Origin of the sequence: Pantoea sp. Taur, from assembly GCF_009830025.1 — a bacterium.
Lineage (GTDB): Bacteria > Pseudomonadota > Gammaproteobacteria > Enterobacterales > Enterobacteriaceae > Pantoea > Pantoea communis.
Map to the genome: position 1 here is coordinate 115,343 of NZ_SZZZ01000002.1, position 115,343 is coordinate 230,685.

Genomic DNA, 115,343 nt, shown 5'->3' on the forward strand with positions numbered 1-115,343 from the left:
CTTCCATCGGTTCTTCAAACCAGGCGAAGTTAAGCTTCTCCAGCGCTTTACCTATGGTGAGTGCCTCGCTGCGACTGTACCAGTGGTAGCCGTCCAGCATCAGGGCGATATCCGGACCTACCGCTTCGCGTACCGCGGCACAGGCTTTGATATCCATTGAGGTGCTGGGGGCGAAAGAAACCGGCGGCATCCAGGTATGCAGTTTTATGGCTTGATAACCGCGTGCTACCAACTTCTCGGCAAACTGGGCGTACTCGTCCGGCGTTGAGAGTCCACCCTCCAACTCATCGCCGCACATGGTGCTGCCGTAAGCGGGAATTTTTTCACGGTAACCGCCCAGCAGCTTATGCACCGGTTGCTTAAGCTTGCGGCCAATCAGATCCCACATGGCTTGTTCGACAGCGGAGAGTGCGCGCTCAGTGAGTTGGTGCGCGCTGCCACGCTGCCAGTGCACCAAATCCTGCCACAAGCGTTCACGATCAAAGGCGTTTTGCCCGATCAGCACCTTACGGAAGAAGGCGTTGACCACATGCGGCCGTATGACTTCGGCTGGTGCGAAAGCATATCCGCAATCGCCGTCTTCGCTGGTCAGCGTGAGCAGCGCCATTTGCGCATCGGTTTCTGCACCAGGGTGCGAGTGGCCCGCGCTATCTGATACGCGGCGCGTAGGGTAGGTAAAGAGAGTGACATCAATGGCGCTGATCTTCACGGTAAGACCTCCAGACAGGATTTCCATGCTCAGGGCGAGCGTTAAATTAAAAATAAAACAGCGTTTCAATTCGTAATTTAGCGTTCACAATTTGTTTACGCATTAGGTGAAGTGCGGGAAGAGAAGGTCATTACCTGGGCAGTTGCATGGTGTGCTGTGAGCACTTTCACGAAAGAAGGTCGTTTTGTGAGCGGCTACACAGTAAGAAAAGCGGCAATGGGATGTAAAAAAATGTGTCTCAGGGGCTTTTCATTTCGCGTCTGCCAGGTAATAGTGACGCCGCGAAATTTTAATAATAATCATTATCATTTGTATGGGTAGACATAATGAAAAAATGGCTGTTAGCGCTGGGGTTACTGGCTGTGGCGGATTCCGCTTCGGCAAAAATCATCACTGACATTGCAGGACGTCAGGTTGAAGTTAAAGAGGAATCGAAACGCATTATTTTGGGCGAAGGGCGCCAGATGTATCTGCTGGCGGCTTTCGATACCGCCGCGCCTTTCCATCGCGTAGTGGGCTGGCGTGATGATTTCCATAAAGCCGACTACGACGGCTACATGGCGTACGAGAAAAAATATCCTGAGATCAAAAATCTGCCGACCTTTGGTGGGGCGAAAGACGGCACCTTCAACGTTGAGCAGGCGCTGACGTTAAAGCCGGACCTGGTGCTGATGAACCTCGAATCAAAAGCCGCCACGGATGAAGGCAAGTTGATTGAGAAGTTGCAGGCGGTTGGCGTTCCGGTGGTGTTTATCGACTTCCGCGAGAAGCCGATGGAGCACGCCGAGAAGAGCATCCGCATCATGGGCGAACTGGTCAATAACCCGCAGCGTGCTGAAGAAATTGTGGCTTTCCGCCGCGCGCAGATCGAAAAGGTGACCGATCGCCTGAAAAACTTCACCGGCACACGTCCAAAAGTTATGATTGATCGTGCAGGCGGCTACACCGATGAATGCTGCATGTCGTTTGGTAATGAGAACTTTGGTCAGATGGTCGAAATCTCCGGCGGGAGCAATATCGCTAAAGATCTGATCCCTGGCACCTTCGGTACCCTGAACCCAGAGCAAATCATTGCCAGCCGTCCGGATGTGGTGGTAGTGACCGGTGCCAACTGGAAGAACTACAACACCGTGGGCAAATGGGTGGGCGTTGGCCCTGGCGCAGACACCAAAGAAGCCACGGCACGTCTGAAGTTGCTGATGATGCGCGATGCGTTTAAAACCCTGCCAGTTGCCCACAACGGCAATGCACACGCCATCTGGCATCAGTTCTACGATAGCCCATATCAGTTTGTCGCGATTCAGGCGATGGCCAAGTGGCTGCATCCGGATCTGTTCAAAGATATCGATCCTGACGCCACCTTCCGTGAGTTCCATGAGAAGTTTCTGCCACTGCCTTATCAGCCGGGTTACTGGGTGACACTGCCTGCGGATAAGTCATAACCTTTAGGCTTTTTGCGGTAATCGCGCGCATTACTCTTCATCTTTACTAATATTTTACAGGCGGTTGGCTGCGATTTCGGGGAAGCGAAACGCAGCCATCGCCTGAATAATAAACGTAATAGGGAGAGTGAAATGTTGTATACCTCGGGACGTTCAGCGTTTGCGATGGGGCTTTACGCTCTGCTGGAACCGCTACCGCTGGGCTTTTTTGTTGCGGCCTGGCTTTTCGATATCATCTATCTGCAAACCTTCGTCATCATGTGGACCAAATCAGCCAGTTGGTTGATTGCTATCGGTCTGGTGCTCGCCATCCTGCCAAGATTAATCAGTCTTGTTTACTTATTCCGCGGACCTTATCCCAGTGAAAAGACCCATTTCTGGCTGTCACTACTGGCCATCGTCGTGGCTATCGCAAATGCCTTTATTCACAGTCGTGATGCGTATGCCGTGGTACCGCTAGGGGTAACGCTATCGACTCTGGTGGTGGCACTGCTGTTGCTCGCCAACGTGCAGTTAGCGCTGCGTGGACGCACCACAGCAGGAGGTCGCGCATGAAACAGATTCTGAGTGCAGTGACCCTCGCCATGCTTCTCAGCGCTTGTGATGATGGCGCACTTATCGATCCGCAAAAACAGATTGGCCCCAATCCTGAACTCCCCCAGGCGCAAAACTTCTTTGTACCGCCGATGCAGGTGCCGGAGGGTATCCCCTGGAAAGCCGGTGAAATGCCAAAAGTGGCGGAGGGGCTGAAGATTGAAAAGATCGCTGATAACTTACAGCATCCACGTCAGGTGCTGGTGCTGCCGAACAATGATGTGCTGGTGGCCGAATCCAACGGCACACCGAAACCGACAACCGCGCCGAAAGATCTCATTACCGGCATCGTAAAAAATGCTTCGGGCAAAGGCGGGGCCGGTGGCAATCGTATTACACTGTTGCGTAATGTGAACGGCAAGTGGGAGCAGCATCGATTTATCGATAACCTGACCGCGCCGTTTGGCATGCAGCTGGTGGGCAATACGTTGTATGTTGCCAACGCCGATAGCCTGGTGAAATTCCCGTATGAAAACGGACAAACTGAGATTCGTACGCCGCCGGTGGTGGTGACTGAACTGCCCGGCGGGCCGATTAACCATCACTGGACTAAGTCACTGCTGGCCAGCCCCGACGGCAGCAGGCTATATGTCGGGGTAGGGTCAAACAGCAACATTACGGAAAATGGCATTGGTGCCGAATATCGTCGAGCGGCGGTACTCGAAGTCGATGCGGCGAGCGGTGCCAGCCGTATCTATGCCAGTGGGTTGCGCAACCCCACCGGTCTGCAATGGGAACCGCAAACGGGCAAGCTGTGGGCGATCGTTAATGAACGCGACGAGATTGGCTCGGACCTGGTGCCGGATTATATGACCTCGGTGCAGGACAAAGGCTTTTACGGCTGGCCATACAGCTATTATGGCCAACATGTCGATGTGCGGGCGCAGCCTCAGCGGCCTGACTTAGTAGAAAAAGCCATCAAGCCAGATTACGCGCTCAGTTCACACGTGGCACCGCTTGGCTTGCTGTTCTATGGCGCAGATAACATGCCGCAGTATCGCGGAGGGGCATTTATCAGTGAACATGGCAGTTGGAACCGCACGCCGTTGAATGGCTATCAGGTGGTGTGGGTGAAATTCGAAAACGGGAAACCGGTTGGTCAGCCACAGCCGGTGGTGACCGGATTCCTCACCGATGACCAAAAACAGGTACGGGGCTTACCGGTCGGACTGGCGTCAGATCAGCAGGGCGGTGTGCTGATCGCGGATGATGCGGGTAATGCCATTTGGCGTGTTAGCTCCGCCAACTGATTTCTGCAGGCAATAAAAAAGGATTTGGCCATTAAGCCAAATCCTTTTTTTATGTTCGCTAACCGGCTGGTAACCGCGTTGCGAACGGGGTGCTCAGCACTCCTCACAAAGCAAATCATAAAATGTGCGGGAGAATATTTCAAGTTTCGCAAAAATACTGTATGGTTATACAGGTGTTGAGTGGCGAGCGCAGTCTCATTGTTTTCTGATGACTCCCAGGGGCGCGGATTGTCAAATCCCGGCAGGTTTCAGGTGGTGCTGGCCTGTGGCTTCCACAATGAGTGGCGCTCAGCACTCCTCACAGCTGTGCTCAGGCCATCGGCGGGTGGAGTCAAAGCTCCGAAGGCTGAAAAGCGCGCTCCTGTCAGAGGAGAAGGAAAGTGATGGAACTTGTTCGGTTACTCCTGGACCTGGTCCGGGTGATCCTGCAAATCATCGTTGCCCTTTTGCAACTGACCGGTCAGGCACATTGACCGGAACTTGAAGCAAGGCGGAGCTCACCCCTCCGCCTTTTTTCGCAAAGGAAATCAGTTGGGGTTGTGGGGAATAATGAGTGTATGCAATGCATTTGCATTGCCAATGCAGATGCATTACCGTGAAGGAGTATTTTGGCTTGAGGTAATAGCATATGCACCTTTTAACAACAGCGGGCGTTTCCCTGCGTGCAACATCAAAACTGACTGCGCGGAGCCAAACCACTATTCCAGCTTCAGTGAGAGATGCGATGAATTTGCAGCCTGGTGAGAACATTGAGTACGCCGTATTGCCAGGCGGACAGGTTTTGATGACCCGGCAGGAATCGGTAGGAGAAGCGGATCCGGTGATCGCCGATTTTCTCAATTTCCTCGCAGAGGATATGCAAAACAACCCGGCGAATCTTAAGCCACTCGATCATTCTCTACTCGCACGTGCAACATCGCTGACTACTGATGTGGACGTTGATCTGGATGCCCCTCTTACTGATGACGAGTGATATACATGGATGTAAACGCTGAAATCAACGGATGGAAAATTTTTGTTCACCCTTGTTTCTCTTCTCAGCTTGAAGTGCTGGTAGAAGAGGTTGAAGCTTTGAAAGAGAAGAATCCCGAGGGCTTCCACAAGAAAGCGGCGACCAAATTATTGGCGGCGGTGCTAAAGGTCATTCACTCAGAAATTTGCGCAGATCCCTCACAAGTTAAGTTTCGGCAGGGTAGTACCCTAGGCGATGCCAATAAACACTGGTTCCGTGCGAAATTTCTCATGCAGTATCGTCTCTTTTTCCGTTACAGCGAGCCGCACAAAACCATTATTCTTGCCTGGATTAATGATGAGGACACCAAACGCGCTTATGGGAGTAAACGTGATGCTTATAAAGTATTTGCGGCGATGCTGGCGAGTGGTCATCCACCGAGTGACTGGGATGAATTGTTGCAGCAATCACAGGTTGCTCAAAGGTTGGCGCACGTGGCCTCGCAGAGTTAGCCCTCACCCATAAACCCCGGTTCTCCCTGCAAAATTCCCCTCAATTATGAACGGCGAAGCGACTCTGATTCGCTAAAGAAAAATCACTCTAAATGATAGTTTTCTCCCGGCACTAAATTCTCTTTGCCAGACAATGAAAATGTGATTATCAGCTTAGCTAACTTATGTTATGAATTTAGTCTTAGAAAAAAATAATCAGGTAAAGGTTTTATGTCGTCGCAAAAATTGTCCAAAAGCGTTCAACGCATTCATTCATCTGCCATTCGTGATTTATTGAAACACAGCAAAATGGAAGGGGTCATTTCTCTGGGTGGTGGCATCCCGAATCCCGATCTGTTTGATACCGAAGGCCTGCAGATCGCCATGGATCGCGCCTTGTCGCAGGATGGTCACAACGCATTTCAGTATGGCTTGAGTGAAGGGGATCCGCTATTACGTGAAGCGATCTGCCGCATTTCAGCCGACCGCGGTATTGATTGCACGCCAGACGACGTGGTGATCACTTCTGGCTCCCAGCAGTCACTGGATATTCTCGCCCGCGCGTTAATCAACCCCGGTGATGTGGTGGTGGTGGAGCGTCCAACTTATCTCGCCGCATTGCAGGTTTTCCAGTTGGCTGAAGCGCAGTTCAAATCTGTTGGCACTGACGGCGAAGGCATGATTGTTGATGAGCTGGAAGAGCTAGTCAAACAGACACCAATCAAAGCCGTGTATATCGTTCCGACCTTTGGCAATCCAAGCGGCGTCACCTTATCTGATGCGCGTCGTCAGCAGTTAGTCGCGCTGGCGAAGCAGTATGATTTCCTGATTTTTGAAGACGATCCCTACAGCGAGATCAACTTCACCAATCAGACATTCCGCCCATTAAAATCCCATGCGCAAGCGATGGGGGCCAGCGAGAATGTGATTTATACCTCGACCTTCTCCAAAATCCTGGCACCGGGCGCACGCGTTGGCTGGATCACCATGCCGGGCTGGTTGAAGTCATCAGTGGTGAACCTGAAGCAGGCAACGGATCTGCACACCAGTGCCTTGTCACAATCCCTGACGCGTCATTATCTGGAAACCGGTCGCTTGCCGGAGCAGATTCGCTTGATCCGCGCGGCCTATAAGCAGAAGTGCGATGCATTGTGTGCAGCGCTGGAGACGGAGTTGGGGGATAAGCTGCACTTCTATCGCCCGCTGGGTGGCATGTTCCTGTGGGCAACGTTCAGGGAAGCTTTCAACACCACCGAATGGCTGAAAACCACGCTGAGCAAGGGTGTGGTGTATGTCCCGGGTGAGTTTTTCTACTGTGATAATCCAGATACTTCAACGCTGCGTATTTCGTATGCCTCAGTATCGGAAACCAATCTGGCCGTAGCAGCACAGCGTTTGAAAGCTTCATTACCGCAGTAATCGCCTGAAAGCCCTTGGTAACAAGGGCTTGTTCTAACCGTTGGCACTGTCCAGCGGCCAGGATTCAAACAGATAACCATCAAAATCGATGTCATCGACATCTGAAAATTCCAGCAGTCGCTGTTTCACATTTTCCAGATGCTGCCACATGGCTTGCTTGGCGGCGCGTGCATCTTTCTTGATCAATGTGGCGAGGATCTTCTTGTGATCGTCGAGCCACTGCTTACGGTAATGAGTATTCACCAGATGACGATGTAACTGACTCCACATCACATTGTCTTCACGCCACTGCCAGGATTGTTTGAACAACTCGACCAACATACTGTTATGGGTCGCTTCGGCGATCGCCAGATGGAAGTTACGATCGCCGTTCTCGCTCTCATTCACGGCGCCGGATGCCAGTTCTCTCTCTTCCAGTTCCAGTGCCTGACGCATCTTGATGATGTCTTCACGTGTGGCCTGCAGCGCGGCAAACTCCGCGATATTACTCTCCAGCAATTGACGTGCCTGCAGCATCTCAAACGGGCCGGCATCGTTACAGGCGGCTTGTGTCGTCGCGCGCGGTGCAGGACTGTCGTTTATCACGTAGATCCCGGCACCACGACGCACTTCAATCAAGCCTTCCAGCTCCAGCATGATCAGTGCTTCACGCACCAGCGTACGCGTGACATCCAGCAGCGCAGCCAGTTCACGCTCAGGCGGCAAGCGTTCGCCCACGGCATACTGCTTTTGCATAATCATGTTACGCAACATTTCCCCCACTTCCTGATAAGGGCGCTGCGCTGATGCTTGTGTTTTCATGAGCTCTTTTCTGCTGATTAAGAAGTTGACGACCACTGACGCTGCCATCAATTGCGCCCTGCACTATAGCACAGGGCGGAATTCTCAACTTGGATTGAGGGTAAAGTAGCGCTGTGCGTTATTGAAACAGATATCCTGCAGCATGTTGCCGAGCACCGCTTCATCGTGCGGCACAATGCCATCCTGCACCCATTGACCGAGCAGGTTGCACAGAATACGGCGGAAGTATTCGTGGCGCGTATAGGAGAGGAAACTGCGAGAATCGGTCAGCATCCCGACAAACTGGCTGAGCAAACCGATTTGCGACAGTTGCTCCAACTGGCGCAGCATGCCATCGCGCTGATCGTTGAACCACCAGCCGGAACCAAACTGCACTTTACCGGCGATGCCCGCACCCTGGAAGTTACCTGCCATCGTCGCCAGCACTTCGTTGTCACGCGGATTGAGGCAGTACAGAATGGTCTTTGGCAGTTGGTCGTTAACATCCATCGCATCCAGCAGGCGCGAGAGCGGCAAAGCAATATTGTTATCGCCAATCGAGTCAAAACCGCTGTCTGCACCCAGCAAACGGAACAAGCGAGTGCTGTTGTTGCGAATGGCACCGATGTGTAACTGCATCACCCAATCACGTCGTGCATACTCGGAACCCAACCAGACCAGCACCGCGCTGCTAAACTGCGCGATTTCCAGCTCGCTTAGCGTGTCGCCGTTGCGACGTTTCGCCAGAATGGCGTCCAACACGCTATCGTCGGGAACAGGTGCAAAGCGCAGCACTTCAATTCCGTGATCCGCTGCACGACAGCCGTGAGCGGAGAAGTGATCTAACCGGCGCAGCAGGGCGGTGCGCAACGCATCAAAGTCGGTGATCGCCACATCCGCTGCTGCCTCAAGCCGTCCCAGGTATTCAACAAAGCCTTCAAGCTCAATCTTGAAGACCTTATCAGGGCGCCAGCTTGGGGCGACATCAATATCAAAGCTGCTGTCTTCAGCAATCTGACGATGATATTGCAGCGAATCAACCGGATCATCGGTGGTGCCAACCATACTTACCTTCATCTGACGCATAATGCCGCGTGCAGAAAATGCCGGGGTTGCCAGTTTCTCGGCGCATTCGTCCCATACGCGTTGTGCGGTGTCCGGCCCAAATAACGTATTGGTGATGCCGAACGGGCGACGCAGCTCCAGGTGCGTCCAGTGGTAGAGCGGATTGCCCAGCGTTTTGGGCACGGTGTGGGCCCACGCGAGGTATTTATCGTAATCGCTCGTAGATTTACCGGTGATCAGCGATTCATCCACGCCTGCCGCACGCAGGGCGCGCCATTTATAATGGTCACCTTCCAGCCAAATTTGTCCGAGGTTGGCGAACTGACGATCCTCGGCGATCTCCTGCGGGTTGAGATGACAGTGATAATCGTAGATCGGCATATCAGCCGCATAGTCATGGTACAAACGACGAGCAACGTCGCTTTGCAGCAGGAAATCGTCATCCATAAAGTGCTTCATTTCGGCTCCTGATTCAGGGATGCAACGGCGGCGCGGGCACCATGCTGGCAAAGCTGCGCGTACACCTGTTGAAGATGGCTGACGAAGCGCGGATTGGCGGGCAGGTCGTCACCAAAAATGGTTTTCACGGCGAGCAGGGCGCTAACGCGCGCATCGCCTTCTGGCGTGAGCTGGTTGATGTCATGCAAGGTTGCAAGTAATGGGTCAACCACATCATAAGTCTCACCTCGCTCATCCTGCCCAAGCACGTAACGCATCCAGCCGGCAATCCCCAGCACCAGGTGGCGATAGTCACTGCCGTGCTTCAGGTGATAGCGCACGGAATCCAGCCAGCGCTGCGGCAGCTTCTGGCTGCCATCCATCGCAATCTGTTGCGTCCGGTGTCGCAGGGAAGGGTTGCTAAAACGCTCGATCAGCTGATTAGCATAGGCCTGAAGATCAATACCCTCAGGCATCGACAGCGTAGGTGCCTGCTCTTGCATCATCAGTGCTAATGCTGCCTGGCGATAGGCCGGGAGTTGCATAGTGTCAGCGATGGTTTCACAGCCACCCAAATACCCGAGGTAGGCAAGAAATGAGTGACTGCCGTTGAGCATACGCAGTTTCATCATTTCAAAAGGGGCAACGTCGGCCACAAACTGCGCGCCCACGCGATCCCAGTCAGGACGGCCGTTGACAAAGTTATCTTCGATAACCCATTGGCGAAACGGCTCACAGGCCACGCCGCAGGGATCGGGTACGCCCAGCAAGTCGCGAATCTCCTGATGTGTTTCGTCGGTCACTGCGGGAACGATGCGGTCAACCATGCTGCTGGGGAAGGTAACGTTCTCATCAATCCAATGCGCCAGTGCCGCATCGTGCAACCGCGCCAGGCCTATCACAGCGGCGCGCGCGACATGGCCGTTATCACGCAGGTTGTCGCAGGAGAGCACAGTAAACGGCCCTAAACCACGCTCACGACGCACACGTAATGCTTCGACAATAAAACCAATGGCGGATTTCGGCGTGTTGGGGTGCGCAACATCGTGTTGAATAAGTGCATTATCCGCATCCAATTCACCGTTGGCACCCTGAGTGCAATAGCCTTTTTCCGTCACCGTCAATGAAACGATAGCGGTTTCCGGACGAGCCAGCGCTTCGATAATGCCGTCGTGTCCATCCAGTGCAGGATGCAAGGCTTCTTTGATGGCCGCAACGAGGTGAACTTCGTTCTGCCCGGCACCTTTTTCCTTCACGCTGTAGAGCAGATCTTGCTGGCGCAGTTGTTCGACCAACAGTTTGCCGCTCGCCGACATCAGGTTGACCTCACAGATGCCCCAGTCAGTGTCACTGATTTCAAGCAGGTGATGCAGATACAACGCCTGATGCGCGCGATGAAAGGCGCCACAGCCGATATGCACAATACGCGGCACCAGCCGCTGATGGTTCCAGGCGGGGCGGGTCACGTTCAGTTCGCCATTGGCGAGGTTAGGTTCCATGTAAACTCCATCTATCCGGGTGCGCCATCAATGGCACCCGGCAGCAACGAATGCCATCAGAAATAAGCGCGATGAATCGCCAGCTCCACACCGCGAATTTCCGCCAACCCTTTCAGACGACCAATCGCCGAATAGCCGGGGTTGGTTTTCTTTCTCAAGTCGTCGAGCATCTGGTGACCATGATCCGGGCGCATCGGAATCAAATCCTCCTGACCGGCCGCTTTACGACGATGTTCTTCTTCAGCAATCGCCTTAATGACGGCGAACATGTCAACATCGCCGCCTAAATGCGCTGCCTCGTGGAAGGTGTTCGGGTTCTCTTCGCGTTTGGTTGACCGCAGGTGTGCGAAGTAAATGCGTGGGCCAAAACGTTTCACCATGCCGGCGAGGTCATTATCTGCCAACACGCCGTAAGAGCCGGTGCACATGGTGAAGCCATTCGCCGGGCTGGGTACGGTATCGATCATCCACTGCAAATCTTCTGCGTTAGAGACGATGCGCGGTAAACCCAGAATCGGACGCGGGGGATCATCCGGATGCACTGCCATCCGAACACCGGCCTCTTCCGCCACTGGAATAATCGCGCGCAGGAAGGTCGCGAAGTTTTCACGTAACTCAGCTTTGCCGATGCCGTCATAACGGGCTAATTGAGCACGGAACTGGTCCAGCGTGTAACCTTCTTCTGCACCCGGTAAACCAGCGATGATATTGCGCGTCAGGCGGGTTTTATGTGCTTCGCTCATGTTGGCGAAACGCTCAGCTGCCTGCGCTATTTCCGTGGCGCTGTAGTCCTTCTCCGCACCGGGACGTTGCAAGATGTGCAGCTCAAATACGGCAAATTCGATCTGATCGAAACGCAGCGCTTTCGCGCCATCGGGTAACAGATATTCAAGGTCTGTGCGCGTCCAGTCGAGAATCGGCATGAAGTTGTAGCAGACGGTTTTAATACCGCACTGCGCCAGATTTCGCAGAGACTGCTGGTAATGACGGATCCACTTCTGACACTCACCGCTGCCGGTTTTGATCTCTTCGTGAATCGGCACGCTTTCCACCACTGACCACACCAGCCCAGCGGCTTCCACGATGGCTTTGCGCTGCATAATTTCGTCCACCGACCACACTTCGCCGTTAGGGATGTGGTGCAGGGCGGTGACGATGCCGGTCGCGCCAGCCTGTCGTGCATCGGCAAGAGAAACGGGATCATTTGGGCCATACCAGCGCCAGGTCTGCTTCATGTTGTTACCTCTTTTAGGTCCTGAAAAAGAAACCCAGGACAATTCTTATATTGGTTGACCTATTTATCGGTTAGCGCACCGCTTATGGCGTGGATTGCGCTCACAGAGCCTAAAATTCGGCTCTTTACCGGCTGATGTCAACCTCGCAAGCCATTTTGGTTAACCAGATCACAAATGCGGCATCTGAGTGGCGACCAGGTTCCGCATCTGTGGTTCACTCCTGGCGGATGGTTAGAGATGACTCACTGAAGTCGCTCCTCAACAACAAGCAGCAATTCCTGGGCGGCAGCCAGCGATATTTCCGGTTTATCGCTTGCCCGCGCATTCACCACAGGATTTGTAAGCTCATGATGTTAATAAAGAATGGAGAACCAGATGAACCGCAGTTTGAATCCAGGGATCGCTGCCGCTGGCAGCAAACGCACCTTCCGCAATTTGCGCTGGTGGGTATTGGTGTTGTTCTTAGCGGGCGTTACCGTCAACTACATCACGCGTAACTCATTAGGCATTCTGGCACCTGAGCTGAAAACCAGCCTGGGCATCACCACTGAACAATATTCATGGATCGTCGGTGCGTTTCAGCTGGCGTACACCTTCTTTCAACCAATTTGCGGCTGGCTGATTGATGTCATCGGCCTGAAAGTCGGCTTCCTGATTTGTGCCTCGGTCTGGGCGGTCGCCTGTCTGTTCCATGCAGGCGCGGCGAGCTGGGTACATCTTGCCATTCTGCGTTTTGTCATGGGCGGAGCGGAAGCCGCAGCCACGCCAGCCAACGCCAAAGTGATAGGCGAATGGTTCCCGAAAAAAGAGCGTCCGGTTGCAGCGGGTTGGGCCGGCGTGGGCTTCTCAATTGGCGCTATGCTGGCGCCGCCCATCATCTACTTCGCGCACGCTTCTTTCGGCTGGCAGGGCGCTTTCCTGTTTACGGGTTGCCTGGCACTGGCGTGGGTGGTGCTCTGGTGGTTGCTGTATCGCGATCCGGAAATTCATCCCAATCTGTCTGCATCGGAACTGGAATTTATTCGTCAGGATAATGAACCGCCTGCCGTCAAATTACCGTTCTTTAAAGCCCTGAAAAGTGTCTCAAAGAATAAACGTTTTTACGGTATCGCCATTCCCGCTTTTATGGCCGAACCGGCGTGGGGCGTGCTGAGTTTTTGGGTGCCGCTCTACCTGGCGAAAGATCTCGGCATGGATCTCAAACAGATTGCCATGTTCGCCTGGATGCCATTCCTCGCTGCAGACCTCGGCAGCGTCGCCAGTGGCTATCTGACGCGCCTCTATACCCGCCTGTTTGGTTTCAGACTGGTCAACTCCGTGGTTGCCAGTTCGGTCACCGGCGCTTTCCTGATGCTCTCCCTCGCATTGGTGGCAATGACCAAAGATCCTTACGTCGCGATTGCACTGATCTCGATTGGCGGTTTCGGTCACCAGATCATCTCCTGCATGCTCAGCGCGCTGGTGGTGGAGAAGTTTGATAAAGGCCAGATGGCCACCGTCAACGGCATGCGCGGTTCCTTCGCGTGGATCTCCAGCTTCCTGTTCTCGCTGGTAATTGGTGTCACCGCCGACAAGATTGGCTTTAACCCGTTATTTGTCGCCATGGGCTTCTTCGACCTGATTGGCGCGGTCTTCCTGATTGCATTTATTGCTGAACGTCGCGCCCAGCGCACCTGAATAAAGTAGGTAACAATGAAAACCTTAAAGAATTGGTCACTCACGCATTCTGATCAACACCATGTTGCGTTAACCGTCGATGGGAAGTACCAGCTGAACCTATTCGTGCTGGAATCAGGCACGTTCCGTGTTTCGATTAAACGTCAGAGCGGCTATGCACTGGACCGCACCTGGAGCATAGCGCCAGACAGCGATGTGCCGTGGGAAGGGCGTCCACGTGACAGCCTGGCGGGCTTTACCCTGCCAGGGTTCACGCTGGAAGAAGAGGGCGACACGCTGGTGGTTTCCACCGATGTGCTGCGCGTGATTGTCCATCAGCCACTGGCGCTGGAGTGGCAACATCGTGATAGCGCTGGCGCCTGGCAACTGCTGACCTGCGACCGCCCAACCAGTGCCTACCTGATTAACGCGAACGGCGATGGCGTGGCGCACTACCAGCGTCGTATGAATGACGATGCCTATTACGGTCTTGGCGAGAAAACCGGTGACCTTCAACGCAATGGCAAACGTTATGAGATGCGTAACCTCGATGCGATGGGCTACAACGCCTCGTCAACCGATCCACTCTACAAACATGTGCCGTTTACCATTACGCGCCGCAGCGATGTGAGTTTCGGTCTTTACTACGATAACCTCAGCAGCAGCTGGTTTGATCTCGGTAACGAGCTGGATAACTACCATCAGCCTTATCGCCGCTGGCAGGCGGAAAGCGGGGATATTGATTATTACCTGTTTGTTGGCAGCAAAGTGTTGGATGTCACCAAGGCCTTTGTGCGCCTGACCGGTAAAACGCTGTTTGGCCCAAAATGGAGCCTCGGTTACAGCGGCTCAACCATGCACTACACCGATGCACCGGATGCACAAAATCAGCTGATGAACTTCATTCGCCTGTGTGAACAGCATGATATTCCGTGCGACTCTTTCCAATTGTCATCGGGTTATACCTCGATCAATAACAAGCGCTACGTGTTCAACTGGAACTACGACAAAGTGCCACAGCCGGAAGTGATGAGCCAGGCGTTCCACGATGCCGGTTTGCGTCTGGCTGCCAACATCAAACCTTGCCTGTTGCAGGACCATCCGCGCTACGAAGAAGTCGCGGCACAGGGCTTGTTTATTCGCGATTCAGAAGAAGATGCGCCAGAGCGTTCAGTGTTCTGGGACGACGAAGGTTCACACCTTGACTTCACCCATCCCCAGGCGGTGGCATGGTGGCAGGAGAACGTCACCCAACAGCTGTTGGCGAAGGGCATCGATTCGACCTGGAATGACAACAACGAATATGAAGTGTGGGACGGCGAAGCGCGTTGCCACGGCTTTGGTACGCCCATCGCCATCAAGCATATTCGCCCGGTGATGCCGTTGTTGATGATGCGTGCGTCGATGGAAGCGCAGCAGCGTTTCGCGCCGGAGAAGCGTCCTTTCCTGATCTCGCGTTCTGGCTGCGCCGGTATGCAACGCTATGTGCAAACCTGGAGCGGTGATAACCGTACTAACTGGACATCACTACGTTACAACATCCGTATGGGACTGGGGATGAGCTTGTCGGGGCTGTACAACGTGGGTCATGACGTTGGTGGTTTCTCGGGTGATAAACCGGATGCAGAATTGTTCGTGCGTTGGGTGCAAAACGGCGTAATGCACCCGCGGTTCACCATTCACTCGTGGAATGACGATCACACAGTGAATGAACCCTGGATGTATCCGACAGTCACGCCAGCGATTCGTGCTGCAATTGAACTGCGTTATCGCCTGCTGCCGTACCTCTACACCTTGCTGTGGCAAGCGCATGCTGATGATGAGCCGATGCTGCGTCCAACCTTCCTCGATCATGAGCAGGATAAACAGACCTTCGCCGAGTGCGATGAGTTTATGCTGGGCCGCGATTTGCTGGTGGCCAGCGTGGTGGAAGCAGGACAGCGTGAACGCAGTTTGTGGCTGCCAGATAACCAAACTGGCTGGTATGACTTCGCAACGCAACAGTGGTACAGCGGCGGTCAGTGGATCACCTTGCCAGCACCGCTGGAAACCCAGCCGATGCTGGTTCGCGCCGGTGCGGCCTTGCCACTGAGCCAGCGTCTGCGTCATGTTGATGCACAAGCAGATGACCGTCGCACGCTGCAACTTTATCCATTACAGGGTAAAGGCGAGAGCAAAGGCCTGGTATTTGAAGATGACGGTGAGTCCTGGGGTTATCAGCAGGGTAATGCGCTGTGGTTAAGCTGGGAGATGCGCAGCGATGCCGAGGCAATCCACCTGAGCTTCACACGCAAAGGCGATTATCAGCCAGCATGGAAAACGCTGCAAATTGCTTTGCCAGCCGGAGAACGGCGCCAGCTTTACATTGATGGTGTCGCGGTTGCTGCGGCAGATGCGCAAGCAGTGCTGGCGGAGATAGCGAGTCACTAAGCGTCATTGTTCAGGGAGGAGTGCGCAGCAATGCGCACTCTTCAAACGCACAGCGACCTGACATCAATGTGGCCCTGTGCGTTACCCGGCTTAATCAAGCAACCCTTTGGCCCGCGCCAGTAAAAACGCGGTCACTGAAGTGGCATCGGTCACTTTACCTTCCAGCACTAGCTGCAGAAACTCGCTGATTTTCATTTTGCGTGCAGTGAGTCCGACTTCCTCGGCATCCAGATTCTGCCCTTCATAGCGTAATTCGCTGGCAAGATAGATGTGATAACCCTGCGCGGAGTATCCCTGCGCCAGTTTTTGATAGCCCACGTACTGCCAACGATCGGCAATCAATCCTGTCTCTTCCTGCAGTTCGCCCGCCGCTAGTGCTTCCGGTGTAGCGCCAGGGTCCAGCTCCCAGCTGCCTTGCGGCAACTCAATGGTGCGTTCACTTATCGGATAACGATACTGCTCAACCACAAAAATGCTGTCCTGCTCCACCGGAACGATGACGACAAAATCGTTTTTTTCGATCACCGAATAGAGACCTTCGCTGCCATCGGCACGCTGAATTTTGTCCTCTTTTAACGTCATCCAGCGGTTACGATAGATCTCTGTCGATGTGAGGGTTTGTATTTCTGGTTTCAAAAGGGGCCTCCATGAAGTGAATCAGTGAGTCAACGATTTAAGCCTATAAACGGGGTGCCGTGACAGGTAACTTATCTGTTTTTTCCATCGCTTGTTTTAAAGCATGAAGAAATACCGTCACCCGTGCTGGCAACTGGCGAGTCGTCGGGAACAATGCCCAGACACCGAGCATCTGCGGTTGAGCATCCTGTAATTCAATGGCGATTAGCTCGCCCGAAGCAAGCTCTTCACGGATGTCCCACTCAGATAACTGAGCAATGCCGCTTCCCGCCACGCACAGAGTGCGCACCCCCTCCACGTTACTGCCACTGAAACGGCCTTCCACGCTTAAGCTCGAAATATGCCCATCAATGATGAAGCTCCACTGCACCACGCCCGAGAGTCGCAGGCAGTTGTGATGATGTAAGTCGTTTAATGTCTGAGGCGTGCCGAAGCGTTGAAGATAATCGGGTGAAGCACACAGCATACGCGGGTTGTTGGCGAGACGGTGAGCCACTAAACGGGAGTCACGCAGCGGCGCAATGCGGATAGCGACATCGTAGCCCAACCCTACCAGGTCGGTGACGTCATCGCTCAACTGAAACTCAATGCGTAGTTCCGGGTTGGCCTCCATCAAGGCAGGCAACAGCGGAATGATGGTGCGACGACCAAAGCCAGAAGGCGCCGTAATCCGCAGCTGGCCAGTTGCACCTTGCTGGTGTGGTGAAAACAGATTGCGTGCGCTCTGTTCGGTTTCCGCCAGCGATTTCGCATAGGGCAGAAACTCTTCTCCCTCGACGGTGAGCGCGATGGCGCGAGTCGTGCGGTGCATCAGCCGCACGCCGAGATCGTCCTCCAGCGAGGCCAGCCGACGCGACACCGTCATCGGCGTAGTATTCAGCCGCCGTGCCGCCTGCGTCAGGCTGCGCGTTTGCGACACCATGAGGAAAACCTCAATATCTTTGGAGTGCATTGTAACGATTTCCGTTATACAGACGTATCATCTTCGGTCATTTTTGCCGCTAAAGCGACACACTACAATGCGCTCTGACGATAATCAGGGAACACGATGTAGCAAATGGCCGATAAACACTTATTTCAGAGCGGGACATTAAATCGACTCGCGCTGAAAAACCGCATCATGGTGGCACCCATGACGCGTATCTCCGCCACGGTAGATGGCGTACCGGGCGACCGCATGAAGCACTATTACGAACGTTTCGCGCGGGGTGGTTTTGGCACCATCATCACCGAAGGGCTGTATATCGACGAAGCCTGGTCGCAGACGTATGCGTTTCAAGCGGGTCTGGTTAATAGCCGCCAGGTCGCAGGCTGGCGTGCCATTACTGATGGTGTGCATCAGCATGGTGGCAAGATCATTGCGCAGCTGATGCATGCCGGCGCGATATCCCAGGGCAATATTTACCGACGCGATACCCTGGCTCCCTCCGTCGTGCAACCGCGTGGAGAACAGCTGGGCTTTTACCATGGTCATGGCGACTATGCGTTGCCAGGAGAAATGAGCGAAGATCAGATTCAGCAGGCGATTGACAGTTTTGCCGAGACCGCTGCGCGCGCCATTGGCGTAGCGGGATTTGATGGCATTGAAATTCACGGTGCCAATGGCTACCTGCTCGATCAATTCTTTACGGATTACACCAATCAGCGTAGTGATCGTTGGGGCGGTGATATCGCTGCCCGCCTGTCACTGACCCTGGCGGTGATCCGCGCGGTACGCCAGCGTATAGGCCACGATGTCACTTTAGGTGTGCGTATTTCACAAGGCAAAGTGAATGATTTCCATCATAAGTGGCAAGAAGGGGAAGCGGGCGCAAAACAAGTGTTTCGGTTATTGGCTGAGTCGGGTATTGATTACCTGCATCTCACCGAATACGACGCACTGCAACCCGCTTTTGCGGACAATGCGCTTTCGCTGGTACAGATAGCGCGAGAGGCGGCACCAAGCCTGACTATTGTGGCGAATGGTTCGCTGTCAGACAGCCGTGCCGCCTCTCAGGCGCTGGAGCAGGGGGCGGATTATGTGGCGTTGGGCAAAAGTGCACTGGCCAATCCCGACTGGCCGATGCGTGTCCGTGATGCAGCAGCCTTGCGTGAGTTTGATAACAACCTTCTGGCCCCTTCTGCTGATGTGAAAAACTGCGAACTGGCTTAGCCGTGTCCGTAGTTGAACGTGTCAGGCAACGATTATAAGTCGCCTGACACGCTACGCCTGGCGCGACAATCCACTTAACGCCAACCCTGCCAGCGCGATAACCACCGTCAAGCCCACTACCGCATTCCAGCCACCGTGCAGCCAGAACCAGCCGCCGAACGAGCCCGTAATGCTGGAACCCATGTAATAGAACAACAGATACAGCGACGAAGCATGGCCGCGATTGTTACCGGCTAGCGGGCCGACGGAACCGCTCGCCGCAGCGTGCGCCACAAAGAAACCGCTGGTGATCAGGATAATACCGCCAATCAGACACAACAGGTTATCCGGCACCGTCAGCAAAATACCGGCCAGCAACAACAGAAAACCGGCAATTAGCAACGGCTTACGACCAAACCGATCGGCCAGGCTGCCCGACAGTGAGGAAGAGACAATACCAATCGCATAGGCGCAGAAAATCAGGCTGACTTGTGTTTGGCTAAAGTTAAACGGCGCGTCAGAGAGGCGGAAGGTGGCGTAGTTAAACAGCGTGACAAATACACTGGTGAGGAAGAAACCGGTGGCATACAGGCGAATCAGCCCCTTATTGCCGAGATGACTGAACCAGGCTTTGAAGTGGAAGTGAAGATTGAGGCCGGGTTTGCGTTCGAAATGACGCGATTCAGGTAAAAGCAGCACAAACGCCATCGCTGCTGCCAAACCGAGCACGCCCAGCACACCCATGGCGATGCGCCATGAGGTGAATTCAGTCAGCAACCCCATGCCAACGCGGCCCACCATCGCGCCAAACGCCGTGCCGCCGACATACAATCCCATGGTTTTACCGAGATCTTTTTTGTCGATCTCCTCTGCCAGCCAGGCCATCGCTACCGCGGGGACACCGCCCAGCACCACGCCTTCCACTGCGCGGGCGACCAGAAGCAGATGCCAATTCGGTAATACGGCGGCGATGAAATTGCAGACCGATGCCAGTGCCATCGACGTGAACATCAATCCACGACGTCCGACCGCCTGAGAAAAAGCCCCTGCCAGCAAAATAGACACCGCCAGTAAGCCGGTGGTGAGCGACAGCGCCAGTGAACTTTGCGCCGGTGTGATGCCAAAAGCATGGGTAAAGGCAGGTAGCAGTGGCTGTACACAGTAGATCAGTGAAAAGCTGGCGAGTCCGAGCATGAAAAAAGCAATACCCGCGCGGCGATACTCACTGCTCCCACGCGCGATGCTGGACGTTGCAGGGGATGAGACAGGCAGGACATTTTCTAACGAGCGGCTCATGGTGATTCCAGGGTAACGAAGATTGCACAACGCTACCGCGCCACCTATCATCTGTCCAATATATGACACTGCATGAAGGTATCTATAAAACAGATGGAAATGCGACATATTCGTTATTTTCTCGCGGTGGCCAGTGAGCGCAATTTCACCCGTGCGGCGGCTAAGCTCGGCATCGGTCAACCGCCGCTTAGTATGCAGATCAAAGATTTAGAAACAGAGATTGGCTATGCGTTATTCAACCGCACTGCGCAGGGTGTGGAACTGACGGAGGCCGGGCGAGCATTTTTGCAATCCGTTCAGCCTCTGCCGGGTATCGCTTCTGCGGCGGTGGATGCCGCACGCCGCGCGGCACAAGGCGAATCAGGTTCGTTGCGCTTAGGGTTTACGGGCACCGTGGGGATGAATCCGCTGGTGCCGGGTTTTATCCGCGCCTTCCGACAGGCCTATCCCGACGTGATGCTGAACGTGATGGAGGCCAACTCCATTGTGTTGCTTCAGGCGCTCGCCAATCAGCAACTGGATATCGCGCTACTACGGCAGGAAAACGCGATACCGGATAACGTGACGGTTCAGCTCTTATTGCAGGAACCGCTGGTGGCTGCATTGCCGCTTAATCATCCGCAGGCGCGCTTACGCGGTAAAATTGCGTTGCCGTCGTTGCGCGACGAGCACTTTATTTTGACACCGAAGGAGAGCGGTACCAGCTTGCGTGAATCCGTGCTGCAAGCCTGCCGCCAGCAGGGCTTCACCCCGGTAGAAGGGCAACCCGCGCCGCATATCGTTTCGATATTATCGGTCGTGGCAGCGGGGTTAGGGGTATCGCTGGTGCCGGAATCGATGCGCCAATTCAGCTTATCAGGCGTGGTTTTTAAACAGATAAAAGCGCCGGTACCGACTACCGGATTAGCGGTGGCCTGGCATGAGCATGCATTGACGGCAACGGCGCACAATTTTCTGGGTTTAGTCAGAGGCAGTGGCGTTATTGTTTAAACGCCCAGCCAAGTTTGCCATCCGCAGAAATCATCTTATCGAGTTTCTTCTCGTTGACCTTTTTCATCGCCCCCAACTTTTCAGCGGTGAGCGGTCCGGCATCGCTCTGGGCAATCACCGTGTCTTTAGGTACGTCGGTGATTTTTTCAGCAATGGCGGTGACCGCTGCGCCATAGCCTTTGCGATCGTGCAGATCGAATGATTTCAGCGGCAGTTCAGTCTCAAGCCATTTACCCCAATAGAATTCAAGGAACGGCGGCGGATTGTCCTCTTTCTCAAAGCCGATATCGCGCACGAAATAGACCAGCGAACGATATTCATCATCCTGCATGTGTTTACGGCCCAACTCTTTCGGCAGGTCATGCGGGGTGATTTTGCCTTTAGGCGTATCCAGCCAGACCAGATGGGCGGCTTCCATTTGCTGCCAGAACGCATTCATCGTTTTCAGACTGCGGAAATCATTGGTGATGCGCACCTGTACCAGCGTTTTCAAACCACCAACATCAGCGAAATTACTGAAGGTGTGATGCCCATCAGTGAGATAGAGCGCATTATCCGGGGCGATGACGGCAGTTTTCATCGGTCCTGGCTGCGCACCCACTGGGGCTTTACAGGTGAAGCTGTCAGGATCGGAGATGCGTGATTTGCTGTTGAACTTGTCTACGCCTTTCTGTCCCATGCTTTCGCAAAAATCATCGAACAGCTTTTTGGGATCGGCCTGGTAACGGTGCAGTTTGTAATCTAACTGACGATAACCAATCGCGGCTTGCGTGGGATGCAATTGTGATAACTGCACCTGCACGATATCACCTGCTTTGATATCAGCGGGCAGAGCCGCTGACGCCTGGCCAGAAGACCACAATAGAGCTAACAGTGACCACGGTGTTCTCATTCCCTTTCCTTAAATGGCCTCAAACGAAGCCGCTACGATAGCATTTCTGTCATCTTGCCGCTTTAGTGTTGTGCTTCGCGCTTGACCTATTACAACCCGTTATCCAGACATCTGACCACATTGGAGCTTGCTATGGCCCTCGCCGTTATCCAACCGGCTAAACTGCAACACACTGTCATCGATCCTAGCGTGCGTATGCGCGAAACCCACATTGGTCAGCAATGTGAGATCCTCGCCGAAAGTTATCTTGAATATAGCGAGTTGGGTGATTTTTCTTACCTCGGCGAGCACTGTTGTGTCGCTGATGCGCAGATTGGTCGCTTTACCGCGATTGCCAATCAGGTGCGTATTGGTGCGCCAAATCATCCGATGGATCGTGCTTCCCAACATCGTTTTACCTACTGCCCGGAATATTATGATCCGCAGGCGCAGCGCGATGCCGGGTTCTTTGCCAACCGTCGAGAGGACCGCGTGATCATCGGTAATGATGTGTGGATTGGTCATGGCGTCATTGTGCTGCCGGGCGTGACCGTTGGTGACGGCGCGGTATTGGCGGCTGGCGCGGTTGTGACTAAAGATGTGGCCCCTTACACTATTGTGGGCGGTGTCCCTGCGAAACCCATTCGTGGCCGCTTCACGCCAGAAATCGCGGCGCAGTTGCAGGCGATTGCGTGGTGGAACTGGCCGCTGGAGAAGCTGATGACGCATCTGGCGGATTTCCAATCGCCAGACATTGCTGCCTTCTGCCAGCGGCACGCCGTGTAGTATTACATCGCCTGCTGTGCTGTCACTGTGGGTGCATCAGCCTGCAGGCGTTTCTCGGGCTGCAATAGCGTCATCGCCAGCATACTGCCAAATGCGATGCAGGCGGTGACGGTGAACATGGCGTTATAACCGTAATATTCCGCCAGCCAGCCGCACAGCATCGGGGAGATGATGGAGGCAAGGTTGGCTATCGCCAGCGTCATGCCACTGTAAGCACCTACCGAAGCTTTTGGCGTCACATCAATCACCACCGACCAATACACGTTATTCACCAGCGCATTGAGCGCGTTACCTAGCGTCATCAGAGCGATGATCCCTGCCGTTGAACTGACCCACGGAATCGCCATAAAACAGCAGGCGGTCGCGCACAGCGTGACGGCTGCGAAGACGTTCCTTGCCAGGCGAAGGTTGTTAAAGCGTGCCAGCAAACGATCGGCTATACGCCCGCCAAGCAACACGGTGAAACAGGCACCGCTCCACGGAATCATCGCCACGTACCATAACGAATGTAGATCGTAGTGGAAGTTATCTTGCAGATATTTAGGCAGCCAGGTGACCAGCGTAAAGGTGATATAGAGAAAACTGAAATAGCCAAGTGCGTTGCACACCAGCGTGCGACTGGTAAAGAAACGCCACCACGGCAGTGCACCCTCATGTTGGCTTTCAGGCTTTTGTCCATTGATGATCAGCTGACGTTCGGCCGTATTGGCGCGGGGATGCAGCAGCGGTGTGTCGGTAAAGTTGCGTGCAAACAGCAACATCGCCAGCAGCGAGAAAGCGCCGAGCAGGATAAACATCATGCGCCAGTCGTTGGTTAACAGCAGCAAACCCACGGCAATGGGTGCGGTCAGCAGTGAGCCTACCTGAGTGCTGAGCAAACCGATGCTCAGCGCAAAACCGCGTTCATTATCCGGGGCCCAGTGTGCAATGGTTTTATTCATCAACGCATAGGCCGGGCCTTCGGAAAAACCAAACAGGATACGCAATGCAGCAAATCCCATAATGGCTGAACCACCAAATAGCGCCATGCCGACTTCACCGGCCCATGCGGTGGCAATTTCCAGCAAGGACCAAAGAATTCCCGCCATCAACCACACTTTTTTGGTGCCCAATCTATCAGCGAGAAATCCGCCACACAGTGAGCCGAACAGGTAGCCAAAACCGAAATAGCCCAATACCGCACCCAGTTGAACTTTGGTGAAGAGAAACTCCTGAGAGATAGCGTTAGCAGCAAACGAGAGTGCGCCACGGTCGACGTAGTTGATCAGCGCGATGAGAAACAGCAGTGAAAAAATAGTGTAGCGAGTAGAAGATGCTTGCATAGCGCGACTCCTGAAATAGAACACAGGAATCATTAAGCAAAGCTGATGCCAGAATGGTAAGGCTGCTAACAATTAGCGCGGATATACAAGGTAAGGCCTTTCTGTAGCAAGGGCGACCATCAGGACGCCCATTGTATGTCTGTCTGCACCAGCATGATCACATAAGCGTTCTTTTATAGTGCGGGCCGCCCTCAATTTTTCTTTATACATGATTACCCTATTGGTAACTCCATGTCATCTCAAGTAAACTCAAAATACGTCATTTTTGAGATTTCTTGCGATGAGATTACGCCGCCCGCCCAAACAACTGCTTGATACTCAGACGAGCGCTGAAAGTGCTGAGATGCTGAGCCGCTATGCTGAGTGGGATTTGCGCTATCTACATTTTGACGAACTTAGTCGTCGAATCCGGGATGCGGATGAACGGTTGGCGGTGTGGAGCGCGTTAAAATTTAAACGGCGCAGTACGGCTCAACATTTTGTCATTGCGTCACAAGAAGTCAGTTGCAACTTTACCGCCAAAATCAACGCGGCTATTTCCCTGGTGGATCGCATGACCTTTGCGCGCAATGGTGAGCCTACTGATGAGGACGCGGCCTCCTATCTGATGTCCCAATTGATCATGGAAGAAGCGATCTCCTCCAGTCAGCTCGAAGGCGCAGCAACGACCTCGCGTGTGGCGATGGAACTGCTGGCGGTGGGGCGGGAACCCCGTAACGAAGATGAGAGCATGATTATGGGCAATTGGCGGCTGATGCAGCATATTGCCGCCATGGGCGATGGACCGCTAACGCGTGCCGATATCCTGCACATGCATCACATCGCGTGTGCTGGCATCAATGACGAAAAATATCGGCCCGGTGAGGTGCGCGGCAACAATGATGTTTTTGTGGCAGGTCGTGATGGTGAAATCATCCATCAGCCGCCCGATCACACCGTATTGAATGGCATGCTGGATGCGTTGTGCGCTGAAGTCGAATTCCTGGAACAGCAGGGAACACACCCATTGCTGGTGGCCTGTGTTCTGCACTTTGCCATTGGTTATATTCATCCCTTCAATGATGGCAATGGCCGCACCGCACGGGGCTTGTTCTATCATCATTTGATTCGTCGTGGTTATCACGCCTTCCGTTACATTTCGATCAGCAAACTCCTCAAGGCGGCCTCCGTTAAATACGGCATGTCATACCTTTACAGCGAAACGGATGAGCTCGACCTGACCTATTTTGTCCAATTCCAGTGTGAAATAGTGATGCGTGCGGTGAATGCTTTCACAGAGCAAATCACTACGTTGCGTCAGGAACGGGCGCGTCTGGTGCATTGGGTAGAGGAGAATATGTCGTTGGCGAAAGGTGAGCTGGACATCATGGCGATTGCGCTACATGCGCCGGGTTCGCTATTGAGCGCAGCAGGGGTGAAATTAAGACTGGGTGTCGCCGATAATACCGCACGCAGTCGGCTGAAAAATCTGGCCGATCTTGGATTGTTAAGACCGATAAAGGAGGGAAAGGGCACGGTGTATCAGGCGCCGGTCTCCTTATGGAAATTGAAAGAGTGGCTTAAAAAACGCTGAGTAATCGCAAGCAATCGCAAAAGTGACGTTTTTTGCGATTGCTTGCGATCCGATTCAAACCCTTCGTGAGCGATAATTGCGCCTGACGTACCCAACACATCCACTACGGTAAAGTTGCGCGATGACCCCATACATCGGTCAAGATAAAAAACCCCCGTTCCTGTTATCAAAAAATGCGATTTATACTCACTAATGATTAATTCTCACGACGATAAGTGAAACGTGATTTCAGTCACATATTGAGCTCGGCGGGATTCATCAGTCATTAGCCCGGCTACATTCATAAGCGGAGCTAACGACACACTCAGCAACGGGTTTTTACTGTTCGCTAACGTAAGTTAAAATTCTGTTGAGTTTATGTAGGTTTATTTTGGGTGGTATTTGATGAAAAACGTTGAGGGATTGGCATGGTTAACAAACTAACCAGCATCGTGTTGGCGATTCTGGCACTGGCACTGCTCTATATGGGCGGGAAATTGCTGATGCTGGGCGGCAGCGCGTTCTATGCATTGATGGCGGTGGGCTTACTGATCACCGCCATTTTACTGTTCAGAAACCAGCGTAGTGCACTGGCGCTGTATGCGGTTTTGATGTGGATTACCCTGGCCTGGATTATCTGGGAAGTGGGCTTTGATAAATGGCAGTGGATCCCACGCGGCGACCTGTTTGGCGTGATTGGCCTGTGGTTGGCGATGCCGTGGGTGGTGAAACCGCTGTATCAAGGCGAACGCCGCTTCCACACCTTCCTGGGTGGCACGGTGATCGTGATGATTGTGGTGGTGATCGGTCTGTGCTTCTACGATCCGTTACCGCAGGCGGGCACGATTAGCAATGCGCGTGAACAAGCTAGCGAGCAGGGCGCCGCTAACGACTGGACCGCGTACGGCGGCACCACTGATGGCCAGCGTTTCTCTTCACTGAATCAAATCACCAAAGAAAACGTGCAAAACCTCGAAGTGGCCTGGACTTACCACACTGGTGACCTGCGTCAGGATGCGGATGCCAGCGAATACACCTTCGAAGCGACGCCGGTGAAAGCCAACGGCATGCTGTATTTCTGTACGCCGCATAACGAAGTGCACGCACTTGATCCCGAAACCGGTGCAGTGAAGTGGAAGTACACGCCGAATAAAGATCGTTCTTACCTGCAGCAGCACCAGACCTGCCGTGGCGTGAGCTATTACGAGCAAAGCCCGGTTGCTGCGCAGGATTCTGCTGCAGCGCCGGCCATCTGCCGTAAGCGTATCTTCAACGCCACCACCGATGCACAGCTGATTGCACTGGATGCCGATACCGGCAAACCTTGTGCTGATTTCGGCACCAACGGCGTGGTGGATCTGCATGCCAACATGGGCGAAGTGCGTCCACATGCGTTGATGCAAACTGCCGCGCCGCTGGTGGCCGGCAAGCTGGTGATTGTCGGTGGTTCAGTAATGGACAACGGCTTTAACAGCGGTAACCCGTCGGGTGTGATTCGTGCTTATGACGCCGAAACCGGTCGTCTGGTGTGGAACTTTGATCCATCGAACCCAGAAAATACGGCGCCAATTGCTGCGGGACAGAATTATCCGCAGGATACGCCAGTCGCCTGGGGTACGCTGAGTGCTGACCTGAAAAATGGTCTGGTGTATGTGCCGTTTGGTAACGCGTCACCGGATGAAGTGGGTATCGAACGTGATGCCAACAGCAACACCGAGAAGTTCCGCGATGCATTAGTGGCGCTGGATCTGCAAACAGGTGCGTTCAAGTGGCGTTATCAGAGTTCGAACCACGATCTGTGGGACCGCGATAACCCATCACAGCCGTCATTGCTGGATATCGATTATCAGGGCCAGAAACAGCCTGTGGTGATCCTGCCAACGAAAACCGGCAACCTGTTTGTCTTGAATCGCCTGACCGGTCAGCCCGTGTATCCGGTTAATCAGGTGAAGGTTTCCACTGAAGGTGGTGTGCCGGGTGAGAAGTTTGCCGCGACGCAGCCGGTCTCGAGCCTGAACTTCATTCCAGACCCGCTGACTGAGAAATCGATGTGGGGCATCACGCCGTTTGACCAGATGTCATGCCGCATGGACTTCCGTTCACTGCGTTACGATGGCAACCCATGGACGCCAGCCACCGAAGCCGGTTCGCTGATCTTCCCGGGTAACATTGGCGTGTTCAACTGGGGTTCTGTGGCGGTTGATCCGCAGCGTCAGATGCTGATTGCCGCGCCTGTGCGCCTGGCTTACAAATACAACCTGATCAAGCGTACGCCGCAGACCGAAACGCAGCGTCTGTTCACCAAAGATGGCCAGCCATACTGGAACGAAAACTTCCAGGGTGACTACGCGATCCACATTCAGCAGCTGGCGTCAGGTCTCGGCATTCCGTGTATCGCGCCGCCGTGGGGTCGTATGGTGGGCGTAGACCTGAAAACCGGGAAAACCGAGTGGTTGCGCCGTGTAGGTGTGACCAAAAACCTGAAAACCAGCTTCCTGCCGGGCCGCTTCCCAATCGGCTTCCCGATGGGCATGGTGGCACACGGTGGTCCATTGCTGACAGCGGGTGACCTGGTGTTCCATGGCGCAACCGCGGATAACTTCTTCCGCGCTTACGACAGCACCACCGGTGAACTGCTGTGGCAGACCGAGCTGAGCGCGGGCGCACAAGCCACACCGTCGACCTTTATGGGTAAAGACGGTAAGCAGTACGTGGTGATTGCGGCAGGCGGTCACGGTTCGCTGGGCACCCAGGCGGGTGACAGTGTGGTGGCATTCCGTTTGAAGTAATGAGGTAGTGATGTAATGAATAGGGGGCGCACACTGTTCGCAGCGGCGCCCTTTTTATTTAGCGTTTTGCGCGCTCGCTCTGCACCTGCTGTGCAATACGGTCGCCAATGGTTTGATCAATGTTGCGCCAGTACGCAAACGCGCGTGACAGCACCGGTTCTTCCACGCCATCCAACAAATGCCCGCTGACGTTGTTCACCAGACGGTCGCGTGCCGCATCGTCCATCACTTTATTCACCAGCGTATTCGCCTGACCGAAATCATCATCATCCTTGCGCAGCGTATACGGCGCACGCACCATGTTGCCTTGTGATTCCCAGGTGGAGTCGGTGGGATAACGCTCGCCATCCGCCACCGGACCGCCTTTAGAATTAGGTGCATACACCGGGTCGGAGACCGGATTCATCCGCATCGCACCGTCTTTGCTATAACTGTGCACCGGAGAATGAGGCGCATTGACCGGGATCTGTTTGTAATTCACGCCCAACCGCGCGCGGTGCGCATCGGCATAGGCAAATACACGACCAATCAACATTTTGTCAGGGCTCAAACCAATGCCGGGTACCAGATTGTTTGGCTCAAACGCAGCTTGCTCGATCTGTGCATGGTTGTCAGTGGGATTGCGGTTTAGTTGTAGTTTGCCGACTTTGATCAGCGGGTAGTCGGCATGCGGCCAGACTTTAGTGAGATCGAACGGGTTGAAGCGATAGGTCTCAGCTTCGGCAAACGGCATGATCTGCATGTAGAGCGTCCAGCTGGGGAACTCACCGTTTTTAATCGCGTTAAACAGATCGCGGGTGTGGTAGTCGCCATCCTGACCGGCCAACGTATCCGCGTTTTCCTGCGCCAGAAACTCCACGCCCTGATCGGTTTTGAAGTGATATTTGACCCAAAACTTCTCACCTTGCGCGTTGACCCACATGTAGGTGTGGCTGGAATAGCCGTTCATATGACGCCAGCTTTTGGGAATACCGCGATCGCCCATCAACCAGGTAACCTGATGCGCCGATTCTGGCGACAGCGTCCAGAAATCCCACTGCATATCGTGGTCGCGCAAATTGTTGTCGGCGCGGCGTTTTTGCGAGCGGATAAAGTGCTGAAACTTCATCGGATCACGAATAAAGAACACCGGGGTGTTGTTGCCTACCATGTCGTAGTTGCCTTCGCTGGTATAAAACTTGAGGGCAAAACCGCGCGGATCGCGCCAGGTGTCGGGACTGCCGCGTTCCCCTGCAACGGTTGAAAAGCGCATCACCACATCAGTTTTTGTGCCCGGCTGAAATACCGCAGCTTTGGTATAGCGGCTGACATCGTCCGTCACTTCAAAATGGCCAAACGCGCCGCTGCCTTTGGCGTGCGGCTGGCGTTCTGGAATACGCTCACGGTTGAAGTTCGCCATCTGCTCAATCAGGTAGTGATCGTGCAGCACCAGCGGACCGTCCGGCCCGACAGACAGAGAGTGTTCATCGCTGGCTACCGGAATGCCAGCATCCGTGGTGGTCGGTTTACGATCGTCATTGCTCATAATATCTCCAGCTTTTGTAAGGTTAATGCAACTCACTAAAGGTAGCAGCGCAGGCCAAACTTGCAGGCGAAGCGGGAGATGACAGGGCGTAGAGATTAATGCTTGAAGGTCATAAAAAGCTGAACCAAATTGCTGATAGCAAAAAACACCAGTATCAGCCCGCCACCGATGTTGATGGCGATGGACAGCTTACGGATATTGATCACTCGCGCTGAAGTCAGCAGCGTAAAACAGATGATCACCAGCCACAGGGCCATGATGGCAACGTGTATGGAGGCCAGCAGCAGATAATGCAGCAAGGCATGATCGCGACCGGCGAATTGCGATACCACGGTGAGATACAACATCACCGCTTTTGGATTAAGCACATTGGCTAGCCAGGCATCTTTAATCCCCATGCGGGCGCTACGGTAAGAGGCGACGGGTTGGGAAATATGACGACCTCGACGCAACAACTGTACGCCGAGCCACAGCAGATAAGCAGCACCCGCCACGCTTAACAGATTAAAGATAATGGGGGAACGCACCAGCAGGGCGCTAATGCCCAGGCCAATCAGCAGCGCATGGGTATAAATACCCAGAGCCGTGCCGAGAATGATCGCCGCCAGCCCGCGCGTGCCTGCCACCAGCGTGTTGTTAATCGCGAGGGTGAAACTCGCCCCGGGCGACAAGGCCACCGGTAAGATCGCAATGATAAAGGCGAGCAGGTGCAGGTTCATGAGGGTAACGGTTGAGAAATGTTAAATAATTTTGAATATTATTAGACGGTGAAGCAATAATCTACCACTGCAATCACGCCGCCAGGACTCAGCGGACCTATAAATAGCACAACAATAAGGATGACCATGACCATCGCTTGCCTGCATACCGCCGCCAGTAATATCGCGCTGTTCGATCACGCGGCACACGCCCTTGAATTACCTCCCCACACACTGAGCCATATTGTGATGCCGCATCTGCTGGCTGAAGCCGAACAAAGTGGCGGTATGACGCAGGAGCAACAGCAACGTTTGGCTCAGCTGTTGCACAGTATGGGACCGTGGTTTGATGCGATAGTCATTACCTGTTCAACGCTGGGGCCAGTGGCCGACACCTTCCAGCCGAAAAACACGGGCTGCCCGGTCTATCGCGCAGACCGAATGCTGGCAGATCACCTGCATCAAATGGCAGGGCCTGCGCTGGTGCTCTGCGCGGCTGAGTCAACGTTAGCCGCCACACGCCTGTTGTTCTGTCCACCCACGCTGCCAGCGGAGAAACAGCCGCAGGTCGCGCTGATCCCTGATGCCTGGGCCGCATTTAAATCGGGCGATCATCAACGCTACCACGCGCTCATTGCCGACGCGGTAACACAGGGACGCGAGCAGGGCGCACAACACGTAGCACTGGCGCAGGTATCGATGGCGGCGGCGGCGAACGGCATGCCCGAGGATATCCGGCCGTTGACCATTCCAGCACTGGCGCTGCAAGCCGTTATCGCCATCCACTGAGACAACACGTGGCAGTGGGAAAAGGCACAGTGCCTGCCGCCACGATTATTTTTTGGACCAAAAAGAGAGCAATTTCGTAGCAAGGAAATTCATTTCTTTGGCATCATGCTTATTTAAAGGTGACAATGAACTGTCACGAAAATGTCATTTAAGACTTTAAGAACAATCCGAACTTCCCAGTCCATTATTGCGGTTAAAAATGCGGCATAATTATCCGCTACGTGCTTCAGGCGTCAATAAAATTACTCACATGAAAAGAATTTTTGAGGCGAATAATGGAAACGATACAGGAAAGTGTTGGGCTGCGCGGAACCAATCGACCGCAAGATGTCAAACTGGTGCAAACATTATTAAATAAAAATGGTTTTCCGCAATTACAAATCGATGGCATTTGCGGGAATAACACCACTAAAGCAATTATCACCTACCAAAAACATTTTTATCATCATCCCGATGGCCTGGTGTCACCCGGCAAAAAAACCTTCAGTCAGTTGTCTTCCGGTCAGCGTAGTGGCTTGCCGCGCGCCCACGGTTCCACCGGCAGTAACCCCAACGGTGCGCGCAAAAATCCAATGACCATGTACCCGAGTTATCAGGTACTTAAACTGATGATGCAGTATGAACAGCTGCACACGTTACCGTATGACGATCACAGTTCTCACACCATCAGTAGCTGGACTGCGGGCGCGACCATCGGTTACGGACATTGGATCAGTCGACAGAGCGAATTCGACCAGTTTAAAGATGGCATCTCAGAGTCGGCTGCTGAAACGTTATTCTCACAGGATTTAAAAAAGTTTGTTGATGCAGTGCGACAGTATGCCAAAGTCGCGCTGACTCAAAATGAGTTTGATGCATTAGTCATGCTGGCGTTTAATATTGGCACACGTGATAACCTGAACCATAAAGGCTTATATTACTCGACGGCATTAAAAGTGATTAATGGCGAATCGCCAGAGGATTTAGATCGCGCGTGGATGCAGTTTGTTTATTCGCGCGGCGTGCGCATGAAGGGATTAGTGAATCGCAGGAAAAGTGAATTGAACGTATATCACAAAGGAATTTATATCAAATTATGAAAAAGTTACTTGCCTTATCACTGGTCTGTTTTTCACTCCACGCGATGGCACAGGCGCCTGCTGCCAAAAAACCGTTTTTTGACAGCAAAAGCTATCAGGTGTTTCTGGACACCAGCAAATGCGTTGAGGGCGATGTGGAGTGCGATGGCATTGTCTATCACTCGATCAATAAAAAGAATCACCATCAATTGACGCTGAAGGGATCGACGCTGAATATTGGCCCGTCGCACAATTTCCGTGGCTACATCTTCCGCAACGGTGATTACAGTTACGTGTTGTCTCCGGCGGCAGGCGCGGGTAACGATGACAACCACGTCTGGACGCTACAGGTTTCACAGCACCAGGCGCAGGGCGACAAGGTGCTGTTTAGCGAAAATGGCAACGTGGTCGAATAAATCAGCCTGCGGGAGTCGGCACATTCACCAGCCAGGTGCCGCTCCCTTCATCAATATGTAATGTATGCTGCCAGTGACCGCCTTGCTTAAGCGTCACCTGCAACTGATAGTCTCCCGGAACTAAACTCAACCTTTTCATGCCATCCTGATCATCCGTGCTTTGCGCTTTACCGTTGATTTCCACCTGAGTCAGCTGGGTGGCATCTGCTGCGCGCAAATAAATCTGCGCGGGCGTAACAGGGGCAGGCGCGACAGCGGGTTTAGGTGACGGCGTCACTTTCTGTTCTGCGACTTCCACCGCGGATTTTGTGGGGGCGACCGCCACGTGTGGAGGGCTATTGTTCTTCAATCCGTGCAACGCAAGCAGGGTCACTAATCCCGCTGCGGCTATCCCGCCGCCAATCCACAGCGTACGCCGTGTGCGTGGCGACACGATAGCCGGTTCAGAGATGGCTATCTCCGGCACCACCACGGCAGGCAACAAGGTTTCTTCGTGCGCAGTGGTCAGTTCCGGTTCTGGCGCATCACACTGCACCTCGCGGTCGTTTTCCACCAACAGATCGCGCAGGGCGACAATTGACTGCGGGCGCTGCTCGGGTTCGCAGGCCAGCATCTGGTCGATGGTGCGCAGCAAGCCGCGGGAGTAACCGCTCAGCTCCCGTTCAGCCAGTGGCTGATAACTATCACTCAGCGAACGCACCACGCTTACCGGCGGTGCCTCGCCGCAAATCAGCGTATGCAACACCGCGCCCAGTGCATAGATATCGGTCCACGGGCCCTGATCGCCATCGCGTCCTTCGCTGTACTGTTCAATCGGCGCATAACCCGGCTTCAGCATGATCTCGGTTTTATCCGTCAGATGTCCGATGGTTTTGCACGCTGAACCGAAATCCAGCAGCACCGGCGCGCCATCCTGTTGCAGCAAAATATTGTCCGGTGCGATGTCGCGATGCAGATAGTCGTGATCATGCAGGGTTTTCAACGCGCTCAGCAGTGGCGGCAGCATGTCGCGCATCGCCGCTTCACTGCAGGGGGTAAAATCCCGCAGGTAGCGACTTTTCAGCGTTTCACCCTGATAGAACTGCGTCACCATATAGGCGGTGTCGTTGGCTTGCCAGAAGCGCAGTACGTGCAACAGATGTGGATGGTTAAAGCGCCCGAGGGTTTTAGCTTCCTGCATAAAGCTGTTTAAACCCGCTTGATAGAGGCGCATAAAGCGCTCACTGCGTAACAGCAGATGATGATTCTCATCACGCAGTGCAATTGAAGCAGGCATAAACTCTTTAATGGCCACAGTGCGATCCAACTCGCTATCCCAGGCGCGATAGACAATGCCGAAGCCGCCTTCACCAATCACCTGCTGGATTTCATACTCGTTAAAGCGATAACCGATGGGCAGCGCCTGAGATGCAGTTTTGTTGCTGGCTTCACTCATGTTCTGCCTCCACACTGAATTCCAGCTGGAACGCCGCCTGTTGATAATCCACCCGCAGCCGACGCGGCGTCGCTGCGGCAGTTTCACTCAACAACTGACAGCTGATTTGTGGCAACAGTGTCTGCGATAATACCGCGTCCACCATGCGTCCACCGGATTCGCCTTCGGTGCAGCGCTGCATAATTTGCTGTGCCACGGCCGGGGCAAACTCGGCGATGATGGCGTGGCGATCGAGTAAGCGCTGCTGAATTTTTGCCAGCCGCAGATCGATAATGCGGATCAGCATGGCATCGCTGAGCGGCACGTACGGAATCACCGCCAGACGGCCCAGCAGTGCGGCGGGGAAGACTTCGCGCAGCGGCGCGCGCAGCAGGCGATTCATTGTCTCCGTGTCCGGCGGTACTTCATCCTGAGAGCAGGCGTGCGCCAGCTCATCACTGCCGATGTTCGAGGTCAGAATGATCACCGTGTTGCGGAAATCGATGCGTCGACCTTCGCCATCCTCCATCCAGCCTTTATCAAATACCTGGAAGAAGATTTCGTGCACGTCTGGGTGCGCTTTTTCGATCTCATCCAACAACACCACGCTGTAGGGGCGACGACGTACCGCTTCAGTGAGTACACCGCCTTCGCCATAACCGACATAGCCCGGCGGTGCACCTTTGAGCGTGGAGACGCTGTGCGCTTCCTGAAATTCACTCATGTTGATGGTGATCAGATTCTGTTCACCGCCGTACAAGGTCTCGGCCAGCGCCAGTGCTGTCTCGGTCTTACCGGTGCCTGATGGGCCACACAGCATAAATACACCAATGGGTTTGCCGGGATCATCGAGTCCGGCGCGCGATGTCTGGATGCGCTGCGCGATGGCGTTGAGCGCCGATTGCTGACCGATGACCCGCTGTGCCAGCGTATCGGCAAGATTGAGCACCGCATCGCGTTCACTTTGCAGCATGCGGCCAAGTGGGATACCGGTCCAGTCGGCGACCACGCTGGCCACCACGCTGCTGTCGACAGCCGGGAAGGTCAGTGGCGTATCGCCTTGCAGGTCGTCCAGCTGCTGCTGTAGCGCCTGGTAGCGCGCGCTGCGTTCGGCATCCTGATCGACCAGCAGCTCTGCACGCAGCGCACTCAGCTGCTGGGTCAGAGCCAGCGCCTGTTGCCAGCGCAGATCCAACTGCTGCTCTTCATCTTGCAATATTACTTGCTGCTGTTGTGCTTTGGCGATTCGCGCAGGGGCGGAGTCAAAGCCGAGGCGGGCTTCACGTTCGGCGATGTCAATTTCAAGTTGCAGTGCTGCCAGCTGCTGGCGGCAAAATGCTAACTCTGGCGGTTGATGGTGCAAGCTCACCGCCACGCGGGCGCAAGCGGTATCCAGCAGGGCAATGGCTTTGTCGGGCAGCTGGCGGGCCGGGATGTAGCGTTGTGAAAGACGAACCGCGCTCTGTAATGCTTCATCCAGCAACAGTACCTGATGATGTTGCGACAGGGGCTGGGCCAGATGGCGCAGCATCAAAATCGCAGTTTGCTCATCTGGCTCAGCCACCTGTACCGGCTGGAAGCGACGGGTCAGCGCCGGGTCTTTTTCGATGTACTTTTTGTACTCCGCCCAGGTGGTGGCGCCCACGGTACGCAGCTGCCCGCGCGCTAACGCCGGTTTCAACAAATTGGCGGCATCGCCCGTGCCTTGCTGGCCGCCAGCGCCCACCAGCGTGTGGATTTCATCGATAAACAACACAATCGGCTGTGGGCTGGACTGCACCTGGTTGATCACCGCCTGCAGGCGCGCTTCAAATTCACCTTTCACTGAGGCGCCGGCCTGCAGCAAGCCGATATCCAGCAGCCACAGTTGCACCTGCTGGAGCGGCGGGGGCACGCTGCCGCTGGCGATACACTGCGCCAGGCCTTCTGCCAGCGCGGTTTTACCCACGCCAGCTTCACCGGTCAGCAGCGGATTGTTCTGGCGACGGCGCAACAGGATATCGATCATTTGACGAATCTCTTCATCGCGGCCGACCACCGGATCGATGTTCCCGGCGCGCGCTTCAGCGGTGAGATCGCGGCCATATTTCGCCAGCACATTTTCGCCGCTGGTATTAACCGATGTAGATTGAGTGACGTTGTCACTTATGTTCTGCTGCTGTTCATCGCTGGACTGAATGTAATCGCTAAAGGACTCCAGCAAACGATCGGCGCTGATGCGGCCAAATTCGCCGGAGATCGCCATCACAACATGACGTAATGCCACCGTTTTCAACAAGGCGAGCAACAAATGCCCGCCGCGAATCTGGGTCTCTCCCACGCTGAGCGAGCAGTAGATCCAGGCACGTTCCACGGCGTTATCGATATGTTCCGCGAGATCGGCCACGGCACTGGCTCCGCGCGGCAGGCGATCCAGAGCGCTGACCAAATCACTGCTGAGTTGCGCGTCATCCAGTTCAAAACGTCGCGCAATCTGCTGTAAGTCGCTGTTAGGCTGCTGCCAGAGTTGATGCAGCCAATGCACCAGTTCGACATACGGATTCCCACGTAATTTGCAAAACGCGGTGGCACTTTCCAGTGAGGTGAACAGAGTGCGATTCAATTTGCTAAACAGAACGTTGCGACGAATATCTGACATGGTGTTCCCTTATCTACGCGAAATTTTTCCCGGGACGCCATACATAGCGGCCCGACAGGTTTGGGCGAAAAAGGTGACTGGCGGGCGATCAAACGCACGGCTCATCAGTGCCGGGCATCTGGCTGGTAAATCAAATCATCACGGTGGCGTGCATCAGGCTGCTCGCCGAGCCAGCTGGTATAGCCGAGCGGCTGTTCGCCTCCAAGGGCCACGCCTGCCACATCGTCTTTGTGCAGTTCCAGCTGCACTTCCCAGTTGTATTCGTTACCCAGGTAGTGACGTACCCAATCCACCACCTGCAGGGCATGGCGCGCGCGCGGCAGCAGTTGCTGATAATCCTTGAGGCGCAGCGGGCCCAGACGCAGGCGAAACTTGTGTTGAATGTCGCGCACTGCGCCGCCAAGAAACGCGGTTTCACCGAGGCGCGGCGCATGCTTGCCCGCGCGCAGCTGGGCCTGTTCGCGTTCGCCAATGCGCATCCACTGCGGAATGTTGTGTTTGATTGCGACAGGCACCTGCAGATACCAGCTCAGGCTGCGGGTTAACCCTTCACCGTCGTGAGTCTGCCGGGTGAAGTGTCCAGCCAGGGCATAGCGCGCATGCTCATTGAGAGTGCCGCGATCCTGTTGCAGCGCCGGTTGGCCGACGCCGGTTAAGCAGGAGAGATAGTGATTGAACTGATGACGATCCGGACGATCGAGGGCAATGGCGGGCTGCGCATCCGCCCAGGCGCGGTAAAACAGCAGGATAAGGCGGTGATGGAACAGATTACAGAAGGCCACCATGCTGCGGTCGCCGAAATGGGTAACGCGCTCATGGGCATACTCCGTGAGGTGCAGTGGCAAAGGACCATTAGGCCCAAACAGGCCAAAACTCCAGATATCCACCTCGTGCAGATCATCGCTGCTACGCTGGCGAATGCCCGCTAAGGTCGCCGGTGCGAAGGCCAGTGACGGCGATTGCCCCAGACGCAGCGGTTCATTGCGCGGCAGCGGCGCGCGTCCCAGTTGCCACGCGCTGCCCGCTTGCGCATCAAGACGACGCAGCAGTTGAAACAGGTCATGCTGGAAAGGGGCCGCGCGGCGTTGCTGCCAGAAATCATCCGGCAGGCGGCAGGCAATACGCCAGCCTTTATGTAGCGTGGTCATAGCAATGACCTCTTACCCATTTGCGGTGGCCAGTAACCTATTTCTCCGCGCTTGCTGCTGTTCATCGTTAGCTCGGTAAAAGTGTTGATGGCGACCATGCGGCGGAACAGCGTGGCTAACACGCTGCCGAGCAGCCACGGACTGGCACCACCAAACGCTTGTTCGTCGATGGTCAGGGTAATGGCAATCCCCCGGGCGAAGACAATCGGCCCCGGTTCGGGTACGCGGCGAAATACCGGGCGCATTTCACAATGGCGCACGCCTTCAATCTGGCGCGAGGTGGCGGCTTCTGCGGTATCGGCATACAGCGACAGCAGCTGCCGCAGTGATGCTGCGCCTTGATCGCCGTCGCTTTCCATCAAGCTAAGGTAATTAAGCTGCAGTTGGCTGATCAGGCGCCATGCGGTGGCCCCAGCGGCCAGTGCCGGCCGTGGCGCGCTCGGTCCTTTGCGCAGATGAATACCCAGCACCGGCGCTGAGGTGGGCAGGGTGAACTGATCCATACCTTGCTGTTTGAGCAACAGCGGTAAGTCGCGATTGGTGCACAGCACATCGGCCATCACATACTGCACCGCTTCGGACCAGGGGGATTGCTGCTCATCCACCAGGGTAACGAACAGCTCTGAACCGGCGTAACCGGTGCGCGTACCGTAAATTTTGGCCTGATCCGACAGCGTGCGTGCTTCGCGCCGTTGCGAAAAGTAGGCCCCGTAATTGCCGTGATCGCTGCCAAAGCTGTGCCAGAACGGGCGGAATACCTGTTCTTCATGCAACGACTGGCCGCTGCCGTACAGGCGATTGACGCTGTACACTTCATATTCGAGCGGGTTGGTGTTATCGACCACCAGGTGGTAGTCATTGCGGCCCTCGGTAAGCTGGATACGTTCAGCAACACGCGGAAACAGGTTGATCGCTGGCGTGCAGTGCAGCGCCAGATGGGATACATCCACCACGCTTTCCAGATCGTCGTCGGCTTTATCCAACAGCAGCACGATTTCCATTTCGGTGGCACCGCGCAGCTGTTTCACTAACGGCTGCAACCCGCTGGTGCGGAAAAACAGGAAACGCGCCGGAAACGCGAAGTACTCCTGTAATAAGCGATAGCCAGTGAAGTTGCGCAGGTCATCAGGCAGTAGCGCCTCTTCGGCAGCGAATCCTTGCTGATGCAGGGCTTCCGGCTCAAGTAGCAGGTGTTGAGCGTTGTCCAGGCTGCGATACAGCACGCCGACACAGTGCGCCATCAGCAGTTCCATCAGCTCAGTGGCAGGCAGATCGGCACCGCTAAGATGGAAGCGCACATCTTCCATTTCCAGCTGATGCAGCGGAATGTTGCCCGTGGTTTGCAACCGGATACGCAGCGCGCGCACCGCACCGCGCTGGGAAAGCTGAGCAGCGGAAACGGGCAGGTTAGCCGGGATGCCACTAAGCGAGACTTCACGCAGTTGCAGTGGCAGCAGCGTGACATCATGCGCGGTGCGGTATTTGCAGCTGACGCCTTTGCTTTTCATCGCCTGATTTTCAATCAGCGAGCCGCGTGGAATGGAGAAGCCGCTGCTGATCTTGCCTTTCATGTGATCCGGCTGAAACTCGACGATCGCCATGGAGGGCGTGGGCGCCAGATAATTGGGGTAGATCATCTCCAGCAACTGCTCGGTGAAGCGTGGAAACTCCGCATCCATTTTCAGCTGCACGCGCGAGGTGAGAAAGGCAAAACCTTCCATCAGGCGTTCAATATAGGGATCCGAGACCTCAATACCTTGCATGCCCAAACGTCCGGCCACTTTGGGGTAACGATCGGCGAACTCGGCACCCATTTCGCGCAGGTAGTTTAACTCGCGGTTGTAGTAATCAAGCAGTTGTGGATTCATGCGTCCGCGTCCTTCAGGTCAAAACGGCTGTGTTCGAGATCGAGTTCAGTGCGAAACACAAACGCCAGCGGCCAGGGAATGCACCACAAATTGCCGCTGATTTCGATGGAGAGGGTGTTGTGATTGTCGAGGGCGTTAACGTCGGTCAGGCAGCGAATCTGCAAATCATGCGGGATGATGCGCGGCTCAAACTGCAGCATGGCGCGTCGTAGCGCCGTGCGCACATCGTCCCACTCAATCTCTGACATGCGCTTACCGGCCAGCGGCGTCAGTCCGAAGTTGATCACGGACATACGAGCTTCAGGCCACGGCTTGAGATCGTGCTGGCTTTCATTGTTGGTGCAGTTAAACAGCCACTGCAGGTCGCGCAGAACCTGAGTGCGCAGGGTTTGATGACTAACTGACTGGCGCCCCAACTCAATGTTCTGCTGCTCGGGATGATCGTCGGTGAGACGATCAAGCAGGCTGGGACGCATCTCATCCTGAGCGGTGACACGCTGCTGTTTGCGCGCCTGCCAGCCGTTGAAACTGTCGGGATGGGGTTTCATTCAGGCTCCTTGATATTTCGATGCGAATAAAGGGCGAAACGGCTCATCAGCATCAGTGCGTGGTTTAGCTGGCGGGTTGCGTGGGATCGCGCTGCTGTAAATGCAGCGCCTCAACCTGATGCCAGTTGAGCTGGCTGGCACTGGCATCGATCTGCCAGCGATGTAGCGCATCGGCCATCAACTGGGCATTGATGTTGTCATCATGCAGCTGCGCCTCGCGGGTTTTCACCACCACATCACCGTGAAAACGCCAGGCAAGATGCGCAGGGTCCCACGGCAGCAGCAACCAGCTTTGTGCGTCGGTGGCGCTCGCCAGGATCAGCCGTTGATTATTCGCTGCCACCACCTGTGCATCGTGCGCACCGGCAGGCAGATCGATCAGCGGATAACCCTGAAGGAACCAGAGTGCGGTGGTGGTAGCGTCCTGATGCAGCGAGCCTGCACCGCTGATCCAACCGTCCTTGTCACACTGCGGATGCTGATCAAAGGTAAAACGGACATCGCCGCTGCTGGGCCAGTAGGTACGCAACTGGCAGGTGTCATTGATGCGGAAGCGCTGCCACGGCGTGGTATCCGCCTGCGCGATCACGACTTTGGGTTTTGGCGGGATGCGCCAGTTCTCTTTGGCCGTGACATCGCCTTCGCGCACCGCTTTACCGCTACTGTCAATCAGCGTCCAGTGCAGCGTGTCGAGGCCGCGACACTGGCGTTTCAGCAACTGGCCGACCTGCGGCACAAAGGTTTCCAGCGCATCCGGTTTTAATTCGCCCTGAGGTTCAAAGTGCAGAGCCACGCTATCGTCACACCAGCTTTTCACCCGGCCATCCACCACGTTATCCAGCCAGGCGCTGAGACGCAGCGTCGGGGACCAGACGATGCGCACGCTTTTAGCTTCACTCGCCAGCGGCAACAGCAGCAGCGACAGCAGCATTGCAGAAGCAGTTTTCACGGCGGCCTCCCTAATCACGCTGCGACAACAAAATACGCTGGGCATCGCCCAGTGAACTGAGCAAGGTGGACTCCTGCGGATCGCCCATCCACACCGCCATGGCGCTAAAGTTGTCGCCGTTGTCGTCCGGCTTCATCCGCTGCAGCAGCGCCAGCCACTCTTGCGGATTACTCACCATCCGCAGCGTCTGCTCCAGATCGCTAACGTCCATCTCATGCCAGAAGCCGTCCGTACACAGCAGAAACACGTCGCCATCTTCCAGCGCCAGAACGTCGCTGTAGCTGGCTTCGCGCTCCTCTTTCATCCCCAGCGCGAAATAGAGCAGGTTGTGATTGATCGCATCCGTAGGGTAGCCCGCGTCCTGCATGCGCTGCGCCAGGCTGTGATCGCGCGTCATCTCCAGCAGATAGCCGCGACGAAAATGGTACAAGCGGCTGTCACCCGCGTGTGCCCAATAGGCGAGTTGATAATCCCGATCGATAAACAGGCTCACTAACGTAGTCCCCATGTTCTTCAGGGTGTCGTGGTTGCGCTGCTGCTGTTTAATGGCGTGATTGGCGGCAGCGATATAGCCGCGAATGCGCTGGGCATCAAGGTGATGGTCACCGTCGAACTGGGTGATGATGGTGTCGCACGCCAGACGCGCTGCGGTGTCGCCGCCGTGCTCTCCCGCAATGCCGTCACACATCACGAAGCAGGCGGCACGTGCGCCCAATGCGTTCGCCAGTCGATCCTGATTGCTACTGCGTTTGCCCTGATGGCTGATGGACGCGAACGTTATATTCATTATTTATCCGATTTTTGCGTTTGCAGGTCTTTGTAATGATTCACTTCTACGTCGTAGGCATGCAGGAAGGCTTCACCAAACAGCGTATGGAAATCGTCGTCAATTTCGCTGGCGATGGTTTGGTAGCGCTTCACAAAGCTGTCCCAACGTGCCGCTTTGCGCGAGGCGGCAAACAGGTGACGGCCGCTCTCTTCCTGCTGCAAATTGTCGGGATTAAAGGACTGCAGCATGGCGGTGATGATGGCGCGGATACCGGCAATCATGCCGAGTTGGTGCGCCTGTAAATCAACCAGCGCATCGCGCACCGCCTTTTCCGGCTCCATAAAACCTGGCATCTGGCTGCTGAACATCTGCACCAGCACACTTTTCCCGGAGGGCAGCAATTTAAACGGGTTGTTAGCCTGTTCGAGGATCATGGTCATTTCGGCATTGACGCCGCGCTTGAGCATGGTGCGGGAAGAGAGCAGTGCCACGGTGCCCTGTGAAAACAGGCTAAGCAGTTGGCCGAGCAGGTGCATCTGCTCCTGGTCAAGATGCGGCTTGGCATCAATGTCTGCCAGGTCAGCGCCGTCGAGGAAAGCCTGCAGCAGCTCAGCATCAACGCCCGGCGTGTTGGCGGCGCGTCGCTGGGCGGCGGTTTTGTAGCTCACCGGGTCGATGCCCATTCGCCCGCTGGCGCGGCTGGCGTTGGAGTGTTCAGGGCTGGCCTGCTGCACGCGCGGTGTTGGAATTGGCGCGGTCTCAGGTGGCGAGACTTCTGACAAGGGTGATGTGGGTATGGGTGCTGCTGAAGCTGATGCTAAAGGTGATGCTGAAGGTGATGTTGCAGTGGGGGCTGATGGCGTTAACGCTGCTAATGGCGCGGGTGCAGCCACCGCAGCGGCGGGTGGCGTGTGCTGTGCAGCGATCGCCGGCGCGGCTTCCGGCTGAAACAGGTCAGGCGGGGTTAACGGCTGCGCCTGACCATTCATCAGGCCAAAGGGATCGCTCTCTTCTGAATGAGCACTGCCACTGCTGCCAAACAGCGCCAGCGGGTCGAGTTCAGTTTGCGGTTGCTGATGCGCCACCTGCGGTTGATCGCGCAGCGTGGTGGGGGTGGCATCCTGCAAAATAGTCGGCTGCTGAAACAGGTCATTCTCGGCAAACAACCGTGCGGGATCGCTTTCGCGAATGCCCAGTTGTGATAGCTCGGTGTGCTGATCTTCCTGTGCTAGCGGATCAATCGGATTCAGCGCTTTCGCCGCCGGTTGGGTCAGGGGATGATGCGTTTCAGGCGCGGCCGGGGCCACTTTTGGCGCTGAGAAGTCGCGCGACAAACTCTCCCAGATCTCACCGGGTACTTCAGATTCGGTATGACGGACTAAGGGTTTGGCTTGCGTGGCCTGAGATGCGGTGACGCGTGGGGCGGGCGCCTCCCCCGCGATATCGCTGACTTCCAGCGTGTAATCGCCGATCCCCAGTAAATCGCCGCTTTGCAATTCGACCTGACGGCCATGTTCCAGCGGGATGCCGTTAAAATCGACGTTGATCACGTTGCCGCGATTGGTAATGCGGCACTCACCCTCAGCAGAGGTGTGCACCAGCAGTTGCAGCCGTGAAATGGTGCGGCTGTCGTCGGGCAGGATAAAGTTATTGTCTTCACTGCGGCCAATGGTGCCGCCTGGCGGATAGAAATCGACGCTGGTCAGCGGCGGCTGCACGCCGTTTTTACTTTCAACAAGGGTGAATCGCATAGGCTTTACCTGCAAAATTGTCTGCGTGGGCGCCCAGTTGGGACGCCCGTGCAAATAGCTTGAAACGATTAAGACGCGGTGTTGGTTTTGATGTTCCAGCCGAAGGTGGTATCGGCACCGGCGGCACCGTCTTCGGACTGCTGGGTGTAGATCTCTTCCACCTGCGCGGCCTGGAACGAGTACTCGATGCCCACGGTGTCGTCATCACGTGAACCGGTGAACTGCACGCTGGTGACCAGCACTTCGGTCAGGTTGATTTTGTTGTAGATGATCTGTGAGCCACCGGCTTTGGTGACATGGAACTCCAGGGTAGGAATATGCTTACCGTTGGAGCAATACAGCATCAGCGTTGGCGTGGCTTTGTCGATACGGGCATGCACGTGCAGATCCTGATAATTCACTTTACCTGCACCGCCGCCGCCGCCCACGCTCATGTTGTTTGGCTGGTTGGCACCCCAGTTGAAAGAGAGAATGTCGATCCAGCCGGTGTGCGCCGAGTCTTTAGATTCACCTTCAACGCCTTCTGGCTTCAGATACATTGCGATGGTCATGCGGGTCGAACTCCTTTAGTCATTTTCAAGCAAAAAATGGGCGGTAAAGTGCGCCCAGAGGGTTTTACCCTTGCTGTTGTTTCAGCGAAGGTAATTTCGAAACCAGACGCAGAGATACCGTCAGGCCTTCAAGTTGGTAATGCGGACGCAGGAAGAACTTGGCAGCGTAGTAGCCCGGATTGTCCTCCTGCTCTTCCACGGTGACGCGGGCATCGGCCAGTGGCTTACGCGCTTTGGTTTCCTGTGTGGAGTTAACCGGGTCGCCATCGACGTAGCGGATAATCCACGAGTTGAGCCAGCGCTCCATGTCGGCACGCTCCTGGAAGGAACCGATCTTGTCGCGCACGATGCACTTCAGGTAATGGGCGAAGCGGCAGCAGGCGAACAGGTACGGCAGGCGCGCCGCCAGTTGCGCATTGGCGGCGGCATCAGCATCGTAATAATCTTCGGGCTTTTGCAGCGATTGCGCGCCGATAAAGGCCGCAAAGTCAGAGTTCTTGCGATGCACCAGTGGAATGAAACCGTTCTTCGCCAGTTCCGCTTCACGGCGATCGCTGATAGCGATTTCGGTCGGGCATTTCATGTCCACGCCGCCGTCATCGGTCGGGAACACGTGGCACGGCAGATTCTCGACCGAACCGCCGGACTCGACGCCGCGAATCGAGGTGCTCCAGCCAAACTGTTTGAATGAGCGGTTAATATTGGCCGCCATTGCGTAAGCCGCGTTGGCCCAGGTGTAATTCTTGTGGGTGGCGCCTTCGGTGTCTTCGGTGAAGTCGAAGCTATCCACTGGATTGGTGCGCACGCCATACGGCAAACGAGCCAGGAAGCGCGGCATCACTAGGCCGAGGTAGCGGGTATCTTCACTTTCACGCAGCGTGCGCCAGGCTGCGTATTCGGTGTTGGAGAAGATTTTGGTGATATCACGTGGGTTCGCCAGCTCTTGCCACGACTCCATTTGCAATGCACTCGGTGCCGCACCGGTGATCACCGGACAGTGCGCGGCGGCGCCAATTTTTGCCAGTTCGCCCAGCAGTTCAACATCTGGTGGACTGTGGTCGAAATAGTAATCGCCCACCAGACAGCCATACGGCTCGCCACCAAACTGACCGTACTCTTCTTCGTAGATTTTCTTGAACAGCGGGCTCTGATCCCAGCCCACGCCTTTGTAGCGCTTCAGCGTGCGGCTCAGCTCACGTTTGCTGATGCTCATCACGCGGATTTTCAGCATCTCGTCGGTCTCGGTGTTGTTCACCAGATAGTGCAGGCCGCGCCAGGCGCCTTCGAGCTGCTGAAAACTCTCGTGGTGCATAATGGCGTTAACCTGCTGCGACAATTTGGCGTCGATCTCAGCGATCAGTGCCTGAATCGTGCGGTAGGCGTCGTCGGACACCGGCAGGCTGTTTTCCAACGCCTGTTCAGCCAGGGTTTGCACTGCCTGCGAGATGGCATCACGCGCCTGGTCGTTATTCGGGCGAAACTCTTTGTTTAACAGCGCACTGAAGTCGCTCTGCGTAACGGTTTCCGTTTGCAGGCGTGCACTTTGGGATGCGGTATTACTCATCGTGTTTCTCCGTTTCGCTGTCTTGATTTGAGGCGGTGGCTGGCTTTGGTGCGGTGGCCAACGATTTCATTAAGGTCGGGTTTTGCAGCACTTCGGCGATCAGCGCTTCAGCACCGTTTTTGCCATCCATGTAAGAGAGCAGGTTGGAGAGTTGCGTACGCGCTTCCAGCAGCTCATTGAGCGGCTCAACACGGCGCACAATGGCATCGGGCAGGAAGTCGTCCATGCTGTTGAAGGTCAGATCCACACCGACTTTGCCTTCGCCGGTCAGAGTGTTATCAACGTGATACGCCAGATGGGGCTTCAACGCTTTCATGCGCTCATCGAAGTTATCGATATCCACTTCAAGGAACTTACGCTCGGCGATCTCCGGCTGATCTTCGACGGGTTGCCCCACTAAATCAGCCATCACGCCCATCACGAAAGGCAGCTGCACCTTGCGGTCTGAGCCGTAGATCTCCACGTCATACTCAATCTGCACGCGTGGCGCACGGTTGCGCGAGATGAACTTCTGTCCACTGCGGGCGCGTTTAATGGTGGGGAAGTTAGCCATAGTGTTCTCCATGAGTTATGTGCCTGACATCAGGCGTTTTATTCGCCCGCACGGCCAAACAGGCCCTGCAGTTGGGTGACGGCGTCGGGCGCCAGGTCACGAATAATGTCGAGGAAATCGAGCTGAATCAGGCGCTGCACGCGCTCCAGCATGATCGGGGCCGGATGGCTCGGTTCGTGCTGCTGAAAGTAGAGCCGCACTTTTTCCAGCATCAGTTCCGCATCCGCGCGGGAGTTGAGAGGCACCTGTTGCCAGTTCAGCACGGCGGACAGAGGCGCCGATTGGGTGGAGTGCTCGGGTACTGCCTGCACGGTGTCAGGCGCCGGGGTCTCCTCCACTGGCGATGCTGCTGGTGTCGGCAACAACGGCAGTAGCAGCGCCAGCGCCTTCTCCGTGGCGGCCAGGTCGGGCATATCGGCGGTGTCCAGGTGCTGCTCTAGACAGAGGCGCAATGTGGTGAAGCGCTGCGCCAGGGTGCGAATAGCGGCAGCGCTGGCGTGATCCGGTTGCTGTAATGACTCACGCAGGCGCGGCACGCCGCCAGGAAAATCGCTGACTTCGGCTTTGCTGCCGTCCAGCAGGGCGATGGCATCACGCAGGGTGATCTCGCCGGTGCTGCTTTTGATCAACCAACAGTTGCGCAGCGCACGGCTGAAACCCGACTGGGGGCCGAGCGCAGCCAGGGCACTGACGCGCATCAGCAGATCCGGCTCGCCATCAAACTCCAGCGCCGGATGCAGCGTCGGCCAGTAGCGAGTCAGCGCTTCACTCAGCAGCGTGAGTCCTGCGGCACATCCGCTCAAGCCTTTGGTGTGCGTCCAGGCTTCACTGAGGATCAGCAACAAACGGATATCGCGGGTGCGGGTCAGTAACTGTTCTGCCTGCTGTGCCACCTGCTGCCAGTCTGGCGGCTCAGCGGGGATGATAGTGTTGCCAAACTGCTGCTCGGCTTTGCCGCTGCGCGCCTGTTCCAGCGCCATAAAGGCCGCGTCATATTCCAGGTCATCGCCACAGGGGGCATCGTCACGCAGCGGTTCAAGAAGGGCATCGACATTCATGTTTTTCACCGTTAAAACTGGCCAAACAGTGGCGGTTCGCCGCGGCTGGCGTGGGGTGGATTGAACAGGCGCAGAAAAAGTTGGGTAGTGAAGTTGCCGCTGTGTGAATGGCTATAAAACGCACTGCCGTCGCTCTGATTACTCCACCAAAAGCTGCTGTATTGCGCCGGATCGAAGTAGTGGACCACCTGCGGCCAGTTGAGAGTGCAAGGGGTGTCCTGGTAGCCAATCACATCAAACACATCTGACTGCGGCGGCCGGGCGAGTTGCGGCGGCAGGGCATTGAGGGCGGCATCCAGCTGATCGCCTCTGTAGCGATTTTGCACCGCCAGCGTCAGGGTTTTACCCAATTGGTAATACCAGTCTCCCGCCGTGTGTAGCTGCAGGTTGTGCCAGTGTTCCGGGGTAAACAGCTGCATGGCGCAAAGCGGGTACTGGCGACCGACGCGATCACGGGTGGGCAACAAGCAGCCCATCTGAATCATGGGAACACCGAGCGTGGCAGGGACAATGAAATTCCACACCGGCGCGCGTCCGGTTGCTGGCTGCTGCGCCAGACGTGGCAGACTGCTTTGAAACCATTGTGCCCAGCTGTTAACCAGCCGCGTCGGCAGGCGGCGGCGCATAAAGTCTCCGCTGCCGGGTAATTTGCCGTACCAGCCAAAAGAGGCGTCGTTTAAGGTCATCATGGGCAGCTAAACCCCGGCAGTTGCAGCGGGTTACGCACGCTGTTAGGGGTGTACGCCAATACAATCTGATGACCGCCGAGCGAGAAGGTTGCCTCCTGACGCTGACTGCTGCCCGGATGCAGGCTGGCTTTGTCGAACAGGCGATTAAGCGCCCAGGGGCCGCTGGTGTTCAGAGTGTTGGTGGTGCCGTCGGTCAGACCAATCTGCATACGCACCTGTTGGGTATTACCGTTACCGGGCCAGTTCACCACCTGAGGGGTTTGCGGGCCGTGGCTGTAACGGATGATTTGGCCGTCAACATCCAGCGTCAGATTGAGAATGCTGTTGTCCATGCTGATTGGCGTGATGGTCAGTCGATAGGACGGCGTGCTTGACCCATTGGCAAACAGGGCTTCACGAATCGCCTGCGCCTGCTGGAAGGGGCGCAGCAGCGTGGTCCCACCGGGTAACGTTTTTCCATCGACGCCGGGCGCGTAGCGCCAGTTGCTGTGGGTGGTGTCCACCTTGCTGGCGAGATTATCGCGGAAGAAGCTGTCCATTAGCCCGGTTCCCGGCGCGAACATCCGTGCCAGATCGTCGGGGGTGACATCGGTGCCGGAGTTGTGATTAAACGGATAGCGTCCGGCAATCGCGCTGCGGCAAAAGCTGCCGACTTCCACGCCCGCCCGCTTCTGCATATTGCTCATGGTGCGCTTTTGCGTGTCGCTGCTGGCACCGACCGCCAGCTCCAGCAACAGCGTGCGGAACGGCTCTGGCTGGCGTCCGGCATCGGCCTGCATCCGTGAAATGATGCTGCTGTCCGGAGGCGACATGCCGCTGTTGCTGGCATCCTGCACCGCAGTGAGATAGCTATACAGGTCGTCGATATCTTTCAACTGCGCATCAAACGGGATACTGCTCTCTTTCGGGTCGCTCACCTGCGCCTGTTCAATAATGCTGGCGTAGTGCGCCATGACCCGCTGTTCCGGCGCTTCAATGTTGCCGCTCTGCGCCGCTTTACGCGCGCGGAACAGCGCCTGCAGCGTGGCGGTGGCGTTGTTATTCACATAGTGGGTGCTGCGTTCCAGCAGCGACGGCTTATCCTGTTTCTCTTTTTCATCTTCCGGTGGCGTCAACGTCAGGTTGCGGCTGAGGTTAATGATCAGCTGACGCAGGGGGGAAGTCCGTCCCGACAGCAGGCGCGCGGTGTTGATGCGTTCGCCGAGGTTATTGATTGGCTGTAGTTGAATATCCTGCAACAGCGCATCCCACTGACGCATATAGTCGTCGAGGTAAAGTCGGCGCACCGTCTGTTCCAGGGTGTTTTGCTCATCAGCACTTTCACGACGGGTCAGTACCCAGCGATCTTCCTGTAACAAACTGGCGGCCACATTTTTGATGTTGCTGTTGAACGGTCCCCAGTAACCGGCAGGGGTGAAGAAGCCGGGAATCGCTTCGGTCAGCGGTTGGCCGCTTTTGCGGCTGAACACCAGCTCGGTCTGCGCACCACTCAGGTTGATCACGCTGACGCCCGGATTAACACGCGGCATCAGCAAACGTTTGAGGCGACCGTAAACCCGCGTGGAGAGTGGGGAACGGCTGATCATCTCGATCTGACGCACCACCAGGGGCTCATCGCGCTCAAACGGTGAAGCGTTGATCTTGTCATCGAGCAGTTGGCCGAGGTGATAATCCAGCGCTTTGAGCTGTGCCTGTGGCGCGTTGGCACCCTGGGTGCGCTGCACGTTGAGCATTACCCAGGCGTGGAGGAACTTACCGTCGTAATGCTGCGGCAGATACAGCATCTGATAGGCTTTCAGCGCTTCATAGCTGTAATCGACGTCACTGCCGTTATCGCTGCGCAGCCAGTCGGTGATGTTGCGGGCAATCACCGGCAGCAGCATCTGTTCCAGCGCACGCTGATAGAGCGAATCCGACGCGGTAGAGACCTCTTCACCGCGATACAAACCAGCACGCCAGCTAAGCGGTGGCTGTTGCAAATCGGTGAGCTTGTCGCTGTTGGGCAGGCCCGCCAGGCTATTAAGGAACGGCAACTGTGAGAAGATGTTTTCGCCATTGAGCGGGGACAGCGCCTTGCTCTGCTTCTCAATGTCTGGGACACGCTGCTGCACGTCAGCCAGATAACCTTTGTTGTGGTGATAGCTGGTAAACCAGGCGATCAGCGCCAGCAACAGCAGCAGTCCCAGCACGCCGTAGGTGACCAGATGCACCAGGCGATTTCGCACCGCCCACCAGCGATTGATGCCCGCCAGACCGGCTTCTTTAAACACCACTTCGGTCAGCATTTGATGCAGGAAGAAACTCTGGCCGTGGCCGGGTTGCGCCGGTTCGCTATTGGCGGCTCGCAGCGCGGGCAAGCCCAGCGCGCGGCTCATCTGGCCCATCACGCGGTCAAACGGCAGGCCCTCCTGGGTGCCGCTGGTGAAGTAGACGCCGCGCGGAATCAGCTTTGCATCATAGCCGGAAGTGGCAAACACCACGTCGAGGTAGTGTTTCAACAAGGGTTTCAGGGCGAGAAACTCTTGTGGGAACAGGTACATTTCGGCGCGTTTTACGCTGTCATGTTCGTTGATCATCAGATCTGCCAGACCGGCATCCAGACGCTGATGCAAGCGGTCAAACTGTGGCTCGAATTCGCTCCCGACGGCCAGTTGCTGATCGCTCCACGGCCAGGTAAAGCCCCAAATCTGATCGCGCTGAGCCTTGTTCATCGCACCAAAACTGGCGGTAAACCCTTTGAGCAGATCAGATTTGGTGACCAATACGTAAACCGGGAAGGGGATCGCCAGCTGATCGCGTAATTCCAGCAGGCGTTTGCGCAGGGCGCTGGCCTGCTGATGGCGCGCTTCTTCGGACTCGCCGAGTAAATCGCCGACGCTGATGGTGATGATCGCGCCATTCACCGGCTGGCGTGGGCGATACTTTTTCAGCAATCCCATAAAGCTGCGCCACTCTTGCGCATCCTGCTGACGGTCGCTCTCTTGGGTAGTGTAGCGGCCGGCGGTGTCCAGCAGAATCGCTTCGTCAGTGAACCACCAGTCACAGTGACGCGTTCCGGCTACGCCACGCAGTGCGGTTTTGCCAAACTGCGCGGCCAGCGGGAAGTGCAGACCCGAGTTGATCAGCGCGGTGGTTTTACCGGCACCCGGTGCGCCAATCAGCATGTACCACGGCAATTGATAGAGATACTGGCGATTGAGCTTCTGCATCCAGCGCGGCCAGCGGCGGCTCTCCGGTCGGTTGAAACGCGCCTGACGCAGCAGTTGCGTTGCCTCACTGAATCGCTCGGCCAGTGGGTGTTCGGCTGACATCTCATCGTGTTCGTCAGCTGCCGTTGGCGCCGGTGCCATTTTTTGTACCAGGCGACGGTTCTGCCAGCGACGCCACAGACGAGGGACGACGCGGTAGCTTATCCACAGTGCGTAAAGCACGGCGATGGCAATGTAACGATACAGCGCCGACTCCAGCGGACGATAATCCCCAATCGCCACCAGTGGACCCACGGTCCAGATCAACAAACAGAGTGCTGTAATGCCCAGGCCGCTCCACATCAGGCGGCTGGTGGCGATGGAAAAGACAGTGCGAATCATGGCTATTCCTTTTAATGCACGCTGTTGAGTTCAGATTCAGTCTGTTTCGGCGCGACAAGCAGCGTGATTTCAACACGGCGGTTGCGCGCACGATTGGCGGCAGAATCGTTTGCTGCCAGCGGATTGCTCTCACCGCGACCCTCAACGATGATGCGCTGTGGCTGACGCAGGTCCTGGGCCAGCATCTCCTGCACCGACTGAGCGCGCGCCAGTGACAGCGCGTAGTTAGAGTTAAAGCGCGCGCTGCGGATCGGGACGTTATCGGTGTAACCACTGACGCGAATCTGACCGTTAACGTTGTCCATCGCCTGTGCAATGCGGCGGATCACCGGGCGGTAGCGATCGCGGATAGTGGTGGCCGCAGAGTCAAACAGACCGTCGCCGCGCAGCAGCACCACGCTGCGGGTGGCTTCATCGTTGACCGTGACCAGCCCCTCAGCGATCTCTGGCGCAAGGAAATGACGTAAATCGAGTGCCGGTGCAGCGGGAGCCGCAGGGCGGGCGATATCGACTTTCGGCAGGTCGGTTTGATAAATGGCCGAGAGCACGGGTGCGGTAAAATGATTGAGGCGCCAGTTCAGCGTGATGTAGACCGCGCATCCCAGCAGCGCCAGCAGCGCAGCAAAGCTCCACAGTGGAATCAGCGGCTTCCATAATTTCTGCAATACCGGTTCATCCAGCGGCTGCGGCGAAAGCGGTGGCGGGTAAGGGCCGCGCACTGAGCGAATCAACTGCAGCAGACGCAACTTCAGGGTTTCCAGCTGCGTACGACCGTTTTCCATGATGCGATAACGCCCTTCAAAGCCCAGCAGCAGGCAGGCGTTCATCAGCTCCAGCAGCAGGATGTTTTGCTGCGGATGCTGTGACAGGCGCGCCAATAGCTGAAAGAACTTCTCGCCGCCCCAGGTTTCGTTATGGAAGGTAACCAGCAATCCGCTGCGCGGCCAGACATCGCGGCTGCCCCACGGCGTCAGTGCTGCTGCCTCGTCCAGTGAAGTGCACAGGCAGTAACGTGCCCCAACAATGGTTTCATACGGCAGTTGTGCCTGCTGGCAGGCCACCTCAAAGCGGCGCACCAGATCGATTAACTGCTGACGAAGGCCCGCCGGATTGTCGTGGGAGACCGAATGGCGTAACTGGGCAATGGAGTTGATCAAGGGATTGGCAATTGCCACCAGCGGATTTTCATGCTGCGTGCTGGTTTCCAGTTCGCCATTAAGTGACTGCGGCTGCATCATGGTCGCTTCTCTCCGTGCTTAGCTGCGTGCGTGGCGCAATGCCCAAAGTTGCAGGTCGAGGCCGGGAAACTCACCGGCCAGATGCAGGGCAAAGGCTTCCGCTTTCGCCATCTGTTGCCAAAGCTCGCCACTGCGCTCGAGTTCGAAGTAGACATAGCCGGAGTGCCACGGGATCTGGCGTGGTGCGGCTGGCATCACCCGCAAGCCAATACCGGGAAGCTGAAGTTGCACCAGGTCGCGGATGCGCGTCACAGGCGCGATTTTCATCTGTGCCGGGAAGTGGGTGATCAACATTTCGCCCGGCAAATCGGCGCGCACAGCCAGCACAAAACCGTAATCGCGGATCAGACTGACGTCGGAAACGGTGGCGACAAACAGTCCGTGGGAGCGTTCGGTAAGCGTGAGCTGGAGTGCGTTTTCCTCCATCACCAGCGACAAACTTTGGCGCAGCTGAATCATCAGGCGACTGAAGCTGAGGTAGAGATTATCGTGGTCGTACACCGGCAGCTGTTCGCTGGGGCGGCGTGATGGCGACCAGCTGGCGAGTTCGGTGGCAAACTGCAGCCATTCACTGAACAGGCGTTCCGGATGCAGCTGCGGCAAACGGCGGCTGTGCGCCACCTGACCGATGTAGCGGTTGATGAGCGTCAGCAGCATGAAATCGATCATCTCGGTGTTGCCACCGCGTCCCGCCTGTTGCAAACGCTCACCCATCTGCTCGCTGCGCTGCTGCAGCAGACCGTGCATATCGTTAAGAAAGGCATTAATGGCCGGGGAAACGTGACCATTGAGCAGCGGTGGGATGTAGTCGCTGTCGAGGATCAACGCGCGATCGTTGCCGCTGCTTTTAACGCGTGCCACGCCGATGGCGGTCCATTCGGCATTTAAATCAGCAGCAGGCATCAGACACAGGCGCAGGCGACCAAACTGCATCGGCGCACGGCCCACTGAAGAGGCGTTGAGATCGTCAACTTCGCGATCCTGGCTCAGGTAGCGTGCCAGGGAATCACTGGCATCGCTGAAGATGACTTCGGTTTGTCCCTGACGCTGCTCCGGGAGTGCCAGCACCACATCGATCGGCTCTTGAATCTCGCTGAAGGCCAGCGGTGGCGGGGCGTTATCCGCGCCAGTGATGGAAAACGGCGTGCCATCAGGTAGCAGGCCACTGGCCTCGGCAATCGCCAGTTTGCCCTGACGCAGCAGCGCCTGATCGATGCTGAGGGTCATAAAACCCCAGTGCCACGGGCACTGCAATTTGCCCCAGCTGCGGCTGTACGCCTCTAACCAGCGTTCCGACTGTTGAAAATGGTGAGGACGCAAAAACATCCCTTCACTCCAAATCACCTTGTCTGCGGTGTGCATAGCGCCTTCCTGAGTTCGTTTATTCGTCATGAGCGGTGAGATGCAGCCCGGCTGCGGTGGCGTTGATACGGCCATGCAGCGCGTCGGGCGAAAACTGCCAGAACTTGTAGAAATTGGTTTCAGTGGGGGCGGGCAGCGGCACGACCACGCGCCAGGCCTTGCCGTTGATATTGGCGTATTCAGCCATCACGCCGAGATAGTGCGCCTCCAGCGACGGATTGCCGTTCAGCACCTGTTGCGGCTGCTGCGTGGTGAGGAAACGCTGCTGGTTATCCAGCAAATCACCGCCCAGCACCGCAGAGGCGTTGTTTTGCAGCGAATAGAAGTCAGCCGACTGGAAATTGGCATCGGATCGCAGCACGAACACCCGGACTTTCAGCGGCGCGCCCGCATTAGCGCTAGCGTCGCTGTTGAGCGTTAGCTGCCAGTTTGCCGGCACCTGACGTGACGATGACATGCAGCCCGAGAGCAACAGCAGCAGTCCGAACAATCCTGCGATGCGCGCGCTCATTACTGAATAATCCAGGTTGATGAGCTGCCTTTTCGGCAGGCTTTGTCACCTTCGCCGACGCCGATACACTGCTGCTGGGCGCGACGAGGACGTGCCGCCTGGGCTTTCACCGTGGCGCTGTAGCGATCGGCCGTCACGGCTGCGCGATAAGGGATATAGCCGCTGAGCTGGCCATTATCTTGCGTCGAAACGGCCAGCCAGCTGTTCTCCACTTCGCCCAGAACTTGCAGCGTGGCACCGGCTTCCAGCGTCTCCATACGCAGTCCACTGAAGTCGGGACGGTTCATGAGTGATGCCGGATAAAGGGTGCGATAAGCGGCGTTGACCGGTGTGAACTGCTGTGGGGGTTGGATGATGTGCATATGCACCAGCGGCACCGCGTTGACGGTGCTGGTTTCAAGGGTGTCCGCCGTCACAATGGGAGGCGGCGCTTTGCAGCCGGCCGTGATGGCGGTGGCAAAAAGGGCAGCGAGAAAGGGCAGTTTGCTGTGAAGTGTTGTCATTTTTATCAACGTCCTGTGTAAAAACATCAGTCTTCAAAAGGGGTACGCAGCGGTTGCGGCGTGCGTGACGCTATGCGCCGTAAGCAGCACTGTTTGTTGATCGCGCGTTTTTTCGGGCTGTTTCGTCATGTGCATGGCTATGTCGCCAGCAATGCCACCGTGGTTTGACTCGGGGTGATGCGTACGCCGGGCGCGTTGGCAACGTTCTGTTGCGTCACACTACCCATACGCGTGGCGGGCATGCCGTTGATTAAAAGAGAATTGCAGCCCGTGAGGTGCCGCGACAGCCCCATAAAAGTTTCTGAAACCACACCGCCCAGCACGCCCGCTTCATCGCCCTGGGTGATTGGCGTGATCGTGGAGAGGTTATGCGCCGGCATCCCGGTAAACAGTACGGTGCTGGCGGTCGGCACCGCGGTATTGCCCAACGCCAGGTTGACGAAAGTCACCGGGGCCGGGGTTTTACACACATCGGCGACGGCCTGATCGGTGCCACCACACTGACAATTTGCAAACATGCTGTTTCCTCCTAACCCATGTGAATCTGTTTACCGTCGACACGCGTTAGCGATTCGCTGCTGATCAGCGTGGTGGGCGCATGCAGACGGGTGAGCTGGCTGGTTTTGATGTCGAGTTGTCCGGCACGCACCTGTTCGGTATGGGTGGTGCGGCGCAGCAGGTGATGGCTGATTTGGCTCAGGCTCTCCCACAGGCTTTCGCAACGTTTACCGAACACGCGACTGAGCGTGACCCAGGCGGAAACTTTTTCGCCGCGGTAATTCATCTCAGTGACCTGGCAGTCGCCATGCTCCGCTTCCAGCTGAAACTGCGGACTGCGCAGGCTTAAGGATTGGCTGCTGCTTAGGGTCAATTTGCCCTCACAGTGCAGCTCAGCGGTCTGTTCTGGCTGGGCGCGCACCAATACGGCTAACAACCACAGTTGTTCCCCGGCCCGGCTCACCAGCACGCGGTCATCGACTTGCGGCGACAGCAGGCAACTGGCAGCACGTTGGCAGTGCCAGCGACGCCCGTCGATCAGCACCTGCACGCCATAATCGGTGTCAAGCGCCAGAACCTGTCCCTCCGCCTGTAGCGGTAAATCCAGCGGGATCGCAACGGTTTTTTCAGCGTGATTCATGGTGGTCCTCGTGCGGTGTTAAGCGCGTGTGCGGTCGCCAGTTTTCAGCGGCATACAGCGCTTCGTCCTGTTCGATAATGCCGTCACGGCTGGAAAAGTGACTTTGCTGCTGGCTGGCACGATGCAGACGCGTGTGAGTAAAGTGCGCATCACGGAAATCGGCATGATCCAGCGTGGCGTAAGAGAGGTCGGCGTATTGCAACTGGCTGTGCTGAAAATTGGCGCGTGGCGCGTGGGCCTGCTGCAGCACCGCACGTGATAGCTGGCTATGGCTGAAATCGGCCTCATCCAGCTGTGTCTGCATCAAGATTGCCTGATTGAAATTTGCCTCAGAGCAACGCGCTTCACGCAAATCGCTGCCGGTGAATAACGCCTGGCTGGCCCGGGTCTGACGCAGATCAGCCGCCCGCAGAGACACCTGGCTGAAATTGCATTGTGTGAGTTCAGCACCAAAGAAACTCGCTTCTTCCAGCTTGCTGGCGGTGAACTGACTGCGTGCAAAACGTTGCTGACGATAATCGCCACCGCGCAAATCGCATTGGTAGAAAGTACACAGGGCGAAGCCAGCGCTGTGCAGATCGCTACGTCGCAGGTCAAGACTCATTAGCGTGCATTGCTCCAGGCTGGCATGGCGCAGCAGCCACTGGTGCACGGGTAATTCGATAAAACCGCTTTGATACAGCGACGCGAGCAGGAAACTGCTGTCGCTGAGGTCGCCTTTATTGAACTGGCTGTTGATATGAATACTTTCGCTGAAGTCGCTCTCCATTAACTGACACTGATTGAACAGGCAGTCGGTCAGCGTGCAGCCGCTAAACTGCGTGGCGACCATGCGGCACTGGCTGAACAGGGTGCCGCGCAGTTGTGCGTCATCAAACTGCGCGCCAGACAGTGCGCATTCACTGAACTGGGTCTCGTGCAGATTGCAGCCGCGAAAATCAGCGCCCATCAGGTCGACGGCGATGAAACTGCCGCCAGAGAGGTCCATACCGGCAAAGTTGCGTTGTTCAGGGGCAACGGCATGAATGATGCTGCCCGACTTGATCGCTTGCTGAATCTCAGTTGGCGTCATGGCTATACCTGCTGTTCGCGGCGACGCGGCAGCGTTTTCATGCTGTCGGTCAGCGCATCGTTGAAGCGCGTGTGCGTATCAGTGAGGGTTTGCGATAAATCGGCGCGGAACAGGTTGCAGTCGCTGAAGTCACAGCCTGCCAGCTGGCTCTTCTGCAGGTCAGCCCCCAGTAAAAGGCTGCCGTTAAAGCGCGCCTGACGCAGATCGCTACGCACAAAGCGGCTTAATCGGGTGCGTAACAGGCGCAGGCTGGCATGGCGGCAATCGGCACCGCTCAGATCGCTGTTGTCTAGCGAGGCGTGATCAAAGTTTGCTGCCTGAAGATCGATGTCACGCAGATTGCACTCCAGCAGCGTCGTGCGGCAAAAGCGCGCATGCGGCAATTGGCTGTTCGCGGTAAACAGGCAGCGGGTCAGTCTGGCGTCGTCAAAGCAGAGATCTTGTGACTGGCAGGTCACCAGCGACAGCCCTTGCGCCGTGACATGCTTAAATTGCACGGCATGCAACGCACAGCGAATCAGGTTGCACTGGCTGAACTGCGCGTGGCTGAAATCGAGCACTTCAAGGGTTAAATCCAGCAGATCGCAACGATCCAGCAGCGCATGCTGCAGGTTGCAGTGCTTGATCGTTGCCTGTTGCACAAACAGCTGGCGCAGCAGGGCGCGTTCAAAGCGGCAGTGCTCAATCTCAGTCGCTTCCAGCTCGACGCTGGCGAGACTGCTGTCACTGAAATCACTGTGCCTGCATTGCGCCTGCGCCAGATTGGCGCCGTCGAGTAAGCAGTGCGTCAGGCTACTGTGATGCAGTTCGCTCCGCACCAGTACCGCGCCGCGCAGATCAGCACCGTCCAGCTGGCAATGGCTAAGGTCGGCGTTTTCCAGCAGGGCATTTTCGAGATCCATGCCGCGCAAATCTAAGCCAGAGAGGTCGGCGCCGGTGAGATCCCAGCCGCGCGCATCTTTATCGCGGGCCATACAGGCCATCAGCGACTGACGCTGTGCCTCTGACTCGCTGAGCGTCAGGCGGATAGCGGATTTTTGCTGCTGTGCGGTGAGGCGATAACTGTCGAGCAACGCCTGCTCGCTGCGCGCAATATCGCTCGCACGGGGCCCAAGCAGATGGCGGTTGGCATGCAGCTCATCCCGCTGTTGGCGATACTGCGTGGCACCATCGGGCATCGGCAGCGTTGTCGCATCGCTGCGCTGCGACTCCTGCTGATAGCGCGCCATCATCTGCTCATACTGCTGCTCACTTTCAGCTTCCTGACGCGCCAGTTGCGCCGCTATATCCGCTTCCACCTTGAAATCGCTGAGCGCACTCGCCGCTACCGGCTGATCAAACTGCTGGCGCTGCTGCTGTTCAAAGCGATTAAGGTTATGCACCAGGGGGCCTGGATCGCGATTGAACGATGGGGTGCTGGTGTTGGCGAGAATCTCCCCATCAATCAAATCGCTTTCGCGGAGCGCATGCAGGGCGGCATCGGCATCGGTGGTGCGCAGCTGCTGGATGTGGCGATAGTGCTCATCTCCACGCGGTGCTTCATCACGCTCCAGCGCCACCATCAGTGACTGCACATCAAACGCATCATCTTCGTTAATGGCGCAATGGCCATGCCAAATCAATATCAGCTCGTTGCAGTGCGGCAGAAAATGTACGGTGGTGGCTCGCATCGCCAGTGTTTCAAATATCAACGCATCCTGACGCTGGCGGGTGACAAAGGCACGAGCCTGCCACTGCGGTAATTTTCCCTGTTGCAACGGCTGATCGGGATGCATGTTCTCAATGCGCCACGTCGCGCCGCGCGGCAGGGTATCGCGTTCCGACCACCACTGATCTGCCGGGGCCTGATTGAATACCCGCCAGTCGGTATCACGCGCAAATCCGGGGTAATCGTGCTGCTGCCACTGGTCATCGTAATTTTTGCCCATTAAGGCCTGACGCATCGGATGACCAATCGGAAGGGCGTGCAACGGTGCCACTTGACCCGAACCCACGGTCAGCTGTTTACGCAACTCCGCCACCTGAATCCCCACTTCACACTCAGGTTGGTCAGCGGCAGCATAGCCATAACCGCTGGCGAGGAATTCTGCGCACTGTTTGGGTATCGCCATATCCAGCACGCCATCGGGCGATTGCAGCACCTCACTGACGCGCTGCCACAGTGTTTGCTCATCACGCAGTGCAGGCTGGGGTGCCATATCCAGCAGTGCGATCACCGCTACACCGAGATAATCCTGCTGCTGCCAGCGGTAGGGGCGTGAGAGCACGCTGAGGTGCGAAGGCTTGATGATCTGCATTACGCGTCCGCCCATGGATTGAAGGTCGGATCGTTTTCATCTGCCGGCGGGTCGTTATTCTGGTTGTTGTTGTTGTTGTTGTTGTTGTTGTTGTTGTTGTTGTTGTCTTGTCCGTCGCGGTTATTCTGCCGTTCAGCCTGCTCACGCGTCTGCGGGTTATTCTTCTGCGTCACCTTCTCTTCGCGCTGTTTTTCCCAGTCGGTTTTCTTCTTGTCGTCGGCTTCTTGTTTGATGGTTTTACGTGCATCGCGCTCATCGGTGAGCTTTTTGATCTTCTCTTGCAGGGTATTGCCGAGGCCTTCGCTCACCGCACCGCTCATGATCGACATCATGTTGGTGCGCAGGGTGTAAAACGGCACCTGTTCGAAGCGCTGCAAGTCGGCTTTGTACTCGACCTGGGTTTTGCTGCGCTTGATGTAGGTGTAATCCATGCTCAAGCCCTTCACCGCAAAATCGGTGGTGGTGGCCGCGACGTTGCTCACCGCATTCACCGTTCCGTTGACACCATTGATGGTCAGGCCGATACCGGTGGTGGTGAAGTTCGCGCCGGTGACTGTGTAGTAGCTGCCACGCGAGGTGTGATAGGTGGTGGGTGCGCTGGTTGAAACCGTGTCATTGCTATGGATGGTGACTTTACCGGGCGCCCAGATTTTCAGTGCGCCGTCACCCTCTTTGGCGGCATAAATTTTGATGGCATTGTTTGCCGAGAGGTTGAGATCTTTTTGCGCATGAATATCCAGCGATTCTTCGCCGGACAAATCTTCGAACGAGATAAAGTTGCCATTGCTGGCATCGCTGTTGCCCACAGAGCGTGTCCAGAAACCGCTTTTCGACCATGACCAGGATGAGGCGGCTTCTGCGGTGATGGTGTCGCTGTCAGCGACATCGCTCTCGCTGCCGATGGTTAACAGGCTTTCGCCTACCGGCTGGGTTTGCAAGTTGTTAAACACCCGGCCAGTGATCACTGGCAGATGTGGATCGCCGTTGATAAAGTCCACAACCACTTCTTCGCCGACGCGCGGAATCTGATAATAACCTTGCTGGCTGCCCGCCCAGCCGCTGGCTACGCGTAACCAGCAGGAGTAAAGATCCTGCTCGTTATCCGGTTTAAACCACAGAAATTTCACCCGCACGCGGCCGTATTCGTCGGTGGCTACCGTACTGTTATCGCCTTTGCTGGCATCGGGAGCGTTGATGACCACAGCGGTTTGCGGCCCGCTGGTACGTGGCCAGCGGGTTGTGCGGGCAGGGCGCCAGTTAACCGTGGCCGGCACCACGCGGAACTGGAAGCAGTGACGTGTGAAGTCTTCGTCGTTGCTGGCGTAGCTGTTCTCCACCAGTTGATAATCTACGGCGGTAATTAAGAATGATTGGCCTTCATCACTGGCGCGCGGAGCTTTAGTCAACGCGAAGGTATAACCGGGTGCCATTCCAAAGGCATCACCCACGCCATCGGACTCCAGTTGGCGCGCCGCAAACTCCTGTTGACGCACCGTGACATAATTTTGCCCATCACCTTGCTGCGGGTATTGTCCTGGCCATTCACGCTGGGTCGCCGTTTTCTCTGCATGCGACTGGCTGATTTGCCCATTTGCGGAAAGATCAGCATTACTTTCCAGATAATTGTAATCATCGTGCTGATAAAGACTGGGAGAAATGGCGGCAGTGGCTTGCCAGATATTGATGCTTTCATCATTCACATAGCCACCCGCAGCGGCCTGATGATATTCAATGCTGTCGTAGCCGGGAAAAGGCTTATGCACGGAGGGATCATCCGCCAGAATCAGCGTTTGTTTATCCATCGCGTGTTCAAAATAAAAATAGATCCCTTCATGTTCCATCAACCGCTGAATGAAATCTAACGAGGTCTCCTGATACTGCACGCAGAATTCCCATTCGCGATAGGTGCCAGTCAGTCGGTCCTCAAAGATAATGCCTGCGTCATTCAGGACCATTTCGATGATCTGCTTCACCGTTTGTTTTTGCCAAATACGGAAACCGCGATTTTGGGTCAAATACCATAATTCAGGTCTGACCTCCGCACGATAGGTATAATATTCTTCGCGGTGTTTTTCATGTCCGAGAAAGGCCATCCGAGTGACAATACCGCTCAAATAGCGGGTAACGCCAGGGCGTGGATTCAGCGCTAACGTGATCGGTTTACCCAGCAGGTCTGGTAGAGAGATGCTGTTATCTTTGCAAAGAAATTCAATATCATATTGATAAACGCAGGACAGCGCTTCATGGCCCGTCATGCTCTTGAATAACAGTGATTCACCTAAAGGAGAATGCGCAACGACGACACGATCCATAATGACCCTTTCTTTTTATTTCGGCATGGCTACCGCACGGATCGCAAAATCTCTATTTTGCATCCTGAAATAAATTGGCAATAAAAATCTTGGGCGCAATTAATTCTGCCTAAGCAGAAGCGCCTTATTATTTGTCGAATTTACAAATCTTTCGATGTTTTTATATTATTTGCTGGACTCTGTGAAGATAAGAAACTTCCTAAACGCTTTGTTAACGAAAACATAACGCATTAATTAAAATTGTCATCTTTAGTATGACAAATAGCGCAGGCCCTATATTTATTGGCTTGCGCGGTGGTCATTGAAAGCTGTATTTTTCATATGACTTTAATTTGAAGCGAAAAATAAATTTTTATTATGACGAAAATAGACGTTTCGCTTAGGGATACATGCCAGGGAATATAGCGGCGGGTGATGATATTAATTTGGGAAGATGTCAGCAGTGACTTTACCAGTGGGTTATTTATTGAGAATTGCCTTTCCAAAAGTCACGATGAAATTAGCATAGATGATTTGATCGACATAAGACAAATATCATCAGAAAAATATCAATAATACAGTAATTTCCGTTAATATCTGTTGTTGTTTTGTAACATGACAATCTTTCATTCTTTGATTCAATTTTGTTCATGTTTCCAAATGATACCTGAATGGGTTTCCCCTCTCACTATGCTCCTTCTGCACCACCGCACATTAAGCTTAGCGACAATCGCTCTCTTTTCATTTTCCTGACAGTCGATCTCAGGATGATTTGTTAGACTGCACGTTGAGAATGAACGTTCACTACAGGGTAATTCATGAAGAATTTTCAGCGCAGTGTGATCGCCGGGCTGGTGATGTTAGTCGCCGCCTGCGATCAAAACAGCAGTCAACAAGCCGCCACTCCGACCACCGAAGTGGGTGTTAAAACCTTGCAAAGCGAGTCAGTGGCGCTGGACAGCCAGCTCGCGGGCCGCGTGACGGGCAGTATGACCTCAGAAGTGCGCCCCCAGGTTGAAGGGATTATTTTGAAGCGCCTGTTTACCGAAGGGGATGAAGTGAAAGCCGGTCAGGTGCTGTATCAAATCGATCCGGCCAGCTATCAGGCCAGTTACGATCAGGCTTTGGCACAATTAAAGAATGCTCAGGCATTGGTGAAAAGCAGCAAACTCAAAGCGGAGCGCTATGCAGCACTGGTGAAAGAGAACGGCGTGTCGCGTCAGGATGCAGATGACGCGTTAGCCACTTACCAACAAAATGTCGCATCCGTGGATCAGTATCGTGCTGCGGTTGAAAGTGCACGCATCAATCTTAATTACACGCAGATCAAAGCCCCAATCAGTGGACGCATTGGCATTTCCTCCGTGACGCCAGGTGCGCTGGTGACTGCCAGCCAGACCACCGCGCTGGCGACCATTCGCGCGCTCGATCCTATTTATGTCGATCTCACCCAATCCAGCGTTCAGCTGCTCAAACTGAAGCGTCAGCAGGCTTCCTTGCAGCAGAGCACGGATGCCGTGCCGGTGACGGTGAAACTTGAAGATGGCAGTGCTTATGACCATCCGGGCAAACTGGAACTGACGGAAGTGTCGGTAGATGAAGCGACGGGCACCGTGACGCTGCGCGCGATTTTCCCTAACCCGCAACATGAGCTACTGCCGGGCATGTATGTGCGCGCCAATGTGACCAACGGCGTAAAATCAGACGCGATCCTCGCGCCGCAGCAGGGCATCACGCGTGACGCCAAAGGCAATGCCACCGCGCTGGTGGTGGATAAAGAGAATAAAGTCGAGAGCCGGGAAGTGGTGGCCGATCGCGTGATCGGCAATAAGTGGCTGATTACCTCTGGGCTCAACAGCGGCGACAAACTGATTGTTGAAGGTACCGGTAAAGTGCAGGCGGGCATGAGCGTTAAAGCCGTAGAAGTGACGCCAAACGATAAAGCCGCGACCAGCGAGGGCAACTGATATGTTGGCTCAGTTCTTTATTCGTCGGCCAGTGTTTGCCTGGGTTATCGCCATCTGCATCATGATGTTCGGTTTACTCAGTATTAACAGCCTGCCCGTGGCGCAATATCCCGATGTGGCACCGCCACAGATCAGCATTCAGGCCACCTACACTGGTGCCTCGGCGGAAACGCTGGAGAGCAGTGTCACTCAGGTGATTGAGCAGCAGTTGACCGGGTTGGATGGTTTACTCTACTTCAACTCCACCAGCACCGCATCGACCGGTCAGGTAAAAATCAATGTGACCTTCCAGCAAGGCACTGACCCCGATATCGCTCAGGTTCAGGTACAAAACAAGGTTCAGCAGGCAGAAAGCCGTCTGCCTACCGCCGTGACCACACAGGGTGTCACCGTGGAAAAAGCGCAGAGCGACTTCCTGCTGATCCTTGCGGTGTACGATAAAACCAATAAAAGCAGCTCTTCCGATGTGGCTGACTATATGGTCAGTAATATGGAAGACACGCTAGCACGTGTCAGTGGCGTCGGGAGCGTGCAGGTATTTGGTGCAGAGTACGCCATGCGTATCTGGTTAGATCCGAGCAAGCTCGCCTCCTATTCGCTGATGCCGTCGGATGTCACAACCGCGCTGGAGAGCCAAAACACCCAGGTCTCTTCCGGTCAGTTGGGTGCGCAGCCTGCCAGTAAAGAGCAGCAACTGGTGGCAACGGTGCGTTCGCGGTCGCGTCTGCAAACGCCAGAACAGTTCCGCAATATTGTACTGAAAAGCCAGTCTGACGGTTCCGTGGTGCGCCTGAGTGATGTGGCGCGCGTCGAGATGGGTGATGAAGACTACAGCGCCAACGTATTGGCTAACGGCCATCCCGCTTCGGGTATCGCGGTTCAGCTGGCGTCGGGTGCCAATGCGCTTTCCACCGCCGAACAGGTGAAATCGACCATTAATGAGTTCCGCAGCAGTATGCCTGCGGGCTATGAGATCGCTTATCCGCTCGACAGTACCGACTTTGTAAAAATCTCGATTGAAGAAGTGGTGAAAACGCTGATCGAAGCGGTGATTCTGGTGGTCATCGTGATGTTCGTGTTCCTGCAGAACATTCGTACCACACTGATCCCGGCGATTGCCGTGCCGGTCGTGTTACTGGGCACCTTTGGTGTGCTGTCGCTGTTTGGTTATTCGATTAACACCTTAACCATGTTCGGTATGGTGCTCGCCATCGGCTTGCTGGTCGATGATGCGATTGTCGTGGTGGAAAACGTTGAGCGTGTGATGCGCGAAGAGGGATTACCACCGCGACAGGCCACCGAAAAATCGATGAAAGAGATCACAGGGGCGCTGGTCGGTATTGCCTTAGTGCTGTCGGCGGTATTCCTGCCGATGACCTTCTTCAGTGGTTCAACCGGTGTGATCTATCGCCAGTTTTCGATCACCATTGTGTCGTCGATGGTGCTGTCGGTGATTGTCGCGCTGACGCTGACGCCGGCACTCTGTGCCACCTTGCTGAAACCACATAACCATGAAAGCGGCACCAAAGGCTTCTTTGGCTGGTTTAACCGTAGCTATGAAAAAGTACAGGGGCGCTATCAAAACGGCGTCGGCCATGTGGTGCACAGTTCAGTGCGTTATCTGCTGCTGTACGGCGTATTGTTGATCGGATGTGCGGTGCTGTATCTGCGCCTGCCGACCGGCTTCCTGCCGACCGAAGATCAGGGCTATATCATGGTGCAGTATCAGCTGGCACCGGGTGCCACGGAAAACCGCACCAGTGAAGTCCGTCAGCAGGTTCAGCAGTACTTCGCGACCAAAGAGAAAGATAACGTTAACGTCAGCATGCTGGTGAACGGCTTCAGCTTTGCGGGCAGCGGACAGAACGCCGGTATTGGTTTTATCTCGCTGAAAAACTGGAGTGAGCGTAAAGGCACAGAGAACAGCGCCGATGCGATAGCAGGACGCGCCATGGCTGCGCTGTCCAGTATTCGTGATGCACAGATTTTCGTGTTGTCACCGCCTTCAGTCTCGGGACTGGGCCAGTCCAACGGCTTTACCTTTGAACTGCAAGCGCGCGGCGCAACCGATCGTGACCAACTGCTGAAGATGCGTAACCAGCTGATCGCTGAAGCCAATCAGGATCCGGTGTTGAGCGCGGTGCGTGCCAACTCGTTACCCGATTTGCCTCAGCTGGATGTGAGTATTGATGATGCCAAAGCGCAGTCACTGGGCCTGACCATCAGTGACATCAACACCACCTTGAGTGCAGCGATTGGCGGCAGTTACGTCAACGACTTCACCGACCGTGGTCGCGTGAAGAAGGTTTACATGCAGGGCGATCAGCAGTTCCGCAGTAAGCCTGAAGATATCGATCAATGGTACGTGCGCGGAACGGATAGCAGCAGCAACACCACCATGGTGCCGTTCTCGTCGTTCGCCTCCTCAAAATGGGCTTACGGTCCAGATGTGCTGTCACGTTATAACGGCCTGGCTTCCTATGAGATTGAAGGATCGTCAGCATCGGGCAAGAGTTCGGGCGATGCCATCACCGCTATGGAAAAACTGGCGGCCAAACTGCCAACCGGTACCACCTATGCATGGAGCGGCCTCTCTTATCAGGAAAAACTCTCCGGCAACCAGGCAATGTCGTTGTATGGCATCTCCCTGATTGTGGTGTTCCTGTGTCTGGCCGCGCTGTATGAAAGTTGGTCAGTGCCGTTCTCGGTGATGATGGTGGTGCCGTTGGGCGTCATCGGTTCCTTGCTGGCCATTACGCTACGCGGTCTGGAAAACGACGTCTATTTCCAGGTAGCGTTATTGACCATCATTGGTCTCTCGGCCAAGAACGCGATTTTGATCGTGGAATTCGCTGAGGAGAACTATCGCAAGGGTGAGAACCTGGTGAAAGCCGCGGTGCATGCCGCCACCATGCGTTTGCGTCCGATCATCATGACTTCGCTGGCGTTTACCGCTGGGGTACTGCCATTGGCGATTTCCACCGGTGCGGGGGCGAACAGCCGTATCGCTATCGGCACCGGAATTATCGGCGGCACCCTGACCGCGACCTTGCTGGCCATCTTCTTTGTACCGCTGTTCTTTGTTCTGGTCCGTCGCGTTTTCCCGGCGATTCCGCATGACGATGCACGGTCAACCGAATCTGCTGTGAAGGCGGAGGAGTAATATGTCTGCAAAACTTTTAATGGTGTTTTTGCCGTGTTTCCTTGCGGGTTGCGTATCTCTCGATCCGCATTACGATCGGCCAAAGGATGCGGTGAATACCTCCGCGCCCACCGGCGATGCCTATCGGACGTTACAAGGCACACCGGCTAACTATCGTGATATCAGCTGGCAGGATTATGTGCTGGATGCGAAGCTGCGCCAGGTGGTGACGATGGCGCTGGACAGCAGCCGCGATCTGCGTGAAGCGGTGGCCAGTGTGAAATCGGCTCATGCTCAGTATGGTGAGCAGCGTGCCGATTTGTTCCCCAGCCTGAGCGCTGGCGTGAGCGGCACACGTTCACGCGCGCTAACCGGGGAGGGAAATCAAACTGCGCTCAGCAATACCTATTCAGCCGAGGGCAGCGTCAGCTCGTTTGAATTGGATCTGTTTGGCAAGAACCAAAGTCTGTCGCGCCAGCAGTATGAAACTTATCTCGGCACGCTGGAGGGCGCCCGCAGTTCGCGCCTGACGGTGCTGTATAACACCGTGGATTACTGGCTGCAGCTGGCCGCCGATCGCAGCAATCTGGCGATCGCTAAAGAGACGGCAGAGAGTGCGCGTCAGTCACTGGAAGTGACGCGCAAGCGTCTGCAGAACGGTGTGGATTCGATGGTGGATGTCGCGTCAGCAGAGACCACTTATCAATCTGCTCAGGCGGATGTGGCCAGTTACACCACCAGCGTGGCGCAGGATAAAAACGCGCTGGATCTGGTGGTAGGCAAAAGCGTGCCAGATAATTTGTTGCCTGAAAGCATTGAGTCCATTGGCGATGCATTGAAAGCCGTACCTGCTGGCGTGTCATCGGATGCACTGAATAATCGCCCGGACGTGTTGCAGGCAGAGCACAACTTAAAAGCCGCTAATGCCAATATCGGGGCGGCACGCGCTAACTTCTTCCCAAGCATCTCCCTCACCGCCAGCGGTGGGGTGGGCAGTTCAGATTTGTCTTCGCTGTTCAAGAACGGTGCGGGAATCTGGTCGTTTGCCCCAAGTATCTCGCTGCCGATTTTCAAAGGCGGCTACAACGTTTCCTACCTCAACTACACCAAAGCGCAGAAAGAGTATTACGTGGCGGTGTATGAGAAGGCGGTCCAAACGGCGTTCTCAGAAGTGGCCGATGCGTTGGCACGACGCGGCACCATCAACGATCAGCTGACCAGTCAGCGTAATAATGTTGCTGCTTCGCAAACCTATTACCACCTGGCGGATCTGCGCTATCAAAATGGTGTGGATACCTATCTGAATGCGTTAACTGCACAGCGCACGCTGTATACAGCACGCACCAGCCTGGTGAGCGTTGAGCAGGCTTACTACCAGAACCTCAATACTTTCTATAAAGTGATGGGGGGTGGTACGGCGTTGAAAGAATCTGAACTGAAACTGTGATGATCGCCCCGGGTCGATGCGTTAGCGACACGGGGAAAAATGTAACCGGATTTATAGCCAGCATATCGGCTATAAATCCCTTCGCGTATGATAGGGAAAAACAATAATTACGCGCCGGCCACTTTTAGGAGTTATGTTGAGCAAATCAGAGAATGACGCCTTCGTGCGACAGCGACAGCAAATAATTATTTCCGCTGCAAAAATATGTTTTAGTCGCTCCGGTTTTCACGGGGCGAGCATGGCTGATATAAGCCGGGAATCAGGTTTGGGTGCAGGGCAGATATATCGTTATTTTGAGAGCAAAGAATTCATCGTCAGTGAAACGATTAAAAGTATAGCCACGAGTTGGCGTGTTTTTTTACAAGATAATCTGCCGAAGCAAAGCAGCACCCGCGATATTATTGATGCGGAATCGCCATTTTGGCAGGACTGGCCCTATCAGGACCGCTGCTTATTACTGGAGATGTATTCGGAAGCGTCGCGTAATCAATCTGTGCGGGAAGTTTTGGCACAAGAAGAACAGCTATTGATTGCTGATTTGGAAAAAGCGTTTAGCCGCCAGTATGCTCAAGTGAGTCCACAGCAGCGTAATGAGCGTATCCAATTTTTGTTAATGCTGGTAGACGGTGTTGCCTGCCGCGCATTTGGTGATAAGAACCTGGATCATCACGAACAGGGCAGGATTAATGGCATTCTCACACATCATTTGTTTGGCTGATTTCAGGCCATATCATGCTGATTGATGTCACGCGTGATGGCATCAAAAAAGGGCATAAATCCGTCGGGCACGTCACGTTGTTTCATGCAACGGCGAATGATCATCCCATCAATCACCAGAGAGATGATATGCAGTCGGGTGTTGATGACGTCGGCTTTCAGCGACGGATTGAGCGTCTGCTCCTGAGCAATAAAGTTGTTTTTTAATACCAACCACGCATCATTCATTATCTGACGAATACGCTCGTTACGTGTGGCTTCAGATGAGACTTCCATCAACAAGACAATACTGTGCTCAACTTCGGGCGGCACAATATCCTGCACCGAATGCGTGACGCCTCCCGCATGGGCAATTCGTTCAAAATCAGCGTTTAATAATGCGATCATGCGTTGCACCACTTTGGTCACCAGCGCTTCGATAATGGCATCTTTGTTTTTATAATATTTATAAATTAAACCAATGCTAACATTTGCCTGGCTGGCAATATTCTGAATAGACGTTTGATGAAACCCTTTTAGGCGCATGCACTGTTCAGCTGCATCAAGAATCTGTTCGCTGCGATTCATGTTATTTACTCATCACGGAAAAGCGTATTTTACGCAAAAACAAGCAGCCTGACTAATCCTGAATGCTAAATAGTCGCGTTCTTTAGATTGTTTCTTTTTCTTATTATTGCTGTTAGTTATCAATATTCAAAAATTTTGACTTAAGTGAGCAAATTGCACACCTGTTCAGGGATTTTCTTGTCGCTATCATGATGAGCATAGCCACATTTTGAGGAGCAAATTATGAACGTAATGCGTGCCAAGCGTGACCAACTGTTTGAATACGGTCCCTTTACCATCCGCCGGCAACGGCCTGGCGAGGCTTTTGGCCCGCTGACGATTATTGATCAGATGTCGTTGAAAATGGATGCGCGTATACCGATGCACACCCGTCAGGACGAAGAGATTTTCAGCTACGTCTGGCGTGGTTCGGCGCAGCACCTTGCTGAAAATGGCGACAAAACCGCGCTGAATGCCAAACGCGCCATGGTGGTGAGTGCAGGAAGTGGCGTGCGTTATGAAGAGTCTGCGCCTTTTGTCGAAACCGAGATGTTGCAGGCTTATATCCGTCCGGCAAAAAGCGGCGGTGCGCCACGCACCATGGATTTTACTCGCGCTGATGGGGTGCCGCTCAACGACTGGACATTGCTGGCGGGCCCCGAAACTAGCGACGCACCGCTGCCGTTGGGTCAGGAGGTGTTCATTTATGATCTGAAAGTGGAGCGGGGCGCACAGGTTGAGGTGCCACACCTTGCTGGTTACTCAACATGGCTGACCTTGCTGGATGGCATTGTGCGGGTTGGCGAGGAACGGTTGTTGCAGGGGGATTCTATCAGCGAGCAGGGTGCATTGCCTGCAGTCCGAGGCGAGCGTGACGCGACTGTGATTGCTTTTTTGGTGAGTGACGGTGTCACGTTTGTGTGAGTGTTGGCTGCCATTGATCATGAGAGAGCTTGTGAATGCGAGGTCCATTTGGGCTTTTTGGTGCGGTGGTGCGGGCCGTAGCACCTCTGCTGCTGCCGGGCAGTCCTCGCGCCGCTGACGCGGTGCCCTCGGCTTCCACGTCGTGCCTACGGAACGTTCGGGGATCGACCATCCCTCGTCGGCCCCGAACTGATCCACGCATGCCTGCGTGGATCTCCTGGCCCAACGTAAAAGCCTCAGCGCTGCGAATAGCCCTTGCAGCATCAGAGGTGCTACGACCATTCATATGGTGCACGTTTTGATAAAACCCACTGAAGCTGCCGAGCAGGCTTAGGTCAATTTGAGAGGATGCCTTGATTCAATCCAGCAGATTAATCCTTCAACAACACGCATTGAATCAAACGAGAAAGCCAGAACCTAAGCGACTGCAGCAAGCGTCATCGCCTGCGCACCCAGACAATTACAGCCAACACCTTCGCCACTCAGCAACCTGGCCAATCAACCTCAGACTTTATTATCGCCTCTGCCTCCAATTACTCCACCACCAGCCAATCCCAAAACGCTGTCATCACCCATTATCCCAACCAAAGGCATCACACGCTCAAGTCCAACAGCAAACGAACATTGACAACCTACCACCAGTAAGTTACCAATGGTAGGTCAATCATTGTCGGAGGTTAACCCCCATGCACACGCTTATCGTTACGGCCCATCCAGACCACCATTCACACACCCATGCTGTGGTTGAACAGCTGGTTAAAGGCATTTCAGCGAGCGGCCAACACAGTGTCGAAATCGCCGATTTAGCGGCTGAGCAATTTGATCCACGCTTCAATCAGGCGGATGTCGATCAGTTCAAATCGGGAACCGTTTCGCCTCAGGATGTATTGGCCGAACAGCAGCGTCTGAATCGTGCCGATGCGCTGGTATTGGTGTATCCGATTTACTGGTGGTCTTTCCCGGCACAGTTAAAAGGGTGGATTGACCGCGTGTTTACTCAGGGCTGGGCGTATGACGACACCGGTGAAAAGGTGATTAAGAAGTTGGGGCATCTGCAGGTGCATTTACTGGCACTGGGCGCGGCGAATACGCGCACTTATCTGCGACGTGGCTATTTCAGCAGCATGCGAACTCAGATTGATGAGGGAATATTTGGTTATTGCGGCGCGCCGGTGATCACCAGCGAACTGTTGTTGCCGTCCGATGAGGGTTATCCTGATGCGCATTACGCGCTTGCCCGGCAACTTGGGCAGCGACTTTTCACTTTGAAGGAACCTGCATGAACTCACCCACGCGCCAGCGTATGACCTTTGACGCCCGCCGCGAGCAGCTGATTAACACAGCGTGGAATCTGGTGCGAGAGCACGGCAGCGATGCCCTTACACTTGGGCGAGTGGCCATCGAAGCGGGTGTCAGCAAGCCTGTGGTGTATGAGCATTTTGGCACTCGCCACGGTTTGCTCGCTGCGCTGTATGAGGACTTTGATGTGCGGCAAAACGCTGTTATTGACGCGGCGATGGCAAAAGCGGGAGACGATCTGGCAGAACGCGCCAGCACGGTGGCGGCTTGCTATGTAAACTGCGTACTGACACAGGGGCGAGAAATTCCGGATGTGCTGTCAGCGCTCAACAGCACGCCAGAACTGGCTGAAGTGAAGCGCAAATACCAACTCGATTTCATGGCGAAGTTACGTCTGTGGTTTGCTGAGGCGAAGCTGCCGCAATCCAGCCTGTGGGGCTTACTGGGCGCGGCAGACGCCCTCTCAAACGCTGTGGTGTGTGGCGATATCCGGCAGCTGGATGGCGTAAAGGAACTGCAGGGACTGATTGAGGCGCTGGTGCAGCGCCACCTTATCTGATGCTGTTCACCAGCCAGTTTGCCAATTCGGTGAGTTCCTTCTGCTGCTCCGGAAACTCCACAACCAGTTTCTGCATTTCAGCCTGCAGTGACTCCGGTCGATACGCCACACCGTGCAACTGCATCGCCAGCGTTTCTAGCGGTGCGGGATTGAGGCTATCGGTGAAAATTTGACTGCGGGTAATGGTGCCACGCTCAACGTCAAAGTGAATCTCAACGCCACCCCAGACAAAACGTTCCTGCAGCAGATGTGAGAAATCAGGCGCCTGACCAAAATTCCACTCCCAGCTGCTCTGGCGGGCGAACTGCGCCTTAAAGCCGGGAAGGTCTGGCAGGGCTTCGGGTGAAATAAACTCGGGCTCGCAGGTTTCATGGTAATGCGCGAAGTAAGCCGCAATCACCTCACGACGGATGTCTGCAAAACGGATATCAGGAATAAAATCCGCGATGTTAGCGACGCGTGAACGCACCGAGGTGATCCCTTTGGCCTGAAGCTTTTTGATGTCCGGGTTGAGGTAATCGGCAAGACGTGAGAGATCGGCGCTCATCAGGAAAGTGCCGTGGTGAAAACCGCGATCCGGCGTTTCGCGATAAGCGGAACCGGAAATCTTACGCATCTCGCCATTCACATTGACCACGATATCGTTGCGCCCCGAGGCTTCGGCGTGCATGCCCAGTTTTTCCAGTGCCTGCAAAATAATCGCCGTCGAGACAGTTTTATCGTATTCCGGTTTACCAGCCATAAAGGTGAAACAAGCGTTGCCCAGATCATGGAACACCGCACCGCCGCCGCTGCTACGTCGCGCCAGTTTGATGCCATCTTCCGCCATCCGACGCGTGTTGCACTCTTTCCACGGGTTTTGCGCGCGGCCAATCACCACCGTTTCAGCGTTCTGCCATAAGAACAATACGCGCTGCGTGGTGGGCATCTGACGGAATATGCACTCTTCCACCGCGAGGTTAAACCAGGGATCGTGTGAATCAGAGATCAGCAAACGTAAGGTGGACATGTTTCCTCCAGTTCCGTGAGAAAAGGGCAGCGGAGGACAGAATACGCTGATTCGGATGCAAAGATAAGCGGAGTGATTTTCGTGTTGAGTCAGGTGCGCATCCTGCAACCAGAGGACGCCATTGAAGATGTCACGCCGAGCGGGAAATCAGTGCTGTGTTGAAATGGCTGAAAAAGGGCGGCATTCTTGCCGCCCCTGGGGGCATCTCACATCTTATGTAGCCAGGCGCACGCCATTTTTGGCGCTGGCCATTTACAGAATCGATTTCGCCGTTTGAACCACGTTTTCCACGGTGAAACCAAACTCTTTGAACAGCAGTTCCGCTGGCGCGGATTCGCCGAAAGTGGTCATGCCGACAATCGCGCCGTGCAGACCGGTGTACTTGAACCAGTAATCGGCGATACCGGCTTCGATCGCCACACGCGCGGCCACCGCTTTAGGGAGCACAGATTCACGGTAAGCCGCGTCCTGCTTGTCGAAGGCGTCGGTTGAAGGCATCGAAACTACGCGCACCTTACGGCCCTCGCCCGTCAATTGCTCATACGCAGCAACCGCCAGCTCCACTTCTGAACCGGTGGCGATGAGGATCAGCTCTGGAACCCCTTCACTGTCTTTCAACACATAACCGCCGCGCATCACGTTAGCCAACTGTTCAGCAGTACGATCTTGCTGCGCCAGATTCTGACGCGAGAAGATTAAGGCAGTAGGGCCGTTGACGCGCTCAATCGCGTATTTCCATGCCACCGCAGACTCAACCTGATCACACGGACGCCATAAGCTCATGTTTGGCGTCACGCGCAAACTGGCCATCTGCTCAACCGGCTGGTGGGTGGGGCCATCTTCGCCTAAGCCGATGGAGTCATGGGTGTAGACCATGATCTGACGCACTTTCATCAACGCCGCCATACGTGCCGCATTGCGCGCGTACTCGACAAACATCAGGAAGGTGGCGGTGTAAGGCAGGAAACCACCGTGCAGCGCGATACCGTTGGCGATCGCGGTCATACCGAATTCACGCACGCCGTAATGAATGTAATTCCCCGCGGGATCTTCATTGATCGGCTTAGAACCCGACCACATCGTCAGGTTGCTGGGTGCCAGGTCAGCAGAACCCCCAAGGTATTCCGGCAGAATCTTGCCGAAGGCTTCAATCGCATTTTGCGACGCTTTACGGCTGGCAATTTTCGCCGGATTGGCCTGCAGCTGCTCGATAAACTGTTGCGACTCAGTTTCCCAGTTATCCGGCAACGCATCTTTGATACGACGGTTAAACTCCTCCGCCAGTTCCGGATAAGCTTCGGCATAAGCCGCGACTTTTGCCTCCCACGCGGACTCTTTCGCCTGACCGGCTTCTTTCGCATCCCACTGTGCATAAAGTTCTGAAGGGACTTCGAACGGCGCGTGGTGCCAACCCAGCTGTTGACGGGTCTGTGCAATTTCGTCGTCGCCCAGTGGTGCGCCATGCACATCGTGGGTACCCGCTTTATTCGGTGAGCCAAAACCAATCACGGTTTTGCACATCAGCAGAGAAGGCTTGTCCGAGACCGCTTTGGCTGCTTCAACCGCTTTCTTAATCGCGTCGCCGTCATGACCGTCTACGTCACGCACCACGTGCCAGCCGTACGCTTCGAAACGGGCGGCGGTATCGTCGGTGAACCAGCCATCAACGTGACCATCAATAGAGATGCCGTTGTCATCATAGAAGGCCACCAGTTTCCCCAGCTTCAGCGTCCCGGCGATGGAGCAGACTTCGTGTGAAATGCCCTCCATCATGCAGCCGTCGCCCATAAACACATAGGTATGGTGATCAACGATGTCGTGGCCAGGGCGATTAAACTGCGCCGCCAGCGTACGTTCGGCAATCGCGAAGCCGACGGCATTGGCGATCCCCTGACCCAGCGGGCCGGTGGTGGTTTCAACGCCTGGCGTATAACCGTATTCAGGATGACCGGGTGTTTTAGAGTGCAGCTGACGGAAATTTTTCAATTCGCTGAGTGGCAGATCATAACCGCTCAGGTGCAGCAGGCTGTAAATCAGCATCGAACCGTGGCCATTCGACAGGACGAAGCGGTCGCGGTTAGCCCACTTAGGATTGTTTGGATTGTGCTGTAAAAAGTCGAGCCATAAAACTTCCGCTATATCCGCCATGCCCATCGGGGCACCCGGATGACCTGACTTGGCTTGTTGTACGCCATCCATGCTTAAAGCACGGATGGCGTTGGCTCTTTCCCGGCGTGTTGACATAAGGTTCTCCAGAGGTAAGAAGTCGGTGATTATTTAGTATGTGAAACTTGTTCGTAGTAACCGATCTTCTCGACTTTGGCGGTGGAGCCACCACCTTCAAACTCTGAGGCCAGCCAGGCATTGACGATGTTCTTCGCCAGTTCAGGTCCGATAACGCGAGCGCCCATGGTCATGATCTGAGCATTGTTGCTTTTACGGGCACGTTCAGCAGAGAAGGTGTCATGACACTGTGCCGCACGCACGCCTTCCACTTTGTTGGCCACGATTGCCACGCCGATACCGGTGCCGCACAGCAGGATGCCGCGCTCAAATTCATTCTTCTGGATAGCGGTTGCCAGCGCAAATGCCACATCCGGGTACATCGGACGGTCATTTTGTGCGTCATTGGTGTAGTCCGTCACTTGAAAGTCTTTCTCTTCAAGCAGTTTTTTAATGATGTTTTTCAATTCGATAGCCGCATCATCGGCGCCAATTGCGATAGTTTTCATCGTCATTCTCCAGCAGGGTTTAGTTCTGACGCCTGAACGTTTGTTATGCAGGCGAGGAAGATGTTCATCGATAGCCTGCCACAAATCCAATCATATGTTCAATGGCTGTTCATATGTCTTACGTGCTGATTTAGTGATGCAAAGCGCGAAGGGTGCTGATACCGCGCGGATCGCGCTGCATTTCTGCGTATTTTTCCGATTCAGGGCCAAAATCAAATCTCATGAGCAGGCTCACATTTTCAATCATTGCAGTTGAGAGATGTACATTTATACGTGTAGTGTTCATTTGTTCGCATAACGATACCAATGTACAAGAAGACCCCTTGAGGACTCGAACATGTGTCATTTACACCGTACCTCTCAGTACACCTGCAGCCAGCGCTCATTTCGCGTCTGGTCAACACCAAACAACAGTTTTAACCACGCACGTCACGGAGGTGCGTTATGAGTCAGCAAAACATGACGGCGGTTGAGAAATCCGCTATCAGCAAAATCTCCTGGCGTCTGGTGCCTTTCGTGGCCCTGATGTTCTTTATTAACTTCCTTGACCGCACCGCAATTTCTTTTGCTGGCCCAAATGGCATGACGCAGGACCTCGGTCTGACAGGCGTGCAGTTTGGTCTGGCATCCGGCATCTTCTTTATCGGTTATATCCTGCTGGAAGTGCCGAGCAACCTGGCGTTGCATAAGTTCGGCGCACGTCGCTGGCTGGCACGCATAATGATCAGCTGGGGTATCGTCTCGCTGCTGTTCACCTGGGTGAGCAGTGTCGAAGGCCTGTATACGCTGCGCCTGCTGCTGGGTATTGCTGAAGCTGGCTTCTTCCCGGGTGCGATTCTTTATCTGAGCATGTGGGTACCGGGACGTCATCGCAGCAAAATCCTGTCCTTGTTCTATCTGGCACAGCCGCTGACCGTCGTATTCGGTGCGCCCCTGGCGGCAGGTTTGATTGAGCAACACGGTCTGTTCGGTCTGGATGGCTGGCGCGTGATGTTCCTGGGTGTTTCCATCCCAGCGATTCTGATCGGTATTGTGGCGCTGTTCTGGCTGGTGGATTCACCGCGTCAGGCGAAATGGTTAACCGCAGATGAGAAGACCTGGCTGACCAACGAGCTGGAAGCGGAGCATCAACAGAAGCAGGGCCATAAGAAACATAGCCTGCGCTCCGTCATGGGCAACGGCCGTGTGTGGACGCTGTGCCTGATCTACTTCGGCTTTATCTATGGCCTGTATGCGCTGGCCTTCTTCCTGCCAACCATTATCGGCGGCTTCCAGCAGCAGTTCGGCACTACCTTTAACGTGATGCAGAAGGGATTGATCACCGGCGTGCCGTACCTGATTGCGGCTGTGGTGATGTACTTCTGGTCAAAAGATGCCACCCGTCGTGGTTGCAAAACCTGGCACATCGCGATTCCAGCGCTGGCCGGTGGTATCAGCGTGCCACTGGCGCTGTATATGGATTCACCGTTCACCACCATCATGGTGATCGCGATTACTGCCAGTTCCATCTTTGCTGCCTTGCCTAACTTCTGGACGCTGCCAACGCAGTTCCTGACCGGCGCGTCAGCCGCAGCGGCTATCGCACTTATCAACACCTTAGGAAACGTGGCGGGCTTCTCCGCGGGCTACATCACTGGCGCACTGCACGACGCCACCAACAGCTATGTGTTACCGATGTTCGTGGTCGGTGGCTTCATGCTGCTGTCAGCCGTCCTTATGCTGTTATTGAATCGCCAGCGCCCGCAGTCTCAGCCGACCTCTATCGCACAGGAGCACTAAAATGACGTACCTGTTTAACCAACCTTCAGCCTTTGCTGCTGAACTCATTGAAGGCTTTGTCGCCGCCAACGCCGATAAAGTTCGTCAGGTCACCGGTGGTGTGGTGCGCAGCACGCGCAGCCAACCCAATACGGTTGCGGTGATTGTGGGCGGCGGTTCCGGTCATTATCCGGCCTTCGCCGGGTTGGTTGGACAAGGTCTGGCACACGGCGCAGCCATGGGGAACCTGTTTGCTTCGCCGTCTGCTCAGCAGATCTACAACGTGGCAAGAGCGGCACATAACGGCGCGGGCGTGTTGCTGATGTTCGGAAACTATGCGGGCGATGTACTGCACTTCGGCCAGGCTTGCGAACGTCTGCGTGCCGAAGGTATTGCCTGTGAAATTCTGGCGGTAACCGATGATATTTCCAGCGCCAGTAAAGACGAACGGGCAAAGCGCCGTGGTGTGGCCGGGGATTTGTGTGTGTTTAAAGCGGCGTGTGCAGCAGCGGAAGCGGGCGATGATTTAGCCTCCGTACTTAAGAAGTCGCAGCATGCTAACGATCGTACGCGGACTTTCGGTGTGGCATTTGGCGGATGTACCTTGCCGGGTGCCACGCATCCTTTATTTGAAGTCGAGAAAGGGCGCATGGCGCTCGGTCTGGGCATCCACGGTGAGCCGGGTATCAGTGAGACTGATGTGCCCAGTGCCGATGAGTTGGCCGAGTTGTTTGTTGAACGTCTGCTAGGCGAAGTACCTGCCGACGTCAAACAGATTGAAGGTCATCGCGTGGCGGTGATCCTCAACGGTTTGGGTTCAGTGAAGTATGAAGAGTTATTCGTGGTGTATCGCCGCGTGGCACAACTGCTGGACGCTGCAGGACTTAAAGTGGTTCAGCCCGATGTCGGTGAGTTTGTTACCAGCTTCAACATGGCGGGCGCATCGCTGACGCTGATGTGGTTGGACGATGAGCTGGAGACACTGTGGTGTGCGCCGGCAAATGCACCAGCCTATCGCAAAGGAAGCGTGCTGATCGCGGAACCGCTAAGTGCGGAAGAGCGTGAAGAGAGCACGGAAGAAGCATTGCCGCAGGCTTCAGCTGAGTCACAGCAGAGCGCACAGCGCGTGTTACATATCCTGGAATCAGTGGCAGATTTGTTACAGCGTAACGCGAAAAAATTAGGTGATATCGATGCTGTGGCCGGTGACGGTGACCACGGTATCGGTATGGAACGTGGCGTGCTGGGCGCGGTGGACAAGGCGCGTGAAGTGGCTGCGCGTGGTGCAGGTGCCGGCAGCCTGTTGTGCCGTGCTGCGGATGCCTGGGCCGATAAAGCTGGCGGCACATCGGGTGCACTGTGGGGTGTGGCATTAGCTGCGCTGGGGACGGCCATTGGCGATCAGCAGTCACCCAATGCGCAACGCGTTGCAACCGGCGTACGCGAAGCCAAAGAGGGCATTATGCACTTTGGCAAAGCGAAGGTGGGCGATAAAACCATGGTCGATGTGTTGGTGCCGTTTAGCGACAGCCTTAACGCTGCAGTCGCAGAGGGTGCTTCACTGACCGATGCCTGGTTGGCGGCGGCGCAGGTAGCCGATAAGGCCGCACAAGACACCGCTCAGCTGGTGCCGAAAATGGGTCGTGCGCGTCCGCTAGCCGAAAAAAGTGTCGGTACGCCAGATGCGGGAGCCATTTCACTGGCGATGATCGTCAATACCGTTGGCGATCTGCTAAAAGAACATAAAGCCTCTCAGCAAGGAGCGTAATGATGTCTCAGCCCAAAATCTGGCTCGGCGTCAGCCTGAAAATGTATTTCGGTTACCAGCAGACACTGGACTGGTGCCGCAAAGTCGCCGGATTGGCTCAGTTGCCGGCGGTGAAAAACGGTGATGTCGGGTTGTTTGTACTGCCCGCTTATCCGGCTATTCCCGCTGTGGCTGACATTTTCGCAAAAACACCGGTGCGCTATGGTGGCCAGGATGTTTGCCAGGCTGAGAACGGTGCCTGGACCGGTGAGGTCAGCGCCAGCATGTTGCAGGAGCTCGGTTGCTCACTGGCCGAAATCGGTCACGCTGAACGTCGTCGCCACTTTCATGAAGATAAAGCGCAGATCGCCGCGAAAGTCGCCATGTCACTGCGTCACGGGTTAACGCCGGTATTGTGCATCGGCGAAGAACAGCAGGCTGAGCCGGAGCAGGCCATCGCGCTATGCGAGCTGCAGCTGGAGGAAGCATTGGCCGATGCGGTGCAACAAGGTTTACGCGGCGAAGTGTTCTTTGCCTATGAGCCGCAGTGGGCGATTGGTGCACCACAACCTGCACCGGATAGCTATATCCGCGCAGTGTGTTCGGGCCTGCAACAGTTGAAAACGCCGGAGGGTATCACCTTAAAAATCATTTATGGCGGCAGCGCCGGGCCGGGGCTAATTCAGCGTCTGGGGACTGACGTTCATGGTCTGTTCCTGGGCCGTTTTGCCCACGACCCGAATGCACTGGCGCAAATCATTGAAGAGGCCAGCGTGCTGGCGAAGGAGATCCGTTAATGAGCCGTATCGGACTCAGTACTTATGCCTTTTTCTGGCGCATGTCCAGCAAAGTGCCCAACCCGCTATCGCTGGAGCAGATGCTGCAGCAGACCGCCGAGATGGATGTCTCGGTATTCCAGATTTGTGATTATCCGGCGATTGAAAGTTGGTCAGATGAGCAGTTGCAGGACCTTCGCCAATTGGCCGACAAGCTGGGCATCACGCTGGAGCTGGGCACACGCGGTTTAGGCACTGCGCATCTGCGCCGTTACCTGCATATGGCGAATATTCTCGATGCCCATGTGGTGCGCTCCATGTTCTACACCGCCGATCACCGTCCGTCACTGGATGAAGCGGCAGAGTTGATTGGTGCTGTGCTGCCTGATTTCGCCCGTCAGCAGGTGCGTCTGTGCCTGGAGACGTATGAGCAGGTCAACAGCGGCGCGATGATGTCGGTCATTAACAAGTTTCTTTCGCCGTGGTTATGCGTGTGTCTCGATCCCGCTAACTGCGTAGCAGGACTGGAATTGCCTGAACAGGTGATCGCCAATACGGCGGCGCGCGTCGGCAACCTGCACATTAAAGATTTTGCCTTTACGCGTCGTGATGGCTGGGTCGGCTTTACCTATGCTGGCTGCCTGATGGGCGAAGGCCTGCTGGACTATGACCGGATGATCGCCAGCGTGCGTCCGGCAGAAAGAGAGATTAATCAAATCGTTGAACACTGGTTGCCGTGGCAGGACGATGCCGTGCTGACCTGCGAGCGCGAAGCCGAATGGACGCGCCGCACCGTTGAATTCTTACGTAGTAAACAAGATCAGGAGTTATACCAATGAGCAATGCATTGAAAACCATCACCGTAATTGGCGCAGGCGGCAAAATGGGTATGCGCATTTCTGCTAACTTCCAGAAAAGCGACTACCAGGTGTTTTACGTCGAGAACTCACCGAAGGCGCAGGAGCAAGTGACGGCGCAAGGTCGTGAGTTGTCTGATGCCGCTTCCGTTGTGCCGGTAAGTGACGTGGTGATTCTGGCGGTACCGGATATCGTGCTGGGCAAAGTGTCTGAGGGCGTGGTGCCACAGATGAAGGCCGGTGCAATCCTGCTGACGCTGGACCCGGCTGCGGCTTACGCAAACCTGATCGCGCATCGTGATGGCATCGAATATGCGGTGGCGCACCCTTGCCATCCATCCGTATTCCTCGAGCGCTACACCAAAGAAGAGCACGCGGATGCCTTCGGTGGCATCGCGGCGGTACAGCATGTGGCGGCTTCGTATGAAACCGGCTCAGATGCGCAGAAAGCCGAACTGAGCAAAGTCATTAGCGTGATGTACGGTCCGGTAGAGGAAGTGCATTGGGTAACGGTGACGCAGCTGGCCTATCTGGAGCCAACGCTGGTGGAAACCGTGGCCTGCATGGTGGGTGCTTTTATGAAAGAAGCACTGGATGAGACCGTCAAGCACAGCGGCGTGCCGGAAGAAGCGGCCAAAGCGATGCTGTATGGCCATATTCAGATCGCACTGGCCGTGGCCTTCCGCGCCACCAACCCGTTCTCTGATGCCTGTATGATCGCCATGGAATACGGTCGCGAGAAGATTGTGAAGCCAGACTGGAAGCAGATCTTCGATCAGAAAGAGCTGGATATCGTGATTGCCCGCATGCTGAAAATCGACGCCATTAAACGTTAAGCGTGATGCAACCTGCGACTCGCCTCGCTGCTGTCTGGCGAAGCGAGTCGTATCAATGATATAACTCCCTCCTTAAATCAGGTGTCACGATACAAGACAGGTAACGGATGGAAAAAAACACGCTTTCTCAGGACTCCGAGCTGCTGACAGAAATTGCTGTGGCCTATTATCAGGACGAAATCACCCAGGAGGAGATTGCGCGTAAGTTTGGGATATCCCGCATTAAAGTTGGCCGACTGCTCAAACGTGCGCGTGAAGAGGGCATCGTCGAAATTAATGTGCGCTACCATCCGGTGTTCAGTACGCGCCTTGAACAACAGCTGCAAAGCCGTTTCCCCCAACTACAACGCGCGCTCATTGCACTGGATTCGCCGGACGATGAAGAACAGCGTCGTCAGGTAGCGGCGTTAGTCTCAGCCCATCTGGCACAATCATTAAAAGACAATGCGATTGTCGCTGTCGGGCAAGGGCGCAACGTCGCCGCTGTCGCCGATTACCCCGGCCAGGTGCCGACACGTAACTGCCTGTTTATCAGCGGCATTGGTGGGACTCATCGTCCCGGTGATGCGATTAACGCCGATCATATCAGCCGTCGACTCGCCAAGAAATTTGGCGGTATCAGTGAAACCCTGTATGCCCCCGCCTATGTCGAGAATCGTGCGCTGCGCGATGCCTTTATGCAGAACGGCACCATCAAAGAGACGCTCGACCGCGCACGTAAAGCGGATGTGGCGCTGGTGGGCATCGGTGATATGAATGAAAACAGCTATATGGTGAAACTCGGCTGGTTTACGCCGCATGAGATCATCGATGCGCATGTGAATCAGGGCGTCACCGGGGATGTTGCGGGTTATGACTTCTTCAATGCCCAGGGACAGCATGTGGATACGGTGATGAATGACCGGGTGATTGGTCTTAGCATCGAGGAATTACGTAAAATTCCCTGCGTGATTGCCATTGCCTCCGAGAATACCAAAGCAATGGCACTACTCGGCGCACTGCGTACCGGGGCGATCGACATTGTGGCGACCACGGCGCAAAATATTCGGACGATTTTGAGTATGTCGCAGTAAATCCTATTCCGTGGCTAAGCCATGCTGCATGGCTTAGCTAAGTGGTTATTAGCAATACCTCTTTGAGTTTCGCCAGCGCCTCAGTGTATTTAGATGGCTGCATATTCGATAAATTATGTAATTTCCACCAATAAACACTTTGGCGGTCCATTAATTCGACTCCCTGGGGACGGTAATATTCCATGTTTTATCCAATCTGCCGCCACGTGCTATTTCACGTTTACCCACACCTAAATCATATTCTTCCGGCTTAAGGTATTTGAACCAGGCATGATTATGCTGCTGAGACAGCCATAAAAATAATCGTTTGCTCTTGATGCTGGAGCTGGCACGCAAAAGCGCATCCACTTTTTTGGGTGATAGAGTAGGCAAGCTCTGCATCAGTTGATCTGCATGTTCAAAGCTCATTGCTGTTGGAACCCCGGCCAGGGCCTCAAGAATCGCTTTTTCGGGTGTAGAGTGGAGCAAGGGCGGAAGTGACTCTCGCCAGTGATCTTCACGAAGATAGCGTATTTCCTGCATCAGTGAAGCTGGCCATAACCGGCGGGTGCTGTGCCATGCAAAATGAATGTTGCTGTCAATTTTATTCAGCCATGCAGGCAATGCCGTTTCTGCGTATAGCTCGATGTGGATATGTTTGCTACGTGATTGATAATGTGCGAGTCCTTCCAGATCGAGTGCGCTCAATCCGCCGACATGGACGGGGAAGAGACTCATTCTTTGCAATGAGGTGACAACACCTTTCCAGTTAACCTGCGATGTTTCGCGGACGTACACCCCAGGGGTCAGTGTCAGCAGGGTTTGGCTTTTGACCGCGTTATCAATGAAGTGCGGATTTAAACCCTGTGTCACCAACCAGGGTTTAGTGGCGAGTAGTCCCGCAGGAAGTATCTGTTTCAGCCTTTGACGACTTTCAGCGTTCAACATTGCTTTTGGTTTGCATAATGGTCATATGACGGCAATTATCGCCGTTAATTTCAAATTAAGCAAACCAGATGGAAATTTTGGTTTGTTGTGTTTGAGTTGCACGGCAATTATCGCCGTCCTTTTGACTTTATATAAACTGCACGGCAGGTTTTTTCACTCCCTTATAACAGCAGGGTAGCCTGTTCCAGTCACCCAACCGTCACCCCAGCAACATAAATCCTTCATTTCCCTGAGCTAGCTTACCGCCATTCTGTTTTCAGGACTGCGGATGCATGAGCCACCTTTCGCTACATCACATCACTAAAGCCTGGGGCGACAAAATTGCCCTCAATGACATCACCTTTGATGCCGCAGAAGGGAGCTTTGTTGCGCTGCTTGGGCCATCAGGCTGTGGAAAATCCACACTACTGCGCACCATTGCCGGGCTGGAAACCGCCGACCGCGGCGAGATCCACTTTAAACACGCTGATATCACTCATTTGCCCCCATCGCAGCGCAAACTCTCGATGGTTTTTCAATCCTATGCGCTTTTTCCACATCTGAATGTCCGTGAGAACCTGCTGTTTGGTTTAAAGGCACGCGGTGAAGATAAGCAGACTTTTACGGCCCGACTGGATGACGTCAGCAAGTTGATGGAACTGGATAAGCTGCTTGATCGTCTGCCGTCGCAACTGTCTGGTGGCCAACAGCAACGTGTCGCGCTGGGAAGGGCGGTTATCGCGAATAACAACCTGTGTCTGATGGATGAACCCCTGTCTAACCTTGATGCCAAGCTGCGCCAAAGCATGCGCCGTGAGATTCGTGCCTTACAGAAGAAGCTGGGGCTCACCATGCTGTATGTCACGCACGACCAGACCGAAGCGATGAGCATGGCGGACAGTATTATTCTGCTAAATGACGGCCACATCGAGCAGCAAGGCACACCGAACGATCTCTATAACAACCCCGCCACGGTTTTTGCCGCGCAGTTTATCGGCGCGCCACCCATGAATATCCTGCCGTTGCACAACAAAGAAAACCGTCATTACCTGAGCCACTTACCGGCGCCGGTGGTTGAGCATTGCGATGAGGTGGCATTGAGTCTCGGTTTACGAGCGGAAGATATTCAGCTGATCTCACCTGAACAGGCTGCCTTAAAGGCCAGAGTGATCAGCTACGAATACATGGGTGCTGATACCTTGCTGGTGTGCCAACTCGCGGGTCTGTCCGATGCCATCACCGTGAAAGTGCCCGGCATGCAGCATTTTGTCGAGGACAGCCAGGTCGGCTTGCAGTGGTCAGCAACCCGTCAATATCTGTTTTCCACCTCGACCGGCAAGCGCTGTGTGTCTGCCGAGCAACAGATGTTTGTTTCACAGAAAAAATACGCTGTTTAACCGTTGTTTTCGCCCAAGGGATAATCATGTCTGCGATTCGTTACTCACGTCTGGCCTCTGCTTTACTGCTTTGCACTACGGTTTCCGCTTTTGCCGCTGATCCGGTCAAATTGCAGATGTACTATCCGATCGCGGTCGGTGGCAAAGTCAGCCACACCGTTGACGCGCTGGTGGCTGATTTCGAAAAAGTGCATCCGGAAGTGAGCATTCAGCCGGTTTACACCGGTGACTATGCGACAACCGTCACCAAAGCGCTGACCGCGTTTCGGGGGGGCAATGCTCCGCAGCTGGCGGTCATTGGTGACATTGAGGCTTATTCCCTGATTGATGCGGGCGCGATTGTCGCCGCCAGCGATCTGGCGACCGGTGATGAAGGTAAAAAATGGATCGATGGATTCTATCCAGCGTTCCTGCGTCACATTGATGGCAAAGTGTGGGGCGTGCCATTCCAGCGTTCAACCGTGGTGATGTACTGGAATAAACAGGCCTTTGAGAAAGCTGGCTTGAATGGCGACACACCGCCGGCCAACTGGCAGCAGGTGGTGGAATTCAGTAAAAAACTGACCATCAAAGATGCTAACGGCGTGAGCCAGTGGGGCATCGAGATTCCGTCCACGCCAAACGGCTACTGGAACTTCCAGGGACTCTCTGCCACCAATGGCGGTCGTCTGGATAACGGTAAAGGGACAGCGGTGCATTTCAACACGCCGGGTAACGTTGAGACACTGCAGTGGCTGACTGACCTCGGGCAAAAAGAAGAAGTGTCGCCAAAAGGCGCAATTGCCTGGGGCACCACGCCACAGGACTTTATCAGCGGTAAAACTGCCATGATGGTGACCACCACCGGTAATCTGACCAACGTGCGCGATAACGCCAAATTCCCATTTGGTGTGGCGATGCTGCCAGAGAAAACACAGCGTGGCAGCCCAACCGGCGGCGGTAACCTTTACGTCTTTAAGAATGCCTCACCCGAGCAGCAAAAAGCCGCGATGGAGTTTATCCGCTGGGTGACTTCACCGGAGCAAGCTGCGCGCTGGAGTATCGCGACAGGCTATGTGGCGACATCTCCAGCAGCATGGGACACCACGGTGATGAAAGACTACGTGAAAGAGGTCCCTCAGGCGCTGGTCGCGCGTGAGCAGTTGAAGTATGCGCAGCCAGAACTCTCGACCTACAACAGCGTACAGATTCAGGATGCGTTGAACCATGCTGTCGAAGCGGCGGTGACCCAGGCAAAAACCCCGGCAGAAGCACTTGAAGGTGCGCAGAAGCAAGCGGATCGCCTGTTGAAGTCCTACCAGTAATGGAAGCGCGATGAGCACGATAATTGCCAGTACGGCGCAGCGTCGTCCCGCATTCTGGTCGACGCAGCTTTATGGTTACCTGCTGATTTTGCCAGCACTGAGTTTTCTGCTGCTGTTTACGCATTATCCCGCGGTGGCGACGATCTGGGAGAGTCTGTTCAGCGCTTCCCGTAATAATCATCCGGCCCACTTCGTTGGGCTGGATAATTACATGGCCTTGCTGGATGACGATATCTTCATCCAGTCGCTCTGGAACAACTTGTTGTATGCACTGATCACCATTCCGCTGGCCGTCACGCTGGCTTTGATGATGGCGCTGGCCGTGAATCGACGACTGGCGGCAAATTCGCTGGTCCGCGCGGCGTTTTTTATCCCATCATTGCTCCCCATGATTGCCATCGCTAATTTGTGGCTGTTTTTCTACACTCCGCAGCTGGGGCTGTTGAATAAGTTGCTGGCGCTGTTCTCACTGCCTGCCGTGAACTGGCTCGGTGAGCCGGGCACGTCCCTTTATTGTCTGATGGCGGTTTCTGTCTGGCGTGAAGCGGGCTTCTTTATGATCTTCTATCTTGCTGCCTTGCAGCAGATCGATCCCCGCCTCAATGAAGCGGCAGCGATTGAAGGGGCTTCACGCGGTTACTTTTTCCGTCGCGTGCAATGGCCGCTGTTGATGCCAACGACGCTATTTGTGTTGATCAATGCTTCGATGAACGCCTTCCGCATTGTCGATCAGGTGATTGCTATGACCAACGGGGGCCCCAACAACAGCAGTAGTCTGCTGCTGTTCTATATCTATCGCACCGCATTCAGTTTCTGGGATATGCCTGCTGCTGCGGCCATGACCGTGGTGTTATTGGTGATCCTCGCGGCGATTGCGCTGTTCAAATTTACGTTGCTGGACAAGCGAGCCCATTATCAATGAAGAAGATGAACTCGTTGGGTGGCTGGTGTCTGAACCTGACCATTTGGCTGGCAGCGCTGCTGTGGCTACTGCCGATTCTGGTAGCGGTGTGGGTGGCAATCCATCCGGCATCGGATCAGGCCAGTTTTTCGCTGTTTTCGCCGCTAACCTTTGATAATTTCATCAAGGCCTGGCATGCCGCGCCATTTGCCCGCTACTTCCTCAATACCACCTTGCTGGTGCTGATGATTGTGCTGGTGCAGTTGATTTTAGCGACCATGGCGGCCTATGCGCTGGTGCGTTTCAAAATGAAATTCTCAGGGGTTATTTTCGCGCTGATCCTGCTGCAGTTGATGATTAGTCCGGACGTTTTGATTTTGAACAATTACAAAACCATCGGTGCGTTTGGGCTGCGCGATACCTTAACGGGAATAGCATTGCCGTATTTCGCCTCTGCTTTTGCCATTTTTCTGCTGCGTCAGACGTTTAAAAGCATCCCGCTGGTGCTGGAAGAGGCGGCGATTGTAGAGGGAGCCAGTCGGTTTTATATCTTGCGCAAAATCTACATTCCATTGGCGAAACCGATCTACATCGCTTTTGCCCTGGTCTCGATCAGTTTCCACTGGAATGATTTCCTGTGGCCGCTGGTGATTACCGATTCCGTCAACGTAAGACCGCTTACGGTCGGATTGCAATTGTTCTCGGCGCCAGAGCAGGGCGTACAGTGGGCGCTAATCGGTGCCGCAACTTTGATGACCACCATGCCGCTGCTGGTGCTGTTCCTGATTTTTCAGCGTCAGTTTATTCAGTCGTTCATGCGTGCTGGTATTCGCTAAGGAGTGTTTTTCGTGACTCATCCGCATCCATTGACATCCTTGCAGCGCGAACTCCTCGGCGATGTGGCCGAGCTTTATGCTTTACCTGACTTACGTCCTGCAATGATGGATAACGTGCTGCGTTTCGGTGTGATTGCGGATCCGCAGTATGCCGATGTCGAAGCTGATATCGCCAATAACCTCTACTACCGTCATGCACTTGATAAGTTGCCGCAGGCGATTGAAGCCCTGAATCAGCAGCCGTTGGATTTTGTGGTGACGCTGGGGGATCTGGTTGACCGGGACTGGGCAAGCTATGCCGCCATTCTGCCGCTGTATGACCAGTTGGTGCATCCGCATGCGGTAGTGTTGGGGAATCATGATGCGCAAACCCTTGCTCAGCATCTGAATAATCGTGCGGCACTCCCTAAAAGTTATTACGCGTTTCGTTTAGCGGGGTGGCGGTTCATCGTTTATGACGGTAACGATGTCAGTTTGTACTGCAACGCGCAGAATGGTGACGACTACTACCAGGCGGAGAACCTGCTGGCGGAATTAAAGGCGCAGCGACAACCGCAGGCTCAGCCATGGAACGGTGCCGTCGGTCAGCAGCAGCTGAACTGGATTGAACAGCAATTGATTGAAGCTCAGCAACGGGGGGAAAAAGTGGGGGTGTTTGGTCATTACCCGCTGGCGCCTCACACCACGCATATACTGATGAACGCCAGTGTGCTGGTGGAACTCCTTTCTAGTTACAACATACATTTTTGCTTCTCAGGACATGACCACCGCGGCAACGCTGCATACATCGGTCAAACAGGGTTTTATACCATGAAGGGCATGCTCGATGGTCCAAGCGAAATACCCTTTGCGGTGGTCGAAGTGGATGATAATGGTGTAAGGATTCACGGCTTCGGCGGGGAGATAAGCCGAGGCTTGTGTTAATGCGGTCAGCCGGCGGGGCTCATATCGCCTGCAATTTAACTGGCGCGCTTCAGGGGCTGTGGCGGTAACTGTTGCCGACGACGGGCAATCTCTTCAGCGCGCTGTAACAACTGCTGCAAATCATCCTCGTCAATGTCGAGAAGCTGACCGTTCTCCAGTGCCTGATGCAGATCATCGCGAGTAATTGGCACTTCAAGCGCCACTGAATTCGTTTTAGGTTCGTTAGCAGCCAGCGGATGCGGGTAACGGCGACCCGCAAGATTATTGAAAATGATTGCCAGTACAGCAAGACACACGGAATTTAGCAGCACGGGAGAGAGAATAAACTGATATCCCAATTGCTGAACGCCACTGCCGCCCAGAATCGCTGTCAGCGCCACCGCCCCGCTGGGAGGATGCAAGCAGCGCAGCTGAAACATCACTGCAATGGCGAGACAAGCCGCAATGCCGCAAGCGACTGCGGGATAGGGCACATACATCGCGGTTGTCACGCCTATCACGCCTGCGACCAGATTTCCGCCAACAATCGACCAGGGTTGCGCCAACGGACTATTCGGTAAGCCGAAAAGCAGCACTGCAGACGCCCCCATCGGTGCCACAAACCATAAGTTGACCTCACCAAGCAGCCAATGGCTGGTCAGGCTGGTGATCATCAGGCCGAGGCCCGCACCGATGCTGGCCATCACTCTCTGTTTTTTGGCGACCGGTAACGGATGCGGCCAAAGACGGGCAAGGAAAGTCCGCAGCGATGTTATCCAGCTGGCGCGACGCAGGTGTGTCATGAAGGTCAAACTCTGTCATAAGAAAACGCGATGGATGGCGATTGTCGCTGATCGATTCCTGAGGAACAACCACAATGTTAGTGTGCTGTTACCAAACGGTGATGAGGTTACAAGCTAGAACAATGATGTTTAACCGTGTCTTACACAACGTCTAAGGTTGTTGTATAGTCCGTTTTTTTTCGGAGGAACCATGCTGCCCAACTCATCCACGCGCCTGAACAAATACATTAGCGAGAGCGGAATCTGCTCACGACGTGATGCCGATCGTTACATAGAGCAAGGCAACGTTTTTATTAACGGCAAGCGCGCGACCGTTGGCGCACAGGTCTTTGCCGGGGATGAAGTGAAAGTGAATGGGCAGTTGATCGAGCCGCGCAACGAAGAAGATTTAGTGCTGATTGCGCTCAACAAGCCGGTGGGCATTATTACCACTATGGAAGAGGGTGAACGCGATAACATCGGTGATTTTGTTAACCACAGTAAACGCGTGTTCCCGATCGGCCGTCTGGATAAAGACTCACAGGGTCTGATTTTCCTCACCAACCACGGTGACCTGGTCAATAAGATCCTGCGCGCCGGTAACAACCACGAGAAAGAGTACGTGGTGACCGTAGATAAGCCCATCACCGACGAGTTTATTGCCGGGATGGCGGCGGGTGTGCCGATGCTGGGTACTGTGACCAAAAAATGCAAAGTGAAGAAAGAGTCGACCTTTGTGTTTCGTATCATCCTGGTTCAGGGTCTTAACCGCCAGATTCGCCGAATGACCAAGCATTTTGGCTTCGAAGTCACCAAGCTTGAACGTACGCGTATCATGAATGTCAGTCTGAAAGGCATCCCGCTGGGCGAATGGCGTGATTTTACTGATGACGAATTGATTGAGTTGTTTAACTTGATCGAGGATTCTTCATCCGAAGACAAAAAAACGCAGCAAAGCCAGGCGAAAAAGAAACCGGCAGCAGCGGCGAAAAAAGTCGCATCGAACGGTGCAAAGATTCCAGAGAAAGCTGCGGCCAAACCAGCAGGACGTCAGCGCTTTGCTCAACCTGGTCGTAAAAAGAAAGGGCGTTAAATTTTCCCTGGATTTGCCATGACTGTTTAAACCCGGAACAAATTTTATAATCCTCTCACTATTTGTTCCGGTTTTTTCCCTCCATACTTTTTTTAACAAAGGAGGGAACAATGAACAACGCAACCTGGTTAGATGAAATGCAGCATTTCTATGCCGCGCAGCCGCGTCCGGCGTGGGTTCCACGCATGTTTTGGCTGACCAAAAAACAGCGTAATAAAATTTTGACGGAACTCTTGCTGCCGCAGGCCAAACAGAGATAACGCTGCTATTTAGCCGGTTATTAAATGTTAAGAATAACCGGCCCTTATCACTCTTCTTCAGCCACTTTGACCACGGTTTTACCAAAATTATTACCCTTCAACATATCGAAGAACGCCTGTGGTGCATTTTCTAATCCATCGATCATGTGTTCACGATAGTGAATTTTCTGCTGTTCAACCAACGGCATCATCGCTTGCAGGAATTCTGGATATCGATCACCGTAATCCTGGAAAATAATAAATCCCTGCATACGGATTCGGCGCTTCAATATCCCACTCAGGATTTGTGGCGTACGGTCAGGACCAGCGGGTAGGGTTTTGCCACTGTTATAGGTTGAGACCAGTCCACAAACCGGTACGCGAGCTGCGGTGTTCAACAGCGGGAACACGGCATCAAACACTTTGCCACCAACGTTCTCGAAATAGATATCGATCCCGTCCGGGCAGGCGTTCGCCAACTGTTCAGCAAAATCCTCACGATAGTGATCGAGACAGGCTGAGAACCCGAGTTTTTCAATCGCGTAGCGGCATTTCTCTTCACCACCGGCAACGCCAACCACATGACAGCCTTTGAGCTTACCCAGTTGCCCGACGGTGGCTCCCACCGGGCCCGTCGCGGCGGCGACCACCAGGGTTTCGCCTGCTTTTGGCTGCCCAATGTCCATCAGGCCCATGTAAGCGGTGAAGCCGGGCATCCCCAGAATGCCCAGCGCCCAGGATGGGTGGGGCAGATCGCCGATTTTCGCTACGCCAGTGCCATCCGAGACGGCATAACGTTGCCATCCGCTGCCTGCCAGTACCCAGTCACCGGTTTTATAATCGGGATGCTGCGATTCAACCACCTGTGAAACTGTACCGCCGACCATTGGCTGATCAAGTTGTGCCGGAGGCGCATAGGATTTACTGTCATCCATGCGCCCGCGCATATAAGGATCCAGTGAGAGGTAAACCGTGCGGAGCAGCATTTCACCTGTTTTGATAGAGGGAATAGGTTGTTCAACAAGCCGGAAATTCTCTTTAACCGGATCGCCATCGGGGCGCGATGCCAATAGCCAGGCTTGATTGCTGTCAGGGGATTGCGTCATGTAAACCTCTTTACTCAATGGAATCAGGCAAGTGTAGTTGAAACTATTCTCCAGTGAGCCAGCGCACAAACCCACACAAAACTTTACGCTGGGAAAACCGCTAACGCATTGAACATAAAAGCCCCTTCAACATCTGCACAAACGGTCTCGGGCATTCTCACATAACCGCTCTTTAATCGACTGCGTATACCTATAGCGGTGCAATTAACCCAATAGGTGACGCATGACGGTTCAACAATCTTATGATTTAGCAGCAGATCACGACACGCATATCGCCTCCGCAATCGCTAAGTTTTTCCGTCGCATCATCCCGATGCTGGCGCTGATGCTGATTGTTAACCAGATTGACCGAGCCAACATTGGATTCGTCAAAGCCGAATTACAGACGGATGCGGGGATCAGTGCCGCAGCCTTTGGTCTGGGCGCAGGATTGTTCTTTATTGGTTACGCGCTGTTCGAAGTGCCCAGCAATATGATGCTGAAAAAACTCGGGGCACGCGTGTGGCTGACGCGCATCATGATTACCTGGGGCATCGTGGTGGTGTTAACCGGTTTTGTGAGCACGCCGCTGCATTTCTATGTCCTGCGCTTCTTATTGGGTGTGGCAGAGGCGGGATTTTTCCCTGGTGTCTTATTCTACTTTCGCCAATGGGTGCCGAACGCATGGCGCGGTCGTGCCACCGCGATGGTGCTGAGTGCCACCGCCAGCGCCTTTCTGTTTTCCGGCCCCTTAACCGGCGCCATTCTGATGCTGCATGAGGTGAATGGGCTAGCCGGGTGGAAATGGGTGATGTTCCTGGAAGGGGGCGGATCGATTGTGATTGGTTTGCTGGCCGCGCTAGTGCTGGTCTCTAAACCGCAGGATGCCAAATGGCTTAACCCAGCAGAACAACGTGCGTTGCAAGCACAGTTAGCGTTAGAGGATGCAGCTCGTGACGTACATGCTAAAGAGCACGGCCGCTGGGGTTTATTGCGCGATCGCAGCTTACTGTTCTATTGTCTGATTTTTTTCACCATGACCATGACCGGTTACACCCTGGTCTTCTGGCTGCCGCAAATCATCCAGCGTATTCAGGGTTACAACAGCTTTGAAATAGGTTTGCTGACCGCCGTTCCGTGGTTATGTGCCATTGTTGCCTTGTTCCTGCTGGGTAAAACCACCGACCGCTACCGCGATAAGCTGGATAAAGGGCTGGGTCTTGCGATGCTGATTGCCGCGTGCGGCACCTTTATGGCCACCACCGGCACACCCTGGTTTGGCTTTGTCGCGATGATCGTCGCTTGCATTGGCTCGAAAGTCAGCGCGGCATTCTTCTGGCCAATGCCGCAAAGCGAATTACCTGCTTCAATCGCCGCGCCTGGTATTGCCCTCATCAACTCCATCGGCAACCTCGGCGGGTTCTTTGCACCCACCGTGTTTGGCTATCTTGAACTTCATACCGGCAGCACCACCGGCGGGCTGTATGCGCTGACCAGCGTGTCGGTCATCACCGGTGTCTGGCTGCTGCTGCGACGCAAACCTGTTCCCCCTGCATTCGGTCACACGGAGAGAAACCATGTCCGACACACCAGTCATTAAATCGATGCGTATCGTTCCGGTTGCCGGATACGACAGCATGCTGCTGAACATCGGCGGGGCGCATAACTGCTATTTCACGCGCATTCTGGTGATCCTTACCGATTCAGCAGGCAACAGCGGCGTGGGGGAAACGCCGTGCCACGCTTCAACGTTGCAACTGCTGGAACATTTTCGCCCGCTGATTATCGGTAGCTCACTGATGCGTGCTAACGCCACGTTGAGCCAACTGTTCGCCAGCGACGCGCGGCAGCAACACACCTTGCACACCAATGACATTCATATTCCGCAAATGAATCCAGAGAAGTTTTACAACGCGGCGGCGGCTATTGAGGCTGCGTTGCTCGATTTGCAGGGTAAATTCCTCGATTTACCGGTAGCGGATCTGCTCGCCAGTGGTAAGCAACGAGAGCGTATTCCGGTGTTGGGCTATCTGTTTTATATCGCCGATCGTCAACGCACGAACATGCACTACCGTTCGGGTGATGACGAAGCGGATGGCTGGTTCCGGTTACGTCATCAACCGGCAATGGACAGTGCAGCAGTGGTGCGGCTCGCAGAAGCCGCAGTAGAACAATACGGTTTTCGGGACTTCAAGCTAAAGGGCGGCGTCTTGCATGGCGAGCAGGAAGTCGAAACCGTGGAAGCCTTGCTGTCGCGGTTTCCACAATCTCGCGTCACCGTGGACCCGAATGCCAGTTGGTCGCTGGATGAAGCGATTCGCTTTGGTAAACAACTGGCAGGCAAAGTGCCATACCTGGAAGATCCTTGTGGCGCAGAGCAGGGATATTCCGGGCGCGAGACCCTGGCCGAATTCCGTCGCGCCACTGGCGTGCCGGTGGCCACTAATATGATCGCCAATGACTGGCGGCAGCTGCAGCACGCTCTGCAGCTCAACGCTATCGACATCCCGCTTGCCGATCCCCATTTCTGGACGATGCGCAACGCCAACGTTGTCGCGCAGCTGTGTAACGAATGGGGCCTTACCACCGGTTGCCACTCCAATAATCACTTTGATGTTTCACTGGCGATGGTGGCCCATCTTGGTGCCGCAGCGCCCGGTAATCGTCAAACCGCCTTCGATACGCACTGGATATGGCAGGATGGCCAGCCACTCAGCCACCAGCCACCGCAAATTCGTGATGGTTATCTGGAGCTGCCGCCGGGGCCAGGTTTGGGCATTGAACTGAATATGGAACGCGTCGAGCAGGCGCATGCGCTCTATAACGCACTGCCCGATAAGAACCGCAACGATGCATTGGGCATGCAGTTTTTGATTGATAACTGGCGTTTTGACGCAAAACGTCCGGCTCTGGTTCGCTGAGGACATTAAATGAAGAAAACCTTTCAGATAGCCACATTACTTACGGCGATGGCGCTCAGCGCACCATTGCTGGCAAAAACTTTTGTTTACGTCTCAGAAGCGGATGATGGCACCATCGCGCGCTACGTACTGGATGAACAATCCGGCGCATTGCAACTGCTAGGTCGCACTCAGGCAGGCGGAAAAGTGATGCCGCTGGCATTGAGTGCCGACCACCAGCATTTATACGCGGCCATTCGCAGTAAACCACTGCAACTGCTGAGCTGGCACATCGATCGCGCGACGGGCGACCTTAATCAGAGGACTGCAGTGCCTGCCACGGCCAGTTATCCTTATATCAGCACCGATAAACAGGGGCGATTCCTGCTGGGCGCCTCCTACGATGGCGATGTGGTGCATGTTTATCGGCTAGCCAAGGATGGCAAGGTGATAGCACCGCCGGTTGGCAGCTACAAGACTGGCCATGCGGCACATTCGGTAATCGTTGATGATGCCGGTAAAACCGCCTACGTCGGCAATCTCGGCACTGACCGCGTATTACAGTTGAAGCTGAGCGAGGAGGGTGAGCTAAGCGCGCTGGGCAACGGTTATGTCAAAACCGCCGACGAAAATGGCCCGCGTCATTCGGTGTTATCACCGGATCAACGCTTTCTGTATAACGTCGGTGAGATGGGCGGCATCATCACCCAGTTCCTCCGTGAACCAAGCGGCGAACTGGTCAAAGTTAGCGAAACCCCCAACGCCGTAGCCACAGAGTATAAGTTGCAACATGGACGTGAGCGACCGGCAGGTTACAGCGATACCACGCCACGCATCTGGTCAGCCGATATTCATCTGACGCCAAACGGTCATTTCCTGTATGTGACCGAACGCACCAGCAGCACGGTGAGCGGATACCGCGTTGATCAACACAGTGGCAAACTGACACTGATAGGTAGTTGGCCGGTAGAAAAGCAGCCGCGCAGTATTGCCATAACACCGGACGGCAAATGGCTGATCGCCAGTGGTGAAAAAAGCGCGGTGACAGGAAGCTACGCCATTGATGCGCAAAGTGGATCGTTAAAGCTTGTGAGTGAAGCACCGGCTGGTAAAGATGCGAACTGGGTAATGGTGCTAAGTGACTAAGTTCGCCCTTGCGATGATCTGGCGCAATTCTCTGCGCCAGATTGCGCGAAATGTTTTTATGGAGCCGTTGTAATCATTGAGGTTATTTAGAAAAGTGTGATCCAGAACACATTTATGCAACTGATGACAGGTTGTGAAGCAATAGGCTTATAAATCAGAGAGATTCTGTAAATAGAAGCTGAATTTGCATTTGGTCCATTACTAACCCTTAATAATTATCCTGATATTGATTGCCTGCCAATATCACCAAATTTGATGCTGTAACAATCTGACATATTTATCGCCGTGAGTAGATTGAATATTCTGGCAGGATACGCCGCACTTAGCGCCGTCTGGTCTCAATACTGTCATGCAGTGGTTTTCAAAAAACGCCGTTTTTTTTGCTGTTAAAACCTGTCTGGCTGCCTTTTTGGCATTGTACTTTTCACTGGAACTCAACCTGGATAAACCCGCCTGGGCCATTACCACGGTATTCATTGCTTCCCAGCTTTACTCTGCTTCCACCATTTCAAAATCACTGTTTCGCATGCTCGGCACCTTGCTGGGCGGCGTGTTTATTTTCTTTGTTTTTCCCGTCACCGTTGAACACCCCTTATTTTTTAGCTTCATTATCTCACTGTGGGTGAGTGTGTGCCTGTACCTTTCCCTGCACGATCGCACGCCGAAAAGCTATGTATTCATGCTGGCAGGCTATAGCGCCGCTATCATGGGTTTTCCTGAGGTGATGACGCCGTTGTCGATCACCAATACCGTGTTATCCCGTATTGAAGAGATCGCTGTAGGCACTGTGTGTAGCAGCCTGGTACATGCGCTATTGTTTCCGGTCTCGATGCGTAGTTTGCTGGAACAGAGTGTCAGCCAGTGGTATTTGAATGCGCGCAAACTTTGCCACGATTTGCTGTCAGGCATCTCCGGAGATAAATCTCCCGAGCGCGATGAAATTCTGACGCGTATGGCGACCAATCCACAGCAAGTGGAAATCTTGATTACGCACTGCGTTTACGAGGGCGATGCCGCGCGACGTTTGATTCGTCTGGTCAGCGTGCAGTATCAACATCTCTCGTATTTGATCCCCACGCTCACTGCGATTGAACTACGCCTGCAGCGATTATCGGCATTGCAGATTACCTTCCCGGACAACGTCGCGGTAGCATTCCGCCTGTTTTTGCATTGGCTCAACGATGGCGAAGCCGTGGGCGAAACCAGCGGTATCCAGCTGGAATTAAGCCGTTGTCAGAATGATATCAATCAGTCCTGGCGTAACGGGGAGTTACCGATTGAGCACTGCCTGCTGTTTACCGGTTTGCTGGAGCGCATGGCGGACTTTGTGCGGATTGCAGGCGCTTATCAAAGCGTCGGCGGGTTGGTCAGCGATCTCTCGGGTGACACCACACCCGCACGCGGTAAACGCACTCATCGTTTCTATGACAAAGGGCTGATCAGGCTTTCTGCTTTAACCGCCTTTTGCGCGATTTTTGGCTCCTGTTTGTTGTGGATCGGCACGGGGTGGCACGATGGTGCCTCAGCACCGGTGATGGCTGCCATCCTTAGTTCGCTTTTTGCCAGTATGGATACGCCACTGACTTCGATGAAATTGTTTGTGCGCGGTGTGATTGTGGCCATCTTTATCAGCGTGATTTATGTGGCGTTGCTGTTGCCGCAGGCCACCTCATTTGAAGCGTTGATTATTTGTCTGGTGCCGGGCTTGCTGATACTCGGCCTGATGATTGCACGCCCCTCAACCAATATGATTGGCATCAGCGTGGCTATCCAGATTCCTGGCTTTATCGGTTTGGGCCATCATCTGAAACCCGATTTGGTACTGCTCATTAACAACGCCATTGCATCACTAACGGGCGTACTTTTTGCCGTGATAGCCACCGTGCTGATGCGTAACAAACGTCCTTCATGGACAGCACGGCGCGCGGTTCGTCAGGGTTTACGTGAGCTATTACGCTTTATCAAAGAACTTGAACGTACCGGTTCATCGCTGCTGGGCAGACAGCGTTTTATCAGTTTGATGCTGGATAAGGTCAACGTGGTACTGCCGCGTTTACGACTCGATCCACAACCGGATATGTCAACCGCCGGGATGTTACTGACGGAAGTGTGGCTGGGCGTGAACAGTTTTGATTACTACGCCCGCCATAAAGATCTGCTGGCAAAACATCAGCTGGACAGTGGACAGATGTTTCATGAGCTTGCCTTGTTCCTGAAACGGCGTCTGAAATCGCTGCAAACACGACCGCACCAGGATTTGCTGGACGAACTCGACTGGCTGTTGCTGCTGCTGGAGCGGCTGGCAAAGCAGGATGACGGGTTACTCACACCGCTGTTTCATCTGTTTAGCATTCGTCTTTACCTGTTTCCTGAGCAAGCGTGGCCCATTGCCACGCCGCGCCAGTTGGAAAGAATGCAACTGCAGGATTATCGTCAGCGCGCTTATTAACCGTACCAACTGTAACCTTTGGGGAGACGTGAGAAACCCGCCTCTTTCAACGCTGCGAGCAGGCTGGATTGTCCGACGGGTTGATCGTTAATCCGTTCCAGCGTGAAATTAAGATGCTTTTCGCGGCTTAACGCCTGGCCCAGCGCAACCAGTGCGGCATGAAGATCTTCGTCGCTGTCCTGCGCATTAAAAGTCATCAACTCTTTGCCGCCGGGTGGCAGGTAAAGCAGGACACGACCACTGGCGATGACCGTAAAAGCACCCGCGCGGCGCGTGGGTTTGGCTCCTGTGAGGCTGAGCGGCCATGGTAGTGTTAAACCGAAGGGGTTCGCGGGGTCAACTGCGGATAATACGACAGGGGGATGTCGCACTGACTTGCCAGCGTCGAGTTGACGCAGACGATCGATAGCAGGGTTATCGGCAAACTGTGCCGCGCCCATGCCTGCAATAAAACGCCCACGCAACAGTCGCCCGGCATCTTCCATCCCGCGCAACACCGGTTGCAACGCCGGAAAGCCGCCGGGTATCTGCTCGGCGATAGCGGCACCACGCGTGATGACACCAAATCGATCCAGCATATTTTCTGCCAGTGCCAGCGCACGTTCGGTGTCAGCAATCGGCTGGCGGGGGATCAACGACCAGCGACCAGCCATAGCGTGAAGTGAGAGTCGTGATTCGACCGGGCGACTGGCGCTAAAACTGGATCGACTGTGCCGTCCGTGACGTGCACGAACAGGGCGCGGTTTGGGCGTGCTGGCAATCTGGCTGAGATTACGCAGTGCCGACCAGGTATCGATAGTGAGGACGCCGCGCCAGACTAGTTGCCAAAGAGCCTGATAAACCTCCGTCGGATCGATTATTTCTCCGTTGTCCCGGATTTCGGTTATGCGCGGGATCAGTTGTTTGACGAACCAACCCGCGCCATCCTGCATCAACGCCAGTAAAGATGACTCAATGGGTGACAATGTCACTTTGTTATCCAGTGCAGGCAAGGTTTCGCTGGCGAATTCACTTAAATGCAGGGAAACCAAGCCGTCCTGCATGTTTGATGAGGGATGACCGACCCAAATGACCTCTCCCGATGAGAGCAATTCATCCAGCATGGCTGGCTGATAATCCCGAATGCGTGCAGGGAAGATTTGCGATTCCCACAGTGATACCGGCAGCACCACGCCTGCCAGTTGTTCAACGACTCTCATTACGCCATTCAGACCGGAGAAAGCGCCTTGTGGCTGTCGGGCGTTCGCATCACTCAACAGCCCCTGACGCTCAAGCAGAAACGCCACGTATGCGGCTGCTGCAACGGGTTGAGTGGCGTCGCGCGCGGATTGTAACGATCGCACACGTAAGCGGCGAAACACGCTTTCTGCTGCCCACTGCGTGGACTCATCAGATCCTGAAGCGAGAAAGACGCCTTTAAGTAACTTATTTTGCTGGCGAAGCTGATCCAAAGCTTCATCCACAACGGCGCGACCGAGGCCAAAGCGTTGAGCCACCTGCAAACTGGTAAACACGGCGTGGGTGCGGGCGTAGCGCCCTAATAGATCCTGCAATGGGCGGACGACCGGTTCGAGCAGTGCAGCCGGGAGGCCTGTCGGTAACACGCAACCCAGCGCATCGTGCAGACGTACCGCATCTTCAGCCACTGCCCAGCGTGCGATACCCGCGATTTTCACACTGACGATCCGCTGCGCCTGTTGCAGCGCGTGTAAGCCGGGCTCAAGGGGCTCATCGCCATTGAAGCGTGCAACAAGTTCTTCGGTTGATAACGGACCCAGTTCGCGCAGCATATCCACCAGAGCCTCAATAGTGCGCGCCTGATACTCTGCCACGCAGCGCTGTAACTCCTGTTCAACCCGTGCAATCACGGCGGGTTCCAGTAACTCACGCATCTCCGCCTGACCCAGGAGATCACTCAGCAGATTGCTGTCGAGCGCCAGCATTGAAGCGCGTCGTTCAGCCTGCGGTGCATCACTGGCATACATGAACTCGGCGACGTAGCCAAACAGCAGCGGTGCGGCAAACGGCGAGGGCGTTTCGGTGGTGACTTCTGTCAACCGCACATCACCCTGATGTAATCGCGCCATCAGGTGATGCAGCGCGGGTAGGTCGTATACATCCTGCAAACATTCGCGTGCCGTCTCAATCAGGATCGGGAAGTCTGTAAACTGACGCGCCACTTCCAGCAACTGGCTCGCGCGTAAACGTTGTTGCCAGAGAGGAGAACGTTTGCCGGGATTGCGGCGTGGCAATAGCAGGGCACGGGCAGCACATTCGCGAAAACGAGCGGCGAACAGCGCCGAATGCCCGACTGATGCCATGACGATACGTTGTAGTTCATCAGGTTCGAATAAAAAGAGCTCGGCACCCGGCACCCGACCGTCACTATCGGGGAAGCGTGCCACGATACCGTCGTCGCTGGCGACCACAGCCGGATCGATCCCCATGATGCGGCCAATGCGTTCTGCCACCGCCAGCGCCCAGGGCGCGTGCACGCGTTGACCATAAGGGGAGTGCAGGATCACGCGCCAGTCGCCGGTTTCATCCCGACAACGCTCAATCAACAAGCTGCGGTCGGTAGGCAACTCGCCAGTTGCCTGAATTTGTTCGGCGATCAGGCTGTTAATATTGTGTCGGGCATTGGCGTCAAGACTGTCGCCGGGTAGTGACGTTTCACTATGGGCCTGTCGTAAATAACCACCAATTGCTTCACCCAGTGTCGCTGAACGGCCGAGACTGTCGCCATGCCAGAAGGGCAAACGTGCTGAACGGCCCGGTGCAGGCACCACCACCACCTGATCGTGGGTGATTTGTTGAATGCGCCATGATGTTGCGCCCAGGGTAATGATGTCGTTAATCCGCGACTCATAAACCATCTCCTCATCCAGTTCCCCGACGCGTCGTGCGCCCGTCTGTTCTTCACCTTCGGGCAGCATAACGCTGAACATCCCGCGATCCGGGATGGTGCCACCGCTGGTGACAGCCAGATGCTGTGCGCCGGGTCGGCCGGTAAGCGTATTGTTCTGCCTATCCCATATCACGCGTGGACGTAAGTTGGCGAACTCTTCTGAAGGATAGCGACCGGCTAACATATTCAATACGGCGTCAAATGCGTGACGTGGTAACGTTTTAAACGGTTCTGCACGCCGTACCAGCTCAAACCAGCTGTCGATTTCCAGCGTGTCCATTGAGGCGGCGGCGACCGTGTGCTGAGCCAGCAGGTCCAGCGGATTGTGTGGCAGGGTAATCGCATCGAGTTCACCCGCCAACATCGACTCAACAATGACAGCCGCATCCACCAAATCGCGTCGGGTGCGCGGCCAGATGATGCCTTTTGGCGTACCGCCGACCTGATGACCCGCGCGCCCGACGCGCTGGAGCGCACTGGCAACCGAAGGGGGCGCACCCACCTGAATCACCAGATCGATATCGCCCATATCAATACCCAGCTCCAGGCTTGATGTGGCGACCACGCAACGCAGCTCGCCCGCTTTGAGCGCGTTTTCAATTTCAAGCCGTTGTTCTTTAGAAACAGAACCGTGGTGGGAGCGAGCCAATAAGTCATTCGCTGTGACGGCGCGTTTCTCTGTACCGCCGGTAAAGGAACCGTAGGCAAAGGATTCTTCTGGCGCAGTGGGCTTTTCTCCGAGGCGACGCGTGTAGAGCTCATTCAGCCTCGCGGTAAGTTTTTCAGCCAACCCACGGGAATTGGTAAACACCAAAGTGGCGCGATGGCGTAACACCTCATCCAGAATCCCGGCTTCAATGTGTGGCCAGATGGATCCTGCGGACAGTGTGGCATCCTGCACAGAACGGCTATCGGGGCGCTGCTGAATATCCGTCATATCTTCAACAGGCACCCGGATGGTTAATGCTAATGGGCGCTGTGCGGCCGGATTCACGATCAGCGTTTCGCGACCCCCACCTAGAAACTGTGCGACGGCCTCAGGCGGTTTTACCGTGGCGGAGAGGCCGATACGCTGCGCAGGGTGCGTTAGCAGCGTATCCAGCCGTTCAAGGCTGAGCGCCAGATGCGCGCCGCGTTTGCTGCCCGCGATGGCATGTACTTCATCAACAATCACCGTAGAGATGCCACGCAGCGTGTCGCGGGCTTTTGATGTCAGCATCAGAAATAAAGATTCGGGCGTGGTGATCAAAATATCCGGTGGGCGACGCTGTAATTTTGCCCGCTCGCTGCTGAGCGTATCGCCCGATCGCATGCCCACCTCCAGGGTGATCTCTGCTTCACCGCGTTTGCGCCGCTCTTCAGCCACCCCCGCTAAAGGCCGCTGCAGATTGCGCTGAACATCCGCCGCCAGCGCTTTCACCGGAGAGAGGTAAAGAATGCGTGTTCTGTGACTTCGTTCGGGGAGATCTTCGGCGCTGCGTTCACGAAACAGGGCATCAATCGCATAGAGAAATGCCGCCAGCGTTTTACCAGAACCGGTGGGCGCAATCACCAAACAGTTCTTACCGCTCGAAATGGCCTGCCAGGCTTCATGTTGTGCGGGCGTCGCCGCTTTAAAGGTGTCGCGAAACCATTGCTGCGTGGCGGCGGTAAACAACGCGAGTGAAGAGGCTGGCATCCGATGCTCCTGGGGTTTCAAAGAGGACTTTCAGCAGTGTAGCCTGCAGCATGATTGTGAGCAGGTTATATACTTGATGTTTTGGCTGATTTTTTCATCAACAGGAGTGAGAAATGATGATGTTCAAACGCGCACTATTATTGGCGCTGCTTCCGGGAAGCGTGCTGGCTGCCCCGATATTTACGCTGCAATCATCGGATTTTAACGACAGTGCCATGCTGGATAAAACCTTTGCAGGCAACAACAAAAGTAACCCGTCATGCACTGGCGACAATGTGTCGCCGGCTTTGAGTTGGTCGAATGCACCCGCCGGCACCCGCAGCTTTGCGCTGATGCTGACCGATCCCGTGGGAGGAAAAGGCTTAGGCGTGACACATATGGTGGCCTATAACATCGCGGCGGATCGCACGCAGTTTGCGCAGGGCGAATTAAGTAAAGGCGAAGGATACACTGGAGGTAAGAATTCGCCGGGCACCACAAGTTATTACGGTCCATGCCCGCCGGTGGGAAGTGGCATACATCATTATAACTTCGTAATGGTGGCGACAGATTTGCCGGTAAATCAATTACCTGGCGGACTGACACATGATGAGTTGATCGCCAAATTGAAAGGCCATACCTTGGGGGCTGCCACCATTGTGGGGCGATTTACCAACGATAAGTAAGTCATACGGCCGCCTGAACAGGCGGCCGTGACAACGTCACTCTACAGGATAGATAGAATCTGCCAACGTGCCCCGACGATCCAGTCTGCGTGCGGCTAACCACAGCAATGCGGTGACAAACCAGCCAATAATCCACGACACATCATTGCCTGCAAATATCCAGGTCAATGAGCCATGGTGCAGCGGATTATCAATAAACGGCAGTTGCACCATCACACCCAGGAAATAGACCACAATTCCTGCCCAGTTCCAGCGTCCATAACGACCATCAGGCTGTGAGAGTGCCGGAATATCCACGCGCCCTTTGGTGATGAGATAAAAATCGGTAAGGCTGATTGCGCTCCACGGAACAAAGAAGGCCAGCAGGAACAACAGGAAATGGGTAAACGACTTGAGGAAGGCCGGTTCACTGATCAGGGCGATGATGCAGGCGATCGTGACCATCAACACCACAAACAGAACCCGACCACAACGGCTGAGGGAAGTTTGCTGCCGGAAGCCTGACACGATGGTGGTGAGTGACATAAAGCTGCCGTAAGCATTCAGGGTAGTGAAGGTAATCTTGCCAAAACAGATAGCAAAGTAGATCACCATTGCCATGGTCGCGCTACTGCCCAGACCCACGATATATCCCACTTCATTGCCGGAAAATGCTTTTCCGGCAATCGCCGCCACAATCACGCCCAACGTCATGGAGGCTTGTGTGCCTAAAACGGTGCCGAAAAACACCGAACTGAACAGCTTTTTCGCCGAGACGTTAGCCGGCAGGTAGCGTGAATAATCAGATACATACGGGCAAAAGGCTATCTGCCAGGAGGATGAGAGTGAAACGGCCAGCAGGAAGTTGGCAATGGTGAAGTGCTGATTCTGCCACACGGCCGACAAATCATGCGTGGAAAGCAGGGTGATGAACAGATAAGCGAAGGCCAGCACACCGATCACACTCGCCACTTTACCCAGCTTGTGAATCACCCGATAACCGAGCACCGCAATCACCACAATGATGGCGCTGAACAGGATCATACCCGTCGCGTTGCTCACATTAATCAGCTTTGCCAGTGCCTGACCGGCCAGCACGGTGCCACTTGCCGAAAATCCAACATACATAATGCATACCAGCAGCAGCGGGATCACCGCACCAAACACGCCAAACTGCATGCGACTGGTGATCATCTGCGGTAAGCCAAGACGTGGGCCCTGAATGGCATGCAACGACATGATGGCGGCACCAATAATCTGGCCCACTAACAGGCCCACAAGCGACCACACCACATCGCCGCCCAGCACCACGGCGAGCGCACCGGTGACAATGGCGGTGATTTGCAGATTACCGCCGAACCAGAGTGTGAACTGGCTAAAAGGGTGGCCATGGCGTTCGCGGAGCGGAATGTAATCGATGGAGCGGGTTTCAGACAGGCGCTGGTTTTCTCTGCCTGAATAATCGGCTGCAGGTGATTCGGCTGACATAGTTTCCTCGCTGAAACAATGAACGCAGTGCGTTATGTTATTTTTGTTTATCAGTTGTGTTTGCAATAGGCGATACATGTATATACATGTATCGATATTGTCACGCGAGAAAAGAAGTTACAAGGCAGCCTGTCATTGGAAAATGTGATGACGCTGGCAAGGTTGTCATCAAAAGGAAAGGGGGAAGAGAGGGTAAGCCGCTGTGATTATTAGTGGCCCTGGGTCCAGGGATTAAAATTGCTGTCAGCTGAATCTTGTTTGTCGGGTTCATCCAGAGAATCCAGGTACAGCGCTTCCACTTCAGCACGCGCCCATGGAGTGCGACGCAGGAATTTGAGGCTGGATTTTACGCTGGGATCGTTTTTAAAGCAGTTAATATTGATGAGTTTACTGAGTTCAACCCAGCCATAACGCACCACTAACGCATTAACAATCATTTCCAGCGTCACGCCGTGCATGGGATCTTTAGAAGAGTGAGGGGTCATATTACGTCCTAATTTGCAGGCGGATGATTGGCGGGCAAGATTACAAGAAAGCCGTGCCAGCAGCAATGGTGTAGACTTGAGCTTAGCCATTTACTGAGGAAATAACGCGATGAGCGATAAGAAAATGATTTCAATCGACCAGTTCAATGAAGCTGAGCGAAGTGAAGTGGATGAAATCTTCAAAGGGTTAATGGAAAAACATCGCCAGCGCAGTGGTAAAGAGCCTGATGCGAAAAAAGAGAAAGAATATACCGCAGATGCGCGTCAGCAAGTCATGACCAGCAAGCTAGCCAAAGAAAAAGCCAAAGCAGACAAAGCAAAGAAAACACCTGCGCGCCGCAAGAAACCTGAAGCGCAATCTGCCAGCGAAGTCAGTGACTTCAACTGGTCTGCCTCAATTAATAAAGGACGTCGTTAAGCGTTAACTCAGCAATCCGGCGCCCACATTCACCGACAATCCCAGAATGGCCAGATTGAAAATAAACGAGATCACCGATTGCAGCAGCGCCAGCTTGCGCATTTCGGTTGTGCCGGTTGCCACATCAGCGGTCTGCGATGCAACCGCGATGGTGAATGAGAAGTAGAGGAAATCCCAGTAAGCCGGTTCGTCCGGTTTTTCCGGGAAGATCATGGGGGTGACATCCTGAGTGCGATGCAAATAGTGTTGATGCGCATAATGCATGGCAAACGAACTTGGCAGTAATGCCCATGAGACAATCAATGTCATGGCCGTCAGCAGCAGATGTAACACGCGTGGTGTGCCGGTGAGATGTTTGAGCGCCGGCAGTTCGCTCATGATTGCCACGATGCTGATCATGCAGGCCACAATGACCATACCCAAAACTAACGCAGCGCTCTGATCTTGCATCTGAGCGATACGTTTGATCTCGCCAGCATCGGTACGCAGCATGCGAAACCAGATAAACCACAGATAAAGCCATGCCAGCACATTCCAGCCAATCAGCACGCGTTGCAGTTCTCCCAGTTTTGCAGGCAGTAAGAAATAGCAGACGACCCCGGCAACAATCGATATCAACAGACGTAGCCGCGCGAACAGATGTGTGGTGAGCGAAAAGGGCATGATGTTTTTTTTGCTGGGGTTTGAATCAGTTAACTGTAGTTGATGGCAGGAAAAACGCCTGAGATAGCGGTTAAGAATCATATCGGGATTTGAATGATTGTCGGTTTAGGACACTGGCTGAACGCTGCATTCTCTGACGTCGCTACGTGAATTCTGAGATTTTGTGTGAGGGATTATTGCCAAAGATTGGCGTAGCGACGCCTTAATTTGGCGGCATTTTAAACGTTTAATGAAGGGTGTATTGATAACTTAGCCATGTTTATCAGGATGAGAGTGAAGATAACTCTACATTGAAGATCAAATACAGGGTGCCTTCATGTGTACTTGTCTCATGCGAGCGAGCAGTTTTCATGAGTTAAGCGGCATGGCCCATGATGAGCCATTTACGATATAAACGGCTGAGCAGAGTGGAGGGTTCGATGACAAGTCAGGAACGGAAGTCGTTTACGTCAGCATGGGGCGCTGGCCATTCACAGCAATGCAATCAAATATCAGTAGGAGATAGCCCAGTTCAGTCTGGCGTGCGCAACCCGGCACCTAATTTAACATAATATACATTACCCGTACTTTTATTATCTGGCTAAGTTAAAGTGACCTCCTGGGAAATGCGTGCGTTTTGCTGAGCTGGATGTGCTCTATAGCGTTCCACTAATGCGACGCTTTCTGGCATTGGACACTGGCCTGAAATGAAAATTTGAAGAGTCAAATCAGATGAGGTTTCCCGTCCGTAACACGTCAGCGATGATGACCTGCCACCGACGGGAAATGATGAATTACTTCTTTCCGTTGCCGGCTTCCCGCGCTTTCAGACGACAGGCTTCGACAACCCAGGCTGAGAAGTTTTGAATGTTTTCGCTCTTCATACTCTCTTCGATTTGATCAATCAGCAGATGTGGAAAACGAATATGTTTTCGTCGGGTTTTGGAGTTTGTCATTTTATCCATGGTGATCCCTGGTCAGTTGTCTCACAAGTTTATTTTTGTATTGATTAAGCATCTGCTCAGATTGCCCCTAAGCAGATGTAAATAAACCAAAAAACAGATCCCTGCTCTTGTTATTGTTTATCGAGCAGTAACCGACTGTCCGCGAGGGAAAGTGGCTGGATCTGATGGGTCACCAGCAGCGTGGTTTTACCCTTAATGAGTTCTTTCAAGCAGTTAAGTACTAATTCGGTATTTACTGCGTCTAGCCCTTCAGTGGGCTCGTCCAGCAACACGATCGGCGCATGGGAAAGAAACGCGCGAGCAATCCCAATCCTGCGGGCCTGACCACCAGACAGACGCCCTCCTAACTCTCCCACCAGGGTGTCGAGCCCCAGCGGAAATGCGCGGACTTCGTCGTCTAAAGCGGCGCGCGCCAGTGCATCCCATAAAGCCTCGTCATCCGCATCCGGTGCAACCAGGCGCAGGTTGTCTCGAATCGATGCGTTGAAGAGATAGGTTTTCTGGCCAACCACCGAGATCATCTGACGCAGTGTATCTTCAGAAAGCGCCCTGACCGGACGACCGCCGATAGACACATCCCCTGCTGTCGTTTCCCAAAATCCTTGCACCAGATTCAGTGCGGTGGTTTTACCTGCTCCGCTGGGACCTAAAATCGCCAGACAATGGCCGACCGGCACGGTAAAGCTCAGCTTATCCAGTACATTGGGCGCGTCAGGCGTGTAACGCATTGTCACGGCCGAAAATGACAATTCGCTGCTCTCCGGCATCGCGCTGGTTTCAGGCAGGACAATCGCCGGTGTTAGCTCCGTCATGGAGAACAGACGGCGTGCCGCTGCGCGCGTAGTGCCAAGGGCGGCAAAGGCAGCGGGCAACCCAGCCACCGCTTCAGTACTCGCCAGGATGGTGAACAGCAACATCACGATTTCACTGGCAGTAATACCGGTTGCGTGCCCAGTGTTGAAGAGCAGGATAAAGGCGAAAAATAACCCGAGCTGTCCCATTAAGGCGCAGATCGCCCCGCCGCTGGCGCTGATCCAGGCTTGCCGACGCTGTGCGCTGATCAGTTGCTGAGAAAGCTGGCGCAGATGATCGGTTTGATGACTAACGGCTCCGACCATCTGTAACTCTGCTAATCCACGCACCAAATCGGTGGATGCAGCCTGAACGGATGAGCGCACGGTAGCGATCTGGTTGCCACAGGCTTGCGTCAGTGAGGCCACAATCCACGGCACGACCACGCCCGCAAGTATCAGCACCACCGCATCAATCAAGGCCACTGAAGGTGAGAACCAGCAAATTCCTGCCAAAATGATGAGCGACGAGATCAGCCCTGCAATGGCCGGCGTCAGAATACGCAGATAGAAATTGTCGAGGCTATCTATATCAGCGCGAAAACGCGCCAGCACATCCCCATCGCGAAAATCCTGCAGTCGCGCAGGCGCAAGATGGGCTAACTGCTGATAGAACCAGACACGTAAAACCGACAACAAGCGCAAGGTTGCATCGTGCGTCACTAATCTTTCCAGATAACGCGCGAAAGTACGCAACACCGCGAGGCCACGAATCGCCGCAGCCGGAGTGAAAAACTCCAGTGCCAGTGAGCCCACGCCAGCCAGCGCCATGGACGTAATAAACCAGCCTGATAAGGCGAGCAGCGCTACGTTGGAGAGAATCACAATCACGGAGAGCAAAATCCCCACCGCCATGCGAAAACGCCATGGACGCGCCAGGCGCAAGAGATGGCAAAGATCCTTCATGCGAGATCTCCTTTTTGCAGGCGCTCGAGTTCAGCGAAGACGCCAGCCTGATCGCGCAATGCTTGCGGCGTCCCAGCTTCAACCACCCGCCCTTTCTCCAGCACGATAACGCGGTCGGCCGTGGCAGCGATTTCCGTATCGTGGGTGATGATCAAGCGTGCGCTATCCGGTAATGCATCACCCAAGGCGGCAATCATCTGCTGTGCCGTCTGGCGATCCAGCGCGACCGTAGGTTCATCAAGTATCACCACCGGTGGCGAAATCAATACGGCGCGGGCCATTGCAATACGCTGAATCTGCCCACCGGACAGCCCTTTTCCACCATCACCCAGGCGGTAATCATATTGCGCCGGCAACGAATGGATAAAAGTGTCAGCCTGAGCCAGCTGTGCCGCTGCTTCAACCTCTGCCTGGCTGATACCCGAACGCGACAACAGAATATTTTCCGCAATCGAACCGGCAAACATAGTGGGTCGCTGCGGGAGCCAACCAATCTGTTGCTGCCATGCAGGAAGATCTAATGAAGAAAGATCCTTGCCATCAATGACGATGCGTCCTGAGTTCGGCGCGATAAAGCCCAGTAGCATTCGCGATAAGGTGGTTTTACCGGCACCGCTGGTGCCGACGATCGCCAGTGTTTCCCCGCTACGCAAAGTAAAGGAAACATCGGTAACGCCGCCGCCCTCCGCATACTGATAGCTCACCCCTTCAAGACTGATTTCACGCGGTTTCACCGGGAGCGCGTCATTACCCTGTGACGATTCCGGCGCTTCAGCATTCAGGATCGCCAGTAGACCTTCCGTCGCGCCAATTGCATCCATTCGGGCATGATAGTGCGTGCCCAAATCGCGCAGCGGACGGAAAAATTCCGGTGCCAGCAACAAGGCAAACAGCCCCGGCAGGAAGCCCATTTCGCCATAGAACAGACGGAATCCAACATACACCGCCACCATCGCGGTGCTGATGGTGGCAAAAAATTCCAGCACCAATGATGAAAGGAATGCCAGCCGCAACACCTTCATGGTGGTCTGACGATAGCTGTCCGAGATCGCTGCGATGATGTTCGCTTGTCGGCGTGCAGCATGGGTCTGGCGTAACGTTGTCAGGCCAGCAATCACATCAAAGAAGTGCGCACTCATCAGGCTGAGTTTGTGCCACTGCTTGAGGCTCATTTTCTCCGCGCCCTTTCCTACCACGATCATGAACAACGGCACCAGTGGCGCGGTGATCAACATGATCAAGCCAGAAACCCAGTCAAAAGGAAAAAGCGCCACCAGAATGGCAAGCGGCACAATGCCGATGATGATTTTTTGCGGAAGAAAACCGGAAAAATAAGCTTCGATAGCTTCGACGCCTTCGCCAAGTGAGCTGGCGATACTGCCCGTACGTTGATGCTGGCTCCAGGCGGGACCCAGTGTGGCGATGCGGTCTAACAACATCCCGCGCAATCCCTGGCGAATACGTGCGGAGGCTTCAAACGCAAAACCCTGGCGCAGGATATCGATACCCGCGCGCAGCAACATCACAACCGGCAGCAATAAGAGATAAGGCAATAGCGCGGTGAAGGTTTTACCACCGAGGACGGCGTTGCTGATAAGCCAGGCTAACAGCCAACACTGTGCAATCATCAGTATGGCATTGAGCGCCGCCATACTGATCGACAGTGAAAATAAACCGCCCGCCTGGCGACGCAGGCTCGAAAGCCAACGCTCCGCCAGGCGGGCTGCCATTCCACTTGGAGGGGAACTAGCAGACATGATGTCTTAGTGTCCCCCGTGACCAACCAGCTTGGAGATACGGCCGCGGAATACCCAGATCTGATACCAGTTGTACATCAGCATTACCGGAACAAAACCGCCCATGGTCATGGTGAAGGTAATCAGCGAAACCTGAGGGCTCGCGCCCGCCCAGATGGTCCAGGTGCCTGGCACAATCCATGGGAACATGGTCAGTAACATACCGAAGCCCAGAATAAATGCCGCGCCATTGAACCACATCACCGCTGCAAAATCTTTGTCCTTCAGGGTGTCACGACGCACCTGATCAATACACACCAGAGCGATTAAGCCAAACAGGCCCCAGATCCAGAAATGCGGACCAAACCATTTCGCACGTGCCCAGTCGAAGATCACCGCACTCCACACCCAGGTAATCACCACGGCAGCGATAGCTAACCAGAAGATCACCGCCGTCCAACGTGCTGCATCCTGACGAATCGGTTCATTTTTCTCGAAGCGAGCACGTACGAACAGCACGCCTGCCAGCGTCATTGCCACGCAGGAAGCCACGCCGGTCCAGATGGAGAACGCTGAAATAAAGTTAAATGCGCCGCCCACATAGGTTGGAACCCCTTGAGCTGGCGAATCCATCTGGAAACCTTGCAGCAACGCGCCAACGCTCATCCCACCAAAGAAAGTCACCGCGAGACTGGCGACACCGAAGATGCCGTCAGAAAACTTCTGCCAGAATGGCGAGGCCAGATGACGAAACTCCAGTGCCACCGCGCGGGACATAATGCCCCACAACACCAGCGCCATTGGCACCATCAGGTAGCTAAATGCCGAACCGTACACAAACGGGAAGGTGCCGAACATAATACCACCGGCGACGATCAGCCAGGTTTCGTTGGCATCCCAGGTGCCAGCCATTGCCGACATGATCGCGCCACGTTCATCATGGTCGCGAACGAAGAGCGAGAAGATCCCCGCCCCCAGGTCGGCGCCATCCAGCGCGATATATAAAAGAACACTGATACCAAATGCTAACCACCAGGCGATGATCAGGAAGTGCTGAGTCGAATTAAGCATGTCCATGGATTTATTCTCCCATCAAACCGGACGGATATATTCAGGATGGTCAGCATGACCACTGGCAGGCATTTCAAGGTGACCCAAATGCTCATGCCCCTCGCCCGGGATTTTGCTGGTCAAATCAGGACCAATACGCACCACTTTCGCCAGGAACCAAATGGTGCCCGCGACCACTGCCGTCTCAAAGATGGCAAAGCCCACCAGCCAGAAGATTGCCAGACCCAGGGTCATTGGACTCATACCGTCTTCGGTGCGCATCAGGCCATAAACGATCCACGGCTGACGGCCAATTTCGCGCGTCCACCAGCCCGCAATCACTGCGATATAAGGCAGGATCACCATAATAACGGCCAGCGCCAGGAACAGCTTATTGCGCGGAGCCAGCTCAGCGGTCATGCGACGACGTGCAATCAGCCAGACGCCCCATAGGCTAACCAGCAGCATGGCACCCGCAGCACCTGACATGGCGCGGAAAGCGTAGAACGGCAATACTACAGGCGGTTGCTGATCTTTCGGGAAGCTGTTCAGGCCCGTTACCGTACCGTTCCAGGTTTTGGTTTCAATCAGGCTTAAACCGTGCGGGATATCGATAGACCATGCGAGGCCCGTGCCTTCTTTATTTGGCCAACCCAGGATGTGCCAGGCACTGTTGACGTTACCCGCAGAATCATAGGTATCGTAGTGCCCTTCCATCGCTGCCAGCGCCGCCGGTTTATGTTCCAGCGTGGCTTCACCCAGCACGTCACCCATATAGATCTGAACGGCGGCGACCACGGCCAGCGCCATCAATGAATACTTCAGCGGCTTCAGGAACAGATCAACATGACGCTGTTTCAGCACATACCAGGCGCAGGTCGCCACCACGAAGCAGAGCGAGAGCTCGAAGCTTGCCAGCAGCATGTGCGGAAAAGCACTGCGCGCATTCGGATTAAACAGCGCGGCCAGCCAGTCAGTTACGATGAAAATACCGTTATGCAGTTCAACACCGGTTGGCGTTTGCATCCAGGAGTTAGCCACCAGGATCCACATCGCAGAAAGCGTAGAAGAGAGCGCCACGTTAAAGGTCGCAAACAGGTGCATCCCTTTGCTGATCTTGCCCCAGCCAAAAATCATCAGTCCGATAAAGCCGGCTTCGTACATAAAGGCGGTGATGGTCTCATAGCCGAGCACCTGACCAAAGAACGGCCCGGCAGCCTGCGAGAAGCGACCATAAAGAATACCAAAGGCCATTTCCATGGTGACACCGGTTGCCACGCCAGCACCGAAGTTAACGATAAACAGCTTTTCAAAGAAGCGACACAGGCGATACCACTGCTCATCTTGCTTCCTGACCCACATCAGTTCAGAGATGAACAACAGTGCAGCCAGTCCAATGGTTAGCGGGGGAAAAATGATGTGAATGGATGAAATTAGCGCGAAGTCAATACGCGTGATCAGCGATGTAAGATCGTTACTTAGCATGACTATCTTCTTTTTTTGAGTGACCGAATTAGTTAACGGCAATCCAGCGCCGTTTCACATGTTATGAAGTGAGATGAAGCAAGCTCTTGCATAACAAGTTGAAATCGGTGCCGCACTGTCGTCTTTCTCTTAACTACGAGCAACAACCACAGTTTAATTTCCAGACAGGTGACGTCTGGGAAATAGGATATTCACTTCGGCGTTCGTTCCGGAGAAAGAACGGGAAAATAAATCATGATTGTTAACGAAATGTCAGTCGATAACACTTGCAGGCGTAGGTATCGACACGGCTCGTAATAAGAATTTTTCTGTAAATTATTCTATATTTTCGTTTACACAAAGGCATCCAAATTAAAGGGGTAACTTGTAACAAAAAGAAAAAATTCGCTGTATAAATGAATGATTTTCATGTGAATTAAATGTAATGAGAGCGTTA

The 115,343-nt window shown here is 54.7% G+C and carries 93 protein-coding genes (1 of these 93 cut by a window edge); 42 read left to right on the plus strand and 51 right to left on the minus strand.

Annotated elements, in window-relative coordinates; translation table 11 throughout:
- Nucleotides 1-736, minus strand: partial view of a mandelate racemase family protein gene (locus tag FD744_RS02970; protein ID WP_202403383.1) — the 5' portion only. The gene continues 446 nt to the left of window position 1, outside the view; 736 of the gene's 1,182 nt are visible here — the first part of the coding sequence; the start codon lies at nucleotides 734-736; the stop codon falls past the left edge of the window.
- A gap of 299 nt (nucleotides 737-1,035) precedes the next feature.
- On the opposite strand from FD744_RS02970, the gene FD744_RS02975 reads away from it, so the two are divergent.
- From FD744_RS02975 to FD744_RS03000, 6 genes are all read left to right on the plus strand, one after another.
- Nucleotides 1,036-2,151: an ABC transporter substrate-binding protein gene (locus tag FD744_RS02975; protein ID WP_160867254.1), complete on the plus strand. Its 1,116-nt coding sequence runs from the start codon at nucleotides 1,036-1,038 to the stop codon at nucleotides 2,149-2,151.
- 132 nt (nucleotides 2,152-2,283) lie between these two features.
- Nucleotides 2,284-2,706, plus strand: coding sequence for a DUF2231 domain-containing protein (locus FD744_RS02980; protein WP_160867255.1), 423 nt, complete (start codon nucleotides 2,284-2,286; stop codon nucleotides 2,704-2,706).
- Entirely contained in the window at nucleotides 2,703-3,995 is a 1,293-nt protein-coding gene (locus tag FD744_RS02985) for a sorbosone dehydrogenase family protein (RefSeq protein ID WP_160867256.1), read from the plus strand. Before FD744_RS02980 ends, FD744_RS02985 begins: the two co-directional genes overlap by 4 nt.
- A gap of 628 nt (nucleotides 3,996-4,623) precedes the next feature.
- A complete protein-coding gene (locus tag FD744_RS02990) occupies nucleotides 4,624-4,968 on the plus strand; it encodes a type II toxin-antitoxin system PrlF family antitoxin (protein WP_160867257.1) in 345 nt (114 codons plus the stop codon).
- A 5-nt stretch (nucleotides 4,969-4,973) separates the two neighbouring features.
- Nucleotides 4,974-5,459, plus strand: a complete 486-nt coding sequence (locus tag FD744_RS02995; RefSeq protein ID WP_160867258.1) for a type II toxin-antitoxin system YhaV family toxin — start codon at nucleotides 4,974-4,976, stop codon at nucleotides 5,457-5,459.
- A gap of 210 nt (nucleotides 5,460-5,669) precedes the next feature.
- Nucleotides 5,670-6,857, plus strand: coding sequence for a PLP-dependent aminotransferase family protein (locus tag FD744_RS03000; protein WP_160867259.1), 1,188 nt, complete (start codon nucleotides 5,670-5,672; stop codon nucleotides 6,855-6,857).
- A 33-nt stretch (nucleotides 6,858-6,890) separates the two neighbouring features.
- Here FD744_RS03000 and uxuR read toward each other — a convergent pair whose 3' ends face one another.
- The 4 genes from uxuR to uxuA form a co-directional block, all read right to left on the minus strand.
- On the minus strand, nucleotides 6,891-7,658 hold the full coding sequence (gene uxuR / locus FD744_RS03005) for a Uxu operon transcriptional regulator (protein ID WP_160867260.1): 768 nt from the start codon (nucleotides 7,656-7,658) through the stop codon (nucleotides 6,891-6,893).
- Between the two features lie 84 nt (nucleotides 7,659-7,742).
- Nucleotides 7,743-9,161 (minus strand): glucuronate isomerase, encoded by a 1,419-nt coding sequence (gene uxaC / locus FD744_RS03010; protein WP_160867261.1) that lies wholly within the window; start codon nucleotides 9,159-9,161, stop codon nucleotides 7,743-7,745.
- The gene (locus tag FD744_RS03015) at nucleotides 9,158-10,639 is read right to left on the minus strand and encodes a fructuronate reductase (protein ID WP_160867262.1); all 1,482 of its coding nucleotides are present in this window, start codon (nucleotides 10,637-10,639) and stop codon (nucleotides 9,158-9,160) included. The genes uxaC and FD744_RS03015 overlap by 4 nt, the downstream gene beginning before the upstream one ends.
- 56 nt (nucleotides 10,640-10,695) lie before the next feature.
- Nucleotides 10,696-11,874 carry a mannonate dehydratase gene (uxuA, locus tag FD744_RS03020; protein ID WP_058959958.1) on the minus strand — a complete coding sequence of 393 codons (1,179 nt, stop codon included), beginning with the start codon at nucleotides 11,872-11,874 and terminating at the stop codon, nucleotides 10,696-10,698.
- A 375-nt stretch (nucleotides 11,875-12,249) separates the two neighbouring features.
- Between uxuA and FD744_RS03025 the strand changes: the two genes are divergently transcribed.
- The gene (locus tag FD744_RS03025) at nucleotides 12,250-13,551 is read left to right on the plus strand and encodes an MFS transporter (RefSeq protein WP_160867263.1); all 1,302 of its coding nucleotides are present in this window, start codon (nucleotides 12,250-12,252) and stop codon (nucleotides 13,549-13,551) included.
- A gap of 15 nt (nucleotides 13,552-13,566) precedes the next feature.
- Nucleotides 13,567-15,960, plus strand: a complete 2,394-nt coding sequence (locus FD744_RS03030; RefSeq protein ID WP_160867264.1) for a TIM-barrel domain-containing protein — start codon at nucleotides 13,567-13,569, stop codon at nucleotides 15,958-15,960.
- 90 nt (nucleotides 15,961-16,050) lie between these two features.
- On the opposite strand, the gene FD744_RS03035 is transcribed toward FD744_RS03030, so the two are convergent.
- Nucleotides 16,051-16,596, minus strand: coding sequence for an NUDIX hydrolase (locus FD744_RS03035; RefSeq protein ID WP_097117177.1), 546 nt, complete (start codon nucleotides 16,594-16,596; stop codon nucleotides 16,051-16,053).
- Between the two features lie 43 nt (nucleotides 16,597-16,639).
- Nucleotides 16,640-17,548, minus strand: coding sequence for a LysR family transcriptional regulator (locus FD744_RS03040; RefSeq protein ID WP_160867265.1), 909 nt, complete (start codon nucleotides 17,546-17,548; stop codon nucleotides 16,640-16,642).
- 105 nt (nucleotides 17,549-17,653) lie between these two features.
- Here FD744_RS03040 and FD744_RS03045 point away from each other — a divergent pair, with 105 nt between their 5' ends.
- Nucleotides 17,654-18,748, plus strand: coding sequence for an NADH:flavin oxidoreductase (locus FD744_RS03045; protein WP_160867266.1), 1,095 nt, complete (start codon nucleotides 17,654-17,656; stop codon nucleotides 18,746-18,748).
- 51 nt (nucleotides 18,749-18,799) lie between these two features.
- On the opposite strand, the gene FD744_RS03050 is transcribed toward FD744_RS03045, so the two are convergent.
- Nucleotides 18,800-20,023 (minus strand): MFS transporter, encoded by a 1,224-nt coding sequence (locus FD744_RS03050; RefSeq protein ID WP_160867267.1) that lies wholly within the window; start codon nucleotides 20,021-20,023, stop codon nucleotides 18,800-18,802.
- Between the two features lie 72 nt (nucleotides 20,024-20,095).
- Here FD744_RS03050 and FD744_RS03055 point away from each other — a divergent pair, with 72 nt between their 5' ends.
- Entirely contained in the window at nucleotides 20,096-21,013 is a 918-nt protein-coding gene (locus tag FD744_RS03055) for a LysR family transcriptional regulator (protein ID WP_304622131.1), read from the plus strand.
- On the opposite strand, the gene FD744_RS03060 is transcribed toward FD744_RS03055, so the two are convergent.
- The gene (locus FD744_RS03060; protein WP_160867268.1) at nucleotides 21,003-21,905 is read right to left on the minus strand and encodes a ParB/Srx family N-terminal domain-containing protein; all 903 of its coding nucleotides are present in this window, start codon (nucleotides 21,903-21,905) and stop codon (nucleotides 21,003-21,005) included. The two genes, FD744_RS03055 and FD744_RS03060, sit on opposite strands and share 11 nt — an antisense overlap.
- Before the next feature lie 132 nt (nucleotides 21,906-22,037).
- On the opposite strand from FD744_RS03060, the gene FD744_RS03065 reads away from it, so the two are divergent.
- Complete coding sequence (locus FD744_RS03065) at nucleotides 22,038-22,670, plus strand: DapH/DapD/GlmU-related protein (RefSeq protein ID WP_160867269.1); 633 nt, start codon at nucleotides 22,038-22,040, stop codon at nucleotides 22,668-22,670.
- A 2-nt stretch (nucleotides 22,671-22,672) separates the two neighbouring features.
- Here FD744_RS03065 and FD744_RS03070 read toward each other — a convergent pair whose 3' ends face one another.
- Nucleotides 22,673-23,992 (minus strand): MFS transporter, encoded by a 1,320-nt coding sequence (locus tag FD744_RS03070; RefSeq protein ID WP_160867270.1) that lies wholly within the window; start codon nucleotides 23,990-23,992, stop codon nucleotides 22,673-22,675.
- Between the two features lie 343 nt (nucleotides 23,993-24,335).
- Here FD744_RS03070 and FD744_RS03075 point away from each other — a divergent pair, with 343 nt between their 5' ends.
- Both FD744_RS03075 and FD744_RS03080 read left to right on the plus strand, forming a co-directional pair.
- On the plus strand, nucleotides 24,336-25,565 hold the full coding sequence (locus FD744_RS03075) for a Fic family protein (protein WP_237449324.1): 1,230 nt from the start codon (nucleotides 24,336-24,338) through the stop codon (nucleotides 25,563-25,565).
- Nucleotides 25,566-25,972: 407 nt separating this feature from the next.
- Nucleotides 25,973-28,333, plus strand: a complete 2,361-nt coding sequence (locus FD744_RS03080; protein ID WP_160867272.1) for a membrane-bound PQQ-dependent dehydrogenase, glucose/quinate/shikimate family — start codon at nucleotides 25,973-25,975, stop codon at nucleotides 28,331-28,333.
- A 58-nt stretch (nucleotides 28,334-28,391) separates the two neighbouring features.
- On the opposite strand, the gene FD744_RS03085 is transcribed toward FD744_RS03080, so the two are convergent.
- A complete protein-coding gene (locus tag FD744_RS03085) occupies nucleotides 28,392-29,858 on the minus strand; it encodes a catalase (protein ID WP_160867273.1) in 1,467 nt (488 codons plus the stop codon).
- Nucleotides 29,859-29,953: 95 nt separating this feature from the next.
- Complete coding sequence (locus FD744_RS03090; protein ID WP_160867274.1) at nucleotides 29,954-30,577, minus strand: LysE family translocator; 624 nt, start codon at nucleotides 30,575-30,577, stop codon at nucleotides 29,954-29,956.
- A 126-nt stretch (nucleotides 30,578-30,703) separates the two neighbouring features.
- Here FD744_RS03090 and FD744_RS03095 point away from each other — a divergent pair, with 126 nt between their 5' ends.
- The 3 genes from FD744_RS03095 (at nucleotide 30,704) to FD744_RS03105 (ending at nucleotide 32,819) form a co-directional block, all read left to right on the plus strand.
- A complete protein-coding gene (locus tag FD744_RS03095) occupies nucleotides 30,704-31,345 on the plus strand; it encodes a glutamate racemase (protein ID WP_160867275.1) in 642 nt (213 codons plus the stop codon).
- 275 nt (nucleotides 31,346-31,620) lie between these two features.
- Nucleotides 31,621-32,424: a glycoside hydrolase family protein gene (locus FD744_RS03100; protein WP_160867276.1), complete on the plus strand. Its 804-nt coding sequence runs from the start codon at nucleotides 31,621-31,623 to the stop codon at nucleotides 32,422-32,424.
- Complete coding sequence (locus tag FD744_RS03105; protein WP_160867277.1) at nucleotides 32,421-32,819, plus strand: hypothetical protein; 399 nt, start codon at nucleotides 32,421-32,423, stop codon at nucleotides 32,817-32,819. Before FD744_RS03100 ends, FD744_RS03105 begins: the two co-directional genes overlap by 4 nt.
- A gap of 1 nt (nucleotide 32,820) precedes the next feature.
- Here the strand turns inward: FD744_RS03105 and FD744_RS03110 are convergent, their stop codons facing one another.
- The 23 genes from FD744_RS03110 to FD744_RS03220 all read right to left on the minus strand — a co-directional run bounded on the left by FD744_RS03110 (nucleotide 32,821) and on the right by FD744_RS03220 (nucleotide 62,342).
- A complete protein-coding gene (locus FD744_RS03110) occupies nucleotides 32,821-34,254 on the minus strand; it encodes a serine/threonine-protein kinase (protein ID WP_160867278.1) in 1,434 nt (477 codons plus the stop codon).
- Nucleotides 34,247-36,871, minus strand: a complete 2,625-nt coding sequence (gene tssH / locus FD744_RS03115; protein WP_160867279.1) for a type VI secretion system ATPase TssH — start codon at nucleotides 36,869-36,871, stop codon at nucleotides 34,247-34,249. Before tssH ends, FD744_RS03110 begins: the two co-directional genes overlap by 8 nt.
- Nucleotides 36,872-36,975: 104 nt before the next feature.
- Nucleotides 36,976-38,019 carry a type VI secretion system baseplate subunit TssG gene (tssG, locus tag FD744_RS03120; protein ID WP_160867280.1) on the minus strand — a complete coding sequence of 348 codons (1,044 nt, stop codon included), beginning with the start codon at nucleotides 38,017-38,019 and terminating at the stop codon, nucleotides 36,976-36,978.
- A complete protein-coding gene (gene tssF, locus FD744_RS03125) occupies nucleotides 38,016-39,887 on the minus strand; it encodes a type VI secretion system baseplate subunit TssF (protein WP_160867281.1) in 1,872 nt (623 codons plus the stop codon). The genes tssG and tssF overlap by 4 nt, the downstream gene beginning before the upstream one ends.
- Nucleotides 39,884-40,435, minus strand: a complete 552-nt coding sequence (tssE, locus tag FD744_RS03130; RefSeq protein WP_160867282.1) for a type VI secretion system baseplate subunit TssE — start codon at nucleotides 40,433-40,435, stop codon at nucleotides 39,884-39,886. The genes tssF and tssE overlap by 4 nt, the downstream gene beginning before the upstream one ends.
- Before the next feature lie 64 nt (nucleotides 40,436-40,499).
- A complete protein-coding gene (locus FD744_RS03135) occupies nucleotides 40,500-41,384 on the minus strand; it encodes a hypothetical protein (protein WP_160867283.1) in 885 nt (294 codons plus the stop codon).
- A gap of 10 nt (nucleotides 41,385-41,394) precedes the next feature.
- A complete protein-coding gene (locus FD744_RS03140) occupies nucleotides 41,395-42,171 on the minus strand; it encodes a PP2C family serine/threonine-protein phosphatase (protein ID WP_034823631.1) in 777 nt (258 codons plus the stop codon).
- Nucleotides 42,171-43,904, minus strand: coding sequence for a type VI secretion system-associated FHA domain protein TagH (gene tagH, locus FD744_RS03145; protein ID WP_160867284.1), 1,734 nt, complete (start codon nucleotides 43,902-43,904; stop codon nucleotides 42,171-42,173). Before tagH ends, FD744_RS03140 begins: the two co-directional genes overlap by 1 nt.
- Before the next feature lie 68 nt (nucleotides 43,905-43,972).
- On the minus strand, nucleotides 43,973-44,455 hold the full coding sequence (locus FD744_RS03150; protein ID WP_034823617.1) for a type VI secretion system tube protein Hcp: 483 nt from the start codon (nucleotides 44,453-44,455) through the stop codon (nucleotides 43,973-43,975).
- A gap of 64 nt (nucleotides 44,456-44,519) precedes the next feature.
- Nucleotides 44,520-46,019: a type VI secretion system contractile sheath large subunit gene (gene tssC, locus FD744_RS03155; RefSeq protein WP_034823616.1), complete on the minus strand. Its 1,500-nt coding sequence runs from the start codon at nucleotides 46,017-46,019 to the stop codon at nucleotides 44,520-44,522.
- Nucleotides 46,012-46,584 (minus strand): type VI secretion system contractile sheath small subunit, encoded by a 573-nt coding sequence (tssB, locus tag FD744_RS03160; protein WP_370662120.1) that lies wholly within the window; start codon nucleotides 46,582-46,584, stop codon nucleotides 46,012-46,014. Before tssB ends, tssC begins: the two co-directional genes overlap by 8 nt.
- A gap of 26 nt (nucleotides 46,585-46,610) precedes the next feature.
- Nucleotides 46,611-47,630 (minus strand): type VI secretion system protein TssA, encoded by a 1,020-nt coding sequence (gene tssA / locus FD744_RS03165; protein WP_160867285.1) that lies wholly within the window; start codon nucleotides 47,628-47,630, stop codon nucleotides 46,611-46,613.
- 11 nt (nucleotides 47,631-47,641) lie between these two features.
- A complete protein-coding gene (gene tagF / locus FD744_RS03170; protein WP_160867286.1) occupies nucleotides 47,642-48,319 on the minus strand; it encodes a type VI secretion system-associated protein TagF in 678 nt (225 codons plus the stop codon).
- Nucleotides 48,316-51,909: a type VI secretion system membrane subunit TssM gene (gene tssM, locus FD744_RS03175; RefSeq protein ID WP_160867287.1), complete on the minus strand. Its 3,594-nt coding sequence runs from the start codon at nucleotides 51,907-51,909 to the stop codon at nucleotides 48,316-48,318. Before tssM ends, tagF begins: the two co-directional genes overlap by 4 nt.
- Nucleotides 51,910-51,920: 11 nt before the next feature.
- On the minus strand, nucleotides 51,921-53,144 hold the full coding sequence (locus tag FD744_RS03180) for a DotU family type VI secretion system protein (protein ID WP_160867454.1): 1,224 nt from the start codon (nucleotides 53,142-53,144) through the stop codon (nucleotides 51,921-51,923).
- Nucleotides 53,145-53,165: 21 nt separating this feature from the next.
- Nucleotides 53,166-54,509, minus strand: coding sequence for a type VI secretion system baseplate subunit TssK (gene tssK, locus FD744_RS03185; protein WP_160867288.1), 1,344 nt, complete (start codon nucleotides 54,507-54,509; stop codon nucleotides 53,166-53,168).
- Nucleotides 54,510-54,528: 19 nt separating this feature from the next.
- A complete protein-coding gene (gene tssJ, locus FD744_RS03190) occupies nucleotides 54,529-55,020 on the minus strand; it encodes a type VI secretion system lipoprotein TssJ (protein WP_160867289.1) in 492 nt (163 codons plus the stop codon).
- Nucleotides 55,020-55,523: a hypothetical protein gene (locus FD744_RS03195; RefSeq protein ID WP_052127450.1), complete on the minus strand. Its 504-nt coding sequence runs from the start codon at nucleotides 55,521-55,523 to the stop codon at nucleotides 55,020-55,022. The genes tssJ and FD744_RS03195 overlap by 1 nt, the downstream gene beginning before the upstream one ends.
- 137 nt (nucleotides 55,524-55,660) lie before the next feature.
- Nucleotides 55,661-56,041: a DUF4150 domain-containing protein gene (locus FD744_RS03200; RefSeq protein WP_034823609.1), complete on the minus strand. Its 381-nt coding sequence runs from the start codon at nucleotides 56,039-56,041 to the stop codon at nucleotides 55,661-55,663.
- Nucleotides 56,042-56,052: 11 nt separating this feature from the next.
- A complete protein-coding gene (locus FD744_RS03205) occupies nucleotides 56,053-56,661 on the minus strand; it encodes a DUF3540 domain-containing protein (RefSeq protein ID WP_160867290.1) in 609 nt (202 codons plus the stop codon).
- A complete protein-coding gene (locus FD744_RS03210; RefSeq protein WP_160867291.1) occupies nucleotides 56,648-57,733 on the minus strand; it encodes a pentapeptide repeat-containing protein in 1,086 nt (361 codons plus the stop codon). Before FD744_RS03210 ends, FD744_RS03205 begins: the two co-directional genes overlap by 14 nt.
- 2 nt (nucleotides 57,734-57,735) lie before the next feature.
- Nucleotides 57,736-60,030, minus strand: coding sequence for a DUF2169 domain-containing protein (locus tag FD744_RS03215; protein ID WP_160867292.1), 2,295 nt, complete (start codon nucleotides 60,028-60,030; stop codon nucleotides 57,736-57,738).
- Entirely contained in the window at nucleotides 60,030-62,342 is a 2,313-nt protein-coding gene (locus FD744_RS03220; RefSeq protein ID WP_160867293.1) for a type VI secretion system Vgr family protein, read from the minus strand. Before FD744_RS03220 ends, FD744_RS03215 begins: the two co-directional genes overlap by 1 nt.
- A gap of 797 nt (nucleotides 62,343-63,139) precedes the next feature.
- On the opposite strand from FD744_RS03220, the gene FD744_RS03225 reads away from it, so the two are divergent.
- The 4 genes from FD744_RS03225 to FD744_RS03240 all read left to right on the plus strand — a co-directional run bounded on the left by FD744_RS03225 (nucleotide 63,140) and on the right by FD744_RS03240 (nucleotide 69,595).
- Nucleotides 63,140-64,288 carry an efflux RND transporter periplasmic adaptor subunit gene (locus tag FD744_RS03225; RefSeq protein ID WP_160867294.1) on the plus strand — a complete coding sequence of 383 codons (1,149 nt, stop codon included), beginning with the start codon at nucleotides 63,140-63,142 and terminating at the stop codon, nucleotides 64,286-64,288.
- Between the two features lies 1 nt (nucleotide 64,289).
- Entirely contained in the window at nucleotides 64,290-67,451 is a 3,162-nt protein-coding gene (locus tag FD744_RS03230; RefSeq protein ID WP_160867295.1) for an efflux RND transporter permease subunit, read from the plus strand.
- Nucleotide 67,452: 1 nt separating this feature from the next.
- Entirely contained in the window at nucleotides 67,453-68,877 is a 1,425-nt protein-coding gene (locus tag FD744_RS03235) for an efflux transporter outer membrane subunit (protein ID WP_160867296.1), read from the plus strand.
- A gap of 133 nt (nucleotides 68,878-69,010) precedes the next feature.
- Complete coding sequence (locus FD744_RS03240; RefSeq protein WP_255492425.1) at nucleotides 69,011-69,595, plus strand: TetR/AcrR family transcriptional regulator; 585 nt, start codon at nucleotides 69,011-69,013, stop codon at nucleotides 69,593-69,595.
- 2 nt (nucleotides 69,596-69,597) lie between these two features.
- On the opposite strand, the gene FD744_RS03245 is transcribed toward FD744_RS03240, so the two are convergent.
- On the minus strand, nucleotides 69,598-70,161 hold the full coding sequence (locus FD744_RS03245) for a TetR/AcrR family transcriptional regulator (RefSeq protein WP_160867297.1): 564 nt from the start codon (nucleotides 70,159-70,161) through the stop codon (nucleotides 69,598-69,600).
- Between the two features lie 222 nt (nucleotides 70,162-70,383).
- On the opposite strand from FD744_RS03245, the gene FD744_RS03250 reads away from it, so the two are divergent.
- The 3 genes from FD744_RS03250 to FD744_RS03260 all read left to right on the plus strand — a co-directional run bounded on the left by FD744_RS03250 (nucleotide 70,384) and on the right by FD744_RS03260 (nucleotide 72,922).
- On the plus strand, nucleotides 70,384-71,064 hold the full coding sequence (locus FD744_RS03250; protein WP_160867298.1) for a pirin family protein: 681 nt from the start codon (nucleotides 70,384-70,386) through the stop codon (nucleotides 71,062-71,064).
- A gap of 686 nt (nucleotides 71,065-71,750) precedes the next feature.
- Nucleotides 71,751-72,347, plus strand: a complete 597-nt coding sequence (locus FD744_RS03255) for an NAD(P)H-dependent oxidoreductase (RefSeq protein ID WP_160867299.1) — start codon at nucleotides 71,751-71,753, stop codon at nucleotides 72,345-72,347.
- Nucleotides 72,344-72,922, plus strand: a complete 579-nt coding sequence (locus FD744_RS03260; RefSeq protein ID WP_160867300.1) for a TetR/AcrR family transcriptional regulator — start codon at nucleotides 72,344-72,346, stop codon at nucleotides 72,920-72,922. The genes FD744_RS03255 and FD744_RS03260 overlap by 4 nt, the downstream gene beginning before the upstream one ends.
- Here FD744_RS03260 and FD744_RS03265 read toward each other — a convergent pair.
- From FD744_RS03265 to FD744_RS03275, 3 genes are all read right to left on the minus strand, one after another.
- The gene (locus FD744_RS03265; RefSeq protein ID WP_160867301.1) at nucleotides 72,915-73,931 is read right to left on the minus strand and encodes a lipoate--protein ligase A; all 1,017 of its coding nucleotides are present in this window, start codon (nucleotides 73,929-73,931) and stop codon (nucleotides 72,915-72,917) included. The two genes, FD744_RS03260 and FD744_RS03265, sit on opposite strands and share 8 nt — an antisense overlap.
- A 252-nt stretch (nucleotides 73,932-74,183) precedes the next feature.
- Nucleotides 74,184-76,175, minus strand: coding sequence for a transketolase (gene tkt, locus FD744_RS03270; RefSeq protein WP_160867302.1), 1,992 nt, complete (start codon nucleotides 76,173-76,175; stop codon nucleotides 74,184-74,186).
- Between the two features lie 29 nt (nucleotides 76,176-76,204).
- Entirely contained in the window at nucleotides 76,205-76,663 is a 459-nt protein-coding gene (locus tag FD744_RS03275) for an RpiB/LacA/LacB family sugar-phosphate isomerase (RefSeq protein ID WP_039328632.1), read from the minus strand.
- A gap of 444 nt (nucleotides 76,664-77,107) precedes the next feature.
- Here FD744_RS03275 and FD744_RS03280 point away from each other — a divergent pair, with 444 nt between their 5' ends.
- The 6 genes from FD744_RS03280 to FD744_RS03305 all read left to right on the plus strand — a co-directional run bounded on the left by FD744_RS03280 (nucleotide 77,108) and on the right by FD744_RS03305 (nucleotide 83,710).
- Nucleotides 77,108-78,442: an MFS transporter gene (locus FD744_RS03280; protein WP_034823583.1), complete on the plus strand. Its 1,335-nt coding sequence runs from the start codon at nucleotides 77,108-77,110 to the stop codon at nucleotides 78,440-78,442.
- 1 nt (nucleotide 78,443) lies between these two features.
- Nucleotides 78,444-80,189 carry a dihydroxyacetone kinase family protein gene (locus tag FD744_RS03285; protein ID WP_160867303.1) on the plus strand — a complete coding sequence of 582 codons (1,746 nt, stop codon included), beginning with the start codon at nucleotides 78,444-78,446 and terminating at the stop codon, nucleotides 80,187-80,189.
- Nucleotides 80,190-80,191: 2 nt separating this feature from the next.
- Nucleotides 80,192-80,965: a triose-phosphate isomerase family protein gene (locus tag FD744_RS03290; RefSeq protein WP_160867304.1), complete on the plus strand. Its 774-nt coding sequence runs from the start codon at nucleotides 80,192-80,194 to the stop codon at nucleotides 80,963-80,965.
- Nucleotides 80,965-81,783, plus strand: coding sequence for a sugar phosphate isomerase/epimerase (locus tag FD744_RS03295; RefSeq protein WP_160867305.1), 819 nt, complete (start codon nucleotides 80,965-80,967; stop codon nucleotides 81,781-81,783). The genes FD744_RS03290 and FD744_RS03295 overlap by 1 nt, the downstream gene beginning before the upstream one ends.
- Nucleotides 81,780-82,637 carry a phosphogluconate dehydrogenase C-terminal domain-containing protein gene (locus FD744_RS03300; RefSeq protein ID WP_034823572.1) on the plus strand — a complete coding sequence of 286 codons (858 nt, stop codon included), beginning with the start codon at nucleotides 81,780-81,782 and terminating at the stop codon, nucleotides 82,635-82,637. Before FD744_RS03295 ends, FD744_RS03300 begins: the two co-directional genes overlap by 4 nt.
- A gap of 107 nt (nucleotides 82,638-82,744) precedes the next feature.
- Nucleotides 82,745-83,710 carry a sugar-binding transcriptional regulator gene (locus FD744_RS03305; RefSeq protein WP_160867306.1) on the plus strand — a complete coding sequence of 322 codons (966 nt, stop codon included), beginning with the start codon at nucleotides 82,745-82,747 and terminating at the stop codon, nucleotides 83,708-83,710.
- 150 nt (nucleotides 83,711-83,860) lie between these two features.
- On the opposite strand, the gene FD744_RS03310 is transcribed toward FD744_RS03305, so the two are convergent.
- The gene (locus FD744_RS03310) at nucleotides 83,861-84,637 is read right to left on the minus strand and encodes a type IV toxin-antitoxin system AbiEi family antitoxin domain-containing protein (RefSeq protein WP_160867307.1); all 777 of its coding nucleotides are present in this window, start codon (nucleotides 84,635-84,637) and stop codon (nucleotides 83,861-83,863) included.
- 272 nt (nucleotides 84,638-84,909) lie between these two features.
- On the opposite strand from FD744_RS03310, the gene FD744_RS03315 reads away from it, so the two are divergent.
- From FD744_RS03315 to FD744_RS03335, 5 genes are read left to right on the plus strand one after another with little or no spacing between them, the layout of a single operon-like run.
- A complete protein-coding gene (locus FD744_RS03315; RefSeq protein WP_160867308.1) occupies nucleotides 84,910-86,013 on the plus strand; it encodes an ABC transporter ATP-binding protein in 1,104 nt (367 codons plus the stop codon).
- A gap of 26 nt (nucleotides 86,014-86,039) precedes the next feature.
- Nucleotides 86,040-87,317 (plus strand): ABC transporter substrate-binding protein, encoded by a 1,278-nt coding sequence (locus FD744_RS03320; RefSeq protein WP_034823562.1) that lies wholly within the window; start codon nucleotides 86,040-86,042, stop codon nucleotides 87,315-87,317.
- A gap of 10 nt (nucleotides 87,318-87,327) precedes the next feature.
- Nucleotides 87,328-88,239, plus strand: coding sequence for a carbohydrate ABC transporter permease (locus FD744_RS03325; RefSeq protein ID WP_160867309.1), 912 nt, complete (start codon nucleotides 87,328-87,330; stop codon nucleotides 88,237-88,239).
- Nucleotides 88,236-89,054: a carbohydrate ABC transporter permease gene (locus tag FD744_RS03330; protein WP_202403385.1), complete on the plus strand. Its 819-nt coding sequence runs from the start codon at nucleotides 88,236-88,238 to the stop codon at nucleotides 89,052-89,054. The genes FD744_RS03325 and FD744_RS03330 overlap by 4 nt, the downstream gene beginning before the upstream one ends.
- A 12-nt stretch (nucleotides 89,055-89,066) precedes the next feature.
- Nucleotides 89,067-89,978 carry a metallophosphoesterase gene (locus FD744_RS03335; protein WP_160867310.1) on the plus strand — a complete coding sequence of 304 codons (912 nt, stop codon included), beginning with the start codon at nucleotides 89,067-89,069 and terminating at the stop codon, nucleotides 89,976-89,978.
- A gap of 35 nt (nucleotides 89,979-90,013) precedes the next feature.
- Here FD744_RS03335 and FD744_RS03340 read toward each other — a convergent pair whose 3' ends face one another.
- Complete coding sequence (locus FD744_RS03340; protein ID WP_160867311.1) at nucleotides 90,014-90,760, minus strand: HPP family protein; 747 nt, start codon at nucleotides 90,758-90,760, stop codon at nucleotides 90,014-90,016.
- Between the two features lie 190 nt (nucleotides 90,761-90,950).
- Between FD744_RS03340 and rluF the strand changes: the two genes are divergently transcribed.
- A complete protein-coding gene (rluF, locus tag FD744_RS03345) occupies nucleotides 90,951-91,832 on the plus strand; it encodes a 23S rRNA pseudouridine(2604) synthase RluF (protein ID WP_034823556.1) in 882 nt (293 codons plus the stop codon).
- 110 nt (nucleotides 91,833-91,942) lie between these two features.
- Nucleotides 91,943-92,092 carry a hypothetical protein gene (locus FD744_RS03350; RefSeq protein WP_160832916.1) on the plus strand — a complete coding sequence of 50 codons (150 nt, stop codon included), beginning with the start codon at nucleotides 91,943-91,945 and terminating at the stop codon, nucleotides 92,090-92,092.
- A gap of 47 nt (nucleotides 92,093-92,139) precedes the next feature.
- On the opposite strand, the gene FD744_RS03355 is transcribed toward FD744_RS03350, so the two are convergent.
- The gene (locus tag FD744_RS03355) at nucleotides 92,140-93,177 is read right to left on the minus strand and encodes an NADP-dependent oxidoreductase (RefSeq protein WP_160867312.1); all 1,038 of its coding nucleotides are present in this window, start codon (nucleotides 93,175-93,177) and stop codon (nucleotides 92,140-92,142) included.
- Nucleotides 93,178-93,400: 223 nt separating this feature from the next.
- On the opposite strand from FD744_RS03355, the gene FD744_RS03360 reads away from it, so the two are divergent.
- The 4 genes from FD744_RS03360 (at nucleotide 93,401) to FD744_RS03375 (ending at nucleotide 99,651) form a co-directional block, all read left to right on the plus strand.
- Nucleotides 93,401-94,756 carry an MFS transporter gene (locus FD744_RS03360; RefSeq protein ID WP_160867313.1) on the plus strand — a complete coding sequence of 452 codons (1,356 nt, stop codon included), beginning with the start codon at nucleotides 93,401-93,403 and terminating at the stop codon, nucleotides 94,754-94,756.
- Nucleotides 94,734-96,077 carry an enolase C-terminal domain-like protein gene (locus FD744_RS03365; protein ID WP_160867314.1) on the plus strand — a complete coding sequence of 448 codons (1,344 nt, stop codon included), beginning with the start codon at nucleotides 94,734-94,736 and terminating at the stop codon, nucleotides 96,075-96,077. Before FD744_RS03360 ends, FD744_RS03365 begins: the two co-directional genes overlap by 23 nt.
- Nucleotides 96,078-96,086: 9 nt before the next feature.
- Nucleotides 96,087-97,202, plus strand: a complete 1,116-nt coding sequence (locus tag FD744_RS03370) for a beta-propeller fold lactonase family protein (RefSeq protein WP_160867315.1) — start codon at nucleotides 96,087-96,089, stop codon at nucleotides 97,200-97,202.
- Between the two features lie 349 nt (nucleotides 97,203-97,551).
- Nucleotides 97,552-99,651 carry an FUSC family protein gene (locus FD744_RS03375; RefSeq protein ID WP_160867316.1) on the plus strand — a complete coding sequence of 700 codons (2,100 nt, stop codon included), beginning with the start codon at nucleotides 97,552-97,554 and terminating at the stop codon, nucleotides 99,649-99,651.
- Here FD744_RS03375 and FD744_RS03380 read toward each other — a convergent pair.
- Nucleotides 99,648-104,237, minus strand: coding sequence for an ATP-dependent helicase (locus FD744_RS03380; protein WP_160867317.1), 4,590 nt, complete (start codon nucleotides 104,235-104,237; stop codon nucleotides 99,648-99,650). The genes FD744_RS03375 and FD744_RS03380 overlap by 4 nt on opposite strands.
- A 113-nt stretch (nucleotides 104,238-104,350) precedes the next feature.
- Between FD744_RS03380 and FD744_RS03385 the strand changes: the two genes are divergently transcribed.
- The gene (locus FD744_RS03385) at nucleotides 104,351-104,902 is read left to right on the plus strand and encodes a YbhB/YbcL family Raf kinase inhibitor-like protein (RefSeq protein WP_160867318.1); all 552 of its coding nucleotides are present in this window, start codon (nucleotides 104,351-104,353) and stop codon (nucleotides 104,900-104,902) included.
- Nucleotides 104,903-104,938: 36 nt separating this feature from the next.
- Here FD744_RS03385 and FD744_RS03390 read toward each other — a convergent pair whose 3' ends face one another.
- Both FD744_RS03390 and FD744_RS03395 read right to left on the minus strand, forming a co-directional pair.
- Complete coding sequence (locus FD744_RS03390) at nucleotides 104,939-106,369, minus strand: cytosine permease (protein WP_160867319.1); 1,431 nt, start codon at nucleotides 106,367-106,369, stop codon at nucleotides 104,939-104,941.
- Nucleotides 106,370-106,578: 209 nt separating this feature from the next.
- Nucleotides 106,579-106,854 carry a VF530 family DNA-binding protein gene (locus FD744_RS03395; protein WP_160867320.1) on the minus strand — a complete coding sequence of 92 codons (276 nt, stop codon included), beginning with the start codon at nucleotides 106,852-106,854 and terminating at the stop codon, nucleotides 106,579-106,581.
- A gap of 109 nt (nucleotides 106,855-106,963) precedes the next feature.
- Here FD744_RS03395 and FD744_RS03400 point away from each other — a divergent pair, with 109 nt between their 5' ends.
- Nucleotides 106,964-107,272: a hypothetical protein gene (locus tag FD744_RS03400; RefSeq protein ID WP_034823530.1), complete on the plus strand. Its 309-nt coding sequence runs from the start codon at nucleotides 106,964-106,966 to the stop codon at nucleotides 107,270-107,272.
- 3 nt (nucleotides 107,273-107,275) lie between these two features.
- On the opposite strand, the gene FD744_RS03405 is transcribed toward FD744_RS03400, so the two are convergent.
- The 6 genes from FD744_RS03405 to FD744_RS03430 all read right to left on the minus strand — a co-directional run bounded on the left by FD744_RS03405 (nucleotide 107,276) and on the right by FD744_RS03430 (nucleotide 114,907).
- Nucleotides 107,276-107,935 carry a DUF1345 domain-containing protein gene (locus tag FD744_RS03405; RefSeq protein WP_058960547.1) on the minus strand — a complete coding sequence of 220 codons (660 nt, stop codon included), beginning with the start codon at nucleotides 107,933-107,935 and terminating at the stop codon, nucleotides 107,276-107,278.
- A 773-nt stretch (nucleotides 107,936-108,708) separates the two neighbouring features.
- Complete coding sequence (locus tag FD744_RS03410; RefSeq protein ID WP_072050617.1) at nucleotides 108,709-108,879, minus strand: YlcI/YnfO family protein; 171 nt, start codon at nucleotides 108,877-108,879, stop codon at nucleotides 108,709-108,711.
- A 110-nt stretch (nucleotides 108,880-108,989) separates the two neighbouring features.
- Nucleotides 108,990-110,636: a thiol reductant ABC exporter subunit CydC gene (gene cydC / locus FD744_RS03415; protein WP_160867321.1), complete on the minus strand. Its 1,647-nt coding sequence runs from the start codon at nucleotides 110,634-110,636 to the stop codon at nucleotides 108,990-108,992.
- On the minus strand, nucleotides 110,633-112,393 hold the full coding sequence (gene cydD, locus FD744_RS03420; protein WP_237449326.1) for a thiol reductant ABC exporter subunit CydD: 1,761 nt from the start codon (nucleotides 112,391-112,393) through the stop codon (nucleotides 110,633-110,635). The genes cydC and cydD overlap by 4 nt, the downstream gene beginning before the upstream one ends.
- A 6-nt stretch (nucleotides 112,394-112,399) precedes the next feature.
- Nucleotides 112,400-113,449, minus strand: coding sequence for a cytochrome d ubiquinol oxidase subunit II (locus FD744_RS03425; protein WP_034823522.1), 1,050 nt, complete (start codon nucleotides 113,447-113,449; stop codon nucleotides 112,400-112,402).
- Nucleotides 113,450-113,464: 15 nt separating this feature from the next.
- Nucleotides 113,465-114,907, minus strand: coding sequence for a cytochrome ubiquinol oxidase subunit I (locus tag FD744_RS03430; protein WP_160832922.1), 1,443 nt, complete (start codon nucleotides 114,905-114,907; stop codon nucleotides 113,465-113,467).
- Nucleotides 114,908-115,343 lie beyond the last annotated feature (436 nt).

What these genes read in the sequence shown, in the direction of transcription:
- FD744_RS02975 (WP_160867254.1), top strand. Translation starts at nt 1,036, where the DNA reads ATGAAAAAATGGCTGTTAGCGCTGGGGTTACTGGCTGTGGCGGATTCC.
- FD744_RS02980 (WP_160867255.1), top strand. Translation starts at nt 2,284, where the DNA reads ATGTTGTATACCTCGGGACGTTCAGCGTTTGCGATGGGGCTTTACGCT.
- FD744_RS02985 (WP_160867256.1), top strand. Translation starts at nt 2,703, where the DNA reads ATGAAACAGATTCTGAGTGCAGTGACCCTCGCCATGCTTCTCAGCGCT.
- FD744_RS02990 (WP_160867257.1), top strand. Translation starts at nt 4,624, where the DNA reads ATGCACCTTTTAACAACAGCGGGCGTTTCCCTGCGTGCAACATCAAAA.
- FD744_RS02995 (WP_160867258.1), top strand. Translation starts at nt 4,974, where the DNA reads ATGGATGTAAACGCTGAAATCAACGGATGGAAAATTTTTGTTCACCCT.
- FD744_RS03000 (WP_160867259.1), top strand. Translation starts at nt 5,670, where the DNA reads ATGTCGTCGCAAAAATTGTCCAAAAGCGTTCAACGCATTCATTCATCT.
- uxuR (WP_160867260.1), bottom strand. Translation starts at nt 7,658, where the DNA reads ATGAAAACACAAGCATCAGCGCAGCGCCCTTATCAGGAAGTGGGGGAA.
- uxaC (WP_160867261.1), bottom strand. Translation starts at nt 9,161, where the DNA reads ATGAAGCACTTTATGGATGACGATTTCCTGCTGCAAAGCGACGTTGCT.
- FD744_RS03015 (WP_160867262.1), bottom strand. Translation starts at nt 10,639, where the DNA reads ATGGAACCTAACCTCGCCAATGGCGAACTGAACGTGACCCGCCCCGCC.
- uxuA (WP_058959958.1), bottom strand. Translation starts at nt 11,874, where the DNA reads ATGAAGCAGACCTGGCGCTGGTATGGCCCAAATGATCCCGTTTCTCTT.
- FD744_RS03025 (WP_160867263.1), top strand. Translation starts at nt 12,250, where the DNA reads ATGAACCGCAGTTTGAATCCAGGGATCGCTGCCGCTGGCAGCAAACGC.
- FD744_RS03030 (WP_160867264.1), top strand. Translation starts at nt 13,567, where the DNA reads ATGAAAACCTTAAAGAATTGGTCACTCACGCATTCTGATCAACACCAT.
- FD744_RS03040 (WP_160867265.1), bottom strand. Translation starts at nt 17,548, where the DNA reads ATGCACTCCAAAGATATTGAGGTTTTCCTCATGGTGTCGCAAACGCGC.
- FD744_RS03045 (WP_160867266.1), top strand. Translation starts at nt 17,654, where the DNA reads ATGGCCGATAAACACTTATTTCAGAGCGGGACATTAAATCGACTCGCG.
- FD744_RS03050 (WP_160867267.1), bottom strand. Translation starts at nt 20,023, where the DNA reads ATGAGCCGCTCGTTAGAAAATGTCCTGCCTGTCTCATCCCCTGCAACG.
- FD744_RS03055 (WP_304622131.1), top strand. Translation starts at nt 20,096, where the DNA reads ATGAAGGTATCTATAAAACAGATGGAAATGCGACATATTCGTTATTTT.
- FD744_RS03060 (WP_160867268.1), bottom strand. Translation starts at nt 21,905, where the DNA reads ATGAGAACACCGTGGTCACTGTTAGCTCTATTGTGGTCTTCTGGCCAG.
- FD744_RS03065 (WP_160867269.1), top strand. Translation starts at nt 22,038, where the DNA reads ATGGCCCTCGCCGTTATCCAACCGGCTAAACTGCAACACACTGTCATC.
- FD744_RS03070 (WP_160867270.1), bottom strand. Translation starts at nt 23,992, where the DNA reads ATGCAAGCATCTTCTACTCGCTACACTATTTTTTCACTGCTGTTTCTC.
- FD744_RS03075 (WP_237449324.1), top strand. Translation starts at nt 24,336, where the DNA reads ATGCTGAGCCGCTATGCTGAGTGGGATTTGCGCTATCTACATTTTGAC.
- FD744_RS03080 (WP_160867272.1), top strand. Translation starts at nt 25,973, where the DNA reads ATGGTTAACAAACTAACCAGCATCGTGTTGGCGATTCTGGCACTGGCA.
- FD744_RS03085 (WP_160867273.1), bottom strand. Translation starts at nt 29,858, where the DNA reads ATGAGCAATGACGATCGTAAACCGACCACCACGGATGCTGGCATTCCG.
- FD744_RS03090 (WP_160867274.1), bottom strand. Translation starts at nt 30,577, where the DNA reads ATGAACCTGCACCTGCTCGCCTTTATCATTGCGATCTTACCGGTGGCC.
- FD744_RS03095 (WP_160867275.1), top strand. Translation starts at nt 30,704, where the DNA reads ATGACCATCGCTTGCCTGCATACCGCCGCCAGTAATATCGCGCTGTTC.
- FD744_RS03100 (WP_160867276.1), top strand. Translation starts at nt 31,621, where the DNA reads ATGGAAACGATACAGGAAAGTGTTGGGCTGCGCGGAACCAATCGACCG.
- FD744_RS03105 (WP_160867277.1), top strand. Translation starts at nt 32,421, where the DNA reads ATGAAAAAGTTACTTGCCTTATCACTGGTCTGTTTTTCACTCCACGCG.
- FD744_RS03110 (WP_160867278.1), bottom strand. Translation starts at nt 34,254, where the DNA reads ATGAGTGAAGCCAGCAACAAAACTGCATCTCAGGCGCTGCCCATCGGT.
- tssH (WP_160867279.1), bottom strand. Translation starts at nt 36,871, where the DNA reads ATGTCAGATATTCGTCGCAACGTTCTGTTTAGCAAATTGAATCGCACT.
- tssG (WP_160867280.1), bottom strand. Translation starts at nt 38,019, where the DNA reads ATGACCACGCTACATAAAGGCTGGCGTATTGCCTGCCGCCTGCCGGAT.
- tssF (WP_160867281.1), bottom strand. Translation starts at nt 39,887, where the DNA reads ATGAATCCACAACTGCTTGATTACTACAACCGCGAGTTAAACTACCTG.
- tssE (WP_160867282.1), bottom strand. Translation starts at nt 40,435, where the DNA reads ATGAAACCCCATCCCGACAGTTTCAACGGCTGGCAGGCGCGCAAACAG.
- FD744_RS03140 (WP_034823631.1), bottom strand. Translation starts at nt 42,171, where the DNA reads ATGAATATAACGTTCGCGTCCATCAGCCATCAGGGCAAACGCAGTAGC.
- tagH (WP_160867284.1), bottom strand. Translation starts at nt 43,904, where the DNA reads ATGCGATTCACCCTTGTTGAAAGTAAAAACGGCGTGCAGCCGCCGCTG.
- FD744_RS03150 (WP_034823617.1), bottom strand. Translation starts at nt 44,455, where the DNA reads ATGACCATCGCAATGTATCTGAAGCCAGAAGGCGTTGAAGGTGAATCT.
- tssC (WP_034823616.1), bottom strand. Translation starts at nt 46,019, where the DNA reads ATGAGTAATACCGCATCCCAAAGTGCACGCCTGCAAACGGAAACCGTT.
- tssB (WP_370662120.1), bottom strand. Translation starts at nt 46,584, where the DNA reads ATGGAGAACACTATGGCTAACTTCCCCACCATTAAACGCGCCCGCAGT.
- tssA (WP_160867285.1), bottom strand. Translation starts at nt 47,630, where the DNA reads ATGAATGTCGATGCCCTTCTTGAACCGCTGCGTGACGATGCCCCCTGT.
- tagF (WP_160867286.1), bottom strand. Translation starts at nt 48,319, where the DNA reads ATGATGACCTTAAACGACGCCTCTTTTGGCTGGTACGGCAAATTACCC.
- tssM (WP_160867287.1), bottom strand. Translation starts at nt 51,909, where the DNA reads ATGATTCGCACTGTCTTTTCCATCGCCACCAGCCGCCTGATGTGGAGC.
- FD744_RS03180 (WP_160867454.1), bottom strand. Translation starts at nt 53,144, where the DNA reads ATGCAGCCGCAGTCACTTAATGGCGAACTGGAAACCAGCACGCAGCAT.
- tssK (WP_160867288.1), bottom strand. Translation starts at nt 54,509, where the DNA reads ATGCACACCGCAGACAAGGTGATTTGGAGTGAAGGGATGTTTTTGCGT.
- tssJ (WP_160867289.1), bottom strand. Translation starts at nt 55,020, where the DNA reads ATGAGCGCGCGCATCGCAGGATTGTTCGGACTGCTGCTGTTGCTCTCG.
- FD744_RS03195 (WP_052127450.1), bottom strand. Translation starts at nt 55,523, where the DNA reads ATGACAACACTTCACAGCAAACTGCCCTTTCTCGCTGCCCTTTTTGCC.
- FD744_RS03200 (WP_034823609.1), bottom strand. Translation starts at nt 56,041, where the DNA reads ATGTTTGCAAATTGTCAGTGTGGTGGCACCGATCAGGCCGTCGCCGAT.
- FD744_RS03205 (WP_160867290.1), bottom strand. Translation starts at nt 56,661, where the DNA reads ATGAATCACGCTGAAAAAACCGTTGCGATCCCGCTGGATTTACCGCTA.
- FD744_RS03210 (WP_160867291.1), bottom strand. Translation starts at nt 57,733, where the DNA reads ATGACGCCAACTGAGATTCAGCAAGCGATCAAGTCGGGCAGCATCATT.
- FD744_RS03215 (WP_160867292.1), bottom strand. Translation starts at nt 60,030, where the DNA reads ATGCAGATCATCAAGCCTTCGCACCTCAGCGTGCTCTCACGCCCCTAC.
- FD744_RS03220 (WP_160867293.1), bottom strand. Translation starts at nt 62,342, where the DNA reads ATGGATCGTGTCGTCGTTGCGCATTCTCCTTTAGGTGAATCACTGTTA.
- FD744_RS03225 (WP_160867294.1), top strand. Translation starts at nt 63,140, where the DNA reads ATGAAGAATTTTCAGCGCAGTGTGATCGCCGGGCTGGTGATGTTAGTC.
- FD744_RS03230 (WP_160867295.1), top strand. Translation starts at nt 64,290, where the DNA reads ATGTTGGCTCAGTTCTTTATTCGTCGGCCAGTGTTTGCCTGGGTTATC.
- FD744_RS03235 (WP_160867296.1), top strand. Translation starts at nt 67,453, where the DNA reads ATGTCTGCAAAACTTTTAATGGTGTTTTTGCCGTGTTTCCTTGCGGGT.
- FD744_RS03240 (WP_255492425.1), top strand. Translation starts at nt 69,011, where the DNA reads ATGTTGAGCAAATCAGAGAATGACGCCTTCGTGCGACAGCGACAGCAA.
- FD744_RS03245 (WP_160867297.1), bottom strand. Translation starts at nt 70,161, where the DNA reads ATGAATCGCAGCGAACAGATTCTTGATGCAGCTGAACAGTGCATGCGC.
- FD744_RS03250 (WP_160867298.1), top strand. Translation starts at nt 70,384, where the DNA reads ATGAACGTAATGCGTGCCAAGCGTGACCAACTGTTTGAATACGGTCCC.
- FD744_RS03255 (WP_160867299.1), top strand. Translation starts at nt 71,751, where the DNA reads ATGCACACGCTTATCGTTACGGCCCATCCAGACCACCATTCACACACC.
- FD744_RS03260 (WP_160867300.1), top strand. Translation starts at nt 72,344, where the DNA reads ATGAACTCACCCACGCGCCAGCGTATGACCTTTGACGCCCGCCGCGAG.
- FD744_RS03265 (WP_160867301.1), bottom strand. Translation starts at nt 73,931, where the DNA reads ATGTCCACCTTACGTTTGCTGATCTCTGATTCACACGATCCCTGGTTT.
- tkt (WP_160867302.1), bottom strand. Translation starts at nt 76,175, where the DNA reads ATGTCAACACGCCGGGAAAGAGCCAACGCCATCCGTGCTTTAAGCATG.
- FD744_RS03275 (WP_039328632.1), bottom strand. Translation starts at nt 76,663, where the DNA reads ATGAAAACTATCGCAATTGGCGCCGATGATGCGGCTATCGAATTGAAA.
- FD744_RS03280 (WP_034823583.1), top strand. Translation starts at nt 77,108, where the DNA reads ATGAGTCAGCAAAACATGACGGCGGTTGAGAAATCCGCTATCAGCAAA.
- FD744_RS03285 (WP_160867303.1), top strand. Translation starts at nt 78,444, where the DNA reads ATGACGTACCTGTTTAACCAACCTTCAGCCTTTGCTGCTGAACTCATT.
- FD744_RS03290 (WP_160867304.1), top strand. Translation starts at nt 80,192, where the DNA reads ATGTCTCAGCCCAAAATCTGGCTCGGCGTCAGCCTGAAAATGTATTTC.
- FD744_RS03295 (WP_160867305.1), top strand. Translation starts at nt 80,965, where the DNA reads ATGAGCCGTATCGGACTCAGTACTTATGCCTTTTTCTGGCGCATGTCC.
- FD744_RS03300 (WP_034823572.1), top strand. Translation starts at nt 81,780, where the DNA reads ATGAGCAATGCATTGAAAACCATCACCGTAATTGGCGCAGGCGGCAAA.
- FD744_RS03305 (WP_160867306.1), top strand. Translation starts at nt 82,745, where the DNA reads ATGGAAAAAAACACGCTTTCTCAGGACTCCGAGCTGCTGACAGAAATT.
- FD744_RS03310 (WP_160867307.1), bottom strand. Translation starts at nt 84,637, where the DNA reads ATGTTGAACGCTGAAAGTCGTCAAAGGCTGAAACAGATACTTCCTGCG.
- FD744_RS03315 (WP_160867308.1), top strand. Translation starts at nt 84,910, where the DNA reads ATGAGCCACCTTTCGCTACATCACATCACTAAAGCCTGGGGCGACAAA.
- FD744_RS03320 (WP_034823562.1), top strand. Translation starts at nt 86,040, where the DNA reads ATGTCTGCGATTCGTTACTCACGTCTGGCCTCTGCTTTACTGCTTTGC.
- FD744_RS03325 (WP_160867309.1), top strand. Translation starts at nt 87,328, where the DNA reads ATGAGCACGATAATTGCCAGTACGGCGCAGCGTCGTCCCGCATTCTGG.
- FD744_RS03330 (WP_202403385.1), top strand. Translation starts at nt 88,236, where the DNA reads ATGAAGAAGATGAACTCGTTGGGTGGCTGGTGTCTGAACCTGACCATT.
- FD744_RS03340 (WP_160867311.1), bottom strand. Translation starts at nt 90,760, where the DNA reads ATGACACACCTGCGTCGCGCCAGCTGGATAACATCGCTGCGGACTTTC.
- rluF (WP_034823556.1), top strand. Translation starts at nt 90,951, where the DNA reads ATGCTGCCCAACTCATCCACGCGCCTGAACAAATACATTAGCGAGAGC.
- FD744_RS03350 (WP_160832916.1), top strand. Translation starts at nt 91,943, where the DNA reads ATGAACAACGCAACCTGGTTAGATGAAATGCAGCATTTCTATGCCGCG.
- FD744_RS03355 (WP_160867312.1), bottom strand. Translation starts at nt 93,177, where the DNA reads ATGACGCAATCCCCTGACAGCAATCAAGCCTGGCTATTGGCATCGCGC.
- FD744_RS03360 (WP_160867313.1), top strand. Translation starts at nt 93,401, where the DNA reads ATGACGGTTCAACAATCTTATGATTTAGCAGCAGATCACGACACGCAT.
- FD744_RS03365 (WP_160867314.1), top strand. Translation starts at nt 94,734, where the DNA reads ATGTCCGACACACCAGTCATTAAATCGATGCGTATCGTTCCGGTTGCC.
- FD744_RS03370 (WP_160867315.1), top strand. Translation starts at nt 96,087, where the DNA reads ATGAAGAAAACCTTTCAGATAGCCACATTACTTACGGCGATGGCGCTC.
- FD744_RS03375 (WP_160867316.1), top strand. Translation starts at nt 97,552, where the DNA reads ATGCAGTGGTTTTCAAAAAACGCCGTTTTTTTTGCTGTTAAAACCTGT.
- FD744_RS03380 (WP_160867317.1), bottom strand. Translation starts at nt 104,237, where the DNA reads ATGCCAGCCTCTTCACTCGCGTTGTTTACCGCCGCCACGCAGCAATGG.
- FD744_RS03385 (WP_160867318.1), top strand. Translation starts at nt 104,351, where the DNA reads ATGATGATGTTCAAACGCGCACTATTATTGGCGCTGCTTCCGGGAAGC.
- FD744_RS03390 (WP_160867319.1), bottom strand. Translation starts at nt 106,369, where the DNA reads ATGTCAGCCGAATCACCTGCAGCCGATTATTCAGGCAGAGAAAACCAG.
- FD744_RS03395 (WP_160867320.1), bottom strand. Translation starts at nt 106,854, where the DNA reads ATGACCCCTCACTCTTCTAAAGATCCCATGCACGGCGTGACGCTGGAA.
- FD744_RS03400 (WP_034823530.1), top strand. Translation starts at nt 106,964, where the DNA reads ATGAGCGATAAGAAAATGATTTCAATCGACCAGTTCAATGAAGCTGAG.
- FD744_RS03405 (WP_058960547.1), bottom strand. Translation starts at nt 107,935, where the DNA reads ATGCCCTTTTCGCTCACCACACATCTGTTCGCGCGGCTACGTCTGTTG.
- FD744_RS03410 (WP_072050617.1), bottom strand. Translation starts at nt 108,879, where the DNA reads ATGGATAAAATGACAAACTCCAAAACCCGACGAAAACATATTCGTTTT.
- cydC (WP_160867321.1), bottom strand. Translation starts at nt 110,636, where the DNA reads ATGAAGGATCTTTGCCATCTCTTGCGCCTGGCGCGTCCATGGCGTTTT.
- cydD (WP_237449326.1), bottom strand. Translation starts at nt 112,393, where the DNA reads ATGTCTGCTAGTTCCCCTCCAAGTGGAATGGCAGCCCGCCTGGCGGAG.
- FD744_RS03425 (WP_034823522.1), bottom strand. Translation starts at nt 113,449, where the DNA reads ATGGACATGCTTAATTCGACTCAGCACTTCCTGATCATCGCCTGGTGG.
- FD744_RS03430 (WP_160832922.1), bottom strand. Translation starts at nt 114,907, where the DNA reads ATGCTAAGTAACGATCTTACATCGCTGATCACGCGTATTGACTTCGCG.